This window comes from Pantoea sp. GM_Pan_3 (assembly GCF_026541045.1).
Taxonomy (GTDB): domain Bacteria; phylum Pseudomonadota; class Gammaproteobacteria; order Enterobacterales; family Enterobacteriaceae; genus Pantoea; species Pantoea anthophila.
In genome coordinates this window covers 457,048-570,049 of record NZ_JALNVA010000001.1, presented here as the reverse complement: position 1 = coordinate 570,049, position 113,002 = coordinate 457,048, and the positions used below count along the sequence as shown (strand labels likewise).

General features: G+C 55.5%; 115 protein-coding genes, 1 tRNA gene and 1 other RNA gene (2 of these 117 running past the window's edge). 54 read left to right on the top strand and 63 right to left on the bottom strand.

Annotation, left to right across the window (positions count from 1 at the left end; all coding sequences use genetic code 11):
* Positions 1–522, top strand: partial view of an MFS transporter gene (locus tag OXR04_RS02600; protein WP_267369183.1) — the 3' portion only. 711 nt of this gene lie to the left of the window's left edge; the window shows 522 of its 1,233 coding nt (coding positions 712–1,233); its start codon lies off the left edge, out of view; it ends in the stop codon at positions 520–522.
* 27 nt (positions 523–549) lie between these two features.
* On the opposite strand, the gene lpxM is transcribed toward OXR04_RS02600, so the two are convergent.
* The 3 genes from lpxM to znuA form a co-directional block, all read right to left on the bottom strand.
* Positions 550–1,524 carry a lauroyl-Kdo(2)-lipid IV(A) myristoyltransferase gene (gene lpxM, locus OXR04_RS02595; RefSeq protein ID WP_267369182.1) on the bottom strand — a complete coding sequence of 325 codons (975 nt, stop codon included), beginning with the start codon at positions 1,522–1,524 and terminating at the stop codon, positions 550–552.
* Positions 1,525–1,649: 125 nt separating this feature from the next.
* Positions 1,650–2,981, bottom strand: coding sequence for a murein DD-endopeptidase MepM (gene mepM, locus OXR04_RS02590; protein ID WP_046101985.1), 1,332 nt, complete (start codon positions 2,979–2,981; stop codon positions 1,650–1,652).
* A gap of 13 nt (positions 2,982–2,994) precedes the next feature.
* Complete coding sequence (znuA, locus tag OXR04_RS02585) at positions 2,995–3,942, bottom strand: zinc ABC transporter substrate-binding protein ZnuA (RefSeq protein ID WP_111207756.1); 948 nt, start codon at positions 3,940–3,942, stop codon at positions 2,995–2,997.
* A gap of 77 nt (positions 3,943–4,019) precedes the next feature.
* On the opposite strand from znuA, the gene znuC reads away from it, so the two are divergent.
* Positions 4,020–4,775 (top strand): zinc ABC transporter ATP-binding protein ZnuC, encoded by a 756-nt coding sequence (gene znuC / locus OXR04_RS02580; RefSeq protein ID WP_267369181.1) that lies wholly within the window; start codon positions 4,020–4,022, stop codon positions 4,773–4,775.
* Positions 4,772–5,557, top strand: a complete 786-nt coding sequence (gene znuB, locus OXR04_RS02575; protein ID WP_009089730.1) for a zinc ABC transporter permease subunit ZnuB — start codon at positions 4,772–4,774, stop codon at positions 5,555–5,557. Before znuC ends, znuB begins: the two co-directional genes overlap by 4 nt.
* Here znuB and ruvB read toward each other — a convergent pair.
* From ruvB to aspS, 6 genes are all read right to left on the bottom strand, one after another.
* Positions 5,554–6,558 (bottom strand): Holliday junction branch migration DNA helicase RuvB, encoded by a 1,005-nt coding sequence (ruvB, locus tag OXR04_RS02570; protein ID WP_009089728.1) that lies wholly within the window; start codon positions 6,556–6,558, stop codon positions 5,554–5,556. The genes znuB and ruvB overlap by 4 nt on opposite strands.
* A gap of 8 nt (positions 6,559–6,566) precedes the next feature.
* Positions 6,567–7,181 carry a Holliday junction branch migration protein RuvA gene (gene ruvA, locus OXR04_RS02565; RefSeq protein ID WP_046101988.1) on the bottom strand — a complete coding sequence of 205 codons (615 nt, stop codon included), beginning with the start codon at positions 7,179–7,181 and terminating at the stop codon, positions 6,567–6,569.
* Positions 7,182–7,276: 95 nt separating this feature from the next.
* Positions 7,277–7,804: a crossover junction endodeoxyribonuclease RuvC gene (ruvC, locus tag OXR04_RS02560; RefSeq protein ID WP_009089725.1), complete on the bottom strand. Its 528-nt coding sequence runs from the start codon at positions 7,802–7,804 to the stop codon at positions 7,277–7,279.
* Positions 7,805–7,841: 37 nt separating this feature from the next.
* A complete protein-coding gene (locus tag OXR04_RS02555) occupies positions 7,842–8,585 on the bottom strand; it encodes a YebC/PmpR family DNA-binding transcriptional regulator (RefSeq protein ID WP_009089723.1) in 744 nt (247 codons plus the stop codon).
* A 278-nt stretch (positions 8,586–8,863) separates the two neighbouring features.
* Positions 8,864–9,295: a dihydroneopterin triphosphate diphosphatase gene (nudB, locus tag OXR04_RS02550; RefSeq protein ID WP_111207755.1), complete on the bottom strand. Its 432-nt coding sequence runs from the start codon at positions 9,293–9,295 to the stop codon at positions 8,864–8,866.
* On the bottom strand, positions 9,295–11,073 hold the full coding sequence (gene aspS / locus OXR04_RS02545; RefSeq protein ID WP_267369180.1) for an aspartate--tRNA ligase: 1,779 nt from the start codon (positions 11,071–11,073) through the stop codon (positions 9,295–9,297). The genes nudB and aspS overlap by 1 nt, the downstream gene beginning before the upstream one ends.
* Before the next feature lie 211 nt (positions 11,074–11,284).
* Here aspS and OXR04_RS02540 point away from each other — a divergent pair, with 211 nt between their 5' ends.
* The 4 genes from OXR04_RS02540 (at position 11,285) to cmoB (ending at position 14,347) form a co-directional block, all read left to right on the top strand.
* Positions 11,285–12,106, top strand: coding sequence for a DUF72 domain-containing protein (locus tag OXR04_RS02540; protein WP_009089716.1), 822 nt, complete (start codon positions 11,285–11,287; stop codon positions 12,104–12,106).
* A gap of 70 nt (positions 12,107–12,176) precedes the next feature.
* Positions 12,177–12,572 carry an MAPEG family protein gene (locus tag OXR04_RS02535; RefSeq protein ID WP_009089714.1) on the top strand — a complete coding sequence of 132 codons (396 nt, stop codon included), beginning with the start codon at positions 12,177–12,179 and terminating at the stop codon, positions 12,570–12,572.
* A gap of 81 nt (positions 12,573–12,653) precedes the next feature.
* The gene (cmoA, locus tag OXR04_RS02530) at positions 12,654–13,382 is read left to right on the top strand and encodes a carboxy-S-adenosyl-L-methionine synthase CmoA (RefSeq protein ID WP_009089712.1); all 729 of its coding nucleotides are present in this window, start codon (positions 12,654–12,656) and stop codon (positions 13,380–13,382) included.
* Positions 13,379–14,347, top strand: a complete 969-nt coding sequence (cmoB, locus tag OXR04_RS02525; protein ID WP_058957334.1) for a tRNA 5-methoxyuridine(34)/uridine 5-oxyacetic acid(34) synthase CmoB — start codon at positions 13,379–13,381, stop codon at positions 14,345–14,347. Before cmoA ends, cmoB begins: the two co-directional genes overlap by 4 nt.
* A gap of 4 nt (positions 14,348–14,351) precedes the next feature.
* Here cmoB and OXR04_RS02520 read toward each other — a convergent pair whose 3' ends face one another.
* Positions 14,352–14,975 (bottom strand): LysE family translocator, encoded by a 624-nt coding sequence (locus OXR04_RS02520; protein ID WP_267369179.1) that lies wholly within the window; start codon positions 14,973–14,975, stop codon positions 14,352–14,354.
* Between the two features lie 145 nt (positions 14,976–15,120).
* On the opposite strand from OXR04_RS02520, the gene OXR04_RS02515 reads away from it, so the two are divergent.
* Positions 15,121–16,218 (top strand): glycerol dehydrogenase, encoded by a 1,098-nt coding sequence (locus OXR04_RS02515; RefSeq protein ID WP_267369178.1) that lies wholly within the window; start codon positions 15,121–15,123, stop codon positions 16,216–16,218.
* A 30-nt stretch (positions 16,219–16,248) separates the two neighbouring features.
* On the opposite strand, the gene OXR04_RS02510 is transcribed toward OXR04_RS02515, so the two are convergent.
* The gene (locus OXR04_RS02510; protein ID WP_154928298.1) at positions 16,249–17,097 is read right to left on the bottom strand and encodes a hypothetical protein; all 849 of its coding nucleotides are present in this window, start codon (positions 17,095–17,097) and stop codon (positions 16,249–16,251) included.
* Positions 17,098–17,624: 527 nt separating this feature from the next.
* On the opposite strand from OXR04_RS02510, the gene OXR04_RS02505 reads away from it, so the two are divergent.
* A complete protein-coding gene (locus OXR04_RS02505) occupies positions 17,625–18,623 on the top strand; it encodes a hypothetical protein (RefSeq protein WP_046101997.1) in 999 nt (332 codons plus the stop codon).
* Between the two features lie 668 nt (positions 18,624–19,291).
* Here the strand turns inward: OXR04_RS02505 and cutC are convergent.
* On the bottom strand, positions 19,292–20,044 hold the full coding sequence (cutC, locus tag OXR04_RS02500) for a copper homeostasis protein CutC (protein WP_267369177.1): 753 nt from the start codon (positions 20,042–20,044) through the stop codon (positions 19,292–19,294).
* A gap of 85 nt (positions 20,045–20,129) precedes the next feature.
* Here cutC and OXR04_RS02495 point away from each other — a divergent pair, with 85 nt between their 5' ends.
* Positions 20,130–21,275, top strand: coding sequence for a PatB family C-S lyase (locus OXR04_RS02495; protein ID WP_150029844.1), 1,146 nt, complete (start codon positions 20,130–20,132; stop codon positions 21,273–21,275).
* Here the strand turns inward: OXR04_RS02495 and OXR04_RS02490 are convergent.
* Positions 21,272–21,832, bottom strand: coding sequence for a VOC family protein (locus tag OXR04_RS02490; RefSeq protein WP_267369176.1), 561 nt, complete (start codon positions 21,830–21,832; stop codon positions 21,272–21,274). The genes OXR04_RS02495 and OXR04_RS02490 overlap by 4 nt on opposite strands.
* A gap of 313 nt (positions 21,833–22,145) precedes the next feature.
* Between OXR04_RS02490 and OXR04_RS02485 the strand changes: the two genes are divergently transcribed.
* The 6 genes from OXR04_RS02485 to OXR04_RS02460 all read left to right on the top strand — a co-directional run bounded on the left by OXR04_RS02485 (position 22,146) and on the right by OXR04_RS02460 (position 27,246).
* A complete protein-coding gene (locus OXR04_RS02485; RefSeq protein WP_009089698.1) occupies positions 22,146–22,268 on the top strand; it encodes a hypothetical protein in 123 nt (40 codons plus the stop codon).
* A gap of 211 nt (positions 22,269–22,479) precedes the next feature.
* Entirely contained in the window at positions 22,480–24,210 is a 1,731-nt protein-coding gene (argS, locus tag OXR04_RS02480; protein WP_267369175.1) for an arginine--tRNA ligase, read from the top strand.
* 83 nt (positions 24,211–24,293) lie between these two features.
* Entirely contained in the window at positions 24,294–25,211 is a 918-nt protein-coding gene (locus OXR04_RS02475) for a LysR substrate-binding domain-containing protein (RefSeq protein WP_267369174.1), read from the top strand.
* Between the two features lie 232 nt (positions 25,212–25,443).
* Positions 25,444–26,442 (top strand): aldo/keto reductase, encoded by a 999-nt coding sequence (locus OXR04_RS02470; protein ID WP_267369173.1) that lies wholly within the window; start codon positions 25,444–25,446, stop codon positions 26,440–26,442.
* Positions 26,443–26,493: 51 nt separating this feature from the next.
* A complete protein-coding gene (locus OXR04_RS02465) occupies positions 26,494–26,829 on the top strand; it encodes a type II toxin-antitoxin system RelE/ParE family toxin (RefSeq protein ID WP_072052719.1) in 336 nt (111 codons plus the stop codon).
* An 84-nt stretch (positions 26,830–26,913) separates the two neighbouring features.
* Positions 26,914–27,246 (top strand): HigA family addiction module antitoxin, encoded by a 333-nt coding sequence (locus OXR04_RS02460; RefSeq protein ID WP_046102057.1) that lies wholly within the window; start codon positions 26,914–26,916, stop codon positions 27,244–27,246.
* Positions 27,247–27,376: 130 nt separating this feature from the next.
* On the opposite strand, the gene OXR04_RS02455 is transcribed toward OXR04_RS02460, so the two are convergent.
* The 18 genes from OXR04_RS02455 to otsB all read right to left on the bottom strand — a co-directional run bounded on the left by OXR04_RS02455 (position 27,377) and on the right by otsB (position 48,356).
* Positions 27,377–27,769 (bottom strand): flagellar protein FlhE, encoded by a 393-nt coding sequence (locus OXR04_RS02455; RefSeq protein ID WP_267369172.1) that lies wholly within the window; start codon positions 27,767–27,769, stop codon positions 27,377–27,379.
* Positions 27,769–29,868 carry a flagellar biosynthesis protein FlhA gene (gene flhA / locus OXR04_RS02450; protein ID WP_046102007.1) on the bottom strand — a complete coding sequence of 700 codons (2,100 nt, stop codon included), beginning with the start codon at positions 29,866–29,868 and terminating at the stop codon, positions 27,769–27,771. Before flhA ends, OXR04_RS02455 begins: the two co-directional genes overlap by 1 nt.
* Positions 29,861–31,012, bottom strand: coding sequence for a flagellar biosynthesis protein FlhB (gene flhB, locus OXR04_RS02445; protein WP_046102008.1), 1,152 nt, complete (start codon positions 31,010–31,012; stop codon positions 29,861–29,863). Before flhB ends, flhA begins: the two co-directional genes overlap by 8 nt.
* A 191-nt stretch (positions 31,013–31,203) precedes the next feature.
* Positions 31,204–31,845, bottom strand: coding sequence for a protein phosphatase CheZ (gene cheZ, locus OXR04_RS02440; protein WP_009089682.1), 642 nt, complete (start codon positions 31,843–31,845; stop codon positions 31,204–31,206).
* A 9-nt stretch (positions 31,846–31,854) separates the two neighbouring features.
* Complete coding sequence (gene cheY / locus OXR04_RS02435) at positions 31,855–32,244, bottom strand: chemotaxis response regulator CheY (RefSeq protein WP_003849158.1); 390 nt, start codon at positions 32,242–32,244, stop codon at positions 31,855–31,857.
* A gap of 39 nt (positions 32,245–32,283) precedes the next feature.
* Positions 32,284–33,333 (bottom strand): chemotaxis response regulator protein-glutamate methylesterase, encoded by a 1,050-nt coding sequence (locus tag OXR04_RS02430; RefSeq protein WP_009089678.1) that lies wholly within the window; start codon positions 33,331–33,333, stop codon positions 32,284–32,286.
* Positions 33,333–34,205, bottom strand: coding sequence for a protein-glutamate O-methyltransferase CheR (cheR, locus tag OXR04_RS02425; RefSeq protein WP_009089677.1), 873 nt, complete (start codon positions 34,203–34,205; stop codon positions 33,333–33,335). Before cheR ends, OXR04_RS02430 begins: the two co-directional genes overlap by 1 nt.
* 78 nt (positions 34,206–34,283) lie before the next feature.
* A complete protein-coding gene (locus OXR04_RS02420; protein ID WP_046102009.1) occupies positions 34,284–35,960 on the bottom strand; it encodes a methyl-accepting chemotaxis protein in 1,677 nt (558 codons plus the stop codon).
* A 105-nt stretch (positions 35,961–36,065) separates the two neighbouring features.
* On the bottom strand, positions 36,066–37,628 hold the full coding sequence (locus OXR04_RS02415; RefSeq protein ID WP_267369171.1) for a methyl-accepting chemotaxis protein: 1,563 nt from the start codon (positions 37,626–37,628) through the stop codon (positions 36,066–36,068).
* Between the two features lie 243 nt (positions 37,629–37,871).
* Positions 37,872–39,545 (bottom strand): methyl-accepting chemotaxis protein, encoded by a 1,674-nt coding sequence (locus tag OXR04_RS02410; RefSeq protein WP_267369170.1) that lies wholly within the window; start codon positions 39,543–39,545, stop codon positions 37,872–37,874.
* Positions 39,546–39,707: 162 nt separating this feature from the next.
* On the bottom strand, positions 39,708–40,202 hold the full coding sequence (gene cheW, locus OXR04_RS02405; protein WP_009089670.1) for a chemotaxis protein CheW: 495 nt from the start codon (positions 40,200–40,202) through the stop codon (positions 39,708–39,710).
* Between the two features lie 23 nt (positions 40,203–40,225).
* Positions 40,226–42,220: a chemotaxis protein CheA gene (gene cheA, locus OXR04_RS02400; protein ID WP_267369543.1), complete on the bottom strand. Its 1,995-nt coding sequence runs from the start codon at positions 42,218–42,220 to the stop codon at positions 40,226–40,228.
* Between the two features lie 11 nt (positions 42,221–42,231).
* Positions 42,232–43,176, bottom strand: a complete 945-nt coding sequence (motB, locus tag OXR04_RS02395) for a flagellar motor protein MotB (protein ID WP_009089667.1) — start codon at positions 43,174–43,176, stop codon at positions 42,232–42,234.
* Positions 43,173–44,060: a flagellar motor stator protein MotA gene (gene motA / locus OXR04_RS02390; protein ID WP_009089665.1), complete on the bottom strand. Its 888-nt coding sequence runs from the start codon at positions 44,058–44,060 to the stop codon at positions 43,173–43,175. Before motA ends, motB begins: the two co-directional genes overlap by 4 nt.
* A 132-nt stretch (positions 44,061–44,192) precedes the next feature.
* A complete protein-coding gene (flhC, locus tag OXR04_RS02385) occupies positions 44,193–44,771 on the bottom strand; it encodes a flagellar transcriptional regulator FlhC (protein WP_009089663.1) in 579 nt (192 codons plus the stop codon).
* Positions 44,768–45,121, bottom strand: a complete 354-nt coding sequence (gene flhD, locus OXR04_RS02380) for a flagellar transcriptional regulator FlhD (protein WP_009089661.1) — start codon at positions 45,119–45,121, stop codon at positions 44,768–44,770. The genes flhC and flhD overlap by 4 nt, the downstream gene beginning before the upstream one ends.
* Before the next feature lie 1,013 nt (positions 45,122–46,134).
* The gene (gene otsA, locus OXR04_RS02375; RefSeq protein WP_009089660.1) at positions 46,135–47,571 is read right to left on the bottom strand and encodes an alpha,alpha-trehalose-phosphate synthase; all 1,437 of its coding nucleotides are present in this window, start codon (positions 47,569–47,571) and stop codon (positions 46,135–46,137) included.
* Positions 47,568–48,356 carry a trehalose-phosphatase gene (gene otsB / locus OXR04_RS02370; protein WP_009089658.1) on the bottom strand — a complete coding sequence of 263 codons (789 nt, stop codon included), beginning with the start codon at positions 48,354–48,356 and terminating at the stop codon, positions 47,568–47,570. Before otsB ends, otsA begins: the two co-directional genes overlap by 4 nt.
* Positions 48,357–48,810: 454 nt before the next feature.
* On the opposite strand from otsB, the gene eptA reads away from it, so the two are divergent.
* The 7 genes from eptA to OXR04_RS02335 all read left to right on the top strand — a co-directional run bounded on the left by eptA (position 48,811) and on the right by OXR04_RS02335 (position 54,311).
* On the top strand, positions 48,811–50,442 hold the full coding sequence (eptA, locus tag OXR04_RS02365; protein ID WP_058958340.1) for a phosphoethanolamine transferase EptA: 1,632 nt from the start codon (positions 48,811–48,813) through the stop codon (positions 50,440–50,442).
* Positions 50,439–51,119: a two-component system response regulator PmrA gene (gene pmrA / locus OXR04_RS02360; RefSeq protein ID WP_009089654.1), complete on the top strand. Its 681-nt coding sequence runs from the start codon at positions 50,439–50,441 to the stop codon at positions 51,117–51,119. The genes eptA and pmrA overlap by 4 nt, the downstream gene beginning before the upstream one ends.
* Positions 51,116–52,174, top strand: a complete 1,059-nt coding sequence (gene pmrB / locus OXR04_RS02355) for a two-component system sensor histidine kinase PmrB (RefSeq protein WP_009089652.1) — start codon at positions 51,116–51,118, stop codon at positions 52,172–52,174. Before pmrA ends, pmrB begins: the two co-directional genes overlap by 4 nt.
* Before the next feature lie 293 nt (positions 52,175–52,467).
* Positions 52,468–53,034 carry a flavin reductase family protein gene (locus tag OXR04_RS02350; RefSeq protein WP_181161902.1) on the top strand — a complete coding sequence of 189 codons (567 nt, stop codon included), beginning with the start codon at positions 52,468–52,470 and terminating at the stop codon, positions 53,032–53,034.
* Between the two features lie 59 nt (positions 53,035–53,093).
* Positions 53,094–53,627 carry a peptide-methionine (S)-S-oxide reductase MsrA gene (msrA, locus tag OXR04_RS02345; protein WP_267369169.1) on the top strand — a complete coding sequence of 178 codons (534 nt, stop codon included), beginning with the start codon at positions 53,094–53,096 and terminating at the stop codon, positions 53,625–53,627.
* A 254-nt stretch (positions 53,628–53,881) separates the two neighbouring features.
* Positions 53,882–53,969, top strand: a tRNA-Ser gene (locus OXR04_RS02340).
* A 214-nt stretch (positions 53,970–54,183) separates the two neighbouring features.
* Positions 54,184–54,311: non-coding RNA, RtT sRNA (locus OXR04_RS02335), on the top strand.
* Positions 54,312–54,495: 184 nt separating this feature from the next.
* Here OXR04_RS02335 and phoH read toward each other — a convergent pair.
* From phoH to putP, 5 genes are all read right to left on the bottom strand, one after another.
* The gene (gene phoH / locus OXR04_RS02330; protein ID WP_009089645.1) at positions 54,496–55,284 is read right to left on the bottom strand and encodes a phosphate starvation-inducible protein PhoH; all 789 of its coding nucleotides are present in this window, start codon (positions 55,282–55,284) and stop codon (positions 54,496–54,498) included.
* 571 nt (positions 55,285–55,855) lie between these two features.
* A complete protein-coding gene (gene efeB, locus OXR04_RS02325; RefSeq protein ID WP_267369168.1) occupies positions 55,856–57,136 on the bottom strand; it encodes an iron uptake transporter deferrochelatase/peroxidase subunit in 1,281 nt (426 codons plus the stop codon).
* A gap of 2 nt (positions 57,137–57,138) precedes the next feature.
* Positions 57,139–58,254 (bottom strand): iron uptake system protein EfeO, encoded by a 1,116-nt coding sequence (efeO, locus tag OXR04_RS02320; RefSeq protein ID WP_267369167.1) that lies wholly within the window; start codon positions 58,252–58,254, stop codon positions 57,139–57,141.
* A gap of 52 nt (positions 58,255–58,306) precedes the next feature.
* Positions 58,307–59,131: an iron uptake transporter permease EfeU gene (efeU, locus tag OXR04_RS02315; protein ID WP_009089639.1), complete on the bottom strand. Its 825-nt coding sequence runs from the start codon at positions 59,129–59,131 to the stop codon at positions 58,307–58,309.
* Positions 59,132–59,321: 190 nt separating this feature from the next.
* Positions 59,322–60,806 (bottom strand): sodium/proline symporter PutP, encoded by a 1,485-nt coding sequence (gene putP, locus OXR04_RS02310; RefSeq protein WP_267369166.1) that lies wholly within the window; start codon positions 60,804–60,806, stop codon positions 59,322–59,324.
* Between the two features lie 451 nt (positions 60,807–61,257).
* Here putP and putA point away from each other — a divergent pair, with 451 nt between their 5' ends.
* Positions 61,258–65,205, top strand: coding sequence for a trifunctional transcriptional regulator/proline dehydrogenase/L-glutamate gamma-semialdehyde dehydrogenase (putA, locus tag OXR04_RS02305; RefSeq protein WP_267369165.1), 3,948 nt, complete (start codon positions 61,258–61,260; stop codon positions 65,203–65,205).
* Positions 65,206–66,123: 918 nt separating this feature from the next.
* Here the strand turns inward: putA and OXR04_RS02300 are convergent.
* The 9 genes from OXR04_RS02300 to OXR04_RS02260 all read right to left on the bottom strand — a co-directional run bounded on the left by OXR04_RS02300 (position 66,124) and on the right by OXR04_RS02260 (position 75,069).
* A complete protein-coding gene (locus OXR04_RS02300) occupies positions 66,124–67,206 on the bottom strand; it encodes an acyltransferase family protein (protein ID WP_009089633.1) in 1,083 nt (360 codons plus the stop codon).
* Between the two features lie 459 nt (positions 67,207–67,665).
* A complete protein-coding gene (gene tcyN / locus OXR04_RS02295; RefSeq protein ID WP_009089631.1) occupies positions 67,666–68,418 on the bottom strand; it encodes an L-cystine ABC transporter ATP-binding protein TcyN in 753 nt (250 codons plus the stop codon).
* A complete protein-coding gene (tcyL, locus tag OXR04_RS02290; protein WP_009089629.1) occupies positions 68,415–69,083 on the bottom strand; it encodes a cystine ABC transporter permease in 669 nt (222 codons plus the stop codon). The genes tcyN and tcyL overlap by 4 nt, the downstream gene beginning before the upstream one ends.
* Positions 69,083–69,883 carry a cystine ABC transporter substrate-binding protein gene (tcyJ, locus tag OXR04_RS02285; RefSeq protein WP_009089627.1) on the bottom strand — a complete coding sequence of 267 codons (801 nt, stop codon included), beginning with the start codon at positions 69,881–69,883 and terminating at the stop codon, positions 69,083–69,085. The genes tcyL and tcyJ overlap by 1 nt, the downstream gene beginning before the upstream one ends.
* Before the next feature lie 113 nt (positions 69,884–69,996).
* Positions 69,997–70,983, bottom strand: a complete 987-nt coding sequence (locus OXR04_RS02280; RefSeq protein ID WP_267369164.1) for a D-cysteine desulfhydrase — start codon at positions 70,981–70,983, stop codon at positions 69,997–69,999.
* Between the two features lie 192 nt (positions 70,984–71,175).
* Entirely contained in the window at positions 71,176–71,679 is a 504-nt protein-coding gene (gene fliZ / locus OXR04_RS02275) for a flagella biosynthesis regulatory protein FliZ (RefSeq protein WP_009089624.1), read from the bottom strand.
* A 50-nt stretch (positions 71,680–71,729) separates the two neighbouring features.
* Positions 71,730–72,452 (bottom strand): RNA polymerase sigma factor FliA, encoded by a 723-nt coding sequence (locus OXR04_RS02270; RefSeq protein WP_058958307.1) that lies wholly within the window; start codon positions 72,450–72,452, stop codon positions 71,730–71,732.
* Between the two features lie 144 nt (positions 72,453–72,596).
* Positions 72,597–73,565 carry an HNH endonuclease signature motif containing protein gene (locus OXR04_RS02265; protein WP_009089620.1) on the bottom strand — a complete coding sequence of 323 codons (969 nt, stop codon included), beginning with the start codon at positions 73,563–73,565 and terminating at the stop codon, positions 72,597–72,599.
* Positions 73,566–73,785: 220 nt separating this feature from the next.
* Positions 73,786–75,069 (bottom strand): FliC/FljB family flagellin, encoded by a 1,284-nt coding sequence (locus tag OXR04_RS02260; protein ID WP_111208687.1) that lies wholly within the window; start codon positions 75,067–75,069, stop codon positions 73,786–73,788.
* A 337-nt stretch (positions 75,070–75,406) separates the two neighbouring features.
* Here OXR04_RS02260 and fliD point away from each other — a divergent pair, with 337 nt between their 5' ends.
* From fliD to amyA, 4 genes are all read left to right on the top strand, one after another.
* Complete coding sequence (fliD, locus tag OXR04_RS02255) at positions 75,407–76,825, top strand: flagellar filament capping protein FliD (RefSeq protein WP_111208688.1); 1,419 nt, start codon at positions 75,407–75,409, stop codon at positions 76,823–76,825.
* A gap of 8 nt (positions 76,826–76,833) precedes the next feature.
* Positions 76,834–77,241, top strand: a complete 408-nt coding sequence (fliS, locus tag OXR04_RS02250) for a flagellar export chaperone FliS (RefSeq protein ID WP_009089611.1) — start codon at positions 76,834–76,836, stop codon at positions 77,239–77,241.
* Positions 77,241–77,606, top strand: coding sequence for a flagella biosynthesis regulatory protein FliT (gene fliT, locus OXR04_RS02245; protein ID WP_009089609.1), 366 nt, complete (start codon positions 77,241–77,243; stop codon positions 77,604–77,606). Before fliS ends, fliT begins: the two co-directional genes overlap by 1 nt.
* Positions 77,607–77,709: 103 nt before the next feature.
* A complete protein-coding gene (gene amyA, locus OXR04_RS02240; protein ID WP_046102069.1) occupies positions 77,710–79,191 on the top strand; it encodes an alpha-amylase in 1,482 nt (493 codons plus the stop codon).
* An 83-nt stretch (positions 79,192–79,274) separates the two neighbouring features.
* Here amyA and yedD read toward each other — a convergent pair whose 3' ends face one another.
* Complete coding sequence (gene yedD / locus OXR04_RS02235) at positions 79,275–79,748, bottom strand: lipoprotein YedD (RefSeq protein ID WP_009089605.1); 474 nt, start codon at positions 79,746–79,748, stop codon at positions 79,275–79,277.
* Positions 79,749–80,000: 252 nt separating this feature from the next.
* Here yedD and OXR04_RS02230 point away from each other — a divergent pair, with 252 nt between their 5' ends.
* Positions 80,001–80,324 carry a DUF6388 family protein gene (locus tag OXR04_RS02230; RefSeq protein WP_009089604.1) on the top strand — a complete coding sequence of 108 codons (324 nt, stop codon included), beginning with the start codon at positions 80,001–80,003 and terminating at the stop codon, positions 80,322–80,324.
* A 69-nt stretch (positions 80,325–80,393) separates the two neighbouring features.
* Here the strand turns inward: OXR04_RS02230 and iraP are convergent, their stop codons facing one another.
* Positions 80,394–80,681, bottom strand: a complete 288-nt coding sequence (iraP, locus tag OXR04_RS02225) for an anti-adapter protein IraP (RefSeq protein ID WP_267369163.1) — start codon at positions 80,679–80,681, stop codon at positions 80,394–80,396.
* Between the two features lie 177 nt (positions 80,682–80,858).
* On the opposite strand from iraP, the gene OXR04_RS02220 reads away from it, so the two are divergent.
* Positions 80,859–81,098, top strand: coding sequence for a DinI-like family protein (locus tag OXR04_RS02220; protein ID WP_009089600.1), 240 nt, complete (start codon positions 80,859–80,861; stop codon positions 81,096–81,098).
* A 38-nt stretch (positions 81,099–81,136) separates the two neighbouring features.
* On the opposite strand, the gene OXR04_RS02215 is transcribed toward OXR04_RS02220, so the two are convergent.
* From OXR04_RS02215 to OXR04_RS02205, 3 genes are all read right to left on the bottom strand, one after another.
* Entirely contained in the window at positions 81,137–81,403 is a 267-nt protein-coding gene (locus OXR04_RS02215; protein WP_009089598.1) for a hypothetical protein, read from the bottom strand.
* A 158-nt stretch (positions 81,404–81,561) separates the two neighbouring features.
* Entirely contained in the window at positions 81,562–81,876 is a 315-nt protein-coding gene (locus OXR04_RS02210; protein ID WP_223815491.1) for a hypothetical protein, read from the bottom strand.
* A 4-nt stretch (positions 81,877–81,880) separates the two neighbouring features.
* Entirely contained in the window at positions 81,881–82,267 is a 387-nt protein-coding gene (locus tag OXR04_RS02205) for a hypothetical protein (RefSeq protein WP_009089595.1), read from the bottom strand.
* Positions 82,268–82,403: 136 nt separating this feature from the next.
* Between OXR04_RS02205 and OXR04_RS02200 the strand changes: the two genes are divergently transcribed.
* Positions 82,404–83,036 carry a helix-turn-helix domain-containing protein gene (locus tag OXR04_RS02200; protein ID WP_111208690.1) on the top strand — a complete coding sequence of 211 codons (633 nt, stop codon included), beginning with the start codon at positions 82,404–82,406 and terminating at the stop codon, positions 83,034–83,036.
* Between the two features lie 63 nt (positions 83,037–83,099).
* On the opposite strand, the gene OXR04_RS02195 is transcribed toward OXR04_RS02200, so the two are convergent.
* The gene (locus OXR04_RS02195; protein WP_009089591.1) at positions 83,100–83,348 is read right to left on the bottom strand and encodes a hypothetical protein; all 249 of its coding nucleotides are present in this window, start codon (positions 83,346–83,348) and stop codon (positions 83,100–83,102) included.
* 207 nt (positions 83,349–83,555) lie between these two features.
* On the opposite strand from OXR04_RS02195, the gene OXR04_RS02190 reads away from it, so the two are divergent.
* Positions 83,556–83,756: a hypothetical protein gene (locus tag OXR04_RS02190; protein ID WP_140922952.1), complete on the top strand. Its 201-nt coding sequence runs from the start codon at positions 83,556–83,558 to the stop codon at positions 83,754–83,756.
* Positions 83,757–84,016: 260 nt separating this feature from the next.
* Positions 84,017–84,373, top strand: coding sequence for a hypothetical protein (locus OXR04_RS02185; RefSeq protein WP_267369162.1), 357 nt, complete (start codon positions 84,017–84,019; stop codon positions 84,371–84,373).
* 121 nt (positions 84,374–84,494) lie between these two features.
* On the opposite strand, the gene OXR04_RS02180 is transcribed toward OXR04_RS02185, so the two are convergent.
* On the bottom strand, positions 84,495–84,836 hold the full coding sequence (locus OXR04_RS02180) for a hypothetical protein (RefSeq protein ID WP_267369161.1): 342 nt from the start codon (positions 84,834–84,836) through the stop codon (positions 84,495–84,497).
* Between the two features lie 638 nt (positions 84,837–85,474).
* On the opposite strand from OXR04_RS02180, the gene OXR04_RS02175 reads away from it, so the two are divergent.
* Positions 85,475–86,110, top strand: coding sequence for a hypothetical protein (locus OXR04_RS02175; RefSeq protein WP_267369160.1), 636 nt, complete (start codon positions 85,475–85,477; stop codon positions 86,108–86,110).
* 31 nt (positions 86,111–86,141) lie between these two features.
* On the opposite strand, the gene OXR04_RS02170 is transcribed toward OXR04_RS02175, so the two are convergent.
* Positions 86,142–86,951, bottom strand: coding sequence for a polysaccharide pyruvyl transferase family protein (locus tag OXR04_RS02170; protein ID WP_140028904.1), 810 nt, complete (start codon positions 86,949–86,951; stop codon positions 86,142–86,144).
* Positions 86,952–87,065: 114 nt separating this feature from the next.
* Between OXR04_RS02170 and OXR04_RS02165 the strand changes: the two genes are divergently transcribed.
* Positions 87,066–89,369, top strand: coding sequence for a glycosyltransferase (locus tag OXR04_RS02165; RefSeq protein ID WP_267369158.1), 2,304 nt, complete (start codon positions 87,066–87,068; stop codon positions 89,367–89,369).
* Positions 89,370–90,422: 1,053 nt separating this feature from the next.
* Here the strand turns inward: OXR04_RS02165 and fliE are convergent.
* A complete protein-coding gene (gene fliE, locus OXR04_RS02160; RefSeq protein ID WP_009089566.1) occupies positions 90,423–90,734 on the bottom strand; it encodes a flagellar hook-basal body complex protein FliE in 312 nt (103 codons plus the stop codon).
* 232 nt (positions 90,735–90,966) lie between these two features.
* Between fliE and fliF the strand changes: the two genes are divergently transcribed.
* From fliF to OXR04_RS02085, 15 genes are all read left to right on the top strand, one after another.
* Complete coding sequence (fliF, locus tag OXR04_RS02155) at positions 90,967–92,694, top strand: flagellar basal-body MS-ring/collar protein FliF (protein ID WP_111208693.1); 1,728 nt, start codon at positions 90,967–90,969, stop codon at positions 92,692–92,694.
* Positions 92,691–93,683, top strand: coding sequence for a flagellar motor switch protein FliG (gene fliG, locus OXR04_RS02150; RefSeq protein WP_009089561.1), 993 nt, complete (start codon positions 92,691–92,693; stop codon positions 93,681–93,683). Before fliF ends, fliG begins: the two co-directional genes overlap by 4 nt.
* Entirely contained in the window at positions 93,676–94,368 is a 693-nt protein-coding gene (fliH, locus tag OXR04_RS02145; protein ID WP_267369155.1) for a flagellar assembly protein FliH, read from the top strand. Before fliG ends, fliH begins: the two co-directional genes overlap by 8 nt.
* Positions 94,368–95,738 carry a flagellar protein export ATPase FliI gene (gene fliI, locus OXR04_RS02140; RefSeq protein WP_009089558.1) on the top strand — a complete coding sequence of 457 codons (1,371 nt, stop codon included), beginning with the start codon at positions 94,368–94,370 and terminating at the stop codon, positions 95,736–95,738. Before fliH ends, fliI begins: the two co-directional genes overlap by 1 nt.
* 19 nt (positions 95,739–95,757) lie before the next feature.
* The gene (gene fliJ, locus OXR04_RS02135; RefSeq protein WP_009089556.1) at positions 95,758–96,201 is read left to right on the top strand and encodes a flagellar export protein FliJ; all 444 of its coding nucleotides are present in this window, start codon (positions 95,758–95,760) and stop codon (positions 96,199–96,201) included.
* Complete coding sequence (locus OXR04_RS02130; protein ID WP_267369154.1) at positions 96,198–97,487, top strand: flagellar hook-length control protein FliK; 1,290 nt, start codon at positions 96,198–96,200, stop codon at positions 97,485–97,487. The genes fliJ and OXR04_RS02130 overlap by 4 nt, the downstream gene beginning before the upstream one ends.
* Positions 97,488–97,616: 129 nt before the next feature.
* On the top strand, positions 97,617–98,102 hold the full coding sequence (fliL, locus tag OXR04_RS02125) for a flagellar basal body-associated protein FliL (RefSeq protein WP_009089553.1): 486 nt from the start codon (positions 97,617–97,619) through the stop codon (positions 98,100–98,102).
* A gap of 4 nt (positions 98,103–98,106) precedes the next feature.
* A complete protein-coding gene (gene fliM / locus OXR04_RS02120) occupies positions 98,107–99,114 on the top strand; it encodes a flagellar motor switch protein FliM (RefSeq protein ID WP_009089551.1) in 1,008 nt (335 codons plus the stop codon).
* Positions 99,107–99,514: a flagellar motor switch protein FliN gene (gene fliN / locus OXR04_RS02115; RefSeq protein WP_058957683.1), complete on the top strand. Its 408-nt coding sequence runs from the start codon at positions 99,107–99,109 to the stop codon at positions 99,512–99,514. The genes fliM and fliN overlap by 8 nt, the downstream gene beginning before the upstream one ends.
* A gap of 2 nt (positions 99,515–99,516) precedes the next feature.
* On the top strand, positions 99,517–99,915 hold the full coding sequence (gene fliO, locus OXR04_RS02110; protein ID WP_046102081.1) for a flagellar biosynthetic protein FliO: 399 nt from the start codon (positions 99,517–99,519) through the stop codon (positions 99,913–99,915).
* Positions 99,915–100,646 carry a flagellar type III secretion system pore protein FliP gene (gene fliP, locus OXR04_RS02105; RefSeq protein ID WP_009089546.1) on the top strand — a complete coding sequence of 244 codons (732 nt, stop codon included), beginning with the start codon at positions 99,915–99,917 and terminating at the stop codon, positions 100,644–100,646. The genes fliO and fliP overlap by 1 nt, the downstream gene beginning before the upstream one ends.
* A gap of 25 nt (positions 100,647–100,671) precedes the next feature.
* The gene (fliQ, locus tag OXR04_RS02100) at positions 100,672–100,941 is read left to right on the top strand and encodes a flagellar biosynthesis protein FliQ (protein WP_003854466.1); all 270 of its coding nucleotides are present in this window, start codon (positions 100,672–100,674) and stop codon (positions 100,939–100,941) included.
* Positions 100,941–101,726, top strand: a complete 786-nt coding sequence (gene fliR, locus OXR04_RS02095; protein WP_009089544.1) for a flagellar biosynthetic protein FliR — start codon at positions 100,941–100,943, stop codon at positions 101,724–101,726. The genes fliQ and fliR overlap by 1 nt, the downstream gene beginning before the upstream one ends.
* Positions 101,727–102,353: 627 nt before the next feature.
* Positions 102,354–102,989: a transcriptional regulator RcsA gene (gene rcsA / locus OXR04_RS02090; RefSeq protein ID WP_009089542.1), complete on the top strand. Its 636-nt coding sequence runs from the start codon at positions 102,354–102,356 to the stop codon at positions 102,987–102,989.
* A 141-nt stretch (positions 102,990–103,130) separates the two neighbouring features.
* Complete coding sequence (locus tag OXR04_RS02085) at positions 103,131–104,837, top strand: methyl-accepting chemotaxis protein (protein WP_267369152.1); 1,707 nt, start codon at positions 103,131–103,133, stop codon at positions 104,835–104,837.
* Positions 104,838–104,935: 98 nt separating this feature from the next.
* On the opposite strand, the gene dsrB is transcribed toward OXR04_RS02085, so the two are convergent.
* Both dsrB and OXR04_RS02075 read right to left on the bottom strand, forming a co-directional pair.
* Entirely contained in the window at positions 104,936–105,130 is a 195-nt protein-coding gene (gene dsrB / locus OXR04_RS02080) for a protein DsrB (protein ID WP_267369150.1), read from the bottom strand.
* A 62-nt stretch (positions 105,131–105,192) separates the two neighbouring features.
* A complete protein-coding gene (locus OXR04_RS02075; RefSeq protein ID WP_009089537.1) occupies positions 105,193–105,351 on the bottom strand; it encodes a YqaE/Pmp3 family membrane protein in 159 nt (52 codons plus the stop codon).
* A 317-nt stretch (positions 105,352–105,668) separates the two neighbouring features.
* Here OXR04_RS02075 and OXR04_RS02070 point away from each other — a divergent pair, with 317 nt between their 5' ends.
* The 3 genes from OXR04_RS02070 to OXR04_RS02060 all read left to right on the top strand — a co-directional run bounded on the left by OXR04_RS02070 (position 105,669) and on the right by OXR04_RS02060 (position 108,299).
* Entirely contained in the window at positions 105,669–105,902 is a 234-nt protein-coding gene (locus tag OXR04_RS02070; protein WP_009089534.1) for a DUF2525 domain-containing protein, read from the top strand.
* A gap of 354 nt (positions 105,903–106,256) precedes the next feature.
* Positions 106,257–107,048, top strand: a complete 792-nt coding sequence (locus OXR04_RS02065; protein ID WP_140028909.1) for a mannosyl-3-phosphoglycerate phosphatase-related protein — start codon at positions 106,257–106,259, stop codon at positions 107,046–107,048.
* A gap of 30 nt (positions 107,049–107,078) precedes the next feature.
* Complete coding sequence (locus tag OXR04_RS02060) at positions 107,079–108,299, top strand: glycosyl transferase (protein WP_009089531.1); 1,221 nt, start codon at positions 107,079–107,081, stop codon at positions 108,297–108,299.
* Positions 108,300–108,463: 164 nt separating this feature from the next.
* Here the strand turns inward: OXR04_RS02060 and OXR04_RS02055 are convergent, their stop codons facing one another.
* From OXR04_RS02055 to vsr, 5 genes are all read right to left on the bottom strand, one after another.
* Positions 108,464–108,643 carry a hypothetical protein gene (locus OXR04_RS02055; RefSeq protein WP_009089530.1) on the bottom strand — a complete coding sequence of 60 codons (180 nt, stop codon included), beginning with the start codon at positions 108,641–108,643 and terminating at the stop codon, positions 108,464–108,466.
* A gap of 177 nt (positions 108,644–108,820) precedes the next feature.
* Positions 108,821–108,952 (bottom strand): hypothetical protein, encoded by a 132-nt coding sequence (locus OXR04_RS02050; protein WP_003854444.1) that lies wholly within the window; start codon positions 108,950–108,952, stop codon positions 108,821–108,823.
* A gap of 33 nt (positions 108,953–108,985) precedes the next feature.
* Positions 108,986–109,897: a DUF808 domain-containing protein gene (locus tag OXR04_RS02045; RefSeq protein ID WP_009089528.1), complete on the bottom strand. Its 912-nt coding sequence runs from the start codon at positions 109,895–109,897 to the stop codon at positions 108,986–108,988.
* A gap of 10 nt (positions 109,898–109,907) precedes the next feature.
* Positions 109,908–110,183: a hypothetical protein gene (locus OXR04_RS02040; RefSeq protein WP_009089527.1), complete on the bottom strand. Its 276-nt coding sequence runs from the start codon at positions 110,181–110,183 to the stop codon at positions 109,908–109,910.
* A 56-nt stretch (positions 110,184–110,239) separates the two neighbouring features.
* Positions 110,240–110,719 carry a DNA mismatch endonuclease Vsr gene (gene vsr / locus OXR04_RS02035; protein ID WP_009089525.1) on the bottom strand — a complete coding sequence of 160 codons (480 nt, stop codon included), beginning with the start codon at positions 110,717–110,719 and terminating at the stop codon, positions 110,240–110,242.
* A 189-nt stretch (positions 110,720–110,908) separates the two neighbouring features.
* On the opposite strand from vsr, the gene dcm reads away from it, so the two are divergent.
* Positions 110,909–112,285, top strand: a complete 1,377-nt coding sequence (gene dcm / locus OXR04_RS02030; protein ID WP_167428081.1) for a DNA (cytosine-5-)-methyltransferase — start codon at positions 110,909–110,911, stop codon at positions 112,283–112,285.
* 255 nt (positions 112,286–112,540) lie between these two features.
* On the opposite strand, the gene OXR04_RS02025 is transcribed toward dcm, so the two are convergent.
* Together OXR04_RS02025 and OXR04_RS02020 are read right to left on the bottom strand one after the other, a co-directional pair.
* A complete protein-coding gene (locus OXR04_RS02025; RefSeq protein WP_046102088.1) occupies positions 112,541–112,822 on the bottom strand; it encodes an Arc family DNA-binding protein in 282 nt (93 codons plus the stop codon).
* A 73-nt stretch (positions 112,823–112,895) separates the two neighbouring features.
* Positions 112,896–113,002: the 3' portion of a phosphohydrolase gene (locus OXR04_RS02020; protein WP_267369147.1), read on the bottom strand. It continues 598 nt past the right edge of the window; 107 of the gene's 705 nt are visible here — the last part of the coding sequence; its start codon lies beyond the right edge, outside the window; its stop codon occupies positions 112,896–112,898.

Sequence of the window (113,002 nt, the reverse complement as noted above, 5' to 3'; positions counted from 1 at the left end):
GTTGCCCTCTCGCCGGTGATCCTGATGCATGACGAAGGCCTGTCGCGGATGCAGTATGCCCTGCTGCAGCTTCCGGTCTTTATGGCGATGATCGCCGGTAACCTGACGCTGAGTAAGCTGGCGGGACGCGTGCCGATTGAGCAGCCGGTTAAGTTTGCTGCCTGGCCGATTCTGATCGGTCTGAGCCTGGCGCTGGTGGCGAGCCTGCTGAACAGCCATGGCTATCTGCTGATTACGGCCGGTCTCAGCCTCTACGCTTTTGGTGCAGGCATGGTGAACGCCGGGCTCTATCGCCTGACGCTGTACGCCAGCAATGAGGGTAAAGGCAGCGTGGCAGCGATGCTGGGGATGATCAGTATTCTGACGCTGGCGGTGGGGATTGAACTGGCGAAGAGTGGCTACTTCAGCGGTGGCACACTCTGGTTCTGCCTGATCAACTTTATCAGTGGCTTACTGTGGTTTGGTCTGGTGATCCTGTTTATGCGCGAGAGAAAGCGTCGCAGCAAACTGGAAGCGTTATAAAAAAAGGCCGCTTGCGCGGCCTTCAGACTATTTGCGTGGATAGAGCTCTTTGCGCGAGTAGGGTTCGATGTCACCCTCTTTGCGGGTCTTCAGCAGCTTGAGGATCCACGTGTACTGCTCGGGATGCGGGCGGACAAAAATTTCCACCTCTTCATTCATCCGGCGAGCCAGCTGATGATCATCCGCTTCCAGCAGATCATCCATCGGCGGACGCACATAGATTTCAAGAATATGCCGCTCACTGTTATAGACCGGGAACAGCGGCACCACGCGGGCGCGACACACTTTCATCAGCCGCCCGACTGCGGGCAGCGTTGCTTTGTAGGTCGCGAAGAAGTCAACAAACTCGCTGTGCTCGGCGCCATGGTCCTGATCGGGCAGATAGTAGCCCCAGTAGCCCTGGCGCACCGAACTGATAAACGGCTTAATGCCATCATTTCGGGCATGCATCCGGCCACCGAAACGACGACGCGCGCTGTTCCAGGCATAATCGAGCAGCGGATCGCTCTGATTATGGAACATCGCCGCCATCTTCTGCCCTTCTGACGCCAGCAGCATGGCCGGAATATCCACCGCCCAGCCGTGGGGTACCAGAAAAATCACATTCTCCTGCGCGGCTTTCATCTGGTCGATAATTTCACGACCATGCCATTCGACACGCTGACGAATGCGGGCCGGATCGCGCAGCACCAGCTCGGTCATCATCGTCATCGCCTGCGGTGCAGTCGCAAACATTTCGTCCACCAGCGTGGCGCGTTGCGCTTCGCTGAGTTCCGGCAGGCAGTAATAGAGGTTAATCAGCGCACGACGACGCGCCCCCTTTGCCAGCTTACCGGCGAACCGGCCTAAGCGGCTTAACAGCGGATCGCGCACTTTGGGCGGTAAATAAGCCAGGCCGGCCAGTGCGCCAATCGCCAGCCAGCTGCCCCAGTATTTCGGTTTGAGAAAAGATCGTTCAAAAACGGGAATGAATTCAGTGTTATTTTTTTTACGGGTTTCCATGCACTCGCCTCAAGCAATGACCGGATAATGATAGTGGCGGCAAACAAATTTGCAATCATCACGGTCCGCATAACAAAAAACCGACGGGGAAACCGTCGGTTTTTGCGCGACCTGATGAAAATCGCTTACTTAAGGCCCAGCTGCGGCAGCCAGGATTTCACCTGCGCCAGGTACTCGCTGCGCTCTTTACCGGTCAGGCCTTCCATGCGTGGCAGTTTCGCCGTTAATGGATTGACCGCCTGATTATTGATCCAGATTTCAAAATGCAGGTGCGGCCCGGTAGAACGTCCGGTGTTACCGGACAAGCCGATACGGTCGCCGCGCTTCACTTTCTGACCCGGCTTCACCAGCACTTTCTTCATGTGCATATAGCGCGTCATATACTGACGGCCATGACGAATGGCAACATAGTTACCGGCGGCACCGCCATTTTTCGCCACGACGATCTCACCATCCCCGACAGCCAGTACCGGCGTGCCGATCGGCAGTGCAAAGTCGACGCCCTTGTGCGGCGCAATACGCCCCGTCACAGGGTTAAGACGGCGCGGATTAAAGTTGGAGGAGACACGATACTGCTTAACCGTCGGGAAGCGCATAAAGCCGCGCGCCAGGCCGGAGCCGCTGCGATCGTAGAACTTGCCATCTTCGGCACGGAACGCGTAATAGTCTTTGCCCCCGCTGCGCAGGCGCACGCCCAGCAACTGGCTCTGTGCACTTTTACCGTCCAGCATTTCGCGCGACATGAGAACACTGAACTGATCACCGGCACGCAGCTTGCGGAAGTCCATCTGCCACTGCATCGCTTTGATGACGGCGCTTGCTTCAGCGCCGCTCAGTCCGGCCCGCATGGCACTGGCAGCAAAACTGCCACGCACTTCGCCCTGCATGACACTGTTGCGCCATTCGCCCTTCTGCATCTCTGCTTCCATCTTAAAGCCACCCTTCGGGGTGCGCTCATAGGTGCGGGTTTCACGACGGGAGATTTCCCAGCTCAGGGTTTTCAGACCGCCATCATCATCCAGCGTCCAGCTCAGCTGCTGACCCACCTGCAGATTTCGCAGGTCGCGGTCGCTCACCACCAGCGCATTGATGTCAGCGATATCGATGCCATACTGATTCAGGGCGCTGCTCAGCGTATCGCCGGAAGAGACGGTGTAGTCATGCACGCCTGCCGTATCCGGCACGTCGGTGTCGACATCGTCTGCAGGCAGCTCTTCGTCCGGTTCCGGTGTGCTCTGATCGATAGGCTCACTGGCTTCTGGCAGCAGCGTACGAAGTTCACTTTTGTCCAGCTCGATCGTTTTGACGATAGGCGTCACGTCATCGGTGGGATGGTAAACATAAGGCCGCCAGACAGCGACGGCCAGAGTGACTACAGTTAAAGAACCCAGCATTACGCGGTGGGGGCGCGGCAAATTATTAAATGCGAGGGCGACAGAGCGGGCTATCTGCTGCACTTTTACCTATTCCTCATGCTCCTTTCAGGCAGCTTTCATACTGGCCCGACAGCTGTGAGAGGAATTTCACATAGCTGTCTTTTGCCAGACTGATGTCTGTCCCCAGCGGGTCGAGCGTGCCTTTATGCACCTGCGTTCCACGGGCAACAGCATCGATGACTGCTGGCCTGAATTGTGGCTCAGCAAAGACGCAGACCGCCTTTTGCTCAACCAACTGTGTTCGTATCTGGTGTAAACGCTGTGCGCCCGGCTGAATTTCAGGATTCACGGTAAAATGCCCGGCAGGCGAGAGACCGTAGTGCTTTTCAAAGTACGTGTAAGCGTCGTGAAAAACGAAATATCCTTTATTTCTGACCGGAGCAAGTTGTGCGCTAACGCGTTTGTCCGTGTCTGCCAACGCTACCTCAAACTGCTGGAGGTTGGCGTCAAGTTTGGCTTTATCTTGCGGCATAAGTTCCAATAATTTTCCATGGATTGCAACCGCGGTCTTGCGCGCGATCTCTGGCGACAACCACAGGTGCATATTAAACTCACCGTGATGATGGTGATGGGCATCGGCATCCTGTTCTTCAGAATTTTCCGCTGCGTGTTCATCTTCATCTTCACCGCCGCTAATCAATAACGGTTTTACGCCGTCGATGTCGACCATAGCGAGATTTTTTTTGGCCGGAAGTTCAGATGCAGACTTCGCCATAAACGCTTCCATTTCAGGGCCAACCCAGACGACTAAGTCCGCGTTTTTTAAGCGTTTTGCATCAGAGGGGCGCAGGGCATAATCGTGTTCAGAGGCACCATCTGGCAGCAGGACATCAACCGGGGTAACACCATCGGCAATGGCTGCGGCGATAAAACCGACCGGTTTTAATGAGGCGACGACGTTTGCCTCTGCAGGAAGGGTTAACGAAGCTGAAACAGCGAGGGCCGATAAGGCGAAAATTGCGCCTTTTTTATTATGTAACATATTGCGTCATTCCATCGTGACCATGAAGTGGAATGTGATATTATAACATTCGAAATTCTGTGCAACCTGTAAATACTATGACCTCACTTGTCACACTTGATAACGTTTCGATAAAATTTAACCAGCGCAACGTCTTATCGGGCGTCAGCCTGGCGTTGCAGCCTGGCCGTATTCTCACCCTGCTCGGGCCTAACGGCGCCGGTAAGTCTACACTCGTCCGTGTGGTGCTGGGTTTGCTCACCCCCACCAGCGGGACGGTTCAGCGCCATGCCGATCTGCGTATTGGCTATGTGCCACAGAAACTGCATATCGATCCAACGCTGCCGGTGACCGTCGAACGCTTTATGCGTCTGACCCGCGGCAGTAAACAGGCGGAGATCCTCCCCGCCCTGAAACGCGTGCAGGCGGGCCACTTACTCAACGCGCCGCTGCAAAAACTTTCGGGCGGCGAAACGCAGCGTGTACTGCTGGCCCGCGCCCTGCTCAACCAGCCTCAGCTGCTGGTGCTGGACGAGCCGACGCAGGGGGTGGATGTCAACGGTCAGGTCGCCCTCTATGATCTGATCAATCAGCTGCGCGTTGAACTGAACTGCGGCGTGATGATGGTCTCTCACGACCTTCACCTGGTGATGGCCAAAACCGATGAAGTGCTCTGCCTGAATCACCACATCTGTTGTTCCGGTACCCCCGAAGCGGTGTCACAGCATCCTGAATTTATCGCCATGTTTGGTCCGCGCGGTGCGCAGGAGCTGGCGATCTACCGTCACCATCATAATCACCGTCACGACCTTCAGGGACGTATCGTTTTACGCAAAGGACAGAGTTCATCATGATTGAGTTGTTATTACCGGGCTGGATAGGCGGCGTGATGTTAGCGCTGGCTGCCGGCCCGCTGGGTTCGTTTGTCGTCTGGCGCAAGATGTCCTACTTCGGTGACACTCTGGCACACGCCTCCCTGCTCGGCGTGGCGTTTGGCCTGCTGTTTAACGTTAATCCTTACTATGCGGTCATTCTGGTGACGGTCTGCCTGGCGCTGGGTCTGGTCTGGCTGGAACGGCGCCCCCATCTGGCAATCGACACGCTGCTGGGGATCATGGCGCACAGCGCGCTGTCACTGGGTCTGGTGGTCGTCAGCCTGATGAAGAATGTGCGCGTCGATCTGATGGCCTATCTGTTCGGCGATCTGCTGGCGGTGACGCCAGACGATCTCTGGATGATGGGCGGTGGCGTGGTGGTCGTGCTGCTGGTGATGGCATGGCAGTGGCGTTCGCTGCTGTCGATGACCATCAGCCCGGAGCTGGCGCAGGTGGATGGCGTCAATATTCAGCGCACCCGGCTGATCCTGATGCTGATCACCGCACTGACCATCGGCGTCGCGATGAAGTTCGTGGGTGCGCTGATTATCACGTCGCTGCTGATCATACCGGCGGCGACCGCCCGGCGTTTTGTTCGTTCGCCGGAAGGCATGGCAGCCGTCGCGGTGGTGATCGGGGTCATCGCTGTAACCGGCGGGCTGACCTTCTCCGCGTTCTATGATACGCCAGCCGGCCCGTCAGTGGTGCTGTGCGCCGCCATCCTGTTTATCTTCAGCATGGTGCGCAAGCCCGCCGTTTAATCTTCGCGCGTAATGCCGAAGTGACGATAAGCATGCTGCGTGGCGAGACGGCCACGCGGTGTGCGCTGAATGAAGCCCTGCTGAATCAGGAAGGGTTCAATCACATCTTCGATGGTTTCGCGTTCTTCACCGATGGCGGCCGCCAGGTTGTCCAGTCCGACCGGCCCACCCATAAACTTATCGATAATGGCCAGCAGCAGTTTGCGGTCCATATAGTCAAAGCCTTCACTGTCCACATTGAGCATATCAAGCGCACTGCAGGAGACTTCACCGCTCATCTCACCGTTGGCCCGGACTTCGGCGAAGTCACGAACCCGGCGCAGCAGACGGTTGGCGATACGCGGCGTGCCGCGGGCGCGGCGGGCGATCTCTAACGCACCGTCGTCACTCAGCGCCAGACCGAGACAGGCGGCGCTGCGGCCCACGATGTGCTGCAGATCCTTAACCTGATAGAACTCCAGCCGCTGCACAATGCCAAAGCGGTCGCGCAGTGGCGAGGTCAGTGAGCCGGCACGGGTGGTGGCACCAATCAGGGTAAACGGCGGCAGGTCGAGCTTAATCGAACGGGCTGCCGGGCCTTCACCAATCATGATATCCAGCTGATAATCTTCCATCGCCGGATAGAGCACCTCTTCCACGACCGGCGAGAGGCGGTGGATTTCATCAATGAACAGCACGTCGTGCGGCTCAAGGTTGGTCAGCATCGCCGCCAGATCCCCGGCTTTTTCCAGTACCGGGCCCGAGGTGGTGCGCAGGTTAACACCCATCTCATTAGCGACGATGTTCGCCAGGGTGGTTTTACCCAGCCCCGGCGGACCGAAGATCAGCAGATGATCAAGCGCATCACCGCGCAGCTGCGCGGCCTTGATGAAAATCTCCATCTGCTCACGCACCTGTGGCTGTCCGACATACTCATTCAGCAGCTTTGGCCGGATGGCGCGATCGATAATCTCTTCTTCGTTAACGCTGGCAGCGGAGACCAGACGGTCGGCTTCTATCATCACTTACCTCAAATGGCGGCGCGTAGCGCTTCGCGGATCAGGGTTTCACAATCCGCATCCGGTCGACCGACTTTACTGATCATACGGCTCGCTTCCTGCGGTTTATAACCCAGTGATACCAGCGCTGCAACCGCTTCCGCTTCCGCATCGTTGGTTTCCGCTTCCGGCCCTGGCGTGGTGAGTGTAAAGGCTGAATCACCGCCAAACAGGTCGCCGTGCATCCCTTTAAAGCGGTCCTTCATCTCCACCACCAGACGCTCGGCGGTCTTTTTACCCACGCCGGGCAGTTTCACCAGCGACGCGATCTCCTCTTTTTCCACCGCGGTCACAAACTGCTGCGCCGACATGCCGGAGAGGATCGCCAGCGCCAGTTTTGGCCCGACGCCATTCACTTTGATCAGTTCACGGAACAGCGTGCGCTCCTGCTTACTGTTAAAACCAAACAGCAGCTGGGCATCTTCGCGCACCACAAAGTGGGTAAAAATCACCGCTTCGTGCTGAAGTTCAGGCAGCTCATAAAAACAGGTCATAGGCATGTAAATTTCATAGCCGACGCCGTGTGCCTCAAGCAGCACCAGTGGCGGCTGCTTTTCCAGAATGTTGCCCCGTAAACGACCTATCACCTGAATGCTTCCTTAACTTACGAATGTGGCGGATTTTATAACATAAAAAAGGCTGGATGAATATCCAGCCTGAGAGTGAGACGGTGCCGCGGCCGTTAACCGGATCGCAATCGTCCTCGCGTGAGTACCAGCTTGCTGTCACTCATCCGCGTCGCATTCTGTGCCACGTGACAGTGCGTAATCGCAATGGCCAGGGCATCAGCGGCATCCGCCTGCGGGTTTGCCGGTAACTTCAGCAGGGTCCGCACCATGTGCTGCACCTGGCTTTTCTCGGCGCTGCCGATGCCAACCACCGTCTGCTTAACCTGACGGGCGGCATATTCAAACACCGGCAGGTCGTGGTTGACCGCAGCAACAATCGCCGCACCGCGAGCCTGACCCAGCTTCAGCGCCGAGTCAGCATTCTTTGCCATAAACACCTGTTCAATGGCGAAGTAGTCGGGTGCGAACTGGGTGATGATTTCGCAGACGCCCGCATAAATCAGCTTCAGGCGGGCGGGAAGCTCGGCGGTGTTGGTGCGGATACAGCCGCTGCCCAGGTAGGTGAGCTGGCGGCCAGTCTGACGAATAACCCCATAACCGGTGATGCGTGAGCCGGGATCGATACCCAGGATAATCGACATTACGCCTCTCCGGTTGAAGCGGTGATGGCCAACGCCATTACAGCGTTTCCGCCACCTCGTCGGAGATTTCACCGTTGTGATAAACCTCCTGCACATCGTCGCAGTCTTCCAGCATGTCGATCAGACGCAGCAGTTTCGGCGCGGTTTCCGCATCCATTTCCGCTTTGGTGGTCGGGATCATCGACACTTCTGCGGTATCCGCTTTCAGGCCGACGGCTTCCAGTGCATCACGCACGCTGCCCATCTCTTCCCATGCGGTGAAGACATCAATCGCGCCATCGTCGTAGCTGACCACATCTTCAGCACCCGCTTCCAGCGCCGCTTCCATGACCGCATCTTCATCCTGGCCTGGCGCATAGGAGATGACGCCTTTTTTGTTAAACAGGTAGGCCACGGAGCCGTCAGTTCCCAGGTTGCCGCCGGTTTTGGTGAAGGCGTGACGCACTTCGCCAACTGTACGGTTGCGGTTGTCACTGAGGCATTCAATCATAATGGCGGAGCCACCCGGACCGTAACCTTCATAGATGATGGTTTCCATGTTGGCGTTGTCATCGCCGCCCACACCGCGCGCGATGGCGCGATCCATGGTGTCACGCGTCATGTTGTTAGACAGTGCTTTATCCATCGCCGCACGCAGACGGGGGTTAGATCCCGGATCGCCGCCGCCCAGCTTGGCTGCCGTCACCAGTTCACGAATGATTTTGGTGAAGATTTTGCCGCGCTTCGCGTCCTGCGCCGCCTTACGGTGTTTGGTGTTAGCCCACTTACTGTGTCCTGCCATTTTCTCTTCTCTCCGATCTTTTACAGGGTGCGGGCGATCTGGCTGCGATCCTGTCCTCCGGCGTAGCTCAGACAGGTCGTAACCTGTCAGCCCGTGACGGGCGAGCCTGCGCGTCATCCTCGCGGTCAACCTGACGCGGGTGCCCTCTTGCTGGCGGGGAACATTGTCGCGGCGGCGATGACGCCCGACTGTTTAATAGTGTGGTGTCGTTGTGTTAACACTCACCCGATTCAACTTATCATCTCTCCGTCGCCGGAATAGCGTGCGGCGACAGGTTTTCAGGCGAACTCTTCGATTGCCTGGCGGTTACTCCATGAACGGGTCAATGCTGCCGCCTCCGCCGCTGCCAGCCAGCGAAAGGCCAGATGTTCGGTCAGCCTCACATCGCGCTCCGCTGGCAGTTGCAGGCGAAACCAGTGCTCGTGATTATGGGTGACATCCGGTGCATAGCGATGGCGGAAATGGGGAAAGATTTCAAAGTCGATTTGACGCTGACAATCTTCCATCTCCAGACGCTCAGCCAGCACATCAATACCGACCTCTTCATTCACTTCGCGACAGGCGGTCGCCAGCGGAGACTCACCCGGCTCCAGGCTGCCGGTGACCGACTGCCAGAACGCGGGATCGTCACGCCGCTGCAGCATCAACACCCGGCCAGTATCACGCGCCGAAATCACTACCAGCACTGAAACCGGGTGTTTATAGCCCATTATTTATTCTCAGGCTTTTCTTTTTTAACCACCTGAATGCCCAGCTCCAGCAGGGAAGCCGGGTTCGCTTCGCTTGGCGCTTCGGTCATCATACAGGCGGCTGCCGTGGTTTTAGGGAAGGCGATCACGTCACGGATGTTGTCGGTGCCGGTCAGCAGCATGGTCAGGCGGTCCAGACCAAATGCTAGGCCTGCATGCGGCGGCGTACCGAACTTCAGCGCGTCCAGCAGGAAGCCAAACTTCTCACGCTGCTCATGCTCTTCAATACCCAGAATGCTGAACACCGTCTGCTGCATGTTGCCGTTGTGGATACGCACAGAACCGCCGCCCACTTCGTAACCGTTGATCACCATGTCGTAGGCGTTCGCCACGGCACGGGTCGGATCGGTCGCCAGCTCTTCGGCGCTCATCTCTTTTGGCGCCGTGAACGGATGGTGCATCGCGGCCAGACCGCCCTCTTCGTCCTCTTCGAACATCGGGAAGTCAATCACCCACAGCGGTGCCCAGGCGTTCTCGTCGGTGAGGTTCAGCTCGCGACCGACTTTCAGGCGCAGGGCACCCAGTGCGTCAGCCACTACTTTAGCGCGGTCAGCACCAAAGAAGATGATGTCGCCATCCTGCGCGCCGGTACGGCTCAGGATGCCCTCAACGATCTCCGCAGTCAGGAATTTGGCAACCGGGCTCTGCACGCCCTCCAGTCCATCGGCACGGACATTGACCTTCATCCACGCCAGGCCTTTCGCGCCGTATATTTCGACAAACTTGCCATACTCATCAATCTGCTTACGGCTCAGCTGTGCACCGGTCGGCACGCGCAGCGCGGCGACGCGGCCTTTTTCATCGTTGGCCGGGCCAGAGAAGACCTGGAATTCGACGTTTTTCAGCAGGTCGCCTACGTCCACCAGCTCCATCGGGTTACGGAGGTCCGGCTTGTCGGAGCCGTAGCGGTGCATCGCTTCCGCAAAGGTCATCTGCGGGAACTCACCGAGATCCACACCCTTGACGTCCAGCCACAGGTTGCGAATCAGACGCTCCATGGTTTCCCGCACCTGTGGCGCGGTCATGAATGAGGTTTCAACATCGATCTGGGTAAATTCAGGCTGACGATCGGCACGTAAATCTTCATCGCGGAAGCATTTCACGATCTGATAGTAGCGGTCAAAACCGGACATCATCAGCAGCTGTTTGAACAGCTGAGGTGACTGCGGCAGTGCATAGAATTTCCCTTTGTGAACCCGGCTTGGCACCAGATAGTCACGCGCACCTTCCGGTGTCGCTTTGGTCAGCATCGGGGTTTCAATATCCAGGAAGCCTTCGTCATCCATAAAGCGACGCACAAAGCTGGTGATGCGGGCGCGGGTTTTCAGACGAGCCACCATCTCCGGGCGACGCAGATCCAGATAGCGATACTTCAGACGTGCTTCTTCGCTGTTGGTCTGATTAGAGTCCAGCGGCAGGGGTTCAGAGCGGTTGATGATGGTCAGTTCCTGGGCGAACACTTCCACTTCACCGGTCGCCATGTCGCTGTTTTTGTTCTTCTCATCACGCGCACGCACGGTACCGGTAATCTGGATGCAGAATTCGTTACGCAGTTCAGAAGCCAGCTTAAACGCGTCCTGACGATCGGGATCGAAGAACACCTGTACGATGCCTTCACGGTCGCGCATGTCGATAAAAATCAGACTGCCCAGATCGCGACGGCGGTTTACCCAGCCGCAAAGCGTGACTTGCTGACCCACATGAGACAGATTGAGCTGTCCGCAATATTCTGTACGCATAACACTATCCTTTTAACTTCGCCGCTGCAGCTGACAGCATCCGGCCGCGTTACCTGATGCGATGCTGTCGCAAAAATGGCGGCCATTATAATGGAAAAAGCCAGGCAGGATAAACATATCCGCGCCAAAGCACCGATTTCCTCTGTGCATTTGCCCCCCTGCCTGAGCCTGACAGATAATAGGGTATCTTAACCGGCCGCGAGGAGCGCGCGTGACACTGCGTATTGGCCTGCCCCAGTGGCAGCACTCACACTGGAAACGCTGGGGCATTGAAAGCCTGGCGGACTATGCCCGCTATTTCCATTGTGTGGAGGGAAACACCACGCTGTATGCGCTGCCGAATGCCGAAACGGTGATGCGCTGGCGCGACATGACGCATGAGGCATTTCGCTTCTGCTTTAAGTTTCCCAACACCATCAGCCATCAGGCGGCGCTGCAGCACAGCGACGATCTGCTGACCGATTTTCTGCGCCTGATGGAGCCACTGGCCGATCGCATCGGTCAGTACTGGCTGCAGCTGCCTGCCAGCTTCTCCCCGCCGCAGCTCGATGACCTGTGGCGTTTTCTCGACAGCCTGCCGCGCCGTTTTCACTACGGGGTGGAGGTGCGCCATCCCGCGTTCTTTGCCAAAGGCGAGGCTGAGCGGGCGCTGAACCGCGGCCTGCTGGCACGCGGCATCAATCGCGTGATGCTCGACAGCCGTCCGGTGCATGCTTCCACCTCACAGAGTCCGGCCGCGCTGGCCGCCCGGGCGCAGAAGCCGCGGGTGCCGCCCCACGCGCTGCGCACCGGTTCACAGCCGATGGTGCGCTTTATCGGCAGCGACAGCGTGGAAGAGAGCGTGCCGCTGTTTCAGATCTGGCGCAGCAAACTGGCCGAGTGGCAGCAGCAGGGTGACGCCATGCTGTTTCTGCACACGCCCGATATGGGCCAGGTTTTTCCACTGGTGCAGGCGCTGTGGCCGCAGCTGCAACAGATCGATCCGGCCATCGGTGACGGGCCAGACTGGCCGCAGCAGGCATCACTGTTTTAAACGCCATACGGGACAGCGCGCCGAACGCTGGATAGAATAGCCTCTCTTCTGAATGCGTACCGGAGTGACAATGATAAGCGCGTTATACGTGGTACTGGGTGCCTTACTGATCATGAAATTCACGCTGGACGTCGTGCGTTTCCGCCGTTTTTATCGCGTGGCGTATGGCGACGGCGGCTATCACGACCTGAAAATGGCGATCCGCATTCACGGTAACGCCATCGAAACCATTCCCCTGGCGCTGCTGCTGCTGGTCGTAATGGAGATGAACGGCGCGGATATCTGGATGGTGCACCTCACCGCGCTGCTGTTTTTCATCGGCCGGTTTCTGCACGCCTGGGGATTACGCAACAGCGCAATGACCGGCCGCAAATATGGCATGATGCTGACGCTGTTTTCCCTCTGCGGCATGGTTATTTTTAACCTGATCTATCTCCCCTGGGATCTGGTGCTGTCGCTCCATTAAGCGGGGCGGGGTTAAGGGGTGCAGCCTGCCCCACTTTCTGCCAGAATAGCGCCCTTTCCGTCGTCTCTTCGGATTTTCGATATGTCTGACCGCGATCAACTCTTCTCAGCGCCCATTGCAAAACTGGGCGACTGGACTTTTGACGAGCGCGTGGCTGAAGTCTTTCCTGACATGATTCAGCGCTCGGTGCCTGGCTACTCCAACATCATTTCGATGATTGGCATGCTGGCAGAACGTTTTGTTACCCCGCAGAGCCGGGTGTATGACCTGGGCTGCTCACTGGGCGCAGCCACCCTGTCGGTGCGCCGCAATATTCATGTGCCGGGTTGTGAGATCATCGCGGTGGATAACTCGCCCGCGATGGTGGAACGCTGCCGTCGTCATCTGGATGCCTTCCGCGCCGATACGCCGGTGACGGTGCTGGAAGCGGATATCCGCGATATTGAGATTGAGAACGCCTCGCTGGTGGTACTCAACTTCACGTTACAGTTTCTGGAGCCGCCTGCGCGCCTGGCGCTGCTGACGAAAATCTGGCAGGGACTGAAACCGGGTGGCGCGCTGGTGCTGTCTGAGAAGTTCAGTTTTGAAGATGCGGAAGTTGGTGAGCTGTTATTTAACATGCATCACGACTTCAAGCGCGCCAACGGGTACAGCGAACTGGAAATCAGCCAGAAGCGCAGCATGCTGGAAAACGTGATGCTGACCGACAGCGTTGAAGCCCACAAAGCCCGCCTGAAGCAGGCCGGTTTCCCGCACGCCGAACTCTGGTTCCAGTGCTTTAATTTTGGTTCACTGGTGGCGTTGAAATGATCGACTTTGGCCGTTTTTATCAGCAAATTGCGGTAGGCCCGCTGGCGAAGTGGCTGGAAGTATTACCGGCTCAAATCAGCGAATGGCAGCGGGAAAACCTGCACGGTCACTTCCGGGACTGGTACAAGTCGCTGGAGTATCTGCCGCTGCTCGCGCCCCAGAAGCTGGACCTGCTGCACAGCGTCACCGCCGACCGTGATGACATCAGCGATCGCCATCGTCAGGGCATTGAGAAATTACTGCGTAACCTCATGCCGTGGCGCAAAGGGCCTTACTCCCTCTATGGCACGCACATCAACACCGAGTGGCGATCTGACTGGAAGTGGGAGCGCGTATTGCCGCACATCTCCCCCCTGGCGGGCCGCACCGTGCTGGATGTGGGCTGTGGCAGCGGCTATCACATGTGGCGCATGATCGGTGCCGGTGCGCATCTGGTGGTCGGCATCGATCCGATGCAGCTCTTCCTGGTGCAGTTTGAAGCCGTGCGCAAGCTGCTCAATGACGATCGCCGGGCGCACATGCTGCCGCTGGGGATCGAGCAGTTACCGGCACTGCAGGCGTTTGATACCGTCTTCTCTATGGGCGTGCTCTATCATCGTCGCTCCCCGCTGGATCACCTGTTACAGCTCAAAAACCAGCTGGTCAGCGGCGGCGAGCTGGTGCTGGAAACGCTGGTGATTGAGGGCGATGTGAATCAGGTTCTGGTGCCCGGCGAGCGCTATGCCCAGATGCGCAACGTCTTCTTTATTCCGTCAGCCGAGGCCCTGAAGAGCTGGCTGGAAAAAAGCGGGTTTGTGGATGTGCGGATCGTTGATTTTGCCCGCACCACTACGGAAGAGCAGCGCCGGACCGACTGGATGACCAGCGAATCCCTGGCAGAGTTTCTCGACCCCGATGACGCCAGCAAAACGATTGAGGGCTACCCCGCTCCCCTGCGTGCCGTGCTGGTCGCCACTAAACCCTGACGTCTCAGCGGCGGGACAAGGCCAGTTTCGCCGCAAATCCAATAAACACGCAGCCGGTCAAACGATCCATCACCTTCAGCACCGCAGGTTTTTGCAGATGACCGGCGAAAAAGTGGCTGCCGCCAATCAGCACCGCATTCCAGACCAGCCCCAGCAGCATGTGAGCCAGCGCCATCAGGCTGCACCAGAGCGCCACTGACGCTCCGGCCGGAATGAACTGAGGCAGAAAGGTGACGTAAAAGACCCCCACTTTTGGATTCAGCAGGTTGCCCATCAATCCCCGACTGAAGCAGGCCAGATAGCCCTGCTGGCGAATCGCGGGCTGAGCTACAGCAGGCGACTGCTGGCGCGGGGTGACCAGCAACCTGACGCCGAGATAGCAGAGCCAGGCCGCGCCGAGCCATTTCAGCAGGTTATAGGCGATCTCAGACGCCATCAGCAGCGCCCCCAGCCCCAGCCCGACGGCGATCCCCCAGAGCAGACAACCCAGCGTCACACCCAGCGCTGTCGCCCAGGCGCGCTGCCAGCCCTGCGCGATGGCCGTTCGCAGCACCAGCGCGGTGTCAAACCCAGGCGTGAGCGTCAGAATGGTTATCGCAAACAGAAATGAAAAGAGCGTGGCGCTCATAATGATTCTCCGTTGTTTCTCCCGGTAAGGGGTGTTCAGGCAGCTTAACAGCCCTGACAGCGTAATGCGCGGGATCACCTGCCATGCCGGGCGGATTGTGCCAGGCTGGATCGGGTCGGGCTATTCATATTAAGGAGACGTGATTATGAGTAAATTTATTTTTTCATCACCCCGTAAATATGTGCAGGGCGCAGGTGTACTGGACGAGCTGGGAACGTTGCTGACTGAACTGGGCGATCAGGCTTTTCTGGTGGCGGATGAGGTTGTCTGGAAACTGATTGGTGAACGGACGCAACAGACGTTGCAGTCCGCGGGAGTGAAATTCAGCTGGCAGCAATTTAACGGCGAGGCCTCCAGCAATGAGATCACCCGTCTCAGTGCGCTGGCGAAGCGCCAGGGTTGTAACGTGATTGTCGGGCTGGGCGGCGGCAAAACGCTGGACACGGTTAAGGCAGTGGCGGACGAACTTCAGCAGCCGGTAGCCATCGTGCCGACCATTGCCTCTACCGATGCCCCCTGCAGCGCCCTGTCGGTCATCTACTCTGACAGTGGCGTATTTGAGAGCTATCGCTTCTACAGCAAAAACCCTGATTTGGTGCTGGTGGATACGGCTGTCTGCGCCAGTGCGCCTGCGCGACTCTTTGCCTCTGGCATTGCCGATGGGCTGGCCACCTGGGTTGAAGCGCAGGCCGTGGCGCATTCCCATGCGAAATCCATGGTCAACGGCGATCCGACCCTTGCCGGACTGGCGATTGCCCGTGCCTGCGAAGAAACACTGCTCAAGTGGGGTTACAGCGCCTATATCGCCGTGAGCGAAAAACGGGTCACGCCCGCCGTGGAAGCGGTGGTTGAGGCGAATACGCTGCTCTCAGGACTGGGCTTTGAAAACGGCGGGCTGGCAGCCGCTCACGCCATTCACAATGGTTTTACCGCCATTGATGGTGATATTCATCATCTGACCCACGGCGAAAAAGTTGCCTATGGCACACTGACGCAGATGGTGCTGGAGCAGCGTCCGGACGAGGAAATTGCGCGCTACATCCGTTTCTATCGCTCTATCAACATGCCGACCACGCTCCGCGAGATGCATCTTGAAAATGAAAGCTGGGAGAATCTGGTGAAAGTGGGCGCTCTGGCCAACAGTGAGGGGGATACGCTGAAAAACCTGAATCCTCATCTGTCACCGGAAGATATTGCCAACGCCCTGCTGGCGCTGGATGCCTTTAGTCAGACAGTGAAATAAGCCGCCAACGGGCGATGATCCGATCGCCCGTTACTCCTCCGCCGCAGGCTGATCCCAGTACTCATATTTATAGGCAGAACTGAGGTGGCGTTCGATGGTGCCGCGCGTGAAAATTTCGGTCTCATGCAGGTAGCTCAGGGTGCAGTTACCGACCTCATCCCATGACTGGCACTCGTCCACCGAGCGGATCGTGCTCAGCGGCGTGCTGGCCGTGCCGTTCAGACGCACTTCACGCCATTGCGGATCGTAGGTGTAGTTGTCCGTGCTGCGGGCGGAAGTGGTGCGTGTCACCAGTCCCTTTGGATTCCAGTGATAGTGAAACTCGCCGTTGGTCGTCGGGTCGCTGCCGCGCGCCACGCTCTTCTCCAGGCGCAACTGGCGATCATAGCGATAGGTCGTGTCGGTAAAACCGCTTTTTCCCATGCTGATAAATTTATCAGAGGCGCTGGTGATATTGCCATGCTCCCCTTTCTGCCAGTTAATCGTCCCCTGTCGGTTGTCGACCACGACTTCCTTGCCCTCTTTCAGCACTTTCACCAGCCAGGCATATTCCGCCACCCAGCCGCCCTGCACTCTGGCAATGTGCTGCTCCATACTGAGGATAACGTTGCGCTCATTTTTGTCATAGCTGACGTCAGCCACGGTCAGGTCGCCGCAGGCGTCAAACTGGCCCAGCACCCGCTTTTGAGAATTCACATCCTTACCAAATTCCCCCGCAATCACCTGCTTCACTGCGCCTTTGGCATTGCCGCCGAGCAGAATCAGGTTATTGCTGTTGGTGATGGTTGTGCTCTGCGGCCGGCATGCGCTGGCCGCCACGCTGCCACTGCACAGCGCAGTCAGCAACAGGATGAGAGCGGCACTCTGATTGCGATTCATAGGGTCAGTTCCGGGCAACGTTGCTGTAAGTGTAAACCCTGCCGTGAAAAAGAGCGGCAACCGGTGACGAATTGAAGCTGCCGCCCGGAGTTATACCTGAAGCGGTGCGGTGATGTAAGCGTAACGGATAGCGCGGCGGTTTGCGTGGCTCTCTGCGGTAAAAGTCCCGGATGGCAGTGAATAATTCATCTGAACGACGGCTGCGCATCGTGCGGGTGGTCTACCCGGCTGATAGGCTGTAAGGGATATGAAAACACGCTGAAGCGGCGGCACGTATTTTCCTCGTCCGGATTCAGCAGGGAAAGCGAGGGAGCCATTCCGTATCAAGCTGGATAGCAAGTATTGGGCTGAAAACCGTCAGACAGTTATTTTCAGGCTGTCGCTATAATCGCCTTTGGCAGGGCTCAACACTTTTGCGTTGCTTAACGGAATTATTTATATTTACCCCAGCTTTTTATCCATACCGGTACTGCCGTCTGTCTGTATTACTCATCATGTCGGGTTTATAACGAACGGAGAAAGGAATCATGGCGCGTAATATTGCCCCCGGATATTGTGTTGTGGAGAGACCCGGAACACTGGAATACCAGGCGCGAGAATTGTTCAGGGACGTTCAATCTCCAGCAGTCAGCCTGTTTATGAAACTTAATGCAGATACCCGCTATCTTAAGCCTGGGCAGATTCTGATTGTCGCTGATCCAGAGACACCCGCTCAAATCACCCTGCAAATGTTGCATTCACTCAGGCAGGCGAAAGACAAGACCAATAACGCCTTTACAGGGATTGATGGTGACGATGCCAGTTTTCTGCAAAAGCATTACGGTCTGATTGCCGCTTTGACTGGCGCGGGAGATAAGATTTTCAGCACAGCAGGCGATGCCGGTGAAAGATACTTCAGAGCCATTGAGCAAACTTTGACGAAAATTGAGGCCAGTTATCAGAATCAGTTCCGTTCGCAGGGAACGCTCATCAGCCAGCAGTTTTTCCTCGAGCGTAATCAGTTGCTAAACCAGCTTAGAGAACTGGTCAATAAGCCACTGTTAAAATCACTATCACGTTCTGTCGTTAAGTTCCGACAGTACGAAAATCTGAAGCGAGCCTTAAATCTTTCCAGTCGTTCAATCGTGCATGAGTGGTCAACGGTGGGCCTGGGCGGCATTCCCGGTTATTCATTCTATGTAGGCAATGCAGCCAGAGCGGCGCGATTCCTCAAATCCGGAGGATATATCGGAATAGGCTTTGCCTTTTTAGGAACCACAAACGAAGTCGCTAATGCCTGCAAGATTGGGCGAGAAGGTGAATGCAGTAAGATAGCATTTAAGGAATACGCTAAATTTGCCAGTGGTACATTTTCTGGCATGGCTGGAGGCACACTGGGTGCATCTGCTGGTATGGGCGTTTGCTTTGCAGTAGGTATAGTTACCGCTGGTGCCGGGGGGGTTGCCTGTGCTGCAGTGGGTTCGCTAGTCGGCGGGACCGCTGCAAGTGCAGTAAACGATTATTTTATGGATATGTGGTTACAATAATATGGAAAATAGGCTTTTTTATCTCGCTATGGGCTGTGCCCTTGTGCCTTTCTTTATTACCATTATACAGTTCGTGATCTTTTCCATTAACAAAGAGAAATATGAATCTTTGTTATCTTTTTACCATGATGCCAGGTTTGAATTACCACCCCTTTACAGGTTTTATGGGTCTATGGGTTTTTTGGGGTCGTTTGGTATGTCCTATTTCTTCTCAAGACTCAGAAAAGGAAAAAAGGTCATTTTTCAGCCCAGACAACACGTCGCTATTACCGAGCATCTGAAAGGCATGAACTACAACCTCACTGGATGGATTGATAATTACTATTACCTTTCACTCTTATCGCTGTTTTTGTATGCCGTTTTTTTAATAATTTCTTTAGTGAAAGCTATCATCACACAATTCTGAAACCCGCCTTTATCAGACGCAAAAAGAGCCAGAAAGTCATACGTGTAATACATAGTCCTGGCCTTACTTGTACAGACTATCCAGCCAGAGACAGGTAGTGCGTTTTAAAGAAACCTCAGGCTTTTACAAAGCCTGAGCCGACGCTAATTTGATCCTAAACCTTAATTTCAGACAAAAAGAACCCCAGCAAGCATACTGGGGTTTGGTACTTGCAAACACCACGTCAATGATCGGCGTGCTGCGCGGCAAAATCTGTTGTAGCTCAGGCGACCCGGACGCTGCTCATCTGCATCACGCTTTTCATCGCCTCAACCACATCGCCGTCGACGCAGTAGCGGCTGAACTCGTCGGTTTCGGCTTCTGAACACATAGAAACACCCGCTTTGCGGTAGCGCATCGGCGAGGCCATCAGGCGGCTGGCCGAGCTGTGAACTTCGCGAATGCCCATATCGAGAAACTTTTGCAGGTTGCTGAGACGAACCCCGGCACCCGCCATAATAGTAGGACCCTTGCTGGTCTCATTAAGTTCCCGGAGTAATGCAATTCCGTTTTCGGCGCTTTGCTGCTGCCCGGAGGTCAGAATCCGTGCCACCCCCAGATCGGTTAATGTTTCCAGGGCGCGCTTAGGGCTGTGACAGAGATCGAAGGCCCGATGAAAGGTGACGCTCAGGCCATCACACAGCGCCATAATCTGACGCATCTGCCCCTGATGAATATGGGCATCTTCATCCAGCATACCAATCACCAGCCCCGGGAAACCGAGTTCACGGATCAGCGCCACGTCCGATTTCATCGCTTCAAATTCACGTGCGGTGTAACAAAAATCGCCCCCGCGTGGCCGGACAATAGGATGAACCGGAATCGAAACCGCCTGACGGGCCACCTTCAGCATCCCCGCAGACGGGGTCAGACCGCCTTCGCGCGGGGCGGCACAGAGTTCAACCCGATCGGCACCCGCCTGTTGTGCGGTCACGGCGCAGTCCACGCCATAGCAGCAAATTTCCAGTGTGGTCATTCTCTTCTCCTTTACATGACTCTGGTTCAAGGCAGATTCATCAGTTAGTCTGGCTGCTGGAATGAGTTTACCGGGAAAGTTAACTATGGCATTCAATTTCGACCAACGGATAGACCGCCGTCACAGCGATAGTCTCAAATGGAACAAATATGCGGACCAGGACATTCTGCCGTTGTGGGTCGCGGATACCGATTTCCGATCGCCGGATTGCATCATCAACGCGATAAAAGCCCGTGCCGAACATGGGATTTTTGGTTACGGCGACACGCCCGTTGAGTTTATCGACAGCGCGATCGCCTGGCTTGCCTCACGCTATCAGTGGCACGTAAATCCGGAGTGGATTGTGGTACTGCCCGGCGTGGTGAGCGGGCTGAACCTGGCTGTCCGTGCCTTTACGGCCTCAGACGAACGCACGATAGCGCCGACCCCGATTTATCCCCCGTTTCGCGGGGCGTCAAAGCTGGCGGAGCGCACTCAGCTGAATCTGCCGCTGACCCTGAACGCGGGACGCTGGCTGCTCGATCTGACGGCAGCTGAGGGTGAGATGACGGGCAGCGAGCGGCTGTTAATGCTCTGCAATCCGCAGAATCCGGGCGGCACCGTCTATCGCCGGGATGAACTGCTGGCGCAGCTCGCCTTTGCGCAGAAGCACGATTTGATTGTCTGCTCTGACGAGATCCACAGCGATCTGCTGCTGGAGCCGGGTGTTCAGCACATCCCGTTTGCCAGCCTGAGCGAAGACGCCGCGCAGCGCAGCGTAACCCTGATGTCGCCGTCCAAAACCTTTAATATTGCCGGGCTTGGCGCATCCATCGCCATTATTCCGAATCCCGAACTGCGCGCGCGTTTTACGCGGTTGCGGCGCGGCATTGTGCCTGATGTCGATATTCTGGCGATTACGGCAGCGGCGGCGGCGTGGCGCGAGGGTGAATCCTGGCTGGACGCGCAGAACCTCTACCTGCGCAGCAACCGCGACTGGCTGGTGTCGCAGGTCAATAAAATGACCGGTCTGTCACTCGCCGCGCCGGAAGCCACCTACCTGGCCTGGATCGACGCCAGTGAACTGGGCGTCGCCAGCCCGGCGCTCTACTTCGAAAAACACGGTCTGGGCTTAACCGCAGGCCGGGAATTTGGCAATGACCAGTTTGTCCGGCTCAATTTCGGCTGCACGCGCGCGCTGCTTGACGAGGCGGTCGCCCGCCTGAAACGCGCGGTCGCCGCCCGGATTTAGTTCTGCTCGCTGGCGACAATCTCTTCCAGTCGCCACGGATGAAACTTGATTGTCGTCTGTCCATCCGTCACCGCCAGCGTCGGATTGGGCAGACGCTCATTCTCTCCCTTCGGCGCGCTGGTTTTAAACGAAATGCCCGGTTGCGTCAGTGCCGGGTCAGAGAGCAAGGCCATTGCGCGCATGCCCAGCGACTCCGGATCGCCGCGTAACACGATCTCAACGTGTTCCCAGCCTTCATGGCGATAACGCTTTTCACCCGGCCACGGCAGTTCCACCACATCAATCTGACACCCTGCCACGGTTAAGGGTTGATCGAGCTTAAACAGACAAATCGGTCGCCCGTTGATGACGGCGGAGGAAAATTCTGTGCCCATCTGCTGCAGACCCTGCTGCCAGCGTGCCGCCGTGGTGTCCTGATGACAGCGCACCGCAATATGGTCGATTTCGTGATCACAAAGAGACAAACCCAGGCGCTGCGCAAAGTTTTGCAACGATTCTTCAAAACGCTCTAGATCTGACTTTAAATCATCCAATTCTGCCGGAAAAGTATGCTTCACAACCCTTATTCCTCTCTCTTTATTTAACTTTTGTGACCAGTCTGCTTTATTGTGCGCCGGGAGTTAAGCGTAATAAATGATAAGATTCATCTTATTTGACCGGAAATTTAACGCAAAACCGCATAATAACATCTTTCATTTCGGATTTATCTCCTGTTTAGGACCATGAGTTCCTTGATGAAGTTATATTAAATACATGATTAAATTAGACTTCTTTATTACAATAAGATAACTCTCATTTCAACATCAATCAATTGCAGCTCTCCCTGCCTTCCTATAAATTTGACCTAACACAACCAAAAGGAATGGCTCTATGTCTATGCTCATCGTTGTCGCTGTCCTGATCGCACTGATGGGATTTGCAATTTCCCGCCACTGGAAGGTGCGTGAAGATAAAAGCGTTAAGAACCCTCGCCGTCATCTGAGACGTCGTTAATGCCTCCGGGAAACATCTTCTCTGGCTCTGTTTCCCCGCTTCATCCAGCTACTGACGCCCACTGACATTTCACGTATACTTTCCCCCTCATTTTTTTCCGTTTTGTCTGCCTCATCCGTTTCTGCCCGTCCGTGACGCGATGCTGTCAGGCAAGATGATGACAGTCCGGCTTAGCAGGCTCGGGCGTTGTTCAGCTTATGAAGGTAACTCGGTGAATATTCAGGCACTTCTTTCCGCAAAAGTCAGTCAGGCAATGGTTTTAGCCGGCGCACCCGCCGATTGCGAACCGCAGGTTCGTCAGTCCGCCAGGGTCCAGTTTGGAGACTATCAGGCCAACGGTATTATGGCCGTGGCGAAAAAGCTGGGACAGGCTCCGCGACAATTAGCGGAAGCGGTGATCCAGCATCTCGACCTGACCGGCATCGCCAGCAAAGTCGAAATCGCCGGACCGGGCTTCATCAATATTTTCCTTGATCACGCCTGGCTGGCGAAGCATGCCCGTGAAGCCCTGAGTCTGCCGCGTCTGGGCGTGCAGCTGGCTGAGCCTCAGACGATCGTGGTCGACTACTCTGCGCCTAACGTCGCCAAAGAGATGCACGTGGGCCACGTCCGTTCCACCATCATTGGTGATGCCGCCGTTCGTACGCTGGCGTTTCTCGGCCATCGGGTGATCCGTGCGAACCACGTCGGCGACTGGGGCACTCAGTTCGGCATGCTGATCGCGTTCCTGGAAAAGCAGCAGAACGAGAACCACGCAGAGATGGCGCTGGCCGATCTCGAAGCCTTCTACCGTGAAGCCAAGCGCACCTATGACGAAGATCCTGAGTTTGCTGAGCGCGCACGCAGCTACGTGGTGAAATTACAGGGTGGCGATCCTTACTGCCGTGAGATGTGGAAGAAGCTGGTCGACATCACGATGAGTCAGAACCAGAAGATTTATGACCGCATGAACGTCACCCTGACCCGCGACGATGTGATGGGTGAGAGTCTTTACAACGATATGCTGCCTGGCATCGTGGCTGACCTGAAACAGAAAGGGTTAGCCGTCGAGAGTGAAGGCGCGACCGTGGTGTTCCTGGATGAGTTCCAGAACAAAGAAGGTGAGCCGATGGGCGTCATCATCCAGAAGAAGGATGGTGGCTACCTCTACACCACGACCGATATCGCCTGTGCGAAATATCGTTATGAGACCCTGAAAGCTGACCGTGTTCTTTACTACATTGACTCCCGTCAGCATCAGCACCTGGTGCAGGCCTGGACTATCGTGCGTAAAGCCGGTTATGTTCCGGAGTCGGTGCCGCTCGAACACCATGCCTTTGGCATGATGCTGGGCAAAGATGGCCGTCCGTTCAAAACCCGCAGCGGTGGCACCATCAAGCTTTCCGACCTTCTGGATGAAGCTTATCAGCGTGCTTACACGCTGGTGCGCGAGAAGAACCCGGAGATGAGCGAAGCGGAAGTCAAAACGCTGGCGGAAGTGGTCGGGATCAGTGCGGTGAAATATGCCGATCTTTCCAAGAGCCGCACCACCGACTACATCTTCGACTGGGACAACATGCTGGCCTTCGAGGGTAACACGGCGCCCTACATGCAGTATGCCTACACTCGCGTACTCTCGGTGTTCCGCAAGGCGGGTATTGATGCCGATTCGCTGGATGCAGAGATTGTCATCAGCGAAGAGCGCGAAGCCCAGCTGGCGACCCGCCTGCTGCAGTTCGAAGAGATCATCACTCAGGTTGCCCGTGACGGCACTCCCCATGTGATGTGTGCCTATCTCTACGATCTGGCCGGTCTTTTCTCCGGCTTCTACGAGCACTGTCCGATCCTGACGGCAGAGTCAGAGTCAACCCGCCTGAGCCGGCTGCAGCTGGCTGCGCTGACTGCGAAGACGCTGAAGCAGGGTCTGGATACGCTGGGCATCGACACCGTCGAGCGCATGTAATCGTCGCGACGGAGAGGGCCTTCCCTCTCCGTCGCTGACCGCTCCTGCCCTATTCCCCCTTCTCTGAGTGGCAGAACGATCTCATGTCTGTAGCAGCGCATCTCATCAGCCGTCACCTTCCTGCGGTAAAGCAGTTGCAATGCTTTCTGGCGGTCGTGCATGAGCTTAACTTTCGCCGGGCCGCCGAACGCCTGAGAATGACGCAGCCTCCCCTGACCCGCCAGATTCAGAGTCTGGAAGATCTGCTGGGGCAGCCCCTCTTCAGCCGGACGCCCCATGAGGTGACGCTCACCGAAGCCGGGCAGGCCCTGGTTGCTAAAGCGGAAGCGATCCTCATCGCCCTCGAAGCCTTAACCCAGGATGCGGGCCCTGTTGCCTCGCGCCTGCGTATCGGCGTAACCCGAACGCTGAACTTTGAAGCTATCACGCCGCTTAACCAGCAGCTCGTGGCACTGCATGCCAGTGACGAGATGGAGATGCCCAGCCTGACCTCCGCGCAGCTGCTGCAGAACCTGGCCCGTAACACGCTCGATTTAATCCTCACCGGAGAAAAAGGCGCGGAGGCTGATGAGGCCGTCCACTACGCCTGGGTTTACCGCGAGCCGCTGCTGGTCGTCCTGCCCGCCTCCCATCCTGCCGCCCGGGCGGAACAGGTTTCGCCTGAGGCCGTGGCTGACCTGCCCCTGTTCTGGTTTGCGCGCAGTGCCAATCCGCTGTTCTACGACAAATGTGAGCGCTACTTCGCCACGCTCCGCGTAGCGCTGAAACGGCAGCGGGAGCCGGAAGATTCACTGCTGATGCTGTCCCATATCGCCAGAGGCAAGGGTTTCGCCCTGATGCCCCAGTCAAAATGTACCTTCAATCAGGCCGGACTCTGCTACCGGCCGCTGAGCGAACGCGCGGCCCGGCACCTGGCAATTGATGTGTATGCCGCTATCCGTGCCGATGAAAAAAACGAGGCGGTTCTCGCAGCGCTGGAAAAATTATCCCCTCAAAAGTAAGCCATCCCTTAAAAACAGCCGCACTTCATCGGCGAAAATATATTTACGCTGCTCTCAAAACGAAGCGTTAATTTCCCATTTCCGCCGTTTTCAGTTGTGCAATTAATAACCTCCTCCGTCGCTTATCCGCTTATTTATTCACCTGCCTGATACCTTTCTGGTATTGCCAGAACAGCAATTCATGGCTGCCGGCGTGAGTGAAACAATGGCGGCTCACTCACGAGGAGAGACAATGAAAACACGCACGTTATCTCAGGGGCTGGAGGTCAGCGCGATCGGTTATGGCGCAATGGGGCTGAGCGAGTTTTATGGTCAGACCGACGACCGCCACTCACTGCAGCTGCTTAACCAGCTACGCGAAACCGGCATCACCTTTATCGACACCGCCGATCTTTATGGCCGCGGCCACAACGAGCAGTTGATCGGACAGTTTCTCGCCGGGCTGAGACAGGCCGACCGGCAGACATTTACCGTCGCCACCAAATGTGGCATCGCCCGGCCAGCGGATGAGGCCTATGCCCGCACCATCAATAATGAGCCGGACTACATTATCCGCAGCTGCCACGCGTCGCTGAAACGGCTGGGCGTTGAGCGCATCGACCTGTTCTATTTGCATCGTATCAGTCCGGCGACACCGATTGAGGAGAGCATGGCGTGCCTCAGCAGTCTGGTGCAGCAGGGCAAGATTGCACAGATTGGATTGTGCGAAGCCTCCGCCGCCACGCTGAAGCGGGCGCATGCCATGCATCCTCTGGCGGCATTACAGACGGAGTATTCACTCTGGACGCGGGACATTGAGGCGGCGATCCTGCCAATGGTGAAACAGCTCGGCATCGGACTGGTGCCCTACTCGCCGCTGGGCAGAGGTTTTCTTACCGGTAAATACCGTAACAACAGCGATTTTACTGAAGGCGACTTCCGCAAAAATAATGACCGCTTCCAGCAACAAAATCTCGACCACAATCTCAGCCTTCTTAACGCGATCGCGCCGCTGGCTGAGAAATATGACGCCACCAGCGGGCAGATTGCGCTGGCGTGGTTACTGGCTCAGTATGAAAAAGTGGTGCCGATCCCGGGTACGAAGCAGCTCGTCTGGCTCCATGAAAATGCCGGGGCCGCAGAGATTGAACTGGAAGAGGCCGATGTCCGGCTGCTGAATGGCCTGCATCAGCAGATCGAAGTCAAAGGTGGCCGCTACTCTGAAGAGGGAATGAAGGGGGTAAATGGCTGACCCTGATTAGCACTTGCGCACTGTGCAACGGTGCGCTAAGCTGATTTCAACATGATACAGGGAGGTCATGATGTGGCAACGTTAAGGAACATCGACAGTTTCAGGGATGAATGGCTCAGGGACTTTTTTTTATATGGGAAACATTCCGGAAAAATCCCGATGACACTCTCATCAGCCCTGGCCAGAAAGCTCGATATTATTAATGCCGCGGTAAACTATCAGGATCTGAGATCACCACCAGGCAATCGTTATGAGGAGCTGAACCCACCCCTGAAAGGATATGCAGCAATCAGAGTCAATGAGCAATACCGGCTGATTTTCAAATGGATCGACGGTAAGGCTGTTGATCTCTATCTGGACCCGCATAGCTACAAAAGACACAAATGATAATCACCAGACATCCTGATGTCGGACGCTGCCACCCTGCCGGCAGCATTATCAGACGCTGAAAGAGATGAAGAGAGCAACGATATGAATCAGGCGACCCGAAAACCGACCACTGTTGGCGACGTGTTACTTTACGAATACCTGGAGCCAGCTGGCCTGAAAATTCTTGATTTAGCAGAGATGCTGAAGGTACACCGTAACACCGTTAGCGCTCTGGTGAACAATAACAGGAAGCTGACACCGGATATGGCTTTCAGACTGGCTGCGGCCTTTGAGACCAGTGTGGAGTTCTGGCTTAACCTGCAGAACAGTGTTGATGTCTGGGAAGTGATGCACGATGCACGCGCTCAGGAGGAGATCAGTCGCGTAACCCCGCTGAAGACGTTTCTGGCGCAGAAAGAGAATCAGGTGGCGTGAAAGTGAAGAACGTTGCCCTGACGGCGCGTTTACAGGCAAATCTTTCAACGGACACCAGGGCCGCGCTGAGCGCGCCCTGATATCACATCTCCCGGACCTCAGGCTTCTTTCAGGCTCTCCGGTAACCGCCCTACTCGTAGTTGACCATCACTTCGCTGCTGACCACCCGCAAACCTGGCGGCAGCGCCCCGCTTCCGGCAAAACCAAACACCATATGCAGCGGTTCATCGGCACTCAGATGGGCCAGCCCGCGCGTCACCCCGCTGGCCCCCTCCAGCGTTGCGCAGCGCTGCACGCCGCAGAGCCGCACCTCCAGACCGGAAGGTGCCGGCCGGCTCAGCTCATAACGCCAGCTGATTACGCTGACCTCACCGCCGACACCGATGGGGGGCGTCAGCGGCTGCGACCGCATCCAGCTGCCCCGGTTTGCCAGCGGTGGCCCGCTGGCACTGCCACTCCAGGCCCCGCCGGCCGCCTGTGCCATCAGCGGCAGCAGCAACAGTATAGCGATTGGCCAGCGCATTATTTGCCTCCGATAGTGGCGGTCATGCGGATCTGACGGTTGTCGCTCAGCTCCAGATTTGAAATTACCACCAGCTGTGGCAGGTTGCGGCGCAGGAAACGCGCCAGCAGCGCACGCAGCGGATGATTGACCAGCAGCACCGGTGGTGCGCCCAGCATCTCCTGACGCTGCAACGCCGCCTGTGCCTGGCTTAACAGCCGATCGGCCAGCCCCGGCTCCAGCCCGCCGCCGCCCTGCAGGGCCTGCAGCAACAGACGCTCCAGCGTCGAGTCCAGCCCGATCACCTGCACCTCATCATTACCCGGGAACCACTGCTGGGTAATCGCACGGCCCAGCGCCACACGAACGACGCTGGTCAGCTCCTGCGGATCGCTCTGCACCGGCGCATGCTCCGCCAGCGTCTCAATGATGGTTCGCATATCGCGAATCGACACCCGCTCAACCAGCAGGTTCTGCAACACTTTATGCAGTGTCGTCAGCGTGATCACACCCGGCACCAGATCCTCGGTCAGCTTCGGCATCTCCTGCGTCACCCGATCCAGCAACTGCTGCGCCTCCTGACGACCAAACAGCTCGCTGGCGTACTGACCAATCAGGTGATTAAGATGGGTCGCGACGACGGTACTGGCTTCCACTACGGTAAAGCCCTGAATCTGCGCCTGCTCTTTCAGCGCGCTGTCAATCCAGACCGCCGCCAGGCCAAAGGCGGGATCGACTGTGGCTTCACCCGGCAGCGAGCCAGCCGCCGTGCCTGGGTTGATCGCCATCCAGCGGCCAGGGTACGCATCCCCGCTGCCAATCTCCACCCCTTTCATCAGAATGCGGTAGCGTGCAGGCGGCAGCTCCATATTGTCGCGAATGTGCACGACCGGCGGCAGGAAACCCACATCCTGAGCGACCTTCTTACGGATACTGCGGATACGCCCCAGCAGCTCGCCATTTTGCTGATGATCGACCATCGGAATCAGGCGGTAGCCCACTTCCATGCCCAGCGTGTCTTCCAGCTGCACATCGGTCCAGGAGGCTTCCGTGGTGGCAGGCGTGTCCGCCGCCGCCTTGTTACTGATGCTGCCTGCACTGTCCACTTTCTTCTTCGGCTGCATTTCGCGGCCGCGCAGCCACCAGGCCAGACCCAGTAAGGCCGCAGTAAACAGCAGGAAGACAAAGTTAGGCATGCCCGGCACCAGGCCCAGCAGACCGATCACCCCGGCGCTGAGCATCAGCACGCGCGGATCTTTGAACAGCTGGGTGACCATCTGCTCGCCCACATCCTGATCGGTGGCAACGCGCGTAACGATAACACCGGCCGCGGTGGAGATAACCAGCGCCGGGATCTGAGCGACCAGACCATCACCGATGGTCAGCAGGGTATAGGTTTCTGCGGCATGACCCACATCCATACCGTGCTGCACCACGCCGACCAGCAGGCCGCCGATGACGTTAATCACCATGATCATGATGCCTGCGATGGCATCCCCGCGAACGAACTTACTGGCACCGTCCATCGAGCCATAAAAGTCCGCTTCCTGGGTCACCTCTGCACGGCGACGCTTGGCCTCATCTTCGCCGATCAGACCGGCGTTGAGGTCGGCATCGATTGCCATCTGCTTACCGGGCATCCCGTCCAGCACAAAGCGCGCGCCAACTTCCGCGATACGCCCGGCACCCTTGGTGATAACCATGAAGTTGATGATGACGAGGATGATAAACACCACAATACCGATGGCGAAGTTGCCACCCACCAGGAAGTGGCCGAACGCTTCCACCACCTGCCCCGCCGCCGCGGCACCCGTGTGTCCTTCCATCAGGATGATACGGGTCGACGCGACGTTGAGCGCCAGGCGCAGCAGCGTAGAGAAGAGCAGGATGGTCGGGAATGCCGCAAACTCCAGGGTCCGCTGGGTGAACATCGACACCAGCAGGATCATGATTGACAGCGCAATGTTAAAGGTAAACAGCAGATCGAGGATGAATGGCGGTAAAGGCAGCACCATCATCGACAGGATCATCAGGATCAGCACCGGACCTGCCAGCACCTGCCACTGCATCTCTTTAAAGTTGCCCGGTAAACGTAGTTTTGCGGCCAGGTTGTTAGCCATCGTTTTTGCTCTCTCCTGCAAAGTCCATCTCTGCCGGAACCGGCAGGTTTTTTGGTTTGGCTGGGATCAGGCCGCCTTCACGCTTCCAGCGGCGTGACTGCCAGACCCATGCCAGTACCTCTGCCACGGCAGCATAAAGCGCGCCGGGGATGTGCTGACCAATCTCAGTGTGTCGATACAAAGCACGCGCCAGCGGCGGTGCTTCCAGAACCGGGATGCGGTGCTCCGCGCCCAGTTCACGAATTCTCAGGGCTATCTCGCCTGCGCCTTTGGCGACGACTTTTGGCGCACTCATCTTCTTCTCGTTGTACTGCAGCGCCACCGAGTAGTGCGTCGGGTTGGTGACGATAACGTCAGCTTTCGGCACATCCGCCATCATGCGGCGGCGCGCGGCGGCGCGCATCTGCTGGCGGATACGCCCCTTAACGTGCGGGTCACCCTCCTGCTGCTTGTGCTCGTCGCGGATCTCCTGCATCGACATCTTCAGCTTTTTGAAGTGGCTGTAGAGTTGCCAGAAGACGTCATACCCCACCATCGGCACCAGCCCCAGCATCACCAGCGAACAGCAGACGGCGATCATCTCCATGCCGTGGATCAGCGCGTTAATCGGGGCTTCGCTGATCAGCCGCAGCATCTCCGGCCAGTGGCTCCAGATGTACCACCAGCCCACGGCACCGACGAGAATGGTTTTGAGCACGCCTTTAAACAGTTCGGTCCAGGCCTGAGCGGCAAACATCCGCTTGAAACCGGCCATCGGACTCAGTTTTTTCAGGTCGAACTTGATCGATTTGCCGCTGAACACGATACCGCCCAGCAGCATGGGGGCGGCAATCGCCACCAGCACCAGCCCGCCCATCAGGGGCAGCAGCGCCATCAGCGCCTGCGTGATCAGTCCGCCGATGTGGCTGACAATGATTTTGTCATCTCTGACCATGCCATGATCAAAGCGGAGGCCGGTGGCGACCATCGCGGCCAGCCGGTGCGCCATCATGTTGCCGCCTACCCACAGGATCATGATGCCGGCCAGCAGCATCAGTAATGACGTCAGTTCGCGCGAACGCGGAATCTGGCCCTCTTCACGCGCTTTCTCAAGTCGGTGGGCCGTGGGCGATTCTGTTTTGTCTTCGTCGCTTTCTTCAGCCACGACAAACCTCAGCTGGCAGGAATTCTGAGCATAGGATGCCAAATCTGGCTTAAGTCAAAGCGGAGATAAGATGGGGAAAAAGGGCGTTCTTTCGGGGATGAATCTGGCAATGGGGAACGGGGCCACCGGAGGGTGACCCTGTTTCAGGGGAGTACAGCGCTGTTGCCCGCCCGCAGGCGGACAACATCGGGTCAGAACCCTAAGCTGTCCAGCAGGTCATCAACCTGATCCTGGTTCGCCACCACGCCCGGTGCATCGGCGTGGATCTGCGGCCCGTTCAGCAGGCTGGTGCCCTCCTGGCGCTTCTCTGCGCTGACTTCCGGCATGTTCTCCAGCAGCACCATCAACAGCTGGCGCTCAATCTCCTGGATGACATCCATCATGCGCTTGATTACCTGACCGGTCAGATCCTGGAAATCCTGCGCCATCATGATGGCCAGCAGCTGTTTGTTGGTGAAGGAGGTATGCTCTGGCACAGCGTCGAGGAATGCGCGCGTATCCGTCACCAACTCCCGCGCATCACCCAGTTCAATCGGGTTCTCAAACCACTCATCCCAACGCCCTTTCAGCTGAGTTGCCCCGGCTTCCATTTTATCCTGATGTGGCTGAGCTGCTTCAACACAGTTCAGCGCACGGTCGGCGGCCTGCGCCGTCATCTGCACCACGTAATCCAGACGGTCGCGGGCATCAGGAATAGCTTCAGCGGCATCGGCGATGGCTTTATCCAGCCCCAGCTCGCGCAGGCTGTCGCGCAGCATGCGGGTCAGAGACCCGATGCGACTGATGATGTCGTGTGCCGAGGCATCCATAGTTGGTTTCGGAAGGTCGCTCATCACATCTCCTTACATGCCCAGTTTTTCAAAAATTTTACCCAGCTTCTCTTCCAGGGTAGCGGCGGTGAAAGGCTTCACCACATATCCGCTGGCGCCTGCCTGAGCAGCAGCAATAATGTTCTCTTTCTTCGCTTCTGCGGTCACCATCAACACCGGCAGCGTGCTCATCGCCGCGTCGGCACGAATGGTCTGCAGCAGCTGCAGGCCATCCATGTTTGGCATGTTCCAGTCAGAAATGACGAAGTCAAAACCGCCTGCTTTCAGTTTGCCAAGGGCATCCACACCATCTTCTGCTTCTTCTACGTTATTGAAGCCCAGCTCTTTCAGCAGGTTACGGACAATACGACGCATCGTATTGAAGTCGTCTACTACCAAAAAGCGCATGTTTTTATCAGCCATATCTACTCCTGAGTTGTCTCGCCCGGCAGGACGGGCCTGTTAAATACGCAATGCCTGTCCGGCGCTAATTTTCGCCAGCATGTGCTGGCTGATGTTGCTTAAATCCACGACTTCATTCACACCGCCTGTGGCAATTGCCTCACGCGGCATGCCAAATACCACACAGCTGGCCTCGCTCTGGGCGATGGTCCAGGCTCCCGCCCGGTTCATCTCCAGCATCCCGGCGGCGCCGTCGTTGCCCATACCGGTGAGGATCACCCCCACCGCATTTCGTCCGGCGTTGATCGCCACCGATTTGAACAGCACATCCACCGACGGTTTGTGCCGGTTAACCGGCGGGCCGTCATTGAGCTTCACAACATAGTTGGCACCGCTTCGGGCCAGCTCCATATGCATCGCGCCTGGCGCGATATAGGCGTGACCCGGCAGAATACGCTCGCCATCTTCCGCCTCTTTCACCGTGATCTGACACAGCTTGTTCAGACGCTCGGCAAAGGAGCGGGTAAAGCCTGGCGGCATGTGCTGGGTAATCAGCAATGCCGGGCTGGTCGCCGGTAACGGCTGCAGCACATGACGGATCGCCTCGGTGCCGCCGGTAGAGGAGCCAATCGCAATCAGTTTCTCACTACTCAGCAGCGGCCCTGCTTTCAGCGTCACCGGGGCCGGCATCGCGGCGCGGTTATGCAGACGGGCACGGGCCGCGGCGCGGATCTTGTCGCCAATCATCTGGCTGTAAGCCAGCATCCCTTCGCGGATGCCGAGCTGGGGCTTGGTGACGAAATCGACCGCCCCCAGTTCCAGCGCCCGCAGCGTAATCTCGGAGCCTTTTCCGGTCAGCGAGGAGACCATCACGACCGGCATCGGGCGTAACCGCATCAGTTTTTCCAGGAAATCGAGGCCATCCATGCGCGGCATTTCCACATCCAGCGTCAGCACCTGCGGATTGAACTGCTTAATCAAATCGCGGGCGACCAGCGGATCCGGCGCCGTAGCGACCATCTCCATATCCGGATGACTGTTGATGATTTCCGTCATCAGTTGCCGCATCAGCGCAGAGTCATCTACGCACATCACGGTGATTTTGCTCATCATCTTTCCTTCGTCAGTCCATAGACGGTTTGTCCGCGCAGCCAGAACTCTTTACTGATCTGACTGAAGTTCTCTGAGTGACCGGCGAACAGAATGCCGCCCGGCTTCAGCAGCGGGACAAACCGACGCAGAATCTTCTCCTGCGTCTCTTTATCGAAATAGATCATCACATTGCGACAGAAAATGGCGTCAAACGGCCCCGGCAGCGCCCACTCGTTAGCCAGCAGGTTAAGCTGGGCGAACGTGACCAGGCCACTGAGCTCAGGGCGCGCCCGCACCATGCCTGCATGCGGCCCGGTTCCGCGCAGGAAGAAGCGCTGCATCTGCGCCGGTGACAGCGTGCGTAACTCTTCCTGGCGATAGACGCCGGAGACCGCTTTTTCCAGTACCTGGGTGTCGATATCGCTGGCGTGAACCTGAAATTTGCCGGGTCCGGTCCCCAGCGTTTCGGCCAGCGTCATGGCGATCGAATAGGGTTCTTCGCCGGTTGACGCCGCGGTGCTCCAGACGCTGAAATTGCCCTGACGCTTACGTGCATGCTCCGCCAGAATCGGGAAGTGATGCGCTTCACGGAAGAACGCGGTCAGGTTGGTTGTCAGGGCGTTAATAAACGCCTGCCACTCGGCACTGTTCGGGTCGGACTCCAGCAGCGCCAGGTAGCGACCAAAATCGTCGATGTTCAGCGTGCGCAGACGACGAACCAGACGGTTGTAAACCATCTCACGCTTGTGATCGGCCAGTACGATACCGGCACGCTGATAGATCAGCTGGCTGATACGGCGAAAATGCGCATCGGAGAGCGGCAGGCGCTGCACCATCTGTGACAGCAGCGTTGTCGTCTCATTTTGATCTAATATCGTCGATTTTTTCATCTCTGCACCTGGCCCGAACTGAATACATTAACTCTGCTGCGATGTCCGGCCGCGAAACGGCGGCCGGACGACGGGCGATTAAAAGGTTTCCCAGTTGTCGTCACTGCGCGCAGCAGACTGACGGCCAACGGCTAACGGCGCATCAAGCTGTAGGGTTTTTGTCGCCGTTGTCTTGTTAACGGCCTGAGCGACAAATTCTTTACCAATATTGAACACTGAAACCGCCTGTTTTAAGTGACTTGCCTGATCTTCGAGCGCCGCAGCGGCTGCCGCTGACTCTTCGACCAGTGAGGCGTTCTGCTGGGTCACGCGATCCATCTCGGTGACCGCCAGGCCAACCTGGTCGATACCGCGGCTCTGCTCGTCTGACGCAGAGGCGATTTCACCCATGATGTCGGTCACGCGGGTTACCGCGCTGACGATGTTGCTCATGGTGTCACCGGCGCTTTCTACCAGCACCGAGCCGGTATTCACGCGACTCACGGAATCTTCAATCAGGCCCTTGATCTCTCTTGCGGCCTGGGCGCTGCGCTGCGCCAGGCTGCGCACTTCACCGGCCACCACGGCAAAACCGCGCCCCTGTTCACCCGCACGGGCGGCTTCAACCGCCGCGTTCAGCGCCAGAATGTTGGTCTGGAAGGCGATACCGTCGATGACGCTGGTGATATCGGCAATTTTCTTCGAGCTGCCCGCAATCTCTTTCATGGTGGTGACCACGCCATCCACCACTTTGCCGCCCTGCTGCGCGGTTTCCGAGGCGGTCAGCGCCAGCTTGGACGCCTGACGGGCGTTTTCGGCGTTCTGCTTCACGGTGGCCGTCAGCTGCTCCATACTGGCCGCGGTCTGCTCCAGAGAGGCCGCCTGCTCTTCCGTACGCGAAGAGAGATCGTTGTTGCCGATAGCGATTTCGCTGGCACCGGTGTAGATGGCGTCAGAGCCATCACGCACGGTACGTACGGTACGTACCAGCTCCTGCTGCATGTGCTGCAGAGAGGTCAGTAACTCACCGATTTCGTTTCGCACGCTAATCTCTATCGGCTGAGTCAGATCGCCACGTGCAATGTGCTGGATATGTTCCATGCTCTGACGCAGCGGACGGATCAGCACCGAGCGCATCACATTCCAGACCAGGATAATCATCAGCAGCGTGACCGCCAGCGTGGCCACCACGATGGTGATAGAACGGGTATAGGCCTGCTGGTTAGCTTCGACACCCTGCTTCGCCAGGACCTGGTTGTACTCAAGCCAGGCGGTGTAATCTTTCTGGAACTTGTCCTGATAGCTCTGGGTTGGCTGATCGACAAAGCCTTTGAAGTTGCCGGTGGTGAAGAAGACCATCAGCTCCGCCAGCGCATCGTGATAGGCCTTGTAGTTCGCCTGCAGTGCCAGGACGTTTTCGGCCGTTTTGCCCTTCTCCGACAGGTTATCGTTGAAGATCTGATAGTTGATTTCCGCCTGTTTCAGCTCTTCACCCGCCAGTGCCACCAGCTCTTTCACGCTGGCACCCGATCCCGCCATCTGCGCATCCTGCAGAAAACGAATACCGGCGCGGTTGAGGGTGTTGCGCGCCTGAACAAGCGAAACCCATGAGGTGCCCATGGCCTGCTGCAGCGTATTCAGACGCTGGTTGTAGGCAAAGTTATCTTTATCTGAACTGACAGTTTTGAAGAACATTCCGCCGGAAAACAGCTGCAGCAGCGCAAACAGCGCCAGCACACACAGCAGGCCGGAAACAACGCGTACTCGACTAAACATAAACACCTCATTGGTTGCGATTCGTTTTGTTTATCGGCGCAACGTGAGGGAACTTTATGGATGGCGACGGCTTTACGCCGTCACCAGAGTCAAAGGAAGGAAAAATCAGGCGCGGGAAATTTTGAAAACGGAGACCGCCTGCATCAGTACGCTGGCCTGCTGCTCCAGTGCGGCGGCAGCGGCGGCCGACTCCTCAACCAGGGAGGCGTTCTGCTGCGTGACGCGATCCATCTCGGTCACCGCCTGTCCGACCTGCTCAATACCGCGGCTCTGCTCATCCGATGCCGAGGCGATTTCGCCCATGATGTCGGTGACGCGGGTGACCGCCCCGACGATCTCGCTCATGGTGCTGCCGGCGCTTTCCACCTGCAGTGAACCACTGTTGACGCGCGTCACGGAATCTTCGATCAGGCCTTTAATCTCTTTGGCGGCCTGTGCGCTGCGCTGCGCCAGGCTGCGGACTTCACCGGCCACGACCGCAAAACCGCGCCCCTGTTCACCGGCTCGCGCCGCTTCCACGGCGGCGTTCAGCGCCAGGATGTTCGTCTGGAAGGCGATGCCATCGATCACGCTGATGATGTCAGCAATTTTCTTCGAGCTGCCGGCGATCTCTTTCATGGTGCTGACGACACCATCGACCACTTTTCCGCCCTGCTGCGCGGTTTCCGAGGCGGTCAGCGCCAGCTGAGAGGCCTGGCGGGCGTTGTCCGCATTCTGCTTCACGGTGGCGGTCAGCTGTTCCATGCTGGCTGCGGTCTGCTCCAGCGAGGCGGCCTGCTCTTCGGTGCGGGCCGACAGATCGTTGTTACCGGCCGCGATTTCGCTGGCGCCGGTAAAGATGGCATCAGAGCCGTCGCGCACATTGCCGACCGTCATCACCAGTGACTGCTGCATCTCATGGATGCCTGCGGCCAGCTGGCTCATCTCGTTGCGGCCTTCAACCACAATCGGCTGTGTCAGATCGCCAGACGCGATAGCGCGAATCTGGGTCAGCAGCTGGTGCAGCGGCTGAATCAGCACCTGACGCAGGCCAAACCAGCAGGCGACGATCACGGCAATGACCGTAACGCCAATCGCGCCCAGCAGCCACATCATCTGGGTAAAGGCACGCTGATTCTGCGCCATGCCCTGATCGGAAAGCTCAGTCTGACGTTCACGCCATGCGCTGTAACTCTCCTGCATGGAAACCTGCTTCTGCTCGATGTTCTGTTTGAACATCCCTTCCAGATCGCGGGCCTGCAGGCTCGCCACCATCCCCTTCAGCCCTTTTTCATATTGCGCATAATCCGCTTCGAGTCTGTCACGCAGCGCCACTTCCAGGCCCGGCGTGGCAGGCAGATCGTAGTAGATTTTGAAGTGACGATCGGCTTCCGCTAACTGACTGTTAGCGCGGTTCATCAGATCATCCAGCTGACCGCCGTTCATCTGCGCCGCCATGCTGGTCTGCAACCGCAGCATGGCACGGTTCAGTGTGGTGCGGCTGTTGTTCAGAGAGATATAGGCATCCGTCATCGAGGTGACGTTGCGGTTAGAGACCTGCGACAGTGCAAAAGCCGCTTTGTCATTGTTCAGAGCGGACCAGAAAAGGCTGCCAGACATTAACTGGAGCGCGCCAAAGATAACCAGTACGGCGATTAAACTGGTCACCACTTTTATTTTTTTTAACATCTCGTTCCCCTGCAGGTTGATTAAGGTGCAGCGGCTATATCGGCGTGATTACGGGATTAATTAACGCTTTTCGGCACCTGAAGACCGAAAATGGCTTTTGTAATTATTTTTATCAGTGCAGGGCTATCAGTTTGACTTTAGTCAGAAAAATCACGGAGGGCGCTGCGCAGCCCGCAGGATGCGCAGCGTTAAATCGCACGGATCGCCAGTGCGTTTCACTGGCGTGTGGCGTTCTGTCAGCGGTCAGAAGGTTTCCCAGTGGGTGTCACTGACCGGTGCCGTCAGGGCTTTGCGTGAGACCGGCAGCGCGGTCACGGGGGCGGCGATCGGCACATGCTTCGTCAGGGTCTGTGGGGCAGCGTCGCGTCTGATTTTAAACAGCGATACGGACTGGCTTAACCGGCTGGCCTGATCTTCCAGCGAGGCCGCCGCGGCCGCAGACTCCTCTACCAGCGAGGCGTTCTGCTGGGTGACACGATCCATTTCGGTGACCGCCTCCCCCACCTGATCAATTCCCCGACTCTGCTCATCAGAGGCCGAGGCGATTTCGCCCATGATGTCGGTGACGCGGGTCACCGCGCTGACGATATCGTTCATGGTTTCACCGGCGGTGCCGACCAGCTGTGAGCCAATGCTGACCCGGTTGACCGAGTCGTCGATCAGCCCTTTGATCTCTTTGGCCGCCTGGGCGCTGCGCTGCGCCAGGTTGCGCACTTCCCCTGCCACCACCGCAAATCCGCGTCCCTGTTCACCGGCGCGGGCCGCTTCCACGGCGGCGTTCAGCGCCAGAATGTTGGTCTGGAAAGCGATGCCATCAATCACGCTGGTGATGTCGGCAATCTTCTTCGAGCTGCCGGCGATTTCACTCATGGTTTTCACCACCCCATCCACCACGCTGCCGCCTTTTTCTGCGGTTTGCGAGGCACTGAGCGCCAGCTGTGACGCCTGACGGGCGTTTTCGGCGTTCTGTTTCACGGTGGCGGTCAGCTGCTCCATGCTGGCTGCGGTCTGCTCCAGTGAGGCGGCCTGCTGTTCCGTCCGGGCGGAGAGATCATTATTCCCGGCGGAGATCTCACTGGCACCAGTGAAAATCGCATCTGAGCCATCGCGCACCTGGCTGACGGTACGCACCAGCGACTGCTGCATCTCATGCAGACTGGCGGCAAGCTGCGTCATCTCGTTGCGCCCTTGCACGACGATGGTGTGGGTTAAATCACCCCCGGCGATATGCCGGATGTGATCGATGCTCTCGTTCAGCGGCGTCAGAACGATTTTACGCAGTCCGGACCAGCAGAGCAGAATCACCGCCAGCACGGCGACCAGAATCGTGCCCAGGATCCACATCATCCGGCTGTAGGCCACGCTGTTCGCCTCTGCGCCCAGCGAAGCCAGGCGATTCTGATCGGCACGCCACTCGCGATAGAGGGTTAAAAAGGCACTCTGACTGGGGGCGACCGGAATTTTACCGGCGGCGGTGAGATCGCCCGCCTGCAGCGCCGTCTGCATGGCACCCAGCGCCCCGGCATAATCCGCGTAGCGCTGGTCGAGCTGGCTGTTAAGTTGCTGATTCTGTCCCGGAGTGTCCGGTGTCTCTTTGAACAGCCGGTAAAAGCCCTCTGCCGACTGCTGGAATCCTTTGCTCTCTTCAAACAGCCCCGCGACGTCGGCAGTTTTGCCCTCCAGTTTGCTGGTGGCGAAACGTAACTGAACACGCGTCAGCAGGACCCGGCTCTGGTTCAGGCTGAGATAGGCGTCGTTCAGTGCCTCAGTATTTTTGGCCGCAAGCTGGGAGACCGCGAAACTCTGCTTGTCGTGGCTCAGCGCGGAGTAGAAAACAGAACCGGAGATGGCCTGTAAAAGCCCAAATACCAGCAACACCAGCAACAGACTGGTGACAACACGGATTTTCGTTAACATGATTAACCCTGAAAAAAGTAAGTGATTTGAGGTGACGTCTGAAGTATCGGCAGGAGGAGGCAAAAAATCAGAGGGGGAGACGTGTTTATTATCTGAACAGAAAGGGATAATTACCGGTGAGAATGATCACGGGCCGGTTAAGACCGGCCCGTGATAAAGACATTACGCGCGCAGGTTATCGACCAGCGCCATCTCGTCACTGCTCAGCAGCTTCTCGATGTCGACCAGAATCAGCATACGCTCGCCGAGCGCACCCAGACCGGTCAGGTATTCGGTAGACATGGTGACCGCGAACTCCGGGGAAGGACGGATCTGATCCTGGGTCAGCGACAGCACATCAGAGACGCCGTCAACCACAATGCCGACCACGCGGTTTTCCAGATTCAGCACGATGACCACGGTGTTGTCATTGTACTCCACATCGGGCTGTGCAAACTTCACGCGCAGATCGATGATCGGCACGATAACGCCGCGCAGGTTGGTTACACCACGGATAAAGTCAGGGGTGTTTGCGATACGGGTAACCTGATCGTAACCGCGGATCTCCTGCACTTTAAGGATATCGATGCCGTACTCTTCGTCGCCCAGCGTGAAAACCAGGAACTCCTGACCTACGGTTTCGCCAGCAATTTTTGTCACGGTTGCCATTCCATTCATGTTATTTACCTTTTCGTTTTCAATCAGGCGGCAGCGCCGGCCACACGTTTTTCACGGTTCAGAGATTGCAGGGCGGAGACATCGACAATCAGCGCGACGCTACCGTCACCCAGAATGGTCGCGGCAGAGATGCCCGGCACCTTGCGATAGTTGCTCTCCAGATTCTTCACCACCACCTGATGCTGACCAATCAGCTGATCGACCAGCAGCGCATAGCGTTTGCCCGCGCTCTGCAGGATCACGACGATGCCCTGCGTGGCTTCCGTTTTCGCGCCCTGCACATCAAAGACGTTCCACAGTTCAACCAGCGGCAGATATTCACCACGCACTTCCAGCACGCACTCGCCACCCGCCAGCGGCTTCAGCTCTTCGGCGCGCGGTTGCAGCGACTCCATCACCGCATTCAGCGGCAGAATGAAGACTTCGTCGGCCACACGAACGGACATGCCGTCGAGGATGGCCAGCGTCAGAGGCAGCAGGATGCGAATGGTGGTGCCTTTGCCCTGCTTCGAGGCGATTTCGACGTGACCGCCCATCTCCTGAATATTTCGTTTCACCACGTCCATACCGACGCCGCGTCCGGAAACATCTGTCACCTGCTCTGCGGTGGAGAAGCCTGGCGCAAAGATCAGCATGCCGACCTCTTCATCGCTCATGTTCTCGCTGACCGGCAGACCGGATGAGAGCGCTTTAGCCAGAATACGTTCACGGTTAAGGCCGGCACCATCGTCGGAGACTTCGATACAGATGTTGCCGCCCTGGTGTTCCGCGGAGAGCGTCAGGTTACCGGTCGCAACCTTGCCAGCCGCCACGCGTTTCTCAGGCGTTTCGATACCGTGGTCCAGGCTGTTACGCACCAGGTGCGTTAACGGGTCGATGATGCGCTCAATCAGGCTCTTATCGAGTTCGGTCGAGCTGCCCAGCAGGGTCAGTTCAACCTCTTTGCCGAGCTTGCTGGCCAGGTCACGCACCAGACGCGGGAAGCGGCTGAAGACATATTCCATTGGCATCATACGAATCGACATCACCGATTCCTGCAGATCGCGGGCATTACGCTCCAACTGACCCATGCTGTTCAGCAGGTCGCCATGCGCGACCGGGTCCAGCTCGCCGGAACGCTGCGCCAGCATGGACTGGGTGATCACCAGCTCGCCCACCAGGTTGATCAGCTGATCAACCTTCTCTACCGCCACGCGGATACTGGTGGATTCGCTTGATTTGGCCGGGGCCGCGGCGCGCTTGCTTTCACGCTTCGCCGGTGCCACCGGCAGTTCGGTGACGCTGGCCGTGTGGACTTCTTCCACCACGGGCGCGGCAACCGCCGCCACCGGTGCGGCAACGGCGTCGTCCGCCTCCGGGAAGCGGATCTGTGCTTCGTCGATGACGAAGCAGAGCACCGCCACGATGTCATCTTTGCCCACGCCATCGATGCAGACATCCAGCGTGGTGCTGCCTTTCTGCACGTTGGTCAGGGTGCCGAGATTGCCCATCTCTTCCAGCATCAGATCGACTTCTTTCTCTTTGAGATCGATCAGCTGAACACGCAGGCCACTGCTGCTGGTGCTGGTGCTGGTGCTGACAGGTTCTTCACTGACAGGCACCACGCTGACCGGCAGTTCTGCCGGCAGACCTTTAGCCTCCAGCGCCAGCTGGCGCAGTGCTTCACAGATATATTTGAAGCTTTCCGCGTTCGGCTCCTGCGCGGTTTTATATGCATCGAGCTGTTCCTGCATAATATCTTTGGTTTCCAAAAACAGGTTGATGATGTCGGTGCTGAGCTGCATCTCGCCGCGACGAGCACCATCCAGAATGTTTTCCAGGATGTGAGTCGTTTCCTGTAATACCGTAAAACCAAAGGTTCCGGCCCCACCCTTAATGGAGTGAGCGGCACGGAAGATGGCGTTGAGCTGTTCAGAATCTGGCTCCTGCGGGTCAAGGCCCAGCAGGTGTTGTTCCATATCCGCTAATAGCTCATCGGCTTCATCAAAAAACGTCTGGTAAAAATCGCTGATGTCCATACTCACGGGAATCACCTCGGCTGTGAGGGGGCTGCTGTATTCACCGCGCTGCCCTGGGGTGCTGGCGGTGCGGTAATTTTTTCAATGGCCGCCGGATCGCTGATCTGGACGGCATCACTTTCTGCGTTCTCTTTTTCTATTGCCGCTTCGGTGTCATGGTTCAACACCAGCAGGCTGATGCGGCGGTTCACTGCATCATTCCCGCCGCGATTTTTCAGGCGCATGGTGTCGGCCATACCCAACACCCGCAAAACTTTGCCGCTGTCCAGGCCACCCATCACCAGTTCACGGCGGGAGGCGTTAGCGCGGTCGGTCGAGAGTTCCCAGTTGCTGTAGCCTTTGTCGCCGCCGGCATACTGGAAGTCATCGGTATGTCCGGCCAGGCTGATGCGGTTCGGGATGTCATTGAGGATCGGCGCTATCGCACGCAGAATGTCGCGCATATAAGGCTCCACCTCGGCACTGCCGGTCTTAAACATCGGGCGATTCTGGCTGTCGATAATCTGAATACGCAGCCCCTCTTCCACCATGTTAATAATCAGATGCGGACGCAGCGTTTTCAGACGCGGATCGGCCTCAATCATCTGATCGAGCTTCTCCCGCAGCCGGTTGAGACGGATCTCATCCAGCTGACGTTTCTGCGCATCCATATCGACCTTTTTGTTCACTTCACCGATCTTTTTCGTCGGATCATCCCCGCCGCCGGGGATCGGGCTTTCGCTGTCGCTGCTGCGCTGCCCGCCGGTGATCGCCACCTTCAGTGGCGTTTTAAAGTAGTCTGCTATCTGCACCAGCTGCTGCGGGTTTGCGATCGACAGCAGCCACATCACCATAAAAAAGGCCATCATCGCCGTCATAAAGTCGGCGTAGGCAATCTTCCACGAACCGTGGCTGCCTTCATGGCCTTTATGTTTGCGCTTTTTGATCAGCACAATTGGGCGATTGCCGTGTTTCATGAAGCCTCGTCCGAAGTCTGTTTAGCCGGGTTTTTAGCGTTACGCACATGCTCTTCCAGTTCGCTGAACGACGGGCGCTCGGCGGAATAGAGCGTCTTACGACCAAACTCCACCGCAATCTGCGGGGCATAACCGTTCAGGCTCGACAGCAGCGTCACCTTGATGCACTGCATCATCTTGGTGGTTTCCGCACACTTCTGACGCAGAACGGATGACAGTGGAGAGATAAATCCGTAGGCCAGCAAAATGCCCAGGAAGGTTCCCACCATCGCATGGGCCACCAGTGCACCCAGTTCCGCCGCCGGACGGTCGGCCGAAGCCAGTGCGTGCACCACGCCCATGACCGCTGCCACGATACCGAATGCCGGCAGTCCGTCACCCACCGCCGCTATACTCTGCGCTGGTACGTCACACTCATGTTCGTAAGTCTCAATCTCTTCATCCATCAACGCTTCAATTTCAAAGGCGTTCATGTTGCCGCTGACCATCAGACGCAGATAGTCAGTAATGAAATCGACTAACTGTTTATCGGCAAGAATGCGGGGATAATTAGCAAAAATTTCACTCTGGCTGGGATCTTCGATATCGCGTTCCAGCGATAACATCCCCTGCTGACGCGATTTGGCCATCAGACGATAAAGCAGCGCCATCAGATCCATGTAAACCGCTTTGTTGTACTTTGAGCCGCGAAATAACAGCGGCAGCGCTTTCATGGTCTTTTTAATCGACTTGCCGTTGTTGCCGACTAAAAAAGCACCGGCACCCGCGCCGCCGATCATTAATAATTCGGCTGGCTGATAAAGCGCGCCCAGATGGCCACCGACCAGTGCATATCCGCCCAACACGGAGCCTAAAACAACCAGGTAACCTATAATTATCAGCACAAAAAATCCTTACGTCCGTAACGTGTTGGTGGAAGTTAAGCCAGAGAGCCGCAGGCGTTATTCTCAAACCGGAAGCAAAAAAAAAGCAGCGGTATTAACCGCTGCTGGATGGCTTCCACAGTGCGAACAAACTTAAACGGCGTGTTTAACCTGTTCATCCAGCAGTTGTGGAAACATATCGGCAGATTCTGCAGAAAGTTTACGTCTTTTTACGGCACGTGATGGTGGCTGGCACAGGCTGCAGGTAAAGCTGCCAACCGGCTGATGTGCATGGTTAATAAAGCTGCCATTGCAGCATTTGCAGTCAGCCAGTTCCAGCATGCCACTTTCAACAAATCGGACCAGGGTCCAGGCGCGGGTCAGCGCCAACAGCGGGCCCTCGTCCGATTGCGGACACTGCTCAAGGTATAACCGGTAGGCTTTGATGACGGCATCGACGCCACTGCACAGGCCGGTTTTCAGCAAAAATTTCCAGGCGTTACAGAACATGGAAGCGTGGATATTCTGCTCCCAGGTCATGAACCAGTCCGTGGAGAACGGCAGCATGCCTTTTGGCGGCGGGCTGCCACGCAGTTCTTTATAGAGCTTGATCAGGCGACCCCGGCTCAGCTGGGTTTCGCTCTCTAACATCTGTAAGCGTGCACCTAACGAAATCAACTCCATTGCGAGCTGAATGTCACGCGCTTCCTGAACAATACTTTTCTCACTCATGACATTGCTCTCTTTTTAGCAGGCAGATCTTCTTTAGACGCATTACGCAGTAAACGGCTGGATAATAAAATGCCGGTATGAATCTGCTGTAAATCATCCACGCGGGATTCCTGCGTCAGGCGATTAATCGTGCTGCTGTCGGTAAAACGAAACTGGCAAACCAGCTGATTGGTTTCCGCCATTTTTACCATTTCAGGCAATGTTAATTCTGATAATGCATTCGCCATTTTTTCGTCAATGCCGAGGCGAAACATTGCAGAAGCTTTATCCTGGTTAATTAAACGCTGCGCAAGCAGTAAATAAGACAAGTTGAGATCGTAAATATGTTTCAGTACTTCAGAGGTGCCCATTATTTTCCATCCTGAGAGATGCGACGTAACTGTATCGCAGAATAAGATCTGCGGTTCGAGCTGCTGTTTGATAAATCAAAAGATGGCAAAAAAATTTCACATAAATTTGATGTCACTGTTTTTCGCCTTCTGTTTTTTGTGAGTTTCAGACCCACCGAAGGTCGAAAATCCATGCCATTTTATTTTCGAGTTCCGGACATCTTCCGTGACGCCTTCTTACTTTTTTTAGGACTATTCCGAAAACAACGCAAATCTATATCGTCTGATTTCGGGTTACAACGACAGCCAGGAGAAATTTTAGATAAAGTGTGACGCAGATCACACTTTTAAGGCAAATTTCTTCAGCAACCCTTTACCATTGCTTATCGAGTGGTCATTTTTTGAGCAAAAAAGAGCGATTTTAAGTCCAATTTGTCCTGAGAAAGGTTTAATAGGGGGTAAAAGCAGCGTTATTCGACGGTTTGCGCAGTCCGGAATGAATAATGGGTGTTAATCGTTTTAACACCCTATTTAGAACCATTTAAAGATGAGTAATCAGCATTTTATGCTGAAATACAGGGCGGGTATTTGCTGTGAAATTAGTTACTTAAGGGGAGCAACGCTGCGGGTATGTAAATAAATCGTCAGGGTATAACGGCTGTGAGAAGGCCTTCTGACAACCTGGCGTTAACAGTGACAAGGGGTCGCTAAGGAACCGGCACCTGATGTAACAAGGGTTTACATAAGAAAGCCGAATGAGTTGAGGGGTACGCATACGATGGCACTATGAGTATCGGCACGTCGGGCTAAAACTTGAGTTAAAAAGGTAAAGAAAGCGGATAAGCCCCACAGCGCGGGATTTCTGCGTGGGTTGCATTTATCGGGCCAGCCTCACGCCCTGATCGGCCTGCCAGACGAAATGCGCCGAAAACGGCGTATCAGACAAGTTGTGGTGCTTGCGGAAAGGTTTGAAAAGCGGTGGGACGAAAAACGGCGGCGATATCGCAGGGATATCGCCGCCGTTGTTAATGAGGTCAGGCGAGTTTCGGGAAGGTCGCGACCTTATTATCGGTGCCGTGGTCAGCGCTGCGCGGGGAAATGGCTTCCAGGTCTTTCAGGAAGTTTTCACGCCAGGCGGTAATATCGTTCTTACGCAATACCGCCATCATGTCGTTGTAGCGCGAGATCCTTTCCGTCCGCGGCATGGTAATCGCTTTGTCCAGTGCCGCCGCCACTTCATCGCGGTCATAAGGGTTCACGATTAACGCTGAGGTCAGCTCGTTGGCGGCCCCGGCAAAGCGGGAGAGCACCAGAACGCCGGGATCGTCCGGGTCCTGAGCGGCGACATACTCTTTAGCCACCAGGTTCATCCCGTCACGCAGCGGCGTGACCAGGCCGACGTCAGTCAGGCGGAAGATTTTCATCAGCAGGCGACGGTCAAAATGCTGGTTAAGGTAGTAAAGTGGGGTCCAGCCCAGCGTGCCGTACTTACCGTTGATACGCCCGGCTTCGGTCTCCAGCTGATGACGGATATCCTGATACGCCTGCACATCGCCGCGCGAAGTCGGTGCAATCTGCGAGTAGCGGATTTTGCCGCGGTGCTGCGGGAAGTTCTCCAGCAGCGCTTCGTAAGCCAGAAAACGCTCCGGCAGACCTTTGGAATAGTCGAGACGCTCACAGGCGATAATGTTGCGCGCATCGCCCAGCTCTTTTTTCATCGCTGCCATTTTTGGCGGCAGAGGTCCTTCGGCCATCTCTTTAATACTGTCCGGCTCAATCCCGATAGGGTAAACCTCAGTCATAAAGGTATTGCCAAAGGCGCGATGCTTTTTATCGCCCTTATTCTGCAACTGCGTTAGCTGGCTGACGCTGTCGAGGAAGGCCACGCGGTCAGATTCGGTCTGGAAGCCGAGCAGATCATACTCGCACAGCATCTCCAGCAGCTCTTTATGCGGCGGCAGTGCATTGAATATTTCCGGGGTCGGGAACGGAATATGCAGGAAGAAACCAATGCGGTTATTAATGCCCGCGCGGCGCAGCGCGGCGGCAAACGGTAAAAAGTGATAATCGTGGATCCAGACAATATCATCAGGCTTAATCAGCGGTTTCAGACGCTGCGCAACCATATCGTTTACGTCACAATACCCTTCCCAGGCTTCACGCTGGAACTGCACCAGGTCGAGACGATAATGGAAAGCGGGCCAGATGACGGTATTGGAGAACTGGCAATAGTAGAGATCATATTCGTTCTGGTTAAGCGGGAAGGAGGCATACTCAATGCCCTCATGTTCCTGAACGCTGACCTGCTCCTCTTCTTCACCAGAAAACTCGCTGATTTCACCGTTCCAGCCAAACCACAATCCACCCGTGCTTTTCAGGGCATCAAGGATGCCGACGGCCAAACCGCCTGCGCTGGTTTTAGACCCATCTGGCATGGCGACACGGTTAGATACAACCACTAAACGACTCATAACCTAAACTCCTTACCGACGTTGTCTTGCTCTAATAGTAATAATGTTTTTTCCAGCCAGCCGTAAACCGCATCGACATCAGTAAGCCGATAATGGGCCTGGCTGGAACCTTCACCGACCTTAATCGAGATGCCCTGCTGCGCGTTAACCGCCACAAAGCCCTTCTCGTCGGTCAAATCGTCACCGATAAAAACGGGGGTACGTCCGGCAAACGGGGCCTGCTGCATAAGGTCGCTGATCGCAGCGCCCTTATCGATGCCTGCCGGTTTAATTTCAACGACACATTTCCCCGGCTGCAGTGCCAGTCCGGGAAAACGCTTCACGGACTGTTCGGCCAGTCGCATCACATCCTGCTCATGCTGCATCGCCTGGCGATAGTGGAGCGCAAAGGCCATGCCTTTTACCTCCAGCTGCGTACCAGGCCAGCCTGCCATGGCATCCTGCAGTTCCTGCCGGAGCGCCTGCTCGACCTCGGCGGGCAGGCTGATGCGATGCAGTTCACCCTGCGCATTGCGGCGCTCTGCACCATGGACGCCCGCAGCGGGTCCGTGCCAGGGCGCGGCCAGCGCATCAAGCTGTGCAATGGGTCTGCCGGAAACCAGCGCGAGGGCGCCCTGACAATGGTCAGAAAGCTGTTGCAGTTGCGCGATGACCTGCTGAGGAATGAATACCGCTTCGGGACGGGACTGTATCGCTGCCAGCGTGCCGTCGACATCAAAAAAGAAGGCGTACTGTCCGCTGCGTAATGCCGGATACGTGGGATGTGTCTCTTCCACCTGGGTCACGTCACTTCTCCTGAAAATCAGATTTAATAAAACATTGAGTTGAAACAAGAATGTCCTGACGCAGTCAGGTCAGCAAGCGGGAAATTCTGATAAAGCGGTGATTGAGGGGTAAAGCTGGGTGAATAGATAGGTCACTCTCCTCAAACGTGCAAACGCGTTGCTGACAATACTGACTCACTGAGAACATCTTCAGATTAAGTGTAGACATTAATAGGGGTAATGCCAGAAAGATGCACTTTTCATGCCAGCCGCTGCGGTTAAGTAAGCAGAAAAGTAGCCCAGACAGGGGGTGTGCTGTTTCCCCCGCTGCCCCGCAGGGCCAGTGCTGGCCGGAGCTGCGGCCGTTTCGCTTCGGGGATCCGGCGGCCTGAAACGAAGCTTAAGCTTCTTAAGGTATTCCTAATATTGAAAGCGCACTCTCAGCACACTTTCTTTTCCTCGGGTGCCTGCACACATGGCGTTTACACTGAAGAGGCCGCTGATTAGCCGCCTGACTCTGCTCCTCCTGGCGGCGATCTATATCGCGGTTTTCCTTAATCTGGTCTATTACCGTCAGGTGCTGGCGGTGATGCCGCTGACGAGCCTGCATACCACGCTGGTGTTTTTATCCATGCCGCTGGTCGCCTTCAGCGTCATCAATATCGTGCTTACGCTGGCCTCATTTTTCTGGCTGGATCGCCTGCTGGCGGCGCTCTTTATTCTGCTCTCCGCGTCGGCGCAGTATTTTATCCATACCTACAACATCGTGATCGATCGCTCGATGATCACCAACATGATGGATACCACCGCCTCCGAGTCTTTTGCCCTGCTGACACCGCAGCTGCTCCTCACCCTGCTCACCTCAGGCGTGCTGATGGCGCTGATGATGTTCTGGCCGCGGATAAAACGGCAGCAGTGGCGCGGGGTGCTGGCACGCCTGCTCAGCATTGTGCTGTCAGCGGCGCTGATCGCGCTGATCGCCCTGCTCTTCTATAAGGATTACGCCTCGCTGTTCCGCAACAACCGCGAGCTGGTCAAAGCGCTGAGCCCCTCTAACAGCATCGCCGCCACGCTCTCCTGGTATAAGCATCATGAGTTGCAGAATGTGCCGCTGGTACGGATCGGTGAAGATGCCCATCTGAACGCCAGCCACAGCCGGGGCAAACCGAACCTGACGATTGTGGTGCTGGGTGAAACCTCACGCGCGCAGAATTTCTCGCTGGGCGGCTATGACCGGCTGACCAATCCCCTGCTGGCGAAAGATGATGTGATTTACTTCCCGCACACCACCTCATGCGGAACGGCCACGGCGGTGTCCGTGCCCTGTATGTTTTCCAACATGCCGCGTGCCCACTATGATGATGTGCTGGCGGCCCATGAAGAGGGGGTGCTGGATGTCATTCAGCGCGCCGGGGTCAGCGTGTTGTGGAATGAGAATGACGGTGGCTGTAAGGGAGCCTGCGATCGGGTGCCGCATCAGGATATGACCAGCCTGAATCTGCCCGGCATGTGTATTGAGGGCGAATGTTATGATGACGTGCTGTTCCATGGCCTGGATGAGTACATCAGCCAGCTAAAAGGCAACGCGATTATCGTTCTGCACACCATCGGCAGTCATGGCCCGACCTACAGCCATCGCTACCCGCCACAGTTCCGTCAGTTTGAGCCGACCTGTGACACGAATCAGATTCAGGACTGTTCACAGCAGCAGTTGATCAACACCTACGACAATACGCTGCTCAATGTGGATCACATCGTGGATAAGGCGATTGGCGTGCTGCGTGCGCATCAGGATCGCTTTACCACCAGCCTGGTCTATCTCTCTGACCACGGCGAGTCGCTGGGAGAAAACGGGGCTTACCTGCATGGCCTGCCCTATGCGATAGCGCCCGATACGCAGAAGCATGTGCCGCTGCTGATCTGGCTCTCCCCGGATTATCAGCAGCGTTATGCGGTTAACCGCACCTGCCTGAATAAACTGGCGGCGACAGACGATTTCTCACAGGATAATCTGTTCTCAACGCTGCTGGGATTAACCGGCACCGCAACCCACGAATATGTGCCTGCGGATGATATTTTGACATCGTGTCGGAGCCAACACGAATGAAGATACTGATAGTGGAAGATGACGCCCTGCTGCTGCAGGGTCTGATACTGGCGCTGGAAGGTGAAGGTTATGTCTGCGATGGCGTCACCAGCGTTCGGGATGCGGAAGCGCATTATGCCAGCGGCCTCTACAGTCTGGTGGTGCTGGATCTCGGCCTGCCGGACGAGGATGGACTGCACTTCCTGATCCGTCTGCGGCGGCAGAAGAAGATGACCCCGGTCCTGATCCTCACCGCCCGCGACACCATCAGCGAACGCATTGCCGGACTGGACGCGGGTGCCGATGATTATCTGATCAAACCGTTCTCGCTGGATGAGCTGCTGGCGCGCATCCGTGCGCTGATCCGCCGCCACGTCAATCAGGGCGACAGTCAGGTCAGAGTGGGCGCGCTGGCGCTGGATATGACCCACCGTCAGATCACGCTCAGCGATGAGCTGCTGGATCTCACCCCCAAAGAGTTTGCGATCCTGTCACGGCTGATGCTGAAGGCCGGCAATCCGGTTCACCGCGAAATTCTCTACCAGGATATCTATAACTGGGAGACCGAGCCGTCGACCAATACGCTGGAAGTTCATATTCATAATCTGCGCGACAAAATCGGCAAAAGCGCCATCCGCACCGTACGCGGATTTGGTTATGCGCTGGTCACGCAGGAGACCCCGCGCGAGGCAACATGACAGGACGATTCGATCACCGCAGTATGCGCTTTCGCCTGATCCTGACCATCGGCCTGATCCTGCTGGTCTTTCAGGTGATCAGCGTGGTCTGGCTCTGGCATGAGAGTAAAGAGCAGATTCAGTTTCTGGTGGAAGCGCAGCTGCAGAAGCGCAACATGGACAGCCACGTCAAGCGCGAAGTCCATGAAGCGGTCGCCAGCCTGGCGGTGCCGAGCCTGGTGATGATTACGCTGACGCTGCTGCTCTGCTACCAGGCGGTGAAATGGATCACCCGGCCGCTCTATCAGCTACAGCGTGAGCTGGAAAGTCGGGGTGAAGATAATCTCCACCCCATCACCTGCCACAGTCAGGTTCATGAAATCGAGGCGGTCACCCTGGCGATCAATCAGCTGGTGGCGCGCCTTAACACCAGCCTGGAGCGTGAACGTCTGTTCACCGCCGATGTGGCGCATGAGCTGCGCACGCCGCTGGCCGGCTTACGGCTGCATCTGGAGTTAATCGAGCGCAACAGCGATGTGAAAGTGCAGCCACTGGTGCAGCGACTGGATCAGATGACGCACAGCGTCTCGCAGCTTTTAAGTCTGGCACGCGCCGGCCAGTCCTTTACCTCCGGCACCTACCAGAACGTGGGACTGATTGCAGATGTGATCCTGCCGATGGAGGCGGAGCTGAGTATCATGCTGGAGGCGCATCAGCAGACGCTGCTGCTCGATCTGCCGGAGGAGCAGTTTGTGCGCGGGGATGCGACGCTGCTGAAGATGCTGCTGCGCAACCTGGTCGAGAATGCCCATCGCTACAGCCCGGACAACAGTACGATCACCGTCCAGCTGCTCGCGTCTCCGCAACCGATGCTGGTGGTGGAAGATCAGGGGCCGGGCATTGATGAGAGTAAAAGTGGTGAGCTGAGTAAAGCGTTTATCCGCATGGACAGTCGCTACGGCGGCATCGGACTTGGGCTGAGCATTGTCAGCCGTATCGTCCAGTTACACCGGTTTCAGTTTTTTCTGGAGAACCGCCGGGACAGAAGCGGTTGCCGGGCCGTGGTCAGATGTTAGGCGCTGAACCAGGCACTGAGGAACAGAATAAGGGTCGCTGCGGTAATCAGCAGGGCAGCATATTCACTCAGCGGACGCGGAGCCGCAACGGGCAGGGAAGCAGACACAGTTTTCATAGTAACCTCCTCAACAGGAGCCGCCAGTATCGCGACTGCAGATTAAGGAAACATTAAGATCGCGGCGCGGGCGAAAAAATATTCGCGCTGCCCGCCCTCGCCCCTCTGCCTTACCCCCTGCTGCATGCGCTGCGTGCTCTACACTTAATGGCGACATTCCGTTAAAGGAGTTAAGCCATGAGCCAACGCATGCACAAATATGCCTTTCCGGTCAGTAAAGCCCGTAAATATCTCGAACCGGGTCCGGTGCTGCTGCTCAGTTCGCAGTACAACAATGAGCAGGACATCATGACGCTCGGCTGGCATACGGTGCTGGAGTTCTCGCCCTCTCTGGTGGGCTGCATGATTGCCGGTATGAATCACAGCCACGCCCTGATTCGCAACAGTGGCCAGTGCGTCCTCAATATCCCGGCCGCTTCACTGATTGATGAGGTGGTGGCGGTCGGCAACAGCCACGGCGACCAGCTGGATAAGTTCGCCGCGTTCGGCCTGACGCCGGAGCCGGGTCAGGTGGTCAGCGCCCCCATGATTGCCGAATGTTTTGCCAGCTTTGAATGCCAGCTCTATGACGACTCGATGGTGGCTAACTACAACCTGTTTATTTTTGAGATCGTTAAGGCACATGTGGCCGAACAGCCCGAATACCCGGCGACCCTGCACTACACCGGCGAAGGCCGCTTCAGCGTGATGAGCGATAAAATGCTGGATAAGAGCGGAGATTTTAAACCGGAGATGCTGATCTAGTTGAAAGCTCTCCGCTGCGCCCCCATTCACCTCTTTCGACCTGACAGGAGTAAAATATTATGGCAATCGAATACGCAGTTATCGCGGGTGGCTGTTTCTGGTGTACCGAAGCGGTCTTTAAGGATGTGATCGGCGTAGAGTCGGTTGAAAGCGGCTATACCGGCGGCGCGCGCCCGAATCCTACCTATGAGCAGGTCTGTAGCGGCGCGACCGGCCACGCGGAAGCGATCCGCATTGGGTTTGACCCCGAGCAGGTGAGTTTTGGCGACCTGCTGGATATCAGCTTCGTGACGCACGATCCGACCCAGCTTAACCGCCAGGGTAACGATATCGGCACCCAGTATCGCTCCGCCATTTTCCCGGCCAATGCTGAGCAGGAAGCGGAAGCGCGTGCCGCCATTGAACGAGCTCAGGCCGACCATGATGTGCCGTTGGTGACGACCATCGAGCCGCTGAAGGAGTGGTATCCTGCTGAAGCCTATCATCAGGATTACTGGGAAGGCGCGGGTCAGCGCAACGGCTACTGCATGGCGGTCATCCCGCCGAAGCTGCAGAAGCTGCGCAAAAGCTTCGCTAACCGGGTGAAGAGCTGATTTCAGCCTTCCGCGGGACGGCATCCGGTTTGAGATGTTGCTCAGGATGTCGTCCTGCCCGCTGCCCTGCTCTGTCCCACTGCGCAGACAGGACGGGAAATCAGGCGGAGAAATGGCCAGTTTCAGGCCGGAATAAATCAATTCGTTCAGAGCTTAAGCGAATAGATCAAAAGAAAAAAATAGTGCTTGACCGTTTTCAGCCGACTCCCTATAGTACCGCCCCGTTGACCCAGCGCGGTCAGCGAAACAAATGTGGTGAGGTGTCCGAGTGGCTGAAGGAGCACGCCTGGAAAGTGTGTATACGGCAACGTATCGGGGGTTCGAATCCCCCTCTCACCGCCACATTCCGAAGAAGAGCCTGAACGAAAGTTCAGGCTTTTTTTTTTGCATATTGCACGGAGAGGGGGTGAGAAGCCCCGCCGGGGTTCGACAGCGGGCGCAGCCCGATGGACAGCGGAGCCTGCGACGCTGCCCGCAGGGTGAGCGCAGCGAATCAATCCCCCTCTCACCGCCACATTCTGAAGAAGAGCCTGAACGAAAGTTCAGGCTTTTTTTTGCATATTGCATGGAGAGGGGGTGAGAAGCCCCGCCGGGGTGCGACAGCGGGCGCAGCCCGATGGACAGCGGAGCCTGCGACGCTGCCCGCAGGGTGAGCGAAGCGAATCAATCCCCCTCTCACCGCCACATTCTGAAGAAGAGCCTGAACGAAAGTTCAGGCTTTTTTTTTGCATATTGCTCGGAGAGGGGGTGAGAAGCCCCGCGGGGTTCGACAGCGGGCGCAACCCGATGGACAGCGGAGCCTGCCCTCCACAATAAGAAAACCCGGCCGGAGCCGGGTTTGGGCGCTACACTTCTACTCAATCGAACACTAGCTGTACGCGTGCAGGGTGCGCTGACACAGCGCTGAACGCACACAATCCTCTTTGCCGAAGCGCACAATGCCAACCATCTCGTCCTCTTCAAACCGCGCCAGCGCGTCTGCGAGACCAGAAGGCACCCCAGCGGGCAAGTCGCACTGGGTAATATCGCCGTTAACAATGACCGTGACGTTTTCGCCCAGTCGGGTCAGGAACATTTTCATCTGCGCGGCGGTCACGTTCTGCGCCTCGTCCAGAATCACCACAGCATTTTCAAAAGTGCGGCCTCGCATGTAGGCGAAAGGCGCAATCTCAACTTTGGCAATTTCCGGACGCAGACAATATTGCATAAAGGATGCGCCAAGACGTTTAACCAGAATGTCATAAACCGGACGGAAATAAGGGGCGAATTTCTCAGAAATATCGCCGGGCAGGAAGCCCAAATCCTCATCTGCCTGTAGTACCGGGCGCGTAACGATAATCCTGTCGATATCCTTATGAATCAGGGCCTCAGCCGCTTTCGCGGCGCTGATCCAGGTTTTACCGCATCCGGCTTCACCGGTTGCGAAGATCAGCTGCTTCGTCTCTATGGCATTAAGATAGTGCGCCTGAGCCTCATTCCGGGCTTCAATCGGCAGCCGGTCGCGCGCATCGCGTGCCATGCCAATCGAATCCAGTCCGCCCATATGCACCAGCGAAGTGACCGACTCTTCTTCGCGCTGACGATGACTCCGTGAGTCATTGCGAAGCACTCTTCTCGCTTCACGACGCGCTTTGATCACTGCTTTCTGTCTTCCCATAGTGGCACCTTTCAGTTGGTTTCATTTCCCGTGTCAGGCCGGTGGCCCGTTACGATTACGTGAACGCTTTAGAGGTTTCAGTTGGCTTCCTTTTAAGCCATGACAGGACAGGATAGTGGGTATGCAGCAGCGCAGAAGCGTGGCTGAACACCGGATAAAAAAGGAAACGGTAAGACAAAAGAGTTGGTTGAAGGAAGGAAGAAATAACGAGGCAGAATGGCCCTCGCGGTCAGGCGCAATCTATTTACTGACAATGACTTTCCATAAAAGACTCGACCCATGCGCGAACTCCAGTGTGATACATCGACACGTCCGATTACGCCTGTTTAATAAAGTGCATCATTTTGCTGAACCTTTGCAACAGTAATTTTAACTGCTGGCAAAGGAATTGCTATTCGCGGGTAAGCCTTTATTTTACCAGTGCGTGTAAAAATCAGCTATTTCAAAAAGTTATCTTATTTTAATTCGGCGAAGCCCCGGCTGATTCTCAGTTAAAACTCCGTCAGTCAGGTTACGGGAAAGAAAAGTCGGACGGCCAGAAATCGGGCCGTCCGCAGTGGTTGAAATTTAATCAGGCTTCCAGCAGGGATTGCGCTAAATAATGGCTGGCGTCCGGGACACCCGGCAACGCAAAGAAATAACCGCCGCCAAAGGGACGGATATATTCTTCCAGCGCCTCGCCGTTCAGTCGCCCCTGCACCGTCAGAAATCCGCGCTCCAGATCGTGCTGATAGCAGACAAACAGCAGGCCCATCTCCAGCTGCCCTGACGCCGAGATCCCGGCGGAGTAACTGTAGCCGCGGCGCAGCATCAGACTGCTGGCCGTCTCTGGCGTGCGGGGGTTAGCAAGGCGAATATGCGCATCCAGCGCAATCACCTGCCCGTCCGGATCGCGGGCATAGTCAGGAATATCATGCTCATGCTGCATCCCCAGCGGAGCTCCACTCAGCTTATCGCGACCAAAGATGGTCTGCTGCTCGCCCAGCGGGGTGCGATCCCACATCTCCACGTGAAAGCGAATCAGACGCACCGCCTGATAGCTGCCATGACGCGCCCAGACCGGTTCATCCTGATCCGCCGTCACCCACAGCAGCTGATTCATCAGGGCAGCGTCGTGCGTATCCGGATTCGCGGTGCCATCCTTAAAGCCCAGCAGGTTAATCGGCGTCTCCTGCCCCTGACTGCGCGCCGCGTGGTCAGAGATAAAGCCTTCCCGTCGCCAGCGAACCCCAAGCAGGTCAGGCGTGTGCTTGATGATATCGCGCAGGGCATGGATCACCGTATCCTGGGTGTTGGCGCAGATCTGCAGCAGCAGATCGCCATGACACTGAGCGGCATCCAGCGAATCGTTAGGGAAGCGCGTCATCGGCTGCAGTTTTTTCGGCTTATGCGGGGTCAGACCAAAACGCTCATCGAACAGGCTGCTGCCGACCGACACGGTGATGGTGAGATTATCCGGCGCGATCGTCGGGCCGAGAATGCCCGAATCCATTGGCGGCAGCTGCGGGTTGGTGACGACCGGTGCCGGCCCACCCGCGGTAAGAAAGGCGATGCGCTGGGTCAGCAGCCGGAAGAGCCGCACCAGATCGGCTTTATCACTGCTGAGCAGGTCAAACGCCACCAGCATCATCGATGCCTGTTGTGGCGTGATAATGCCCGCCTGATGCTGACCATAAAACGGCTGCTTTTGCTGCCGCGCCTGAGGCGTCACCGTACCCGGCGAAAACGTGTCGGCGGCGGCGGCATGAAACGGGCAACCGCCGGAGAAGGCAGCGGCGCCCCCCAGCAGGCCCAGCCCTTTTAATAAACGACGACGCGCAGGCTGCTGCGCGTCCTCTGGCTTACGACTCATGATTAATCCAGACCCAGCGTGCCACGAAGTAAGGAAAGATCTTCCGCCAGGGCGGTGACAGGCCCTTTCAGCGCATTGCGGTCAGCCGTACTCAGTTTCTCATACGATTCGAAACCGGTTTTCGTGCGGTATTTGCTCAGGATCACATCCACTTTTTTGAAGTTGGCATCGACCTTCGCCAGCAGCTGCGGATTGGCTTTGCTGACCAGCGGGCGCAGCAGATCAACGATTTTCTGTGCTCCATCAATATTCGCCTGGAAGTCCCACAGGTCGGTACGGCTGTAGCGATCTTCTTCGCCGGAGATCTTGCTGGAGGCAACCTCTTCAATCAGACCGGCCGCGCCGCCCACCACTTTGGCCGGCGGGAAAGCCAGTTCACTGATGCGTACCTGCAAATCTTTCACATCTTTGTTGAGCTGGTCGGCATAGCCCGTCATCCCTTTCGTGCTGTTCTCCGCAAACAGCGCTTTCTCCAGACGGTGGAAGCCGGTGAACTTAGGATCCTCCGCTTTCTTTTCATAGTCATCTTCACGGGCATCAATGCTGCCATCGAGATCGGAGAAGAGTTCAGCAATCGGCTCAATGCGCTCGTAATACTGGCGGGTCGGGGCAAACAGCGCTTTGGCTTTTTCGACCTCCCCGGCTTTGACCGCATCGGTGAAGGCCTGCGTCTGGCTCACCAGCTGATTCACCTGCTCCGTCACCCAGGCTTTGTATTGCGTGATCGGGCCTTCCAGCTGCATCCGCGCGGAGGTTGCGCCTGGCGTCGCGCTCTCCCCCGCCTGCACAATCAGTTTGCCCTTTGGATTGCTCAGCAGACCACAGGTCATCTCATATTCCCCGGCCTCCAGATTAGCGGTCAGCTTCTGGCTGAAGCCCGGCGCAATGTTTTCACGCTCTTCCACCACCAGCACACCTTTCAGGATCTCCCACTCCAGCGCTTTCTGGCTGTTATTTTTAATCAGAAACTGAGTTTTACCGGCCTTCACCGTTAAGCTCATCGGCTCACACTGCCTGTCGTTGACGCTTACGGTAACCTGAGGAACGGCTGCCGCCGCAGAAGCAGAAATCGCCAGCAGAGGAAACAGCAGTGCCTTGCGGCGGAAACGCATTGTCATCTCTTTTTCCCTATCACGTTGCGGGCGTAAGATGCGCCCGTTAAAGGTCGTATTACACAGTGGCCGACGCAGCAGGACGCGCAGGCATAAAAAACAGAATCAGGGCCGGGATCAGGTAGACGAAGTAAAGGGTCACTTCACTGACGCTGGGGGCCTCCTGATAACCCAGCACGCCTTCCAGCAGGGTGCCAAACAGCGAATGGGTCGATAAGGTATTGCTGAGATCGAAGGCCACTTCCTGATAGTGATTCCACAGACCCGCCTCGTGGAAGGCGCGAATCGCCCCTGCGGCCAGACCGGCCGCCACAAACAGGATGAAGACGCTGGTCCAGCGGAAGAAGTGCGCCATGTTCAGGCGGATACCGCCCCAGTAGAGCAGCATGCCCAGCACCACCGCCGTCGCCAGCCCCAGCACCGCGCCAATCGGCGGCGCATAACCGACATCCTGCGTAAAAGCGGCCAGCAGGAAGAAGACTGACTCCAGGCCTTCCCGCGCCACGGCAAGAAAGACCATCAGAACCAGTGCCAGACCGCCCCGGCCCGAACGTTGCAGCGCCTGGTCGACCGCCTGCTCCAGCTCAACTTTGATATTGCGCGCCACTCTGCGCATCCAGAACACCATGGAGGTGAGGATCACGACGGCGATCAGCGCCACAATGCCTTCGAACAGCTCCTGCTCTTTTTGCGGGAACTCGCCGGTGGTGGCATTGATAAACAGACCCAGCCCCAGGCAGAGTGCCGCGGCGACAAAGACGCCTGCCCACATGGCCGGAAACCACTGGGTGCGCTGGGTGCGTTTGAGGTAGCTGGCGATCAGGCTGACAATCAGCGCGGCTTCAAGTCCTTCGCGCAGCATGATGAGAAAGGGAACGAACATTGCCAGCCTCTTGAATGTTAAGCAGCGTCAATTAACGGTAAATTCAGGTAAAGTGTAAACGATACCGATTATCATTATCGCTGCGAAAAAAACAAGTTGCCGATGGAGATAATTGCATTTTTGAGGCTTTTATCTTTGTAACAAAAAGGCCCGCCCCCTGCGGGACGGGCCTTCACTCCTGACGCTCTGCTTATTTGGTCTGGAACTCCGCCTCAGCGGCGGCAAAGCGCTGCTGCGCTTCGGCTGAAGGTTCACGTCCCATCAGGCTGAAGACCACAATCGCGATGCTGGCGAAGATGAAGCCCGGGATAATTTCATACAGACCCAGCCAGCCATACTGCTTCCACACCAGCACGGTCAGCGCACCGACAATCATACCGGCCAGCGCGCCGTTGCGGTTCATGCGCTTCCAGCAGACGCCAAACAGCACGACCGGTCCAAAGGCCGCCCCGAAGCCCGCCCAGGCGTAGCTGACAAGACCCAGTACGCGGTTTTCCGGGTTAGACGCCAGTGCAATCGCGATCAGCGCCACCAGCAGCACCATCAGACGCCCTACCCATACCAGCTCCTGCTGGCTGGCGTTTTTACGCAGGAAGCCTTTGTAGAGATCTTCAGTCAGGGCGCTGGAGCAGACCAGCAGCTGACAGCTCAGGGTTGACATCACCGCCGCCAGAATCGCTGACAGCAGAATACCGGCAATCCACGGGTTAAACAGGATGCGTGCCAGTTCGATAAAGACGCGCTCTGCGTTGTCGTTGACGCCGGTCGCCAGCGTCGGATTGTTCTGGAAGTAGGCGATACCAAAGAAGCCAACAGCGACCGCCCCCGCCAGACAGAACACCATCCACGCCATGCCGATGCGACGTGCGGTGCGGATTGAGCGGTGCGAATCCGCCGCCATAAAGCGCGCCAGAATATGCGGCTGGCCGAAGTAGCCCAGGCCCCAGCCGAGCAGCGAGATCACCGCAACGAAGTTCAGCCCTTTCAGCATGTCGAGATTTTCCAGGCTTTTCGCCTCAATCACCGTCAGCGAATCAGACCAGCCGCCCACCGCGATAATCACAAACACCGGCGTCAGGATCAGGGCGAAAATCATCAGGCTGGCCTGAACGGTATCCGTCCAGCTCACCGCCAGAAATCCCCCCACCAGCGTATAAAGGATGGTGGCTGCCGCCCCCGCCCACAGTGCGGTCTCATAGCTCATGCCAAAGGTGCTTTCAAACAGACGCGCACCGGCAACCACGCCAGAGGCGCAGTAGATGGTGAAGAACACCAGGATCACAATGGCCGAAATCACACGCAGAATTTTGCTGTGATCTTCAAAGCGGCTGGTAAAGAAGTCTGGCAGCGTCAGCGCATTGTTGTGGTGTTCCGTCTGAACACGCAGGCGGCCGGCGACGATTTTCCAGTTCAGCCAGGCACCGATGGTCAGACCGATCGCAATCCAGCTCTCAGAGATCCCTGAGATGAAGATCGCCCCCGGCAATCCCATCAGCAGCCAGCCACTCATATCTGAGGCACCCGCAGAGAGTGCGGTGACCACACTACCCAGACTGCGGCCACCCAGGATGTAGTCATCAAAGTTTTTGGTCGAACGGTAGGCCACAAAACCGATTAACACCATCCCAAGTATATAAACCACAAAGGTCACCAGCATTGGTGTACTTACACTCATCTGTCTCTCCACTTATTATTTGATATCCCAGAGAAATCGCCAGCTACCCGCCTGCCGGAACGGGACAGAACGGGCCGATTGTTTTCGTCAGGGCGTCAGTCATTTCCCAGCGGCGCGGTATCCTGCCGGAAAGGCGTGGCGCGCACAATGGATTTAACACAGGCGTTACAGTGATTTCACTAACCGGTTGTGAAAAAGTGTCCAGAGGTTGCACTCGCTCACAGTTATCCGGTTGCACCACCGTGCAACCTGCCGGAAACCCGCATTTTATGCGGCCTGCCAACCTGGCGAGGATCTTGCAGCAATATCCGTGCCGAATTGTCAGATTTAACAATTGGCGATGTCACAGGGGTGTTAACTGGCTCACATTTAACACGGTTGCACAAAGTTGCAACTTAAGTGATAGTGCAGCCCACGCCGTATCGAACCACTATTAAGGAGCCTGGAAGTCATGGGTACAACCACCATGGGTGTAAAACTGGATGACGCGACACGTGAGCGCATCAAACTGGCTGCGCAGCGCATCGACCGCACGCCACACTGGCTGATCAAACAGGCGATTTTTAACTACCTGGGCCAGCTGGAAACCGGGGATGCCGTGCCGGAGATCCCTCTCACTGCACAGGCCGCCGCCGAGTCTGACGACATCCAGCCAGAGGAGCTGCATCAGCCGTTCCTTGACTTCGCAGAGCAGATTTTACCGCAGTCCGTGACCCGTTCCGCCGTGACCGCCGCATGGCGTCGTCCGGAGACGGATGCGGTGCCGATGCTGCTGGAGCAGGCGCGCCTGCCGGCGCCGCTGACAGAGAAAACCCATCAGCTCGCTTATCAGCTTGCCGACAAGCTGCGGCACCAGAAGGGTGCAACCGGACGCGCCGGTATGGTGCAAAGCCTGCTGCAGGAGTTCTCATTATCCTCTCACGAAGGCGTGGCGCTGATGTGCCTTGCCGAAGCGCTGCTGCGTATTCCCGACAAGCCAACCCGCGATGCGCTGATCCGTGACAAAATCAGCAACGGGAACTGGCAGTCACACCTGGGACGCAGCCCGTCCCTGTTTGTCAACGCGGCCACCTGGGGTCTGCTGTTTACCGGCCGTCTGGTCTCAACCCATAACGAAGCGAACCTGTCACGCTCTCTGAACCGCATTATCGGTAAGAGTGGCGAGCCGCTAATCCGCAAAGGTGTGGATATGGCGATGCGACTGATGGGTGAGCAGTTCGTGACCGGCGAAACCATTGCCGAAGCCCTGGCAAACGCCCGCAAGCTGGAAGAGAAAGGCTTCCGCTACTCCTACGACATGCTGGGCGAAGCGGCACTGACCGCAGGCGATGCCAAAGCCTACCTGCTCTCCTATCAGCAGGCGATCCACGCGATTGGTAAAGCCTCCAATGGCCGGGGCATCTATGAAGGCCCGGGCATCTCCATCAAACTGTCAGCCCTTCATCCCCGTTACAGCCGCGCGCAGTATGAGCGGGTGATGGAAGAGCTCTATCCGCTGCTGAAATCGCTGACGCTGCTGGCGCGCTCCTATGACATCGGCATCAACATCGACGCCGAAGAAGCTGACCGGCTGGAACTGTCGCTGGATATGCTGGAGAAACTCTGTTTCGAGCCGGAGCTGGAAGGCTGGAACGGAATCGGCTTCGTCATCCAGGCGTATATGAAACGCTGCCCGTTTGTCATCGATGAGCTGATCGACCTGGCTCAGCGCAGTCGCCGCCGCCTGATGATCCGTCTGGTGAAAGGCGCTTACTGGGATAGCGAAATCAAACGCGCGCAGATGGAAGGTCTGGAAGGCTATCCGGTTTACACCCGCAAGGTCTACACCGATATCTCCTATCTGGCCTGCGCCCGTAAACTGCTCTCCGTGCCGAACCTGATCTATCCGCAGTTCGCCACGCACAATGCCCATACCCTGGCCGCCATCTATCAGCTGGCGGGCAACAACTACTATCCGGGACAGTATGAGTTCCAGTGTCTGCACGGCATGGGTGAACCCCTCTATGAGCAGGTGGTCGGCAAAGTGGCGGACGGGAAGCTGAATCGCCCCTGCCGCATCTATGCGCCGGTGGGGACGCATGAAACCCTGCTGGCTTATCTGGTGCGTCGTCTGCTGGAGAACGGAGCCAACACCTCCTTTGTTAACCGCATCGCGGATACCTCACTGCCGATTGACGAGCTGGTTGCCGATCCGGTGCTCGCCGTTGAAAAACTCGGGGCCAGCGAAGGCGCGATCGGCCTGCCGCATCCGAAGATCCCGCTGCCGCGTGACCTCTATGGCGAGAACCGCGTCAACTCTGCGGGTCTGGATATGGCCAACGAACACCGCCTCGCCTCACTCTCCAGCGCCCTGCTGAGCAGCGCCGCCCACCCTTACCTGGCCGAACCGATGATCGATGGCGAAGCGGGCACCGGTGAGCTGCACGACGTGCTGAACCCGGCCGTGCCTGGCGATCGCGTGGGTCAGGTGCGTGAAGCGACAGAGCAGGAAGTGTCTGTGGCGCTGGATGCCGCCGTGAACAGCGGGCCAATCTGGTTTGCCACCCCGCCGCAGGAGCGTGCCGCGATTCTGGAGCGCGCGGCGCAGATCATGGAAGGCCAGATGCAGAAGCTGATGGGCATTCTGGTGCGTGAAGCGGGCAAGACCTACAACAACGCCATCGCGGAAGTGCGCGAAGCGGTCGATTTCCTCTATTACTACGCTGGCATGGTGCGCGACGATTTCGACAATGAAACCCATCGCCCGCTGGGCCCGGTGGTCTGCATCAGTCCGTGGAACTTCCCGCTGGCGATCTTCACCGGTCAGATTGCGGCGGCACTGGCAGCAGGCAACAGCGTGCTGGCCAAACCTGCCGAGCAGACGCCGCTGATTGCCGCGCAGGCGGTGCAGATCCTGCTGGATGCGGGCGTACCACCAGGCGTGCTGCAGCTGCTGCCAGGCCAGGGTGAAACCGTTGGCGCACAGCTGACCGGCGACAACCGGGTGCGCGGTGTGATGTTTACCGGCTCCACTGCCGTGGCAACCCTGCTGCAGCGTAATCTCGCCGGTCGTCTTGACCAGCACGGCCGCCCAGTGCCGCTGGTTGCGGAAACCGGCGGAATGAATGCGATGATCGTTGACTCCTCCGCGCTGACCGAGCAGGTGGTGGTTGATATCGTTGCCTCGGCGTTCGACAGCGCCGGACAGCGCTGCTCCGCCCTGCGTCTGCTCTGCATCCAGGAGGATGTCGCCGACCATACGCTGAAAATGCTGCGCGGTGCGATGGCTGAGTGCCGCATGGGTAACCCGGAGCGCTTCTCCACCGATATCGGCCCGGTCATTGACGCCGAAGCCAAAGCCAATATTGACCGCCATATTCAGGCGATGCGTAACAAGGGCTTCACGGTCTATCAGGCGGTGCAGGATAATCCGCAGGACAGCAAAGAGTGGAACAGCGGCACCTTTGTCAAACCCACGCTGATTGAGCTGGATCAGGTCAGCGATCTGGATAAGGAGATTTTCGGACCGGTGCTGCACGTGGTGCGCTTTACCCGCAACACGCTGCCGCAGCTGGTTGAGCAGATTAACGCTTCCGGTTACGGCCTGACGCTGGGTGTCCATACCCGTATCGATGAGACCATTGCGCAGGTCACGGCGAGCGCCCGGGTCGGTAACCTCTACGTTAACCGCAACATGGTGGGCGCCGTTGTTGGCGTGCAGCCGTTTGGGGGTGAAGGCCTATCCGGTACCGGTCCGAAAGCGGGCGGTCCGCTCTATCTCTACCGCCTGCTGGCACATCGTCCGGATGGCGCGCTGCGTCTGACCTTCGATCGTCAGGATGCGGAGCGCCCGGCTGACAGCACACTGCGTCACGCTCTGCTGGCTCCGCATCAGGCACTCAGCAGCTGGGCCAAAGATAAACCGGCGCTGGCTGAACTCTGTGAGCGCTATGACCAGCTGGCTCAGGCCGGTGTGGTACGGCTGCTGCCCGGCCCGACGGGTGAGCGCAATACCTTCTCGCTGTTGCCACGCGATCAGGTGCTCTGCCTGGCTGACAACGAGCAGGATGCGTTGATTCAGCTGGCGGCCGTGACCAGCGTCGGCAGTAAAGCGCTGTGGCAGGATGATGAGCTGCATCGCACCCTGCGTGCCTCGCTGCCGGACGCGGTGAAAGCGCGCATTACGCTGGCGCGAGACCCGCTGACGGCGGAGTTTGATGCGGTAATCTATCACGGCGATGCCGATCAGCTGCGCGCCCTGTGCGAACAGATTGCCGCGCGTGACGGCGCGATTGTGTCGGTGCAGGGCTTCGCCCGCGGCGAGACGAATCTGCTGCTGGAGCGTCTGCTGATTGAGCGCTCACTGAGTGTGAATACCGCGGCTGCTGGCGGTAACGCCAGCCTGATGACTATCGGGTAAGGGGGTGGGTTGCCGGCGAGGTCGCTGCGCGGGCGGGCTATGAGCAGGTTTCGTTCAGCTGGTCGCTGGGCTGATGGGGTTTGCTGCGCGAGCGGGCTATGAGAAGGTTTCGTTCGCCGGGTAAACCGGGCAGTTTCAGCTTCGCCTCTGCAGGCGACCGACAAGGGGGCGCCAGTCGCCGCGCCCCCTTGACCCCGGGCTCCGGCCTGCCTCACCGCCGCTTCGCGGTCCCTTCGCTTCTTCCGGATTTCTCACGGACCGGCAGGACGCGCCATCCCTGGCGCGACCCTGCCTCTTCGCGACATCCCTGTCGCTCGTCCTGAAATCCCTCATCCGCTCAGCGGTTCAGACGGCCTCCCTCCCCGCTGTTATCTCTTCTTTTTTTATGTGGCTCTCTTATTGCGGTGAGAATTGCGGTGAGTTTCCATCACTGGCTTCGTCTTGAGGCCAGCAGACGACGCTCCATTCAGGAGAAACGAAGATATCAAAGGCGGGGGGTGGGAGAGGCATCCGGCGCGCTGAGGAGCAACCGGAGGCCAGGATGAGCCGACAGGACGTCGGCAAGAGGACGGCACGAGCCAGGGATGGTGAGTCCGGACGGTCCGTCAGCCGCAGGGCGTGACGAAGGCACCGCGCAACGCGGGGCGCGGAGGCTGCCGGACGCCGGGATTGTTAAGGGGCGGGCGTCCGCCCCTTGACGCGTCCGCCTGCACGGGCAGGCTGAAACTCCCTCACGCCTGGCGGGCGAAACCCTCTCAGAGCCAGCCCACCGCCAGGTAATAACTCCCACGCCCGACAGGCGAAACCCTCTCAGAGCCAGCCCACCGCCAGGTAATAACTACCACACCCGACAGACGAACCCCTCTCAGAGCCAGCCCGCCGCCAGGTAATCACTCCCCGCCGCCAGGCGCTCCCCTTTTACTGCGAAACTGCATTCCGCTGCCGCTTAAGCAGCGTCGGAAACAGAAACAGCGACTGCCCCACCCCGCGGTTGGTCAGCGACCAGATCGCCACGGAACAGAGCGAGCAGAGCGCCACGATCACCACCGGATAGAAGCAGGCCCAGAAAAATGAAAACCACGCCTGTTCAAACAGGTGATGCCGCTGCGCGAAGAGAATCGCAGACATACCAAAGAACTCGATAAAGATGCGGTGAATCACATAAATCTGCAGGGTATTGCGGCCCACCCAGTTGAGATAACGCATGCTGAAATGCTGATTCAGCCAGCGACAGGCCGCAATGCTGAACAACACCGCCAGCACACACAGGAACAGACTCTTATCCAGACCGAAGATCACATGGATACCCGCCACGGCGGCCAGTATCGCCCAGGGCATGACGTTCTCACGACGCCACTCACTCAGACGCAGCATGGTCTGGCTCCAGAACGCGCCCAACAGGAAGAACAGGAAATACTGGGCCAGGCTCTGTGGTCCCCAGAACGGGATCACTTTCTCGACCGCCAGATAATTAAGCAGGATAGCCACCGCCACCAGGGCCAGCTTATATTCACGGAAAATTTTAGCGCAGAGGAAATAGAGTCCTAAGCCATAGAGATACCAGGAGGTACTCATCGCCATAAAGGTCAGCTTGAGAAACTCAAACAGCGAACCGGCATACGCAGCATTCAGGTTCTGTGAAATACGCTGCCCGGTAATTTCCGTGGAGATACCAATAATGGACCACCACTGAATAAAGCCCCACAGAATATAGAGATAAAAAAGATTGGTAATACGACTGGTAAATACCTGTTTCCAGGGCCGGTTCAGAATACCGTTGGCGGCCAGCAGTCCCGAAACAAAGAAAAAGGCTGGCATCCGTAAGGGTGACAGAACCGTATTAAACTGTATCCATATTTCGGCCGGGACCCATCCGGCGGAGAGATATTTTATTGTCCCCTCAAAACCGGGTAACACGGTGTGGTACAGGACCACCAGCAATATGCAGGCCCCCTTCAGGGTGTCTACCCACAATATCTGGTCTGATTTCGTCTGGCTCATTAATTGACTCCTGCTGCGTAGGTCAGAATGCGGAAAAGGAAAGCGAGGAAATCTCTGTGGCTTTTATGATTATCCAGCGATTATTCGCCATTGATGCCGCATTGAATGTAGCGAAACTCCTAAAACCAATTATCTGGCCCTGACGTTACCGTTATTTACTTAGCAGAACGTTTCCTTACACTTATTGATTTTCCCTGCTCTGCGCCCGATATCATCCGAAGCGATGAATTAAAGGAAAATAATCTTTGATAATGCTGACGGGATAAATAAGAGAAAGCGGAAGAAATAAAAACCAGTCAGCCGTTGATGAAAAGAAAAGATTTGTCAGATGTGGCAAAAGGTTTAACTGCTTATCAGCGCATTATGGTACGGCGACCCGAAATAGCATGACAGCGCGCTATTCCGGATTAAACAGAGAGGAGTAAAAAGCAATGCGGCCTTCCGGAGAAGGCCACTGAATTACTGACTGAGGAACTTGTCGAGGAACTGGCGGGTACGCGGCTGCTGCGGGTTACTGAACAACGCTTTCGCGTCGCCCTGCTCCACAATGCGCCCCTGATCCATAAAGATGGCGCGATCTGCCACGTCGCGGGCAAAGCTCATCTCATGCGTGACGATCACCATGGTGCGTTTCTCTTCGGCCAGTGCGCGGATGGTGCTGAGCACCTCCCCCACCAGCTCCGGATCCAGCGCCGAGGTGGGTTCATCGAACAGGATCACCTCCGGTCGCATCGCCAGCGCACGCGCAATGGCCACACGCTGCTGCTGTCCACCCGACAGACGGCGCGGATAGCTTCCCTCCTTGCCGTGCAGGCCGACCTTCTCCAGCAGCGTGCGGGCGCGGGCGACGGCCTCCGCCTTCGCTTCACCTTTTACGATCACCGGTCCTTCAATAATGTTCTCCAGCACCGAACGGTGGGGAAACAGATTGAAGTTCTGGAAGACAAAACCGACCTGCTGACGCAGACGACGCACCTGCTCTTTCTGTTTGCTCTGCGCCAGCGCGGCATCCACCGTAATCTCGCCGACCCGGATAGTGCCGCTGTCCGGCACTTCCAGCAGGTTAATACTGCGCAGCAGCGTGGTTTTACCTGAGCCGCTGGGGCCGATAATCGCCACCACTTCACCGGCGGCCACATCAAGATCGATGTCGTGCAGCACCGTCTGGCCATTAAATGATTTCACCAGCTTTCTGACTTCGATGGCACTCATTTCGACTCCGAATCCTGACGGTTAACATGCTGTTCCAGACGACTCTGCAACGCAGACAACACCGTGGCCATCACCCAGTAGATCAGCGAAGCCGCCAGATACATGGTAAAGACTTCCAGTGTACGCGAGGTGATCAGCTGCGCCTGACGGAACAGCTCCGGCACCTGGATGGTCGCGGCCAGCGAGGTATCTTTTACCAGGCTGATAAAGCTGTTGCCCAGCGGTGGCAGTGCGGTGCGCGCCGCCTGCGGCAGGATAACCCGGCGCAGGGTTTGCCAGCGCGTCATGCCGATACTCGCCGCCGCTTCCCACTGTCCGCGCTCAATCGCAGCGATGGCACCACGCAGGGACTCCGAGGCGTAAGCCGCGGTGTTGAGCGAGAGACCAATCATCGCCGAAGGGATCGGGTCCAGTTCAATGCCAAACTGTGGCAGGCCGTAGTAGATCATAAACAGCTGGGCGATCAGCGGAGTGCCACGAAAAATCGAGACATAGATACGCGACAGCACGCGAAACGGCCAGAAGTGAGACAGCCGCATCAGTGCCAGCAGAAAGCCCAGCAGCAGGCCGAAGAACATGCCACCAATGCTGAGCTGCAGCGTGAACAACGCGCCCTTTAATAAAAAAGGTGCTGAATCCAGCACCAGTTGAAGGCTTTCCTGCATTATTTCGTCACGTCCGCGCCAAACCATTTCTGAGACAGCTTGCTCAGCGAGCCATCTTTCTGCATATCAGCAATGGCCTGGTCGATTGCCTTCAGCAGATCGTCGTTGCCTTTACGCACGGCAACGCCCGCTTCCTGACGGGAGAAAGCGTCACCCGCTACCGCCATGGTATCGCCGGTTTTCTTCACCAGATCCAGCGCCGCCAGACGGTCAACCAGGATGGCATTCAGACGACCTGAGCGCAGATCCTGATATTTGGTCGGGTCATCATCATAGGTACGCACGTCCACGCCCTTCACGTTCTCACGCAGCCACTGCTCGTAGTTAGTGCCGAGACCCACGCCAACCTTTTTACCCGCCAGATCAGCCGGTTTGCTGATGGTGCTGGCGTTGGCCTTCATGGTCAGCGCCTGAATACCGGAGATGGTGTAAGGCGTAGAGAAGTCATACTTCTTCTTACGCTCATCGGAAATGGTCACCTGGTTAATCACCACATCGATGCGCTTTGCGTCGAGGGAAGCCAGCATGCCATCCCACTTGGTCGGTTTCAGGCTCGCTTTAACGCCCATGTGCTGTGCCAGCTGCTGCGCAAATTCCACTTCAAAACCGGTCAGCTTGCCCTGCTCATCCTGGAAGCTGAACGGCGGATAGGTGCCTTCCAGACCCACCAGCAGCGTGCCGCGCTCTTTAATCTTGTTCAGCAGATTTTCCGCTGCAAAGGTTTTAACGTTGACGCCCGCAATCAGCGCCACGGCCATAACGCCCATCACCATCTGACGACCTGCACGAGAAAAGGACATATTTACCCCATTTTTGACAGTATTGTGTGTGTGTTTTTATAAGGGCAGCACGGCGAGTCGCTGCCAGTCCAGAATGATAACGCCCGGAGTATAAACTGTTTTATTCGCTTGTCTCAGATCGAAGGATGATAAGCAAATAACGCGGGCGCGCCGCCAGTATGAATAAACAGCAACGGGCCTTCGCGACGGAAGCGGTTCTGACTGATGCCATCAATCAGGCCGGCCATCGCCTTGCCGGTATAGACCGGGTCCAGCAAAATGCCTTCCAGCCTTGCCAGCAGTTTCACCGCCTCCATGCCCTCCTCATTGGGCTCACCATAGCGGGGCGCAAAATACTCATCCCACAGCGTGATCGGGGCCGTTGCCTGCACCTCCAGTGAGGCTGCCAGCGACTGACGCAGCCGCTCAACCAGCGGCAACTGCGCGTCGGTCTGACGTGAAACGGTGACGCCTACCAGCTCGGTTTCCGGCAGCAGCTGCTCCAGGCCGACCGCCAGCCCCGCATGGGTGCCCGCGCTGCCTGATGCCACCACGACGGCGGCAAAATCCACCACGCCTTCGCTCTGATGTGCAATCTCCTGGGCGCACTCCACATAGCCTAGCGCACCCAGCGCATTTGAGCCGCCGACCGGAACGATATAAGGACGGAATCCCTGCGCTTCCAGACGTGTAGCCTGTTCAGCCAGCTGTTCGGCGGGATTATGCAGCGTATCCACGGCGATCACCTCCGCATCCATCAGATCCAGCAGCAGGCGGTTGCCGTTGCTCAGGTAGTTTTCAGCGTGGGTACCAATCGGGTTTTCCAGCAGTGCCACGCACTTCAGGCCGAGGCGGGCTGCCACGGCCGCGGTCTGGCGCACATGGTTGGACTGGATCGCGCCCGCCGTCAGCAGCACATCCGCCCCTTCGCGCAGCGCATCGGCCGCCAGGAATTCGAGTTTACGCAGCTTGTTGCCGCCCATCGCCATTGGCGTGAAGTCATCACGTTTGATGAAAATATCGCGACCCAGATAGTCGGAGAGGCGTGGCAGGTGTTCTAACGGTGTCGGGGCGCCCAGCAGTTCAAGACGCGGGAATTGGTGTAACAGATGTAAAGACAATGCTGCCTCCGTTCGGGCATTCAAATTATCCTTACAGTGTTGCAGAAGATGCGCAAAGGATCACTCTGATTCAGGTGACCGTCGATGCGGTGAGGAAGCGGCGCCGTGCTCCCCCCTTCTCCGTTACCCGGCAGGCGGATAACAGAGTAACGTGCCGCAGGCACGTGGGGGAGCCCTCGGTGCAGACCAGGGTTACCCCTGCTGCCAGCCTAAGAATTGATCGTACTTGCGCAGCGCGATGCGGTAATTATTATTTCCGGCATCCGGCAGATCGCTTTCCAGACACTGATGCCAGCTCTCTCCCTTAAGCCTGTCGGCGGGGAAATTTTTGGCTTTGAGCATCTCATCCAGCCGACGCAGCCGCACCACATATTCGCGAATCGTGCTGGGGCTCATTTCTGTCTGTTCAAACAGGTACTGTTTAAACGCCATAATGTCGAAATAATTCGGATGAGTATTGCAAAAAATATCGCTGCAGAAGCGACAGAGCGCGGTCAGCTCTGGCTGAAGCTTCAGCCACAGTTGTTCATCAATCATCTGGTCCATCCGAGCGATGGCCTCTTTATTGATGATCTGACCACGAAAAACGAGCGCCATTCGATCTAATACCTTGCCACAATGCGAACAGTTGCTCTGGCTGTGTTTATAGTCTTTAAGATAACGACTTAACGGTCTGGCCTTGGTCTTGGCTCCCATTACTGAGTCCCCGGTTTCTTATATTTTTGAATCGCCAGGAACTGATACTGCTAGCGCGCTCCCGTAAGCCGGGCCCGCAGGCGTTTAATCGCCTGACTGTGCAGCTGACTGACGCGGGATTCACCCACATCAAGCACCGCGCCAATCTCTTTCAGGTTCAGTTCTTCCTGGTAGTACAGTGTCAGCACCATCTTTTCACGATCGGGTAACGCTTCGATCGCTTCAATGACGCGCTCACGCAGACTCCCTTCAAGCAACTGATGAAGCGGATTAGCCTCCTCATGGCCTTCCGTCACCAGCTCCGCACTGTCGCCGTGCTCTTCCCGATACTCGTCGTAGGAGAAAAGTTGACTGTTGTTGGTGTCCAGCAGGATCTGCCGGTACTCCTCCATGGAAACGTTCAGCTGCTGCGCCACTTCCTGCTCGGAGGCGGAACGCCCCAGCGACTGTTCTACCTTGTGCATCGCTCCGGCCACCTCACGCGCGTTGCGGCGCACGCTGCGCGGTGCCCAGTCCCGACTGCGAAGCTCGTCGAGCATTGCGCCACGAATACGCTGTACGGCGTAGGTGGTAAAGGCTGTTCCCTGTAGCGCGTCATAACGCTCTACGGCATTCAACAGCCCTATCCCCCCGGCCTGCAGCAAATCGTCAAGTTCAACGCTGGCCGGCAGGCGAACCTGCAGACGCAGCGCTTCATGGCGCACCAGCGGCACGTAGCGCTGCCAGAGCGAATGCTTGTCCATCACGCCTTCGGCGGTATAGAAATCGTTCACGTTGACTACCCTGCGTTAATGATGTTATCGGCATGATTATCCAATTCTGTAGCGTTTTCGATTGGAGGAATAGGCGGGGTAAAACGAGGCTATTTCACTTTTGTTACTTCAGAATGCAGATCCTTCTGCACTCTTCAGCGGGGATTATCGACGGGCGCGCAGCCGTTGCCGCGTGGCGGGTGGCACCGCAGCCCACAGGCTGCAAATCCGGCCATCCAGTTCCTGATACCAGGGCGAAATATGTTGTTGTGCATCCTCGCCGGGATGCACGGTGATCTGTCCCGACTCACCATCAATGCTAATCAATCGGTTAATAAACAACCGCTGCAAATCACTGCGTAAAAACAGGCCGTTATCGATGCTGTTGTCCGCCACCAGCCCGTCATCGCTCTCCTGGGTGTCGATATGGCAGGCTTCGACCCAGGGCCAGCTATGCCGTTCGGTCAGCTCTGTGCCGGTCATGACACAGGCACCGTAGCGGGCTTTTACACCGGCGATAAACTCCGCCTGGCTGGCCCGCTGCAGCACCCGCGCCTTGACGCGTCGTCCGACTTCCGTCCCCGGCATCACCGCCGCAGGCACCTTGTGCTCTGGCGTACTCAGCACCACGATAAACTGGATAGTCTGCGACTGCGGAAAACAGGGGTTCGCCTGCGGGTTAAAGAGCTGCCAGTAGGCCTCATCCTCATCCTGATGCATCATCACCAGTTTATAGCCGCGACTCTGCAGCAGATTCTGCGCCGTAGCAGATTGCGGATCGATCATGGCAAAAACCTGACTGCTGCCCATCACTTTCCACAGGTTGTCGCGCTTTTCGTTCTCGCTGCGGCGGAAATAGAGGAAAGAGAGATTCTGCTTCAGATAGTGCTCAAAGCGGCGCAGGTAATTCTTGCGCTCGTTATCACTGGAGATAAACAGCAGATCCTCCAGCGGGCTGTTGCTCTCTTCCTGGGCGAAGACCGCGCGTATCTTCAGGGTTCGCAACCCGGTTGAGGGACTCAGCAGTGCACGTGCCGTCAGCTCTTTTTCATCAGGGTATTGCTGGGCATAACGCCGGGCGATCTCTTCAAACGTCAGCCGCTCACCCGGCAGCAGGTCATAGTTGAAGCGCATAGACACTCCACAAAAGTTAACATCGAAAGTTATAGTGTTCTGTGAAGAGTTATCGGCAAGCGTGGCGGGAACTGTAACGGGCGGGGGAAGTTGTGGGGTAATAAAGTACCGGCAGAGGCGACTTCAGGCTCAGTGCATTCTCCGGCTTTCAGCCCGGCGCAGGAGAAAAAGATCAAAAAAAACCCTGCCGAAGCAGGGTTTTGAATTTTGACAGAAGCGATTAGCCCTGCAGCAGAGACAGAACCTGCTGTGGAACCTGGTTCGCTTTGCCCAGCACGGAGTTACCAGCCTGCTGAACGATCTGCGCTTTAGACATGTTTGACACTTCAGTCGCGTAGTCAGCATCCTGAATGCGAGACTGTGCTGCAGACAGGTTGGTGGTGGTGTTGTTCAGGTTAGTGACCGCTGAGTTCAGACGGTTCTGTACCGCACCCAGGCTTGAACGGAAGTTATCAACAGATGCGATAGCTTTGTCCAGCAGTGCCAGTGGGTTAGCAGTCGCTGAACCTTTGTGAGCGTTAGCGTTAGCTGCGTCAGCGATGTCGCCGATGTTGCTTGCAACACCAGTAGTACCACCTGCGCTACCATTGACAATTGCGCCTGCTGCGGTGTTGTAGTCTTTGCCCTGAACAGTCACATAACCCTGAGCTGCGCCAGTTGAATCTGCACCAACTTTAACGAACTGACCAGACATGGTACCAGCAGTCACGCCGTTAGCTGAGTCGGTGTAAGAGACGTCAGTGGTGTTCAGTGAAACGTTACCTGTCGCGTCATCAACAGAAACGGCGTAGTTGTCGTTGCCAGAAGAAACAACGTAAGTTGCAGTGGCTGCGCCAGCTGAAGTCTGTACGTTTCTCAGTGACAGTGAGCTTGCATCTACTTTCAGAGCAGTGGCAACAGCTGACAGGTTAACATCTTTCAGTGAACCGCTTGCGCCAACCTGAGTGATTGCATCGCTGGTTTTCAGTGCGTTTTTAGAGACGCCGAAACCTGACAGACCCAGAGTTGAAGAGTCGATTTTCTTCAGGTCGATGTCGATAGTCTGACCGTCGTTAGAACCAACCTGGATAGACATTTTGCCGTCTTTAGCCAGTACGTTCACGCCGTTGAACTGAGTCTGACCAGAAACGCGGTCAATCTCGTCCAGACGGGATTTGATTTCGTCCTGGATTGAAGAGAGGTCAGAATCAGAGTTAGTGCCGTTCTGAGCCTGTACGGTCAGTTCACGAACACGCTGTAAGTTGTTGTTGATTTCTGACAGCGCGCCTTCAGTAGTCTGCGCAGCAGAGATACCGTCGTTGGCGTTACGGGCAGCCTGAGTCAGACCTTTGATGTTAGAGGTGAAACGGTTGGCAATCGCCTGACCAGCAGCGTCATCTTTCGCGCTGTTGATACGTAAACCAGAAGACAGACGCTCCATTGAAGTAGACAGAGCTGACTGGTTCTTGTTGATGTTGTTCTGAGTGATCAGCGAGAGGCTGTTGGTGTTAATGACTTGGGCCATGATAAATTTTCCTGTTAATCAAGTCTTTCGGTTAAGGTGTGGGCTTCAACCCGCCGGCTTCAGCGCCGTCAAAGTTGTTATCGTCTGTCGTCAAACAACCTTTAGAATTTTTTTAGTACCAGGCGAAATTTTTTGCTTCTGCCTGTCACGTTTGAGGTTATCGCCACCCTTTCCGACTTCTTTAGGCCTGATTCATTAATTTTCTAGCCGCTGAATTACCCTTCTCTATAGTCCTTATTTAACTCATTACCCTAAGGCAAATACCTTTAAACTTTCCGCATTCAAGGCCGATAACCCAGCTATTCACTTTCCCTGTCGACCTTATAAAGGAAGAACCATGGCTAGTTTTAGCAATCTCGGTGTGGGTTCCGGCCTGCCACTCAGTACCATGCTTGATAACCTGCAGACCGCTGAAAAAGCGGCGCTCAAACCGATTTCAACACAGCAGTCTGCTTATACTGCCAAGCTCAGTGCCTACGCCACCATGAAGAGCGCATTGACGACCTTCCAGACTGCCAACACCAAGCTGAACAGTGCCGACCTGTTTACCGCGACCACCGCGACCAGCAGCTCAACGGCATTCAGCGCCACGACTTCTGGCAGCACCGTGGCGGGTAAATACTCTATCAGTGTAACCCAGCTGGCGCAGGCGCAGGTGCTGACATCAGCAGTGCAGAGCAGCAACACCGCCGCACTGGGCGACAGCTCCGCATCCAGCCGCAGCATTGCTATCACCTTAAAAGATGGCACCAGCAAAAGCGTGACGCTGAGCAGCGATCAGACTTCGCTGACCGGCATGCGTGACGCGATTAACGGCGCAGATGCCGGCGTCACCGCGACAATTATCAAGGTGTCAGATGGCAGTTTCCGCCTCTCCATGAGCGCCAACAAAACCGGCAGCGACAATGCGGTGACGAAGATTGCCGTGACCGGTGATGACACCCTGCAGGGGATCGTGGGCTATGATGCCTCCGCCAGCAGCAATGCGATGACGCAAAGCGTCCCGGCGCAGAATGCCCAGCTGACCGTTAACAACGTTGCAATTGAGAACAGCAGCAACCAGATCAGCGATGCGCTGGAAGGGATTACCCTGAATCTTACCGCGCAGACCACTGGCGCCCAGACGCTAACTATCGCCAAGGATACGTCCAAAGCCTCCAGTGCCATCAGCAGCTGGGTTGATGCCTACAATACGTTGCTGGATCAGTTTAATACCCTGACCAAATACACCCAAGTGGATACCAACACCGATTCGCAGGACTCCAGTAATGGCGCCCTGCTGGGTGACAGTACCCTGCGGACCATTGAGACTCAGCTGAAGAGCATGCTGACCAATGCGCAGAGCACATCTGCCTATAAATCTCTGGGGCAGATTGGCATTACCACCGATCCTCAAACCGGCTCTCTGGTCATTGATTCCACCAAGGTGAGTGCCGCACTGGATAAAGACGCTGCAGGCGTCAAAGAGATGATTGTGGGTGACGGTAAGACCACCGGCATTACCACCAAAATTGCGACTAGCGTTACCGGATGGCTCTCATCCACAGGAATCGTTCAGTCTGCTACAGATGGCGTGAGTAAGACGCTGAAAAACCTGACCGCCCTTTACAACACCACCAGCGACCGCATCGACGCGGATATCGCACGCTATAAAACGCAGTTTACTCAGCTGGATCTGGCTATCAGTAAACTTAACTCAACCAGTTCTTATCTGACGCAGCAGTTCGATACGTCAAGTTCTTCTGATAAATCATAGGAGTGACCATGTACACCGCTACAGGCACCAAAGCCTATGCAAAAATTGGCGTCGAAAGCGCCGTGATGAGCGCCAGCCAGCAGCAACTGGTCGTGATGCTGTTCGACGGCGCACTGAGCGCGCTGATCCGCGCCCGTCTGTTTATGCAGGATGGCAATATTGAAGGTAAAGGCACCTCAATTTCTAAAGCTATCAATATTATCGAAGCTGGTCTGAAAGAAGGGCTTGCTGAAAACAGTGGTGACGAACTGGCAGATAACCTGCTGGATCTTTACAACTACATGACGCGTCGCCTGCTGCAGGCCAACCTGCACAACGATGTTGAAGCGGTCGGGGAGGTCGAAGGCCTGCTGCGCAACATCGCGGACGCGTGGAAAGAAGTGGTTCAATCTAACCTGATTCAGGACGCCGTTTAATGACTACTGCACCGCATCTGATTGCCGTTTACCAACAGTTACTCGATCTCAGCCAGGGCATGCTGCGTCACGCAGCACAGGGCGAATGGGATGAATTGATCAGCAGGGAGATGGAGTATGTCAGCGCGGTGCAGAATTTAGCCCAGTCGACAGATAAGGCCTCGCCGTCGGCGCAGACGCAGGAGCAGCTGCGCCCGGTGTTGCGGCATATCCTGGATAACGAAAGTGAAGTGAAACGTCTGCTGCAGGCGCGGATGGATGAGCTGGCCGCGCTGGTGGGTCAGAGCAGCCGCCAGAAATCTGTCATGTCCGCCTATGGTAACCAGGGCGGTGTGGTGATGGTGCCCCGCGAAACCCTCTCCTGATCCCCTGCTCTGCCACGCCGCCAGATTTATTTTTCTGCGCGGCGTCTCTTTTCTGCCGCTTACTCCATACTTGATTTTCATCATCCCCCCTGGAGAGCGGTACATGCAAAACCCAACGTTATTACAGTTTTTCCATTGGTATTACCCGGATGGCAGCAAACTGTGGCCTGAAGTCGCCGATCGCGCGGCGTGGCTCAGCGAAACTGGCATTACGATGGCGTGGTTACCACCGTGTTACAAAGGGGGTTCGGGTGGTTATTCTGTCGGTTACGACAGCTATGATCTTTTTGACCTGGGGGAATTCGATCAGAAAGGCGGGGTTGCCACCAAATATGGCGACAAACAGCAGTTACTGGCCGCCACAGAGGCGCTGCGCAGCCATAACATCGGGGTGCTGCTCGATGTGGTGGTGAACCACAAAATGGGCGCGGACGAGAAAGAGGCGATCAGCGTTAACCGCGTCAATCCGGACAACCGCGATGAAATTGACGATGAGGTCGTCGAGTGTGAAGCCTGGACGAAATTCACCTTTCCGGCGCGCGCCGGGGAGTATTCGAAATTCATCTGGGATCACAAATGTTTCAGCGGCGTAGACCACATCGAAAATCCGGACGAAAACGGTGTGTTCAAAATCATCAACGATTACACCGCGGAAGGCTGGAACGACCAGGTGGATAACGAGCTGGGTAATTTCGATTATCTGATGGGAGCCAACATCGATTTCCGCAACAATGCGGTCAGAGAGGAGCTGAAATACTGGGCGCGCTGGGTGATGGAACAGGTTCCCTGCACCGGTTTCCGCCTGGATGCGGTAAAACATATCCCGGCGTGGTTCTACAAGGAGTGGATCGACCATATTCAGGAGGTGGCTGAAGAGCCGATGTTTATCGTCGCTGAATACTGGTCGTTTGAAACGGAGAAGCTGCAGGAGTATGTGCATCAGGTGGAAGGCAAAACCATGCTGTTTGATGCCCCGCTGCATATGAACTTCCATCAGGCGTCAACCGCAGGCAGTGCCTACGATATGAGCCAGATTTTTGCCAATTCTCTGGTGGTCGCTGACCCATGGCACGCCGTGACTATCGTGGCGAACCACGATACTCAGCCGCTGCAGTCACTGGAGGCGCCGGTTGAAGCCTGGTTCAAACCGCTGGCCTATGCCCTGATCCTGCTGCGTGAACAGGGCGTGCCAACCGTTTTCTATCCTGACCTGTTCGGCGCGACGTACGAAGATGAGGGGGGTGACGGTGAAACGCACAAGATTGAGATGCCGGTGATCCCGGAACTCGAAGGCCTGATCCGGGCGCGGCAGCAGTATGGCTGGGGTGTTCAGACCGACTACTTTGATCATCCCAACTGTGTCGCCTTCAGCCGCAGCGGCACGGAAACCCAGCCAGGTTGCGTGGTGATTATGTCAAACGGTGATGCGGGTGAGAAAAGCGTGCCCATGGGTGAAGGCTTTGCCGGTAAGGTGTGGCGCGACTATCTGGGTAACCGTGAAGAGACAATCACCGCCGATGAGCACGGCACCGCAGTATTTGCCTGCAACGGCGGCAGCGTCAGCGTCTGGGTAGTGGCGGACTGATTTTCTGCTGACCTCAGTATGAAGCCCCGGCAGTCAGAGCATCAGGATGGCTCTGCCCTGCCGGGGCTGTTTTACAGGTGGGGTTATGACTGGGCGTTGTGCTCGGTAATCGATGTACGCAGCAACTGGGGTTCGATATTCTGGATCACCGTGGCTTTAGGTTGCTTTGCCATCTCCTCCAGCGCCTGCTGACACTCAACCGTCGGACGGGCCACTTTTCGCAGCGTCAGGCCATCGTAGCTAAGCTCGCCATTGTCGACATCCAGCGGCATCACACGCAGCTGACGTGTCACATTAACGTAGTCGCCATTCAGTCGGGTCAGCTTGCCGGGCTTGGCGATCACCCGCTGCCACTGACGGCAATCCAGCGTGCTGCCATCCGCATTAATAATGATGCTGCCTGTCGCCTGGCCGCTGATCAGACCGCTCTGCGGTCCGACGGTTTGCCAGTTGCCCTGCAAATCGGCGGGTGCCGGGGTCTGCACCGCATTTTCATAATCGTTGATTTGCGCACAGCCACCCAGTGCCAGCGCCGCAATCAGCATCCACTTTTTCATGTTTAATCCCTAAAATCGCGTTAATGGCGGCTACGTTATAATTTTTTCCCCGCGCTGCGCAAGGTATCTGACGGTTCGGGCTGCTGCTTCACCCGGATTGCACCCTATTTCTCACCTTATCCGTTACCGGTCATTCCCGGAACGGCTGTCTGCGGACGGCCCCCGCCGCGACATTCCGGCGCGACGGTGCCTGACAACCGTAAGACAACCCGTTACACTGGCGCGCTGCAACAGACTTTCAGGAACAGAATGATGAAAACCCCAGAAGCCTACTACGCGCAGGCACGCGAGATGTTTTTTACCGCCCACCCGGACTTTCAGGCTGCCCTTGATGAACTGACTGAGAGCGATGCCCGCGCGGCCAATCTCTCACTGCGAGAGCTGCGCGAATGGCATGCTGAACGCATCTATGCGGCCTTCCTGCGTCAGAAGAATCTGGATGGCATGATTTTTTCTATCCAGCTCGCGGAGCCGGATAAAGCGGTGGCGGCTGAAGCTATCGAGGCTTATCTCAAATCGCATGCTGCGTCACTGGGGATGAGCTGGGAAGAGTTCTGCATTAAAAACGAACTCTGATTGAGGCGACCTCTGAAGACGCGTGCCGGTTAATCTTCTTCAGAGGTCAGTTTCACCCTGCCCGCGCGTTCAGAGGGTCCTGCCCTTCACCTCAACATAACTGGCCACGGCCAGCAGACGATTAATGTGGGTCAGCAGCAGATCAACATCGGACTGCATAAATTCGGCTGAAGAGCGGGAGGCGGTGACAATCGCATCCTGTACGGTTTCGGTAATGGTCAGGGAGTTATCCTGTTTTGCCTGTACCAGCAGCGCCGCAACCAGCAGCGACTGGGCTTCAATCTGAGCGGTCAGCTCTTTCGCATCCACATCCATTTTCGCCAGCTTAAGCAGAATATCGATTACCAGTTGTCGCATCGCGCAGGCCTCCTGAAGAGTAAGCCGCCATTATGTCGCGATGCGCGCGCATTTTTCCAGCTGAAGATGGCGGCCCGGACGGCATAAAAATTTGCGTCAAAACCGGCGCTCAACCTTGCTACTGTTTTTATTTACAGTATTATAGATCAGCGATTTTGCCCTGAATGGATTGCCATCATGTTTGTTGAATTGATTTATGACAAGCGCAACGTTGCCGGTTTACCGGGTGCTCGCGAGATGATTCTTGAGGAGCTGGAAAAGCGGGTGCATCGGGTCTTTCCTGACATTGAAGTTAAGGTTAAGCCGATGGAGCGTAATGCGATTGACACAGATTTGAGTAAGAACGATAAAGCGACGGTTGCGCGTATCGTGGAAGAGATGTTCGACGAAGCGGAAATGTGGCTGGTGGCCGATTAATCCCTGATCGGCCACCGCATCAGTCAGCGGGAGAGGAATCAGCTCTCCTGCTCACTGTGATTAATTTCAATCTCAATATCCTGAATGGCGGCATCCAGGTCGTCCAGCAGTTTACCCTGTTTGTTGAGCAACGCGTCGATTCGGTCAGCGTTGGTCTTATCTTTATATTCACCGGCATCAAAGGCTAACCAGTGGCTGGAGAGGGTTTCAGTGTTGGTCTGCGCATAGTGGCGCATCTCTTTCAGCTGCGACGCTACGTCACGCAGATAATCGTTTTTAGTCTTGGTTTCGGTTGAATCGCTCATGCTAATTTTCCTTCTGGTCAGTTTTCCAAAGTGATTAGGCTTTGCGGTTCATCAACCAGCCAATCAGCGGGCCTGCATTTAAGATAGAAAATGTCGCCCGGAGATTTAAACGTAGTCGATAATAGCGAAGCCGCCCTAGGAATAATCGGAAGTTACGGCTATTGCCCCGTTTCGGCCGAAGGTAAATCGCCCTCTTTTACCACCTCTTTGACTTTGTTGACCGTTTTATCTGCTGTGCGATCGGGCAGCGCATCAAGCTTATGCTGCAACGCCGCAACCTGATCCGTGAGCAGATCGACTTTGTCCTCACGGCGGGCGGCGATGACCCGGTAATCCGCCCGGATCTCCTCCACCCGCTTATTTGCGGTGTTGCTGACATAGAGAAAAATGATGGTCATCAGGATGCAGATCATCGAACAGCTCAGCAGAATTCCGCCGAGAATCACTTTTCGCCGGTATGTCAGAACGGTCAAAGGACTATTTATCGGTGTCATCGCTGCGATCCTCCAGAGTTGAGATAAGCCGATCAATTTCATTACGAAACTTATCGTTCTGATCGGTTTCGGTCATTGCCAGTAAAATACCCACTGCGTTTTTGATTAACCGGAGATCGGTTTCAAGCGTGGCAATACGCCGCAGATTTCTGTCGTGCCGTTCGCGTAACTCATCATTCTCCTCCCGTATCAGCGCATTGCTCTCTTTCAGCAACACCACCTGCTCTTTGTAACTGGTAATAATTTCGCCGCCTGCCCGATTACTGGTCACGATTGAGGCGATACCCGCCAACAACGGTTTCCAGAAAAGTGCTGCGGCGCCCCCACCCAGAACTAACGCACCCATACTGGTAATCAGACTACTTTCCATGCCACACCCCTTTTTCCGGTAAGGTCTCTGGAACTCACGGCATACTTAACAGCCACCTTTTTGCCCACGAATTTAAGATTGCTTAAATACCAGGTTTAAGTATACTTAAGTCACTCTTAACCAAAAAGTCAAGCAGATGAAAAACGAAACCCTGGGTGATCGCATCCGACTCCGACGCAAGTCACTGCAGTTAACGCAGAAACAGCTGGCGCAGCAGGTAAACGTGTCCCATGTAGCCGTTTCACAATGGGAAAAAGAAGAGACCCTGCCGCGTGGCGAAAACCTGCTTCGGCTCTCTGAAGCACTGGGCTGCGCACCGGCCTTTCTGATAGAGGGTGATGGTCCTGTTTTCAGCGAAAGCGCCTGGGCCGGGCTGCACCAGATTCCTTTGCTGGCGCAGCGCGATGTGGCGCAATGGCTGAGTGATGCCGGTTCTGTCCGGCAGGATCGTCTGATGCATAACGATATGGCGCTGTCTCAGCAGAGTTTTGCCTTTCGGGTAGAGGATCAGTCGATGGCACCGGCGATTCTGCGCGATGATGTGGTGATTATCGATCCCAGCCTGTCACCGCAGCCTGGCGACAGCGTGCTGGCGCTACAGCAACAGGTCGCCCTGCTGCGAACCTGGCGTCAGCGAGGCAGTGAAGAGGGTGTCACGCAGTTTGAACTCGCGCCGGTCAATATCAATTTCCCTGAGCTGCACTCCCGGCGCGATAACCTGAAGCTGATTGGTACACTGGTCGAACTGCGCCGCTTTCGACAGCCATAAAAAAACCCGCCGGGTGCGGGTTATCGGTTCTGCATTTAACCGTGGCGGCGATATATCGGGAAATCAGAGTGCGTCGGTGAGCCGATCGACAACCACATTGCCCTGCAGGTCGGTCTGCATAATCCGGTAGCTGACCGGCCATGAACGGCGGGTTGTGAGTTTATCGAACAGCGTGACGCCGCCCTTTTTAATCCCTTCGCGGTTAACAATAATCCACTCGGTGACCTCTTCCTGACCCCGATTTCGCAGGCTCAGCGACCGCTGCTCGATTAACTGGTCTTCCGCTTCAATCTTTAAATGATCTCGTAACATAATCTCTATCTCCTGGTAACGCAGCTCACTATATGCCTTTTGTTAATCAGTTCAATCGAATTTTTTAATCGAAGTTACTGACAGCCTGGTGCTGGAGTTGCCCGCAGTGAAGAGAGCTCCTTTCACGTCGATGTCTCTGACAGGGCCGGAGGCGAGATCTCAGCGCTGGTCTAGACTTACAGCACTGGGAACCAAAAGGAGCGAATGATGTTTAAGCACAAAACGAACGAAGAACGTAAGCATGAAGGTGAGGTGAGCAAGAGTCTGCCGGAAGCAGCGCCGCACGCGGGCAACGCTTATGAGGAAGATGATCACCCTGCGACGGATGCCCCAAAAGATCACGGGGAAGTGCCGCGAAAAAATGATGACAGCCAGGATGATAAAAAAGATCCTTTCAAAGCGCAGTAACTCCTGTGAGGCGCGTCCTCCGGACGCGCTGGTCTGTGACGCTCTCTGTCGCCCTCCTCATTGTAATCGATCGCTGAAGATTGACCGGTCTGATGCGCTGCCCGCTTTCTCCCCTTCTCTTTTACGACGCCTTAACAGCACACGAACATCGTGATGCAGCCGGATTATCATTGTGTAATACGCTATTATCTGTCCGGAATGACAGGGAGCCGTTTTCTTTGTCACGGCGCAGAGCGTCAGCAACGATGAGAGTGTCTGGAATGAAAAAAAGCGTTATTACCCTGAGCCTGATTCTGCTGAGCGGATGCGTGGACATGGGACGCGTCGGACTGCATCCTCAGGTAAAAATGGCGTATTTTGACGGGCATCCCTGGCAGCTTGAGTCCTGCCTGAGTGAGGCGGCACAGATTCAGCAGCTTTACCTGGCTCAGGATGATCCGCTGCCGGGAGGAACAAAAAGATTTAACCTTGAACAGGATGGCGAAACGGTCGCGTGGGTCGAGATTGACAGGTTTAGCCGCAATCAGACCAGTGCCACCTTCTACGCTGACCCGAAGGCGTCTGACGTTCAGGCCGCGATTTCAGATATGGTCTCAGCGTGCCGGACATCACGATAGTCTGATAGACTGGCCATGACCACGGCGTTTGCACGCAGGCAGTGAATCATGGCCTGCCCTGGTTCGATGCTGACCACCGGAAGCGGCGACACGCTGACAGAAGCGGCTATGGCAGCCCGGCTTACTCCGCCTGTACACAATCGTACGAACCGCGTATCCGAATCTGATTCTGGCTGGTTCGGACGATTTCAGCCCTGAGCTCTGCTTTCCCCGCGCGCGTTGTCTGCTCTAAATCAACCATGCCCGGCGCCCGGGCGTTTTTAACCCGCAGCTTTACCGTTGCGTTTTCGTAATCCCCCTTCTCCTTACTGAACGTCACTTTCTGCGTTTTCGCACGTTCGCCATTGACGGAGAACCAGTGATTCTTATCCGCTTTCAGATAGAACGGCCCGCACTGCGTCGCAGAGAAGGCGGGGGCTGACATGGCGAACAGACAGGCTATCAGGGTGACTCTTTTATTCATAATGCTGGCATCCTGCTGGAGCGAAGGGAAACAGAGCAGCGATACAGGGGAAACCGTGTTTCCTCCCTCGCCGCCCGGGATGTGAAGGAGTATAGCGAAGGATGGCCAGACCACGGAAATGTAAGATGAAAACTGATTACCGAAGATTAGCAGGCTTTGCATACCCCGTAAAAAGTGAACAACGGCTTATTCCATAAACAAAAAGGTTAAAGCGTTAAAAATAGTGCCTCACATTATTGTTGAGTCAGACTGGATATACATTTATGAAAGATCCCGTTTCATAGTTGACTCCTGCATTTTTTAACGAACATGCAGTACACACACCCTTGCAAGAATCACATCCAATTGATTTTATTGACAAAAATAAAATCCATTAGGGTACAGAACAGTAGCCTTTGGAAAATACTCTTTTAGTGGCAGCCTGCCAAAGTACTATAAGCGTCTGAGGCTGTTTTTCACAAGCGACATCAGTTGTTTGCTATCTCAAGGAGCCTTATTGGCTGGAAATATTTAAACTTAGCCTGTAAATTTGGTTAAGGCTCAAATTATACATAAATTCTTCTTGACTATATTAATTAAATAATTAATATCGTTCATTATGACAGTCAGGTTATTACATATAGTTTACGGGACATGACATGAATACCGGATATGAAGAATTTGAAAGCATCGGAGATAATTGTGAGTTCGCTTTTTTCTTAAGAGATTCAGACTGTGACGATGGTAGCATGTTTCGCTGGACTTTAATAAAAAATTACGACAGCTTTATCGGATTGCTCAATAAAGATTTTGAAAACATATTTGAATATAAAAATCTTGTCCCCTCATGGCAAGATATGGTGCTGGATAAATCCTGCGACATTTGTTTCCATACAAAAATGTATAGCGACAATGTTGATGGTGAGTGGCAGTGGAGATTCTCTGAAAAAGAAAACAGAGAAATTCATAAAAATGAACTTGAAAAGTTAGACTACCTTATTGATAAATTCAAAAAGGGCGTTTCTTCGGGAAAAAAAACATACGTTCTCAAAAACAATGCCAGCAACCTTGATGCGCAGGCACAAGAGATATCAAAGTACTTAAAAAAACTTGGAACATCCAGTCTCTTATATGTAAAAAAAGCAGATGAAAATAACACCCCTGGCAAGATTGTCAAATTAGACAACAATTTTTTCATTGGCTTCATCGATAGATTTGCAGATTATAGTCGGGCAAATGAATACTCGCGTTCCGGATGGGAACTGCTCCTGAAAAATTATAATGACATAAAGTAATGAGGCAGCGCTCAATGCGCTGCTAGCATTTTCATCCGGCAGAAATAAATACAGTTTTATGGTATCGGTTCAATAACGAATATTTATAAACGGCTTCGTTTTTATAGTAGGAGTTTGGATGGAAATTCACTTCCTTACCAAGTAATGAACCAAGAATTGCTACATGAAGTCTATCAGTATTAATAATATCGTATTCTTCCAAAAAATTAATCATGCAACGTGTGGAATTAGCTGCCAGAAATTCATTATCCCAATAGTCACCGTTCCATGTTAAAGATATGTCGTGATTATTTTCTCTATATTCATTTGTTAACGATTCGGAGTCGGTACGATAGCAGTTAGCTACACCTTTGAAAGGCTCGACGCATGAAAGATACGACGGCAAATCTAAATAAAATGCCATATCATCTGTAAGTAAGCAATTTTCCCCTGAATCATATCCAAGAGACTTTATATACTCAAAAGAGATACTCTCACGACAACAAACAATAAATTTATCTAAACCCTCCCTGAAGAAATCCTCATATCCTCTTATAGTTGAGGGCATAATAATTACTTTGGCGAAATTGTTTTTATTATCAGAAATAAATTCTTTACCTTCTGAGTACAAACCTTCGATTAAGTTGCCACCACCACCAAAAATTAAAACATCTTTGCCCGAATCATAATCGTTGGTTTTGCGATACTGTTCATAATTCAAGCCATTTTGCTTGAAAAAGTCATACGTCGCCGAAGCAATGACGCCATCACCCGCATTACCAGGGTTAGCCTTGTAGACAAGATTGTACTTAGAATGGTAAAATTTTAGTAAAGATTCAAAACCTAAATCGTTAGATGTCATTTTTTTTACCTAATAGTAACTTGCAAACGGGTGGATGCCTGAGCGTTTTAGCAGCTGAACTCTTTAAATTTTTAACTTCTGAATAGAAGCATATCTCGATTAGGAAAATTTACAATGAAGAAGATTCTTATTATGACGCCGGATATCGAAGGTCCGGTCAGAAATGGTGGCATCGGAACGGCGTTTACCGCTTTAGCTACCATGTTAGCCAAAAATGGTTTTGACATTGATGTATTATACACTAGCGGTGCTTACTCAGAATCTACTTCAAAATCATTCAAAGACTGGGCGGTTTACTATAGTAAACATGGCGTTAACTTATTAAGCACACAACTTAATAATGACATTAATATTGACGCCCCATACTTTAGAAAAAAAAGTTACTCAATATATCTATGGCTTAAAGAAAACAATATATATGACGTTATTATCTCTTGTGAATGGCAAGCCGATTTATACTATTCTTTGCTTATAAAAAAACAAGGGATAAACTTCACAAAAACAAAATTCATCATCAATACACATAGTTCTACGTTATGGTCTGATGAAGGTAATTACCAATTACCTTATGATCAGAATCACTTAGAACTTTATCACATGGAAAAGGCTGTTACTGAAATGGCTGATGAAGTTATTAGCCCTTCACAATATCTTTTCGATTGGATGCAAGCTAAAGGCTGGGACCTTACTGATAAAAAAAGCGTTATTTTAAACTGCGCTCCTTTTCAGGGCTTTGAAGACAATAGTAAAATATTTTACAGTGAAGATGTTAAGACATCAGATGAAAAAATTGAACTGGTATTTTTTGGTCGCCTAGAGACCAGAAAAGGTCTTGATATTTTCCTGCGAGCATTGAAAAACTTAAGCAGCGATGATAAAAAAAATCTAAGAGCTGTAACCTTTTTGGGCAAAAAGGTTAATCTGGGGTCAATAGATTCTGAAACCCACATTAGAAACAGCACTCGGCATTTGGAATTGCCGGTAAACATTATAAGCGATTACGATCGCACTAATGCAAATAACTATATTAAAAGAAAAAACACACTTGTCATCATTCCTTCTCTGGTGGAGAATTCCCCCTATACAGTATATGAATGCCTGATTAATAACGTTAATTTCCTTGCATCTTCAGTTGGTGGCATACCTGAATTAATACCACGTGAGAATCATACCGAAATATTGTTCCAACCTAACCCTGTAGATCTTTATGGTAAGATTCACTCACGATTGAAGAAAATTAATTGTGAGACACACCTGATCGCCGACCCTAAAGATATTGAGAACAGCTGGCTGCAATGTTTACGTGCCGAGTACAGTGATAGTAAAGTAACTCCGGATAAGGATAACTTACCTTTAGTTAGCGTGTGTATAACGCATCATGACAGACATCATTTATTACAGCAGGCTGTTGCTTCTATTAAGGCGCAAACTTATTCAAACATTGAAGTAGTAATAGTGGATGATGGAAGCGAAGATGAGGATTCTCATAAGTATCTTGATTTAATCGAGTCAGACTTCAACCTCAGAAACTGGAAGATCATTCGCAGTTCCAATAACTATTTAGGTGCTGCTCGAAACCTTGCTGCTAAGCATGCATCAGGTGATTTTTTGCTTTTCATGGATGATGATAACGTCGCTAAACCCCATGAAGTTGAAACCTTTATTGTTGCAGCTATTAATTCCGGTGCCGATATTCTGACGACTCCAAGCGATCTTGTCTTCAACGAAGAATATCCATCACCATTCAGAAAAATGACACATTGCTGGCTTCCTCTTGGCGCCGATTTGAATATTGCCAGCTTCAACAACTGCTTTGGTGATGCGAATGCATTGATTAAAAAAGAAGTATTTCAAAACGTTGGCGGTTTCACAGAAGACTATGGCTTAGGTCATGAAGATTGGGAGTTCTTCAGCAAAGCTGTTTTGAAAGGTCATTCATTGCAACTTGTTCCAGAACCTCTTTTCTGGTACCGCGTTGCAAATTCGGGAATGTTACTTAGCGGTAACAGATCCAGAAACAATTACCGAAGCTTCCGGCCTTTCATGGATGAAAACGTCAAGTACAATTTTGCTTTAGGGTTAATGCCAGCTTATATGGAAAAAATTGCCGAGCTGGAAAGAGAAATTCACAGGCTCCAAAACCTCAGTTCATCCCAATCTTTGCATAATAGGATAAATACTATTCAACATGATATTGAATGGCTGATTTCACAAGAACAGGATGGCTGGGCACATGACCGCTTCAACTCTCTAAATAATAAATTAGAAATGCTGATTTCACAGCAACAGGAGGGTTGGGCACATGATAGATTTAATGTGCTTAATGATAACATTTCCCGGATTCATCGTGAAATAACTATGGAAAAAGTCTCTCTGACCCGAAAAGTATTGAGAAAAATCAAATCTGCCTTTAATTAATCACAGGATCAGATATAATAAAAAGCCCGCATTTGTCGGGCTTTTTATTATTTGACTTTAAATTTCAGCTCATACCTTTTCTGCACAATCATAAAGTGCTAATTTCAACTAATCAGATAACCCCTCTAGCATAAAAACAACATATATCAATATTTATCGAAGTTGTCATTTCCGGGTGAATCATTGAGTTGCTATTCAAATTCACGCTGCAGGATTGCCCTCATAAAAGCCCTGCTCGATTCTCTATCATATTCGAAATGAATGTATGAAGTAATAATAGAAACAGGTATATCAGAAGACTGAAGTAGTCTGCTAAATTATTAAGCAGAATCATCTGACCGCACTAGTCAAGGTAGGTTAATTAGCGTACTGAACTGCCGCTTACTCACTGGAGGCGAATATTTACTCATCAAATCTGGTGCTAATGAGGAAGTGGCGGATTCCTGACTAAAGCTAATTAAGGCCTTACAGGCTAAAAGTTAATACCGCAACATAATATTGTGTCAGGCTGAAGCCAGATTTTATTGGCAATTTTTAGAAAAATCCTATCAGTTCGGTAAAAGAGCCGGCTAAGCCTGCTCTTTGCATCCATCCATGCCGATGGGTTCACTTACAGGAAGCTGACAAGAATGTATCCTCAGACCTTAATCGATTGTCATACCAGAGAGTAGATAGAGAATTAAGGAACAGAAGACATTCATTTTCAATTCCAGCATCAATGCAGCCAATAAATGCTCCGGATCCTGCTAATCTGAAGTTACTAAGGCAGACATGGACTGGCCCACTCAGACGCGCAGGACAGTGTCACCGCAGAGCCAGTCATTCACGTCATACCTTCGCGTGCCGGGTGCTTTCGGCAGGCTCTAAACCGAACGATGTTTCCTGACAAAGGAGTCCTTGAGTTGCGCAGAGGGTGTGTCGGGTTTTGGGCGCTAGTGTACAATACCGGCCAGCTATCGCTCATTAAAAGATTAATGAGCGATTCTGTTCTACATATGTGCTTCACCAAAGTGGCAGTATGAAAAACCTCAACAGCTTCAGACAGCTTCCTGCCTACACCTGCATATTCATAATCTCGCTGTACGCCGAGACCAGCTTGTTCCTGACCTGAATCCCCATCTGCATGGAGATAGAGGATTTCTGGAGATCGACCATCACATCATTCAGCGCCACGCCGGGTTTCCCCATCTCAAAATCCTGCGCCTGGGTGCGGGCGGTCGTCTGCGTTTCGCTGATCTTATCCAGTGCGGCCTTCATGGTTGCACCAAAGTCGATCTGATTTGTGGCTTCACTGCTGCGGTTGCTGGCCTGCAGTGAGGTGACCTGAAGCTGCTGGAGTACGCCGTCAATAGCCTGAATAGACATGAACGATACCTTATAAAAGAGGGTGGGATTTTTTCTGTGGGCAAAAGTTAACACGTTGTCAATGAGACAAAGGCGCTAAATGACAGCAAAAAACCTACCTTATCCACGCATCGAATTTTGCTTATCACCTAATAATGCCTGGCATTGAAGTGGAAATTTTATCTACGCAGGTCAGGGAGTCTGTTTTGCCATCTCAACTTACCCGGTCAATTACGTCAGGCAGGAATCGGTCATGAATGCGAGTACAGCCGCCACACCAGATCAAGAAAAGAAAGGCTTCGGTGACCTGCTCGCTCGCCTGCGCGCCAATCCGCGTATTCCTCTTATCGTCGCCGCCGCCGCCGTTATCGCGATCGTCATCGCGATGGTGCTGTGGGCAAAGCAGCCCAGCTACAGCGTGCTTTACAACAACCTCTCTGATGAAGATGGCGGGGCTATCGTCACGCAGCTGACGCAGATGAACATCCCCTATCGCTTCGCTGAAAACGGCGGCGCACTGATGGTGCCTGAGGCTAACGTGCACGAGCTGCGTCTGCGTCTGGCTCAGCAGGGTCTGCCGAAAGGCGGCTCGGTGGGGTTTGAACTGCTCGATAAAGAGAAGTTCGGCATCAGCCAGTTCAGCGAGCAGGTTAACTATCAGCGCGCGCTGGAAGGCGAACTGGCCCGCACGATCGAATCACTCGGCCCGGTCAAAAGCGCCCGTGTCCATCTGGCGATGCCAAAACCGACCCTGTTCGTGCGTGAGCAGAAAGCCCCGTCTGCCTCTGTCACCTTAACGCTGCAGCCTGGCCGTGCGCTCGATGAAGGCCAGATTCAGGCCATCGTCCATATGGTCTCCAGCAGCGTCGCCGGTTTACCGCCGGGCAACGTGACGGTCGTTGATCAGACTGGTCGCCTGCTGACCCGCTCCGACTCCGTAGGGCGCGATCTGAATGATGCACAGCTGAAATATGCCTCTGAAGTGGAAGCGCGTTATCAGCAACGTATTGAAGCGATCCTGAACCCTATCGTGGGCCAGGGCAACGTGCATGCGCAGGTCACCGCGCAGATTAATTTCGATACCAGCGAGCAGACTGACGAGAAATATCAGCCTAACGCGAATCCGTCGAATACGGCGATCCGTTCGCGTCAGACCAGCACCAGCGATCAGTCGGGCAGCCCCTATCCGGGTGGCGTGCCGGGCGCACTCTCTAACCAGCCTGCGCCAGCTAACTCAGCGCCGGTCACAACGCCAAATAACACTGCGGCCAATGGCCAGAACGCCAATGGTCAGAATGCTAACGGACAGAACAACGCCGGCCAGACCACCAGCACGGCCACAGCCAGCGCGACGCCGACCAACTCACGTCGTGACGACACCGTGAACTACGAGCTGGACCGCACCATTCGTCATACCAAACTCAACGTAGGTGACGTACAGCGGCTTTCCGTTGCGGTGGTGGTGAACTTCCGTACCGACGATAAAGGCAAAACGGTCGCGCTGAATGAAGCGCAGCTGAAGCAGATTGAAGATCTGACCCGTGAAGCGATGGGTTACTCCCAGACGCGTGGCGACAGCATCAACGTGGTGAACTCGCAGTTCAACTCAACTGAGCCGGTGAGCACCGACCTGCCCTTCTGGCAGCAGCAGTCCTTCTTTGATCAGCTGATGAGTGCGGGTAAATGGCTGTTGATTGCCCTGGTGGCCTTCATTCTCTACCGCAAGATGGTGCGTCCGCATCTGGTGCGTAAGCAGGCTGCCGAGAAAGCCGCCGCCGAAGCCGTTGCCGCCCGCGCCACGCAGCAGGAAGAAGAGGAAGCCTTTAGTGTGCAGCTCAGCAAAGATGAGCTGGAGCAGGAACGTAAGTCTAACAACCGCATGAGCGCAGAAGTGATGAGTCAACGCATCCGCGACATGTCAGAAAACGATCCGCGCGTTGTTGCGCTGGTGATTCGCGAATGGATGAGTAAAGAGCTATGAGTCTGACCGGAACTGAAAAAAGCGCCATCCTGATGATGACCATTGGCGAAGAGCGCGCCGCGGAAGTGTTTAAACATCTGAACCAGCGCGAAGTGCAGCACCTCAGCGCCGCGATGGCCAGCATGCGTCAGGTGTCACACAAGCAGCTGACCGAGATACTGCGTGAGTTCGAAACCGATGCCGAGCAGTTTGCGGCGCTGAGCCTGAACTCCAACGAATACCTGCGCTCGGTGCTGACCCGTGCGCTGGGCGAGGAGCGCGCCGCCAGTCTGCTGGAAGATATTCTCGAAACGCGGGAAACCACCAGCGGGATGGAAACGCTCAACTTTATGGAGCCGCAGGCCGCTGCCGACCTTATCCGCGACGAGCATCCTCAGATCATCGCCACCATCCTGGTTCACCTCAAACGGGGTCAGGCGGCCGATATTCTGGCGCTGTTCGACGAGCGTCTGCGCCACGATGTGATGCTGCGTATCGCGACCTTTGGTGGGGTGCAGCCTGCCGCGCTGGCCGAGCTGACCGAAGTACTGAACGGCCTGCTGGATGGCACCAACCTCAAGCGCGCGAAGATGGGCGGCGTGAGAACCGCAGCCGAGATCATCAACCTGATGAAAACCCAGCAGGAAGAGGCGGTTATCGAAGCCGTGCGCGACTTCGATGGCGAGCTGGCGCAGAAAATTATCGACGAGATGTTCCTGTTCGAAAACCTGGTGGAAGTGGACGACCGCAGCATCCAGCGCCTGTTGCAGGAAGTGGAGTCAGAGCAGCTGCTGGTGGCACTGAAAGGGGCCGAACAGCCGCTGCGCGAGAAGTTCCTCAAAAACATGTCAGCCCGTGCGGCCGACATTCTGCGCGACGATCTGGCCAACCGCGGTCCGGTGCGGATGTCTGCTGTAGAGAACGAACAGAAAGCAATCCTGCTGATTGTTCGCCGCCTTGCCGAATCTGGCGAGATGGTGATTGGTGGTGGCGAGGAAACCTATGTCTGATGCATTTTCTGCCCGCCCGTGGCAGCTGTGGCAGCCCACCGATCTGGGTCGTTTTGATGAGCCTGAACCGGAGTCACTGCCGGAGATCGCTGAATCTGACGACGGCGTTGATGAGCAGCAGCAGCAGCTTGAACGTCTGCAGCAGCAGATGCGCAAAGAGGCGCAGGGCCAGGGTTACAACGAAGGCTTTCAGCAGGGCGTCACCGAAGGTCAGAAAGCGGGCTACGACGCCGGTTTTCAGCAGGGTCTGGCCGATGCTCAGCAGCAGCAGGCTCCCCTGCAGGCGCGGATGTCCCAGCTGGTGACCGAGTTTCAGAACACGCTGGAGTCGCTGGATAGCGTCATCGCTGCCCGCCTGATGCAGCTGGCGCTGGAAGCCGCGCGCTCGGTGATTGGCCAGGCCACCACGGTGGATGGCACCGCCCTGCTGCGTCAGATTCAGGGTTTACTGCAACAGGAACCGATGTTCAGCGGCAAACCTCAGCTGCGCGTCCACCCTGACGATCTGCAGCGCATTGAACAGACCCTGGGTCCGACGCTGGATCTGCACGGCTGGCGGCTGATCGCTGACAGCACCCTGCACCCTGGCGGCTGCAAACTCAGCGCGGAAGATGGCGATCTGGATGCCAGCGTCGCGACACGCTGGCAGGAACTCTGCCGCCTCGCCGCACCGGGAGAAATCTGATGACCACCCGTCTGAACCGCTGGCTGGGCTCGCTGGACGCCTTTGAAAAACGCATTTCCCAGGTGCAGCCGGTACGCCGTTATGGCCGTCTGACCCGCGCCACCGGCCTGGTGCTGGAAGCCACAGGCTTACAGCTGCCGCTGGGCGCAACCTGCATCATCGAACGCAACGATGGCAAAAACATCAGCGAAATCGAAAGCGAAGTGGTGGGATTCAACGGTCAGAAGCTGCTGATGATGCCACTGGAAGAGGTGGACGGCATTTTACCCGGTGCGCGGGTCTATGCGCGCCAGAGCGGCGACAATCCGCAGGCGGGCAAACAGCTGATGCTGGGCCCCGAACTGCTGGGCCGCGTACTCGACGGCAGTGGCCGACCGCTGGATGGTCTGCCATCACCGGATACCGGCTATCGCGCCCCGCTGATCACGCCGCCTTTTAACCCGCTGCAGCGTACGCCGATTACCGACGTACTGGATACCGGCGTGCGTGCCATTAATGCCCTGCTGACGGTGGGTCGCGGGCAGCGTATGGGCCTGTTTGCCGGTTCAGGCGTGGGTAAAAGCGTGCTGCTTGGCATGATGGCGCGCTACACCAAAGCGGACGTGATCGTGGTTGGCCTGATTGGCGAACGTGGTCGCGAAGTTAAAGATTTTATCGAGAACATTCTCGGGGCTGAAGGTCGCGCCCGTTCTGTGGTCATCGCCGCCCCGGCAGACGTTTCACCGCTGCTGCGTATGCAGGGTGCCGCCTACGCGACCCGTATCGCGGAAGATTTTCGCGACCGCGGCAAGCATGTGCTGCTGATTATGGACTCCCTGACCCGCTACGCCATGGCGCAGCGTGAAATTGCCCTGGCGATCGGCGAACCACCGGCAACCAAAGGCTATCCGCCTTCCGTGTTCGCCAAACTGCCTGCGCTGGTTGAGCGTGCCGGTAACGGTATCGACGGCGGCGGTTCCATCACCGCGTTCTATACCGTTCTGACCGAAGGTGACGATCAGCAGGACCCGATTGCCGACTCCGCGCGTGCGATTCTCGACGGCCATATCGTGCTGTCGCGCCGGCTCGGTGAAGCCGGTCACTATCCGGCCATTGATATTGAAGCGTCGATCAGTCGTGCGATGACCTCGCTGATCGATGAGAACCACTATGCTCAGGTGCGCCAGTTCAAGCAGTTGCTCTCCAGCTTCCAGCGTAACCGCGATCTGGTCAGCGTAGGGGCCTATGCCGCCGGCAGCGACCCGATGCTGGATAAAGCCATCCGGCTCTATCCGCAGATGGAAGCTTTCCTGCAGCAGGGCATCTTTGAGCGCAGCGATTATGACGACGCCAGCCTGCATCTCCATGCGCTGTTTGGCGCCTCAACCTGATTAACGCGAGGTAATGGCTATGAAAACGGCAAATGCTATCGATACGCTGCGCGACTTAGCGGAGCAGGATCTCGAACGGGCCGCCATCTATCTGGGCGATATGCGCCGCGGCCAGCATGCCGCCAACGAGCAGCTGACGATGTTGCTCGACTATCAGGATGAATATCGCAACAAACTTAACGATGACATGTCGAGCGGCATTGCCAGCACCCGCTGGACTAACTATCACCAGTTTATTCAGACGCTGGAAAAAGCGATTGAGCAGCACCGTAATCAGCTTAATAACTGGAATCAGCGCCTGGAGCAGGCGCTGATCAACTGGCGTGACAAACAGCAGCGGCTGAACGCCTATCAGACCCTGATCACGCGGGCAGCGGAAAATGCATTACGACAGGAAAACCGTCTCGACCAGAAACGGATGGACGAATTTGCCCAACGGGCCGCATTGAGGAGAGGCGAATGATTACGCTGCCAAACATTGCCATGAAAGCGACGGCTAAAACCGACGCAGAACCATCAGTCGCAACCGACGCTGCGGCAGGATCAGATGCCCTGCCACAGGACTTTCTGACCGCGCTGGGAAACCAGCTGCTCGGCCTGGCAAAACAGCAGGGAAAAGCAGCGCAATCCGCTGACGCCAAAGCAGAAATGGCCGATGAGCGTCGACCGGCTTCACCGCTCAGTGCGCTGCTGGCAACACGGGATAATCCTGCTGCTCTGACCGCCCTGCTGAAACCGGAAAATATTAAAGCTGGGTCAAAATCAGCCGATGATAAAGAGAGCCTGGACGCGGCATCCTTAAGCGCCAGCGAGCTGCAGAATGTGCAGGCGCTGTTCGCCATGTTGCCGGGTGCGGCTACGGCGACAGCCAGCGCGCCACCGCCGGTCAGCAGTGAATCGGGTGAGGTGATCAGCCAGAGCGATGGCGGCCGTAAAGCGCTGACCGCGCTGACACAGATGCTGAACACGACACCGGAGAGCAGCTCATCGCAGAGCACTGCGCCGGGTAAAGATGAGAAGCATGAGATAAAAGGTGCGGCGCTGAACGCCCCAGCGGCGAGCAACGCGGCGAGCCAGAGCAGTAGCACCACGCAGAGCAGCAACAGCAGCCTGAACCTGGCCTCAGACAGCCATTTCCAGCAGGCGCTGAGTGCGATGATGAAGCAGGATGATCAGGCCGCGACGCACAGCAGCGCCAGCGATACTGGTCTGAACATCAGCGGCCCGATTACGAGCGCCAGCACCCTGCCCGCGCCGGTGACCGCGTCAGCGACCAGCAGCACCCCCTCAACGCCGATGCTGAATGCGCAGCTGGGCAGCGACGAGTGGCAGCAGGCGCTGAGTCAGCAGATTGTGATGTTCAGTCGCAACGGCCAGCAGAACGCGGAGTTGCGTTTACATCCGGAAGACCTCGGCGCTATCCAGATCAGCCTGAAACTGGATAACGACCAGGCACAGATTAGTCTGGTTTCCAGCCACAGCCACGTCAGATCGGCGCTGGAAGCCACGATACCGCAGCTGCGCAGCGCGCTGGCAGAGAGCGGTATCAACCTGGGCGAGAGTCAGGTGAGCAGTGACAGTTCCGCGCAGAGCCAGAGCTTCCAGAATCAACAGGAGGCGCGCCGCGACGGACAGCATGGCCGCTTCTCCCTCCCCCAGGACAGTGACACCGACATTACGCCGATTGCCGTCCCCGCCGCCCTCCAGGCTCGCGTCAGCGGTAACAGCGCCGTCGACACTTTTGCCTGACAGCGATAAACGCTGAAGGTAAGCGTAAAACCCGCGTCTATTCTGCCCATTGGTTTGACTTAAGACGCGGGATAATCTGTCCCGTGAGCCGAGAGGCTTGCCCATAATTCACAGGAAGTAACTGCAACCATGTCTGATAACGCGAAAGCTAAAGGCCGCAAACGTAAACTCTTAATACCGGTGTTGCTCATTGTGACGCTGGCCGCTTGCAGCGTGGCAGGCTATGCAGTCTGGCGAATGATGAACAAACACGAGGGCGATAAGCCTGAGGTGGCGAAAGTTGAACCGCCTCCCGCTCCGGTCTTTTTTGCACTTGATACATTTACGGTTAACCTGGTCAATCCCGACAACGATCCTGACCGCGTGCTGTACGTAGGCTTTACCCTGCGTCTGGCCGATGAGGATACCCGTCGTCGGATGAATGACTATCTGCCTGAGGTGCGCAGCCGTCTGCTGCTGCTGCTCTCGCGTCAGAGTGCTTCGGCCCTGGCGACAGAGCAGGGAAAACAGGCGCTTGTTGAACAAATCAAACAGGCGCTGACACCTCCGCTGGTGAAAGGTCAACCTCCGCAGGCTGTAAACGACGTGCTGTTTACCGCCTTCATTTTGAGGTGAATCAATGGGCGATAGCATTCTCTCCCAGGCTGAAATTGACGCCCTTTTAAACGGCGACAGTGGCAGCGCGGAAGAAGAAAAGAAACAAAGCGGGCCGGAAGGCGATATTCGTCCTTACGACCCGAACACCCAGCGCCGCGTGGTGCGCGAGCGTTTACAGGCGCTGGAGATCATTAACGAGCGTTTTGCCCGTAGTTTCCGTATGGCGCTGTTTAACCTGCTGCGCCGTAGCCCGGATGTCAGCGTCGGGGCGATCAAGATTCAGCCGTATCATGAGTTTGCCCGCAATCTGCCGGTGCCAACCAACCTGAACCTGATCCACCTGAAACCGCTGCGCGGCACCGCGCTGGTGGTGTTCTCACCCAGCCTGGTCTTTATCGCCGTTGATAACCTGTTTGGTGGCGACGGACGGTTCCCGACCAAGGTCGAGGGCCGTGAGTTCACCCATACCGAGCAACGGGTTATTCGCCGCATGCTGAAGCTGGCGCTGGATGGTTACAGCGACGCCTGGAAGGCGATTTATCCCCTGGACGTCGAATATGTACGTTCAGAGATGCAGGTAAAGTTCACCAACATTACCACCTCACCGAACGATATCGTGGTTAACACGCCGTTCCAGGTGGAGATTGGTAACCTGGTGGGTGAGTTTAATATCTGCATCCCGTTTTCAATGATTGAACCGCTGCGCGAGCTGCTGGTGAACCCACCGCTCGAAAACTCCCGCCAGGAAGATAACCACTGGCGTGACAACCTGGTCAAACAGGTGCAGCACTCTGAGCTGGAACTGATCGCTCACTTTGCCGAAACCTCGCTGCGTCTGTCACGGATCCTGCAGCTGAAACCCGGCGATGTGCTGCCGATTGAGAAGCCGGAACGCATTATCGCTCATGTCGATAGCGTCCCGGTTTTAACCAGCCAATATGGCACGATGAACGGTCAGTATGCGCTCCGTGTCGAACACCTGATTAACCCGATTTTGAATTCGCTGAACGAGGAACAGCCCCATGACTGACAGTAATAAACCGTCTGACGATATCTCTGCGGACGATCTGTGGGCTGAAGCGATGAATGAGCAGGTCGGCAGCAGCAGCGCGCCGCAAACCGATGACGTCTTTAAGTCATTCGACAGCCCGAATGTGGCAGGCTCACTGCAGGACATCGATCTGATTATGGATATCCCGGTGAAGCTCACCGTGGAACTGGGCCGCACCAAGATGACCATCAAAGAGCTGCTGCGTCTGACGCAGGGTTCCGTGGTGTCACTGGATGGCCTGGCGGGTGAACCGCTTGATATCCTGATTAATGGCTACCTGATCGCTCAGGGTGAAGTCGTGGTCGTGAACGACAAATATGGCGTTCGCATCACGGATATCATCACCCCGTCTGAACGTATGCGTCGTCTGAGTCGCTGAATATGACCAGCCAGAATCAAACGCTGCAACCGGCTGCACCTCAGGCCCAGGCGATCTCCACCGGCTCGATGCTGGCTCAGGTCAGCAGCGTATTAGCGTTAATTATTTTACTGATTCTGGCCTGCGCCTGGCTGGCACGCCGTGTCGGCTTCGCGCCGAAAAAGGTCAGCAGCCAGGAGCTGAAGCTCACAGCCAGCGTCTCCGTGGGCCAGCGTGAGCGGGTGGTGATTGTGGATACCGCCGATGCCCGTCTGGTGCTGGGCATCACCGCACAGCAGATTACTCACCTGCACACCCTGCCGCCGGGTGAACCGGCGTCAGTGACGCCGGTCAACAGTGCACCACAGGATTTTCGTCAGCTGTTACAGAACCTGGTTAAACGTCCCGGAAAAAACCCATGATGCGTCGACTGCTTCCTTTACTGCCACTCCTGTTACTGGCACCGGTTGCCCATGCCCAGCTGCCGGGCCTGGTGAGTCATTCGCTGCCTAATGGCGGTCAGAGCTGGTCGCTGCCGGTGCAGACGCTGGTCTTTATCACGGCGCTGACCTTTATTCCGGCGGTGCTGCTGATGATGACCAGCTTCACCCGTATCATCATTGTGTTTGGTCTGCTGCGTAACGCGCTGGGCACGCCCTCTGCCCCGCCGAATCAGGTGCTGCTTGGCCTGTCGCTGTTCCTGACCTTCTTTATCATGGCGCCGACCTTTGACCGGATTTATCAGGATGCCTATCTGCCCTTCAGCCAGGACAAGATCAGCATGGATGTGGCGATTGAGAAAGGCGCCCAGCCGCTGCGTGATTTTATGCTGCGCCAGACGCGTGAAGCGGACTTAGCCCTGTTTGCCCGGCTGGCAAACGTAGCACCGATTGCCGGTCCGGAAGCCGTGCCGATGCGCATTCTGCTGCCCGCTTACGTGACCAGCGAGCTGAAGACCGCGTTCCAGATTGGCTTTACCGTCTTTATCCCGTTTCTGATCATTGATCTGGTCGTCGCCAGCGTGCTGATGGCGCTGGGGATGATGATGGTGCCGCCCGCGACCATCTCACTGCCGTTTAAACTGATGCTGTTTGTTCTGGTCGATGGCTGGCAGCTGCTGGTCGGTTCACTGGCGCAAAGCTTCTACTCCTGATCTCCTTTTCTTCCCGGAGCAACACATGACACCCGAATCAGTAATGGTAATGGGACAGGAAGCGATGCGCGTCGCCCTGATGCTGGCCGCCCCGCTGCTGCTGGCTGCGCTGGTCAGCGGCCTGCTGATCAGCCTGATCCAGGCGGCGACCCAGGTCAACGAACAGACCTTATCCTTTATTCCTAAGATCCTGGCGGTGGCGACCACCGGGATTATTGCCGGCCCGTGGATGCTGAATCTGCTGCTGGACTATATCCGCACCGTCTTTACTAACCTGCCTTACATCATCGGCTGATGATTACTCTCGACAGCAGCCAGCTGGTTCAGTGGGTCAGCCAGTTCTTCTGGCCACTGGTGCGTATCATGGCGTTGTTCGCCACCGCACCGATCCTCAGTGAACGTTCCGTCAGTAAGCGTGTCAAAATCGGACTGGCGGTGATGATCACCTGGCTGCTGATGCCGCTGCTGCCTGCTGTTAATGTCACGCTCTTTTCGCCTGCCGGATTCTGGCTGCTGATCCAGCAGATGCTGATTGGCATCGCACTGGGCTTCACCATGCAGTTTGCCTTCGCAGCCGTGCGCTGCGCCGGGGAAGTGATTGGCCTGCAGATGGGTCTGTCGTTCGCCACCTTTTTCGACCCCGGCAGCCGTCTGAACATGCCGGTGCTGGCCCGCTTTCTCGACATGCTGGCGATGTTACTGTTCCTGACCTTTAACGGACACCTGTGGCTGATGTCATTACTGGCGGACAGTTTTCATACCCTGCCGATTGGCGGTCACCCGCTGAATGCCAATGCTTTTATGGCGCTGGTGAAATCGGGCGGATTAATTTTCCTTAATGGCATGATGTTAGCGCTGCCCTTAATCGTTTTGTTACTCATGCTAAATCTGGTACTGGGTTTGTTAAACCGCGTTTCACCACAGTTATCGATCTTCGCAATCGGCTTCCCGATTACCTTATCAGTCGGAATTTTAACCATCAGCCTGCTGATGCCCCTTCTCGCCCCGTTCTGTGAGCATTTGTTCGGTGAAGTATTTGATTTACTCGCCCTGTTCCTGACAGAACTATCCCGAACCTGAACATTAACTTTCTAACTATCTTTCCATCACCACACTTAAGTATCGCAAAACCATCCGTGCATTTTCCGAACCATGTTTTCCAGAATGCAACTAAGGATATTCTGATAAATGTGCTGAGAGTCTGAAAATAATTCTTATTAAACCGTGCTTCGCGTATTTTAGTTGGGTGGTTCACAGAAGCTCTCAGACTGTGAATGTGCAGGCAAATCGGTCAAACCATTGAAATTGCGAAGAAAAAAACTTTAACGAATTTTTCTTGTTAAAAAATGTTTTTTCCGGCATTGTCAACGCACGCTGAGACATCACACTTTCGTAAAACAAATGTTTTTGAGAATTGTCCTATCAGAAAACTCCGGGTTTTCAGGGATAGTGACAAGGCTCCCAAAAATTGAGTAATACTTAACCTCCGGCATTTCACTGGCACTCCCCGCCACAGTCGGAGAATGTGTGACGTCAGGGCAGCACAAATTTTTTGCAGAACGGGTCAGGGATGAAGACTTTTACGGGCGATTGCCTGTTACCACACTGCACGAGCAGAATAAAAAAGTACCTAAGAAATCTCTCTCGTATCGCAACGCGTATTCATCGTTGATTTAAACGGATAACAAATTGGTGAGGGTCGCTATTATGCCAACTATTATTATGGATTCCTGCAACTACACACGCCTGGGATTAACAGACTACATGTCTTTGAAAGGAGTTAAGAAGAAAAATATCTCTTCCGTCTCCGACATTGAGCAACTACAGCAGAAATGTGAGCAATTAAATCCTGGTGTCGTATTTATTAATGAAGATTGTTTCATTCATGAATCCGATTCCAGTGAGCGTATCCGCAGCATTATTACGCAGCATCCCGATACACTCTTCTTTATCTTTATGGCGATTAGCAATATCCATTTTGAGGAATACCTCTACGTTCGTAAGAACCTGATTATTACATCAAAATCGATGAAAACGTCGACCCTGGATTCCTTACTCAGTACCTATTTGCAGAAGAAACTCAACCAGTCTGCGCGCATCTCTTCGGGCATGGATGTTCACCCGCTGACGCTGAGCCAGACCGAGTCAAACATGCTGAAAATGTGGATGTCAGGTCATGACACCATTCAGATCTCAGATAAAATGCAAATTAAGGCCAAAACGGTATCGTCACACAAAGGTAATATTAAACGCAAAATCAAAACCCATAATAAACAGGTAATTTATCATGTGGTGCGTTTAACCGATAATGTGACCTCGGGTATTTACGTTAATATTCGCTGATCGTTAAACCAGAAAAACCGGCTCCGATGGGCCGGTTTTTTTTGCTCAGAATTGGGAGCCACGTCTCACTCTTACCGCTAAGTCTTTACTCTCCTTTGCCGATGTTAAGCCTTATAACAACAGCCCTGAGAGAGCAAGGATATGAACACTGCATTAGATAATGATGGACAAAAAAGCGCGGGCATCTGGCAGAATCTCCGCCTGGTACCGCTGTTTAGCCTCATCTTCGGCGGCATTCTGCTGCTGTTTGCACTCTGTATTGGCGTCGCCAGTTACTTTCTTACCTTAAGCAATCACTCCCTCGATGATGCCACCGACGAAATTCAGGTTCGTATGGGGCTCGCCAACAGTTCAAACCATCTGCGTACGGCACGTCTGACGATTATTCAGGCCGGTGCGGCTGCCCGCATTGGCGAAATGGATGAGTTTCGCGCGAACGTCGCGGCAGCCGAAAAACGTATCCAGCAGGCCAAAGAGGGCTTTGCGGTCTATGAAGCGCGTAAGGTGAAGTCGCCCTCTGATACCGAACTCGATGCCACGCTGCAGGCACGCTTCAATAACTACATTACTAAAGGCCTGCTGCCGATGATCAATGCCGGTAAGCAGGGCAGCTTTGAGGGGATCATTGCTCAGGAGACGGATGTCACCCGCAAGCTGGATGATGAATATAATCAGGTGCTGCTGAAGGCGATTAAAATCCGGACCGACCGGGCAAATGCCATTACCGCTGAAGCCGATGCGCAGTCACGCATCGGTTTTATTGCGATGGGCGTCGCGTTTGTGGCCGCACTGGTACTGGTTCTGCTGACCTTTGTCTTCCTGCGGCGGATTGTGATCAATCCTTTACGGCAGTCAGTGGAACGCATCGAACGCATCGCGCAGGGCGATCTGACCTCCGCTCCCCTGCCCTGTGGGCGCAGTGAAATCGGCACGCTGATCCATAACCTGCAACTGATGCAGCAGGCACTGGTCACCACGGTCGGAACGGTGCGAGAAGGCGCTGTCGCCATTTATCAGGGGTCCAGCGAAATCTCCGCCGGTAACACCGACCTCTCTTCCCGCACCGAGCAGCAGGCCGCCGCGCTGGAACAGACCGCGGCCAGCATGGAAGAGCTTACCGCCACCGTGAAGCAGAATGCGGAGAACGCGCATCACGCCAGTCAGCTGGCTGCCGATGCCTCCGGCAAGGCACGCAGCGGCGGCGAGCTGGTCAGCGGTGTGGTGAAAACCATGACCAATATTTCCGGCAGTTCGAAGAAGATTGCGGAGATCACTAACGTCATTAACAGCATTGCGTTTCAGACTAACATCCTGGCGCTGAACGCGGCCGTCGAGGCGGCGCGTGCCGGTGAGCAGGGGCGCGGCTTTGCGGTGGTCGCCAGCGAAGTGCGGAATCTGGCCCAGCGCAGTGCGCAGGCGGCAAAAGAGATTGAGTCCCTGATTGCCGAGTCGGTCGCACTGATTAACGACGGTTCACAGCAGGTGGGCGCAGCCGGGAATACGATGGGTGAGATTGTCGAGGCGGTGCGTCGGGTGACCGATATCATGTCAGAGATTGCGGCCGCCTCCGACGAGCAGAGCCGCGGGATTCAGCAGGTCAGCCAGGCGGTGACCGAGATGGATAACGTTACTCAGCAGAACGCCTCGCTGGTAGAAGAAGCGACAGCCGCCGCCGCGTCACTGGAGGATCAGGCGGGTAAACTGACCCAGGCCGTCGCCGCCTTCCGCCTGCAGGCTTCACCGGCGGCCACCGCGATGGCTTCCCGTCCGGCTGCACCGGTCAAAACGGTAGCCGTCGCGCCCCGCCAGGCGCTGGCTGGCAGCAACGAAAACTGGGAAACTATCTGAGTCATTAAGCGGGGTCGCGGGCGACAGCGCTCAGGGCCCTTCTATGCAAAAAGCCGCCTCCGGGATCGGAAAGGCGGCTTTTTTTATGCGCGTCAGGCTCAGGCGTCGTGGTAAGGCTCAACGAAGATCCCATCCGGCTGATGCGTCTCATTAAAAAACCAGATACCCAGTGGATAATCTTCGAGCGCAACCAGAAACATTGTGCCCTCGTTGAACGGCTCCATCGCCAGAATGGTGCCCACGCGACGCGGGCCGCCATCCGTTCTGACGCTGACGCGGTCATTTACGTTCATGTCGGTTCTCCTGATGATTTACTGCGTACAGTCTAACCGAAGAACCTGAGGGATGCAGCGCGTTAGCGGCGGGCAATGACCCATACGGCATGGATAATGCCGGGGATGTAACCACAGAGGGTCAGCAGGATATTCAGCCAGAACGCGCCGCCAAACCCGACCTGCATGAACACGCCCAGTGGGGGCAGCAGGATAGCGATAATAATTCTTAAGAGGTCCATAACCATTCCTTTAGGTATTGAAAAAATTCAGCTTTATTCTCAACTATAGCTGAATCTGCTCTGTTAACAGGAAAAGTCAGGTAAATCTGAGTAAGGATGCCCTTTTTCGATTCTTTAACAGTGCACGGCAGGATTTCTTACGCGCCTGACCGTTACACTCTCCCTGCTGCATCGCCCCCCCGGCAGCGCAGCATTCCTGCAATAACAAGGATTTTGCCCGCACTCTGCGGGCTTTTTTTGATCTGCGATTAGCCCTTCCTCGCCTTTCTCTGCCGCCTTCTATACTTACAGTTCTGTTTGCTCTCAGGAGTCTGAAAATGACAGAGGAAAAGCACGACAGCGCGGCGCAGCCAGCCGAACTCAGAGTAGATATGGAAGGATTACTGGCGGCGATTCAGGCCCGAACGTCGGGTGAGATACGGGACGCTATGGAAGCAGGACCGTCGCCACGACGCGAGATTGATGGTCAGGTTTTTCGTTCCGGCGCCGAACTGGGGGAGGCGTTTGAGATCGACATCAGTGACTGTCGCGCCTGTGAAGCTAACCGCTGAAATCGATTTCAAAAAAATACCCGGCATGGAAGCCGGGTAAAAATTCAATTCGTTACACCAGGGAATTCTTAACACCGTTGCAGAATACCTGATTGCCCGGACTGAACAAGTATCAGATATGCACGTTTCTGCAACCGCCTCACTCACGCTGACGCGATACAGGTTAAAAACACCGCGCTGCACAGTCACTTAGCCCTGCACAATTCCTGCATCCCCCACTTTCCTGCGGGCCTGTTTTTAAGAATAATCCTGGATTTCTGGCCGGTGTGGCAGGAAAAAAAGTGTGCGCCATATTCAACTATAATATTGAAAAATCGCTGCTTTAGCGGCGAACGTGATGAAAGGAGCCTGTTCATGCCCGATCTTCAGCACCCCTTAATGGTAATTACCGATTTGGATGGTTCACTGCTCGACCATCACAGCTATCGCTGGGATGCGGCCACGGAATGGCTGACCACACTCCGGGAGCATGCGGTGCCGCTGGTCATCTGCTCCAGCAAGACCGCAGCTGAAATTGTCCCGCTGCAGAAAAAGCTCGGCATCGCCGGTTCCCCCTTTATTGCGGAAAACGGTGCCGTGGTGCAGACCCTGGATCAGCAACGGATTCGTCTGCCTGATAGCGCCCTCAGCTATGAGGCGCTCTGTGAGCGTCTGGCTGGACTGAAAAGCCACTTCCGCTTCACCGGGTTTCACGACTTCTCCGATCCGGAGGTGGCCGCCATGACCGGTCTGAGTGAAGCGGATGCGGCCCTCTCCCGTCAGCGGGATGCGTCAGAAGTAGTGGTCTGGCGCGACAGCGATGAGGCCTTTGACCGGTTTCATGAGGCACTGCATGCAGAAGGGCTGGCGCTCACTCAGGGCGGCCGTTTCTGGCATGTGATGCCGGCAGGCAGTGGCAAAGGCGAAGCCCTGCGCTGGCTGCTGGCACACTCTCCCGGCGAGCCACGCGTCACTATCGGGCTGGGGGATGGGCCAAACGACGCCCCGATGCTGGATGCGGTGGATTATGCGGTCGTCATCAAAGGCTACAGTAAAACGCCGGTGACCCTCAGCCGCACCGATCAGCAGCAGGTTTATCACACCGCTCACCACGGCCCTGAAGGCTGGCGTGAAGGGCTCGACTATTTTTTGACTCAACCTCAATGAGCTGCCCATGGGCATGAAAAGGATGAAGCGATGAGTGACTTTTATCAGAATGGCGTAATCACCAACTTCCATAACCTCACCCACCGCAGCGTGGAGTCGCTGGAAAAAGAGATGGTTCGCTTTGCCCGCAAACGCAAAATGGGGCTGATCCTGCCGTCGCTGTTTTCCGAACTTGAAGGTCCGGCACTGACCAATATCGTCGATGAGCTGGCAAAAGTGCCCTACCTGGATGAAATTGTGATCGGGCTGGATCGGGCCGACCGCGACCAGTTCCTGTTTGCCCGCGACTTCTTCTCCCGGCTGCCGCAGCGCCACCGTATCCTGTGGAACGATGGCCCGCGCCTGAAGGCGATCGATGCGGAGCTGGATAAAGAGGGGCTCTCCCCCACCAATCCGGGTAAGGGGCGCAACGTCTGGTTCTGTACCGGCTACACGCTGGCCTCCGACCGCACCAGCTGTGTGGCCCTGCATGACTGCGATATCGTCACCTATGAGCGCGGCATGCTGGCGCGTCTGCTCTATCCGCTGGCGAACCCGGCGTTTCAGTATGAGTTCTGTAAGGGCTTCTATGCGCGCGTGGCCGACGGCAAGCTGAATGGCCGCGTGGGCCGCCTGCTGGTCGGGCCGCTGTTGCGCTCGCTGCAGAAAGTCTATGGCCACTCAGAGTATCTCGATTACCTGTCGAGCTTCCGCTATCCGCTCTCCGGCGAGTTTGCCATGCGCACCCATGTCCTCAACGGCATTAAAATTCCTGGCGACTGGGGACTGGAGATCGGCGTGCTGTCGGAGATTTACCGCAACTACACCACCCGCCAGTCGTGTCAGGTTGAGATCGCCGATAACTATGACCATAAACATCAGCCGCTGGCCGAAGATGATGGCACAGGCGGCCTGAAGCGAATGAGCAGCGACATTGTTCAGTCACTGCTGCGTAAGCTGGCCACTATGGGCGTTCCGCTCACCAGCGACTCATTCCGGGTGCTGAAAGCGACCTACTATCGCAATGCGCTGGATATGATGGAGACCTATAACCACGAAGCGGTCATGAATGGCCTGAAGTTCGATCAGCATGTGGAAGAGGCGGCGGTCGAGATGTTTACCCAGTCGATTCTGGAGGCGGGTCAGGCGTTTATCGAACGTCCCAACGACAAGCCCTTTATTCCGAGCTGGAGCCGCGTCCAGTCAGCGTTTCCTGACGTTCTGCAGCGTATCTATCAGGCGGTAGAGGAGGATAACGACGGCAACGTCTGAGCAGGAGCGGCACAGGGAGTGTGTCCGCGTTCACAAGGAGGAGGCGCAGAGCCTCAGTAAAGCTTCAGGATAGAAGAAGAGGCCTGCGAACTGGCAGGCCTTTCAGGGATAGAGCGCCGCAGCCTGACAGGCCCGTTCTTCGCGGCGCGCTGCCCGCCTGCGATTCAGCTCGCCAGCTGCTGCTCAGGATTCAGCGCGCAGAGTTCATCGCTGCGAAAGGCTTCCCGGCGCACCGCATAGCCGTCATACCAGCGACACTCGACCATGCCACTGGCGTAGCCGGTCACCACCATGGTGTGCCCTTCTTCCTTGTGCTGAACCTCTTCACTGATTGCGAAAACCATGCTGCGCTCCTTTTTATTAACCTGAGTGATTATTTTCTTTATAGCAGGCGAATGCGGTTCCTGCCTGTTAAGGCACGCATAAAAAGGGCAAATTCGGAATTAAGCAGATGGATATAGTGAAAATAAAAAAAGCGGATAAAAAATATTATCCGCTTTGATGAGGAACCGACGCTGACGTCAGATTTTACAGCCTTCGCAATCGGCTTCATCACCGAGATCGTCCGGCACTTCGCTGGCTTTTTTCTCTGCTTTCGCTTCCGCCTGCTCAAGCTGTGCGTCAATATCAAATTCAAACATATCGTCGTTCATCGTCATTCTCCTGACCGTAAATCGCAGTGCGCTTTATACCGATTTTCCACGCACTCTGGCAATAAGGTTGACCACTAACAGCACGATCGACCCAATGATAAAACCGAGCACCAGGTTCGCGCCATTGCTGAGCAGCGTCGCAATCCAGCCGCTGAAGCCAGCGCTGACCTCTTCAATCAGGTGATGCAGCGGCGTAATGCCATGCACCACAATGCCGCCGCCCACCAGGAACATGGCGATGGTGCCCACGACCGAAAGGATCTTCATCAGCCAGGGCGCCGCCGCCAGCAGCACGCTGCCGATGCCCTGCGCAACGCGCGATGATTTCTCCCGCAGCCAGAAGCCCAGATCATCAATTTTTACAATGGCCGCCACGATGCCGTAGACGCCAATGGTCACCAGAATGGCGATGCCCGCTAGGATAATCACCTGATTGAGCAGCGGTGATTCGGAAACGATGCCTAAGGTAATGGCAACGATTTCGGCCGACAGAATAAAATCGGTGCGCACTGCGCCTTTGATTTTCTTTTTCTCAAACTCTGCCGCGTTCTGCTTCGCCAGCGAATCAAGTCGCTGCTGGCGCGCCTCCGGCGATTTGCTCTGCTTGTCATGCTGCAGGCTGTGCATCACCTTCTCGACCCCTTCATAGCAGAGATAGGCCCCGCCCAGCATCAGCAGCGGCGTAATCAGCCAGGGCGCAAACGCAGAGATAACCAGCGCCAGCGGCACCAGAATCAGTTTGTTCAGAAACGATCCTTTCGCCACGCCCCACACCACCGGCAGCTCCCGGTTGGCTTTCACGCCGGTGACCTGCTGGGCATTCAGTGACAGATCGTCGCCCAGCACGCCGGCCGTTTTTTTCGCCGCCACTTTCCCCATGACGGAAATATCGTCCAGAAGTGTTGCAATATCATCAAGTAAAGTCAGTAAACTGGTTCCCGCCAAAATTGTATCCTTAGTCTGGTTCGTTATGTTGACAACATGGGCAGCGCTCAATTTCCGTTACGGTCATGTCGGCGATGCCCTCACATTCCCACTCCACCCGAATCGTCTCGCCTGCTGTTCCTTCAGCATGCAGGTATTTGCTGACCGGGCTTTCGGTCATGCCGGTGATCTCCTCCGTGGCAATCAGCCTGTCGCCGCTGTAGACCCGCGCAGTGGCGCGGGTATTCACCATCCGCTCGTCGCGAAGCTGGTAAAGGCGTTTTACCGTCAGTTTTATGCTGCTCATTTCAGGCTCCTTCCTGGCCACGGAGAAAAGGTCGATCTAATCAATTATGACTCTGATTAGCAATCAGCGTTGTAATGATGAATGCCCTGATGGTCGATTTCGGCACTCTCCGGCATGACCAGCAGCCACTCCTCCAGCCGCTCCAGCAGATCCTGATCCGCCAGCCGCAGTTTGCCGCGCAGCGCGCACTCCCAGATGATCAACACTTTCCAGCCACTCGCCTGCAGCTGCTGCACATAGCGCCGGTCACGTTCAACATTGCTGTTAATCTTGCCCGTCCAGAACTCTGTGCGGGTGGCCGGCAGTTTAAACAGGTAGCAGTGATGGCGATGCCAGAAGCAGCCATGAACAAAAATAATCGCCTGCTGGTCGTTGAGAACAAAATCGGGCCGTCCCGGCAGATTTTTATCCTGCACGCGAAAGCTGAATCCCCGGTCTTTCAGCAACAGCGCAATACGTTGCTCAATGGCCGTATCCTGAGCGCGAATGGCACGCATATTTTTGCTGCGTGTTTCGCTGGAGTGAACATCAGCCATAGCCTCTCCTTTTTTGCTGGTTCTTCAACTTTAGTCTGCGCCACGAAAAGCGAAAGCTGGCAACCGAACCTTCACAACGTGCGCCGCAAAAACAGACGATTCCGGCGCGCCGGCTCAGGGCAGATCGGGGCAATTTCCTCACTGCCTCAGGAGTGATAGCATAGGCGCCTCACTGTTAAGGAAAAACGCATGCATCCCGCCGCCCTCGCTGAACCACTTTCTGCTGCACATTCACTTCCTGAAGCGTCCGATCGCTTACAGCAGGTCCTGGCAATCTATTCGGTTCGTGATCTTACGGCCCGCCTGCAGCAGGCGGGCTTCTCCCGCTGGAGTCCTGCGCTCCTGAACCGGATCCGCCAGGGCAAATGCGCCGTGCCGCCGCTGAGTGAAGCCGAACAGCTTCTGCTGCAGGATCTGCTGCCGGCCCGGCCCGCCCATTATGATAATCCTGAATTTCGCTTTATCGATCTCTTTGCCGGGATTGGCGGCATTCGCAAAGGATTTGAGGCGATAGGCGGCAAGTGTGTCTTCACCAGTGAATGGAACAAAGAGGCGGTTCGCACTTACAAAGCTAACCACTACAGCGATCCGCTGGAGCATCACTTCAATACCGATATCCGTGAGGTCACACAGCCAGCGGGCCTGAGCGACGATGAGGCGATCTATCGCGCTATCGATGCTGCCATCCCGGATCATCAGGTGCTGCTGGCAGGCTTTCCCTGCCAGCCCTTCTCACTGGCGGGTGTCAGCAAAAAGAATGCGCTGGGCCGCGCACACGGGTTTGAATGCCAGGTGCAGGGGACGCTGTTTTTCGACGTGGCGCGCATCCTTGCCGCGAAGAAACCGCCCTTCTTCGTGCTGGAGAACGTGAAGAATCTCAAGAGCCACGATAAGGGCCGCACCTTCGCCATTATCATGGAGACGCTGGATGAACTGGGCTATGACGTCGCGGATGCCGGTGACACCAGCCCGGATGCCAAAGTGATCGATGCGCGTCATTTCCTGCCGCAGCATCGCGAAAGAATTGTGTTGGTCGGGATCCGCCGTGACCTGAAAAAACAGGATTTCACGCTGCGCGATATCCGCCGCTTCTTCCCGGCTCAGGTCCCTGCGCTGCAGAGCCTGCTGGAGAGCGACCCGGATGACAAATATATCCTCTCGCCGGTGCTCTGGCGCTATCTCTATCAGTATGCGAAAAAGCATAAGGCGAAAGGCAATGGCTTTGGCTTTGGCCTCAACGATCCGCGCAATCCGCACTGCTGCGTGCGCACCCTGTCGGCGCGCTACTATAAAGATGGCTCGGAGATCCTGATTGACCGCGGCTGGGACAGCGCACTGGGGGAAGCGGAGTTTCACGATGCCGCAAACATGGCGCGCAGACCGCGCCGTTTGTCACCACGCGAATGTGCGCGGCTGATGGGCTTTGATGTACCGGGCCACGAGCCGTTCCGCATCCCGGTCTCAGACACGCAGGCTTACAAGCAGTTTGGTAACTCGGTGGTGGTCCCGGTATTCGCCGCGGTGGCGCAGCTGCTGCTGCCCCATATCCGTCAGCTGAAACCCTGATTCCTGAAAAGAAAACCCACCTAATGATGCAGGCCCAGACAAAGCGAGTTCAACAGCAACGAATAAGCTCAACGCGCAGGGAACAGGATCAGAAGAGGAAAGCGTCCCGCGCCAGGGATGGCGCGGGTCGAGCGTGTCAGGGATGACGGTTTTTGCGTCTTTCCGATCTGACCCTGTTCTCTTCGCAGGCACAGTCTCACCACAAATCAGTCCAGCCTGATGCAAAAAAAACCCGTCTGGCGACGGGTTTCATGTTTATTTCTTCTTCTTGCTCTGCTTTTTCAGCAGCAACCGTATCTGTTTCAGTTCGCTGGCGCTTAATCCATCGGCCTGTGCATCAGAAGCGGCTGAGGCTTCCGCCGCCGCTTCGGTAATGTCCTGATTATCAATCGCCGGATGCGGATGCGTTTCCAGACTGGCCTGCAACCGCTGCACAATCTCCTGACTCATGGAAATCTGGTTTTCCAGCGCCAGCTGTTTAATCGTTTCTTTTAATTCAGGATCAATTTTAATCGTTAAATTAACAGTTTCGGTCATCAGGCAGCTCCTTTTTTGTTATTGCTCACACGCTACCGGATGACCGTTTCGATTAACATACTGTCATAAAAATTTAATATTCACTGCGCAGCGGCGTGAAATCCCGCAGTACGGCCTCGTCCATTCCCACCAGATTTCCCTGAAGCTCTGCATAGAGTTTCGCCATGTAGCGCACCAGGA

Coding starts and splice junctions, on each gene's coding strand:
- lpxM (WP_267369182.1), bottom strand. CDS start 1,524: ATGGAAACCCGTAAAAAAAATAACACTGAATTCATTCCCGTTTTTGAA.
- znuA (WP_111207756.1), bottom strand. CDS start 3,942: ATGTTACATAATAAAAAAGGCGCAATTTTCGCCTTATCGGCCCTCGCT.
- znuC (WP_267369181.1), top strand. CDS start 4,020: ATGACCTCACTTGTCACACTTGATAACGTTTCGATAAAATTTAACCAG.
- znuB (WP_009089730.1), top strand. CDS start 4,772: ATGATTGAGTTGTTATTACCGGGCTGGATAGGCGGCGTGATGTTAGCG.
- ruvB (WP_009089728.1), bottom strand. CDS start 6,558: ATGATAGAAGCCGACCGTCTGGTCTCCGCTGCCAGCGTTAACGAAGAA.
- ruvC (WP_009089725.1), bottom strand. CDS start 7,804: ATGTCGATTATCCTGGGTATCGATCCCGGCTCACGCATCACCGGTTAT.
- OXR04_RS02555 (WP_009089723.1), bottom strand. CDS start 8,585: ATGGCAGGACACAGTAAGTGGGCTAACACCAAACACCGTAAGGCGGCG.
- nudB (WP_111207755.1), bottom strand. CDS start 9,295: ATGGGCTATAAACACCCGGTTTCAGTGCTGGTAGTGATTTCGGCGCGT.
- aspS (WP_267369180.1), bottom strand. CDS start 11,073: ATGCGTACAGAATATTGCGGACAGCTCAATCTGTCTCATGTGGGTCAG.
- OXR04_RS02535 (WP_009089714.1), top strand. CDS start 12,177: ATGATAAGCGCGTTATACGTGGTACTGGGTGCCTTACTGATCATGAAA.
- cmoA (WP_009089712.1), top strand. CDS start 12,654: ATGTCTGACCGCGATCAACTCTTCTCAGCGCCCATTGCAAAACTGGGC.
- cmoB (WP_058957334.1), top strand. CDS start 13,379: ATGATCGACTTTGGCCGTTTTTATCAGCAAATTGCGGTAGGCCCGCTG.
- OXR04_RS02520 (WP_267369179.1), bottom strand. CDS start 14,975: ATGAGCGCCACGCTCTTTTCATTTCTGTTTGCGATAACCATTCTGACG.
- OXR04_RS02515 (WP_267369178.1), top strand. CDS start 15,121: ATGAGTAAATTTATTTTTTCATCACCCCGTAAATATGTGCAGGGCGCA.
- OXR04_RS02510 (WP_154928298.1), bottom strand. CDS start 17,097: ATGAATCGCAATCAGAGTGCCGCTCTCATCCTGTTGCTGACTGCGCTG.
- OXR04_RS02505 (WP_046101997.1), top strand. CDS start 17,625: ATGGCGCGTAATATTGCCCCCGGATATTGTGTTGTGGAGAGACCCGGA.
- cutC (WP_267369177.1), bottom strand. CDS start 20,044: ATGACCACACTGGAAATTTGCTGCTATGGCGTGGACTGCGCCGTGACC.
- OXR04_RS02495 (WP_150029844.1), top strand. CDS start 20,130: ATGGCATTCAATTTCGACCAACGGATAGACCGCCGTCACAGCGATAGT.
- OXR04_RS02485 (WP_009089698.1), top strand. CDS start 22,146: ATGTCTATGCTCATCGTTGTCGCTGTCCTGATCGCACTGATGGGATTT.
- OXR04_RS02475 (WP_267369174.1), top strand. CDS start 24,294: ATGTCTGTAGCAGCGCATCTCATCAGCCGTCACCTTCCTGCGGTAAAG.
- OXR04_RS02470 (WP_267369173.1), top strand. CDS start 25,444: ATGAAAACACGCACGTTATCTCAGGGGCTGGAGGTCAGCGCGATCGGT.
- OXR04_RS02465 (WP_072052719.1), top strand. CDS start 26,494: ATGATACAGGGAGGTCATGATGTGGCAACGTTAAGGAACATCGACAGT.
- OXR04_RS02460 (WP_046102057.1), top strand. CDS start 26,914: ATGAATCAGGCGACCCGAAAACCGACCACTGTTGGCGACGTGTTACTT.
- OXR04_RS02455 (WP_267369172.1), bottom strand. CDS start 27,769: ATGCGCTGGCCAATCGCTATACTGTTGCTGCTGCCGCTGATGGCACAG.
- flhA (WP_046102007.1), bottom strand. CDS start 29,868: ATGGCTAACAACCTGGCCGCAAAACTACGTTTACCGGGCAACTTTAAA.
- cheZ (WP_009089682.1), bottom strand. CDS start 31,845: ATGAGCGACCTTCCGAAACCAACTATGGATGCCTCGGCACACGACATC.
- cheY (WP_003849158.1), bottom strand. CDS start 32,244: ATGGCTGATAAAAACATGCGCTTTTTGGTAGTAGACGACTTCAATACG.
- OXR04_RS02430 (WP_009089678.1), bottom strand. CDS start 33,333: ATGAGCAAAATCACCGTGATGTGCGTAGATGACTCTGCGCTGATGCGG.
- cheR (WP_009089677.1), bottom strand. CDS start 34,205: ATGAAAAAATCGACGATATTAGATCAAAATGAGACGACAACGCTGCTG.
- OXR04_RS02420 (WP_046102009.1), bottom strand. CDS start 35,960: ATGTTTAGTCGAGTACGCGTTGTTTCCGGCCTGCTGTGTGTGCTGGCG.
- OXR04_RS02415 (WP_267369171.1), bottom strand. CDS start 37,628: ATGTTAAAAAAAATAAAAGTGGTGACCAGTTTAATCGCCGTACTGGTT.
- OXR04_RS02410 (WP_267369170.1), bottom strand. CDS start 39,545: ATGTTAACGAAAATCCGTGTTGTCACCAGTCTGTTGCTGGTGTTGCTG.
- cheW (WP_009089670.1), bottom strand. CDS start 40,202: ATGAATGGAATGGCAACCGTGACAAAAATTGCTGGCGAAACCGTAGGT.
- cheA (WP_267369543.1), bottom strand. CDS start 42,220: ATGGACATCAGCGATTTTTACCAGACGTTTTTTGATGAAGCCGATGAG.
- motB (WP_009089667.1), bottom strand. CDS start 43,176: ATGAAACACGGCAATCGCCCAATTGTGCTGATCAAAAAGCGCAAACAT.
- flhC (WP_009089663.1), bottom strand. CDS start 44,771: ATGAGTGAGAAAAGTATTGTTCAGGAAGCGCGTGACATTCAGCTCGCA.
- flhD (WP_009089661.1), bottom strand. CDS start 45,121: ATGGGCACCTCTGAAGTACTGAAACATATTTACGATCTCAACTTGTCT.
- otsA (WP_009089660.1), bottom strand. CDS start 47,571: ATGAGTCGTTTAGTGGTTGTATCTAACCGTGTCGCCATGCCAGATGGG.
- eptA (WP_058958340.1), top strand. CDS start 48,811: ATGGCGTTTACACTGAAGAGGCCGCTGATTAGCCGCCTGACTCTGCTC.
- pmrA (WP_009089654.1), top strand. CDS start 50,439: ATGAAGATACTGATAGTGGAAGATGACGCCCTGCTGCTGCAGGGTCTG.
- pmrB (WP_009089652.1), top strand. CDS start 51,116: ATGACAGGACGATTCGATCACCGCAGTATGCGCTTTCGCCTGATCCTG.
- OXR04_RS02350 (WP_181161902.1), top strand. CDS start 52,468: ATGAGCCAACGCATGCACAAATATGCCTTTCCGGTCAGTAAAGCCCGT.
- msrA (WP_267369169.1), top strand. CDS start 53,094: ATGGCAATCGAATACGCAGTTATCGCGGGTGGCTGTTTCTGGTGTACC.
- phoH (WP_009089645.1), bottom strand. CDS start 55,284: ATGGGAAGACAGAAAGCAGTGATCAAAGCGCGTCGTGAAGCGAGAAGA.
- efeB (WP_267369168.1), bottom strand. CDS start 57,136: ATGAGTCGTAAGCCAGAGGACGCGCAGCAGCCTGCGCGTCGTCGTTTA.
- efeO (WP_267369167.1), bottom strand. CDS start 58,254: ATGACAATGCGTTTCCGCCGCAAGGCACTGCTGTTTCCTCTGCTGGCG.
- efeU (WP_009089639.1), bottom strand. CDS start 59,131: ATGTTCGTTCCCTTTCTCATCATGCTGCGCGAAGGACTTGAAGCCGCG.
- putP (WP_267369166.1), bottom strand. CDS start 60,806: ATGAGTGTAAGTACACCAATGCTGGTGACCTTTGTGGTTTATATACTT.
- putA (WP_267369165.1), top strand. CDS start 61,258: ATGGGTACAACCACCATGGGTGTAAAACTGGATGACGCGACACGTGAG.
- OXR04_RS02300 (WP_009089633.1), bottom strand. CDS start 67,206: ATGAGCCAGACGAAATCAGACCAGATATTGTGGGTAGACACCCTGAAG.
- tcyN (WP_009089631.1), bottom strand. CDS start 68,418: ATGAGTGCCATCGAAGTCAGAAAGCTGGTGAAATCATTTAATGGCCAG.
- tcyL (WP_009089629.1), bottom strand. CDS start 69,083: ATGCAGGAAAGCCTTCAACTGGTGCTGGATTCAGCACCTTTTTTATTA.
- tcyJ (WP_009089627.1), bottom strand. CDS start 69,883: ATGTCCTTTTCTCGTGCAGGTCGTCAGATGGTGATGGGCGTTATGGCC.
- fliZ (WP_009089624.1), bottom strand. CDS start 71,679: ATGGGAGCCAAGACCAAGGCCAGACCGTTAAGTCGTTATCTTAAAGAC.
- OXR04_RS02265 (WP_009089620.1), bottom strand. CDS start 73,565: ATGCGCTTCAACTATGACCTGCTGCCGGGTGAGCGGCTGACGTTTGAA.
- OXR04_RS02260 (WP_111208687.1), bottom strand. CDS start 75,069: ATGGCCCAAGTCATTAACACCAACAGCCTCTCGCTGATCACTCAGAAC.
- fliD (WP_111208688.1), top strand. CDS start 75,407: ATGGCTAGTTTTAGCAATCTCGGTGTGGGTTCCGGCCTGCCACTCAGT.
- fliS (WP_009089611.1), top strand. CDS start 76,834: ATGTACACCGCTACAGGCACCAAAGCCTATGCAAAAATTGGCGTCGAA.
- fliT (WP_009089609.1), top strand. CDS start 77,241: ATGACTACTGCACCGCATCTGATTGCCGTTTACCAACAGTTACTCGAT.
- amyA (WP_046102069.1), top strand. CDS start 77,710: ATGCAAAACCCAACGTTATTACAGTTTTTCCATTGGTATTACCCGGAT.
- yedD (WP_009089605.1), bottom strand. CDS start 79,748: ATGAAAAAGTGGATGCTGATTGCGGCGCTGGCACTGGGTGGCTGTGCG.
- OXR04_RS02230 (WP_009089604.1), top strand. CDS start 80,001: ATGAAAACCCCAGAAGCCTACTACGCGCAGGCACGCGAGATGTTTTTT.
- iraP (WP_267369163.1), bottom strand. CDS start 80,681: ATGCGACAACTGGTAATCGATATTCTGCTTAAGCTGGCGAAAATGGAT.
- OXR04_RS02220 (WP_009089600.1), top strand. CDS start 80,859: ATGTTTGTTGAATTGATTTATGACAAGCGCAACGTTGCCGGTTTACCG.
- OXR04_RS02215 (WP_009089598.1), bottom strand. CDS start 81,403: ATGAGCGATTCAACCGAAACCAAGACTAAAAACGATTATCTGCGTGAC.
- OXR04_RS02205 (WP_009089595.1), bottom strand. CDS start 82,267: ATGGAAAGTAGTCTGATTACCAGTATGGGTGCGTTAGTTCTGGGTGGG.
- OXR04_RS02200 (WP_111208690.1), top strand. CDS start 82,404: ATGAAAAACGAAACCCTGGGTGATCGCATCCGACTCCGACGCAAGTCA.
- OXR04_RS02195 (WP_009089591.1), bottom strand. CDS start 83,348: ATGTTACGAGATCATTTAAAGATTGAAGCGGAAGACCAGTTAATCGAG.
- OXR04_RS02190 (WP_140922952.1), top strand. CDS start 83,556: ATGTTTAAGCACAAAACGAACGAAGAACGTAAGCATGAAGGTGAGGTG.
- OXR04_RS02185 (WP_267369162.1), top strand. CDS start 84,017: ATGAAAAAAAGCGTTATTACCCTGAGCCTGATTCTGCTGAGCGGATGC.
- OXR04_RS02180 (WP_267369161.1), bottom strand. CDS start 84,836: ATGAATAAAAGAGTCACCCTGATAGCCTGTCTGTTCGCCATGTCAGCC.
- OXR04_RS02175 (WP_267369160.1), top strand. CDS start 85,475: ATGAATACCGGATATGAAGAATTTGAAAGCATCGGAGATAATTGTGAG.
- OXR04_RS02170 (WP_140028904.1), bottom strand. CDS start 86,951: ATGACATCTAACGATTTAGGTTTTGAATCTTTACTAAAATTTTACCAT.
- OXR04_RS02165 (WP_267369158.1), top strand. CDS start 87,066: ATGAAGAAGATTCTTATTATGACGCCGGATATCGAAGGTCCGGTCAGA.
- fliE (WP_009089566.1), bottom strand. CDS start 90,734: ATGTCTATTCAGGCTATTGACGGCGTACTCCAGCAGCTTCAGGTCACC.
- fliF (WP_111208693.1), top strand. CDS start 90,967: ATGAATGCGAGTACAGCCGCCACACCAGATCAAGAAAAGAAAGGCTTC.
- fliG (WP_009089561.1), top strand. CDS start 92,691: ATGAGTCTGACCGGAACTGAAAAAAGCGCCATCCTGATGATGACCATT.
- fliH (WP_267369155.1), top strand. CDS start 93,676: ATGTCTGATGCATTTTCTGCCCGCCCGTGGCAGCTGTGGCAGCCCACC.
- fliI (WP_009089558.1), top strand. CDS start 94,368: ATGACCACCCGTCTGAACCGCTGGCTGGGCTCGCTGGACGCCTTTGAA.
- fliJ (WP_009089556.1), top strand. CDS start 95,758: ATGAAAACGGCAAATGCTATCGATACGCTGCGCGACTTAGCGGAGCAG.
- OXR04_RS02130 (WP_267369154.1), top strand. CDS start 96,198: ATGATTACGCTGCCAAACATTGCCATGAAAGCGACGGCTAAAACCGAC.
- fliL (WP_009089553.1), top strand. CDS start 97,617: ATGTCTGATAACGCGAAAGCTAAAGGCCGCAAACGTAAACTCTTAATA.
- fliM (WP_009089551.1), top strand. CDS start 98,107: ATGGGCGATAGCATTCTCTCCCAGGCTGAAATTGACGCCCTTTTAAAC.
- fliN (WP_058957683.1), top strand. CDS start 99,107: ATGACTGACAGTAATAAACCGTCTGACGATATCTCTGCGGACGATCTG.
- fliO (WP_046102081.1), top strand. CDS start 99,517: ATGACCAGCCAGAATCAAACGCTGCAACCGGCTGCACCTCAGGCCCAG.
- fliP (WP_009089546.1), top strand. CDS start 99,915: ATGCGTCGACTGCTTCCTTTACTGCCACTCCTGTTACTGGCACCGGTT.
- fliQ (WP_003854466.1), top strand. CDS start 100,672: ATGACACCCGAATCAGTAATGGTAATGGGACAGGAAGCGATGCGCGTC.
- fliR (WP_009089544.1), top strand. CDS start 100,941: ATGATTACTCTCGACAGCAGCCAGCTGGTTCAGTGGGTCAGCCAGTTC.
- rcsA (WP_009089542.1), top strand. CDS start 102,354: ATGCCAACTATTATTATGGATTCCTGCAACTACACACGCCTGGGATTA.
- OXR04_RS02085 (WP_267369152.1), top strand. CDS start 103,131: ATGAACACTGCATTAGATAATGATGGACAAAAAAGCGCGGGCATCTGG.
- dsrB (WP_267369150.1), bottom strand. CDS start 105,130: ATGAACGTAAATGACCGCGTCAGCGTCAGAACGGATGGCGGCCCGCGT.
- OXR04_RS02075 (WP_009089537.1), bottom strand. CDS start 105,351: ATGGACCTCTTAAGAATTATTATCGCTATCCTGCTGCCCCCACTGGGC.
- OXR04_RS02070 (WP_009089534.1), top strand. CDS start 105,669: ATGACAGAGGAAAAGCACGACAGCGCGGCGCAGCCAGCCGAACTCAGA.
- OXR04_RS02065 (WP_140028909.1), top strand. CDS start 106,257: ATGCCCGATCTTCAGCACCCCTTAATGGTAATTACCGATTTGGATGGT.
- OXR04_RS02060 (WP_009089531.1), top strand. CDS start 107,079: ATGAGTGACTTTTATCAGAATGGCGTAATCACCAACTTCCATAACCTC.
- OXR04_RS02055 (WP_009089530.1), bottom strand. CDS start 108,643: ATGGTTTTCGCAATCAGTGAAGAGGTTCAGCACAAGGAAGAAGGGCAC.
- OXR04_RS02050 (WP_003854444.1), bottom strand. CDS start 108,952: ATGAACGACGATATGTTTGAATTTGATATTGACGCACAGCTTGAGCAG.
- OXR04_RS02040 (WP_009089527.1), bottom strand. CDS start 110,183: ATGAGCAGCATAAAACTGACGGTAAAACGCCTTTACCAGCTTCGCGAC.
- vsr (WP_009089525.1), bottom strand. CDS start 110,719: ATGGCTGATGTTCACTCCAGCGAAACACGCAGCAAAAATATGCGTGCC.
- dcm (WP_167428081.1), top strand. CDS start 110,909: ATGCATCCCGCCGCCCTCGCTGAACCACTTTCTGCTGCACATTCACTT.
- OXR04_RS02025 (WP_046102088.1), bottom strand. CDS start 112,822: ATGACCGAAACTGTTAATTTAACGATTAAAATTGATCCTGAATTAAAA.